Origin of the sequence: Pseudoalteromonas sp. SA25, from assembly GCF_011378705.1 — a bacterium.
Taxonomy (GTDB): domain Bacteria; phylum Pseudomonadota; class Gammaproteobacteria; order Enterobacterales; family Alteromonadaceae; genus Pseudoalteromonas; species Pseudoalteromonas arctica.
The window spans coordinates 57,672-173,014 of sequence record NZ_WTKV01000004.1; the positions used below are offsets into that span (position 1 = coordinate 57,672).

72 protein-coding genes and 4 pseudogenes (1 of these 76 only partly in view) are annotated in these 115,343 nt (G+C 36.4%); 40 read left to right on the plus strand and 36 right to left on the minus strand.

Features of this window, described 5'->3' with window-relative positions:
* Window positions 1-368: 368 nt before the first annotated feature.
* A complete protein-coding gene (locus GQR45_RS04525) occupies window positions 369-605 on the minus strand; it encodes a helix-turn-helix transcriptional regulator (RefSeq protein ID WP_240920132.1) in 237 nt (78 codons plus the stop codon).
* A 70-nt stretch (window positions 606-675) separates the two neighbouring features.
* On the opposite strand from GQR45_RS04525, the gene GQR45_RS04530 reads away from it, so the two are divergent.
* From GQR45_RS04530 to GQR45_RS04540, 3 genes are read left to right on the plus strand one after another with little or no spacing between them, the layout of a single operon-like run.
* Complete coding sequence (locus GQR45_RS04530) at window positions 676-927, plus strand: hypothetical protein (protein WP_165725236.1); 252 nt, start codon at window positions 676-678, stop codon at window positions 925-927.
* Window positions 920-2,131, plus strand: coding sequence for a site-specific integrase (locus tag GQR45_RS04535; protein WP_165725237.1), 1,212 nt, complete (start codon window positions 920-922; stop codon window positions 2,129-2,131). The genes GQR45_RS04530 and GQR45_RS04535 overlap by 8 nt, the downstream gene beginning before the upstream one ends.
* Entirely contained in the window at window positions 2,124-2,981 is an 858-nt protein-coding gene (locus tag GQR45_RS04540) for a TraI domain-containing protein (protein ID WP_165725238.1), read from the plus strand. Before GQR45_RS04535 ends, GQR45_RS04540 begins: the two co-directional genes overlap by 8 nt.
* Before the next feature lie 206 nt (window positions 2,982-3,187).
* On the opposite strand, the gene GQR45_RS04545 is transcribed toward GQR45_RS04540, so the two are convergent.
* Together GQR45_RS04545 and GQR45_RS04550 are read right to left on the minus strand one after the other, a co-directional pair.
* The gene (locus tag GQR45_RS04545; RefSeq protein WP_165725239.1) at window positions 3,188-4,186 is read right to left on the minus strand and encodes a cupin domain-containing protein; all 999 of its coding nucleotides are present in this window, start codon (window positions 4,184-4,186) and stop codon (window positions 3,188-3,190) included.
* An 18-nt stretch (window positions 4,187-4,204) separates the two neighbouring features.
* Window positions 4,205-4,945: an SDR family oxidoreductase gene (locus GQR45_RS04550; RefSeq protein WP_165725240.1), complete on the minus strand. Its 741-nt coding sequence runs from the start codon at window positions 4,943-4,945 to the stop codon at window positions 4,205-4,207.
* A gap of 129 nt (window positions 4,946-5,074) precedes the next feature.
* On the opposite strand from GQR45_RS04550, the gene hisD reads away from it, so the two are divergent.
* The 5 genes from hisD to GQR45_RS04575 are packed head-to-tail and all read left to right on the plus strand — an operon-like array spanning window position 5,075 to window position 9,863.
* Window positions 5,075-6,349, plus strand: coding sequence for a histidinol dehydrogenase (gene hisD / locus GQR45_RS04555; RefSeq protein ID WP_165725241.1), 1,275 nt, complete (start codon window positions 5,075-5,077; stop codon window positions 6,347-6,349).
* 4 nt (window positions 6,350-6,353) lie between these two features.
* The gene (locus GQR45_RS04560; RefSeq protein ID WP_165725242.1) at window positions 6,354-7,361 is read left to right on the plus strand and encodes a LacI family DNA-binding transcriptional regulator; all 1,008 of its coding nucleotides are present in this window, start codon (window positions 6,354-6,356) and stop codon (window positions 7,359-7,361) included.
* A gap of 14 nt (window positions 7,362-7,375) precedes the next feature.
* Window positions 7,376-8,077: an alpha/beta hydrolase gene (locus tag GQR45_RS04565; RefSeq protein WP_165725243.1), complete on the plus strand. Its 702-nt coding sequence runs from the start codon at window positions 7,376-7,378 to the stop codon at window positions 8,075-8,077.
* A complete protein-coding gene (locus GQR45_RS04570) occupies window positions 8,074-8,844 on the plus strand; it encodes an aldolase/citrate lyase family protein (protein WP_165725244.1) in 771 nt (256 codons plus the stop codon). The genes GQR45_RS04565 and GQR45_RS04570 overlap by 4 nt, the downstream gene beginning before the upstream one ends.
* Window positions 8,841-9,863, plus strand: coding sequence for an ester cyclase (locus tag GQR45_RS04575; RefSeq protein WP_165725245.1), 1,023 nt, complete (start codon window positions 8,841-8,843; stop codon window positions 9,861-9,863). The genes GQR45_RS04570 and GQR45_RS04575 overlap by 4 nt, the downstream gene beginning before the upstream one ends.
* 63 nt (window positions 9,864-9,926) lie before the next feature.
* Here the strand turns inward: GQR45_RS04575 and GQR45_RS04580 are convergent, their stop codons facing one another.
* Entirely contained in the window at window positions 9,927-10,940 is a 1,014-nt protein-coding gene (locus GQR45_RS04580) for an ester cyclase (RefSeq protein ID WP_165725246.1), read from the minus strand.
* Between the two features lie 238 nt (window positions 10,941-11,178).
* On the opposite strand from GQR45_RS04580, the gene GQR45_RS04585 reads away from it, so the two are divergent.
* From GQR45_RS04585 to GQR45_RS04605, 5 genes are all read left to right on the plus strand, one after another.
* Window positions 11,179-12,789 carry a sodium/solute symporter gene (locus GQR45_RS04585; protein ID WP_165725247.1) on the plus strand — a complete coding sequence of 537 codons (1,611 nt, stop codon included), beginning with the start codon at window positions 11,179-11,181 and terminating at the stop codon, window positions 12,787-12,789.
* A 10-nt stretch (window positions 12,790-12,799) separates the two neighbouring features.
* A complete protein-coding gene (locus GQR45_RS04590) occupies window positions 12,800-13,765 on the plus strand; it encodes an ester cyclase (protein ID WP_165725248.1) in 966 nt (321 codons plus the stop codon).
* A gap of 9 nt (window positions 13,766-13,774) precedes the next feature.
* Entirely contained in the window at window positions 13,775-14,878 is a 1,104-nt protein-coding gene (locus GQR45_RS04595) for a nuclear transport factor 2 family protein (protein ID WP_165725249.1), read from the plus strand.
* Window positions 14,875-15,729: a hypothetical protein gene (locus GQR45_RS04600; RefSeq protein WP_165725250.1), complete on the plus strand. Its 855-nt coding sequence runs from the start codon at window positions 14,875-14,877 to the stop codon at window positions 15,727-15,729. The genes GQR45_RS04595 and GQR45_RS04600 overlap by 4 nt, the downstream gene beginning before the upstream one ends.
* A gap of 105 nt (window positions 15,730-15,834) precedes the next feature.
* Window positions 15,835-16,152, plus strand: coding sequence for a hypothetical protein (locus tag GQR45_RS04605; RefSeq protein ID WP_165725251.1), 318 nt, complete (start codon window positions 15,835-15,837; stop codon window positions 16,150-16,152).
* 77 nt (window positions 16,153-16,229) lie between these two features.
* Here GQR45_RS04605 and GQR45_RS04610 read toward each other — a convergent pair whose 3' ends face one another.
* The 8 genes from GQR45_RS04610 to traN form a co-directional block, all read right to left on the minus strand.
* Window positions 16,230-18,635, minus strand: a complete 2,406-nt coding sequence (locus tag GQR45_RS04610) for a TonB-dependent receptor (protein ID WP_165725252.1) — start codon at window positions 18,633-18,635, stop codon at window positions 16,230-16,232.
* 337 nt (window positions 18,636-18,972) lie between these two features.
* Window positions 18,973-21,327: a TonB-dependent receptor gene (locus tag GQR45_RS04615; RefSeq protein WP_165725253.1), complete on the minus strand. Its 2,355-nt coding sequence runs from the start codon at window positions 21,325-21,327 to the stop codon at window positions 18,973-18,975.
* Window positions 21,328-21,946: 619 nt separating this feature from the next.
* On the minus strand, window positions 21,947-25,060 hold the full coding sequence (locus tag GQR45_RS04620) for an integrase (RefSeq protein ID WP_165725254.1): 3,114 nt from the start codon (window positions 25,058-25,060) through the stop codon (window positions 21,947-21,949).
* Complete coding sequence (locus GQR45_RS04625) at window positions 25,030-27,567, minus strand: hypothetical protein (protein WP_165725255.1); 2,538 nt, start codon at window positions 27,565-27,567, stop codon at window positions 25,030-25,032. Before GQR45_RS04625 ends, GQR45_RS04620 begins: the two co-directional genes overlap by 31 nt.
* Window positions 27,564-28,133, minus strand: a complete 570-nt coding sequence (locus tag GQR45_RS04630; protein WP_165725256.1) for a hypothetical protein — start codon at window positions 28,131-28,133, stop codon at window positions 27,564-27,566. Before GQR45_RS04630 ends, GQR45_RS04625 begins: the two co-directional genes overlap by 4 nt.
* Window positions 28,134-28,232: 99 nt before the next feature.
* Window positions 28,233-28,607 (minus strand): hypothetical protein, encoded by a 375-nt coding sequence (locus tag GQR45_RS04635; protein WP_165725257.1) that lies wholly within the window; start codon window positions 28,605-28,607, stop codon window positions 28,233-28,235.
* 206 nt (window positions 28,608-28,813) lie between these two features.
* On the minus strand, window positions 28,814-29,713 hold the full coding sequence (locus GQR45_RS04640; RefSeq protein WP_165725258.1) for a hypothetical protein: 900 nt from the start codon (window positions 29,711-29,713) through the stop codon (window positions 28,814-28,816).
* Window positions 29,714-29,784: 71 nt separating this feature from the next.
* Window positions 29,785-30,294 carry a conjugal transfer protein TraN gene (gene traN / locus GQR45_RS04645; protein WP_165725353.1) on the minus strand — a complete coding sequence of 170 codons (510 nt, stop codon included), beginning with the start codon at window positions 30,292-30,294 and terminating at the stop codon, window positions 29,785-29,787.
* A gap of 258 nt (window positions 30,295-30,552) precedes the next feature.
* Between traN and GQR45_RS04650 the strand changes: the two genes are divergently transcribed.
* Entirely contained in the window at window positions 30,553-31,545 is a 993-nt protein-coding gene (locus GQR45_RS04650) for an MFS transporter (RefSeq protein WP_240920133.1), read from the plus strand.
* Window positions 31,546-31,592: 47 nt separating this feature from the next.
* Here GQR45_RS04650 and GQR45_RS04655 read toward each other — a convergent pair whose 3' ends face one another.
* Both GQR45_RS04655 and GQR45_RS04660 read right to left on the minus strand, forming a co-directional pair.
* Window positions 31,593-32,261, minus strand: a complete 669-nt coding sequence (locus GQR45_RS04655; protein WP_165725259.1) for a response regulator transcription factor — start codon at window positions 32,259-32,261, stop codon at window positions 31,593-31,595.
* Window positions 32,254-33,558 carry a DUF4118 domain-containing protein gene (locus tag GQR45_RS04660; protein WP_165725260.1) on the minus strand — a complete coding sequence of 435 codons (1,305 nt, stop codon included), beginning with the start codon at window positions 33,556-33,558 and terminating at the stop codon, window positions 32,254-32,256. The genes GQR45_RS04655 and GQR45_RS04660 overlap by 8 nt, the downstream gene beginning before the upstream one ends.
* A 182-nt stretch (window positions 33,559-33,740) precedes the next feature.
* Here GQR45_RS04660 and GQR45_RS04665 point away from each other — a divergent pair, with 182 nt between their 5' ends.
* The 3 genes and pseudogenes from GQR45_RS04665 to GQR45_RS04675 form a co-directional block, all read left to right on the plus strand.
* Window positions 33,741-34,400 (plus strand): TrkA family potassium uptake protein, encoded by a 660-nt coding sequence (locus GQR45_RS04665; RefSeq protein ID WP_165725261.1) that lies wholly within the window; start codon window positions 33,741-33,743, stop codon window positions 34,398-34,400.
* On the plus strand, window positions 34,397-35,764 hold the full coding sequence (locus GQR45_RS04670; RefSeq protein ID WP_165725262.1) for a TrkH family potassium uptake protein: 1,368 nt from the start codon (window positions 34,397-34,399) through the stop codon (window positions 35,762-35,764). The genes GQR45_RS04665 and GQR45_RS04670 overlap by 4 nt, the downstream gene beginning before the upstream one ends.
* A gap of 630 nt (window positions 35,765-36,394) precedes the next feature.
* A pseudogene (locus tag GQR45_RS04675) lies at window positions 36,395-36,550 on the plus strand (DDE-type integrase/transposase/recombinase); the annotation flags it as partial.
* 339 nt (window positions 36,551-36,889) lie between these two features.
* Here the strand turns inward: GQR45_RS04675 and GQR45_RS04680 are convergent.
* From GQR45_RS04680 to GQR45_RS04690, 3 genes and pseudogenes are all read right to left on the minus strand, one after another.
* On the minus strand, window positions 36,890-38,455 hold the full coding sequence (locus GQR45_RS04680) for a hypothetical protein (RefSeq protein ID WP_165725264.1): 1,566 nt from the start codon (window positions 38,453-38,455) through the stop codon (window positions 36,890-36,892).
* 967 nt (window positions 38,456-39,422) lie between these two features.
* Complete coding sequence (locus tag GQR45_RS04685) at window positions 39,423-41,564, minus strand: YjbH domain-containing protein (protein ID WP_165725265.1); 2,142 nt, start codon at window positions 41,562-41,564, stop codon at window positions 39,423-39,425.
* 435 nt (window positions 41,565-41,999) lie between these two features.
* Window positions 42,000-42,200, minus strand: a pseudogene (locus tag GQR45_RS04690) (RNA-guided endonuclease TnpB family protein); the annotation flags it as partial.
* 597 nt (window positions 42,201-42,797) lie between these two features.
* Between GQR45_RS04690 and GQR45_RS04695 the strand changes: the two are divergent.
* From GQR45_RS04695 to GQR45_RS04710, 4 genes are all read left to right on the plus strand, one after another.
* Window positions 42,798-44,411 (plus strand): diguanylate cyclase, encoded by a 1,614-nt coding sequence (locus GQR45_RS04695; protein WP_346774191.1) that lies wholly within the window; start codon window positions 42,798-42,800, stop codon window positions 44,409-44,411.
* A gap of 2,154 nt (window positions 44,412-46,565) precedes the next feature.
* Entirely contained in the window at window positions 46,566-48,455 is a 1,890-nt protein-coding gene (locus GQR45_RS04700) for a hypothetical protein (RefSeq protein ID WP_165725267.1), read from the plus strand.
* Between the two features lie 62 nt (window positions 48,456-48,517).
* Window positions 48,518-50,296: a S8 family serine peptidase gene (locus GQR45_RS04705; protein ID WP_165725268.1), complete on the plus strand. Its 1,779-nt coding sequence runs from the start codon at window positions 48,518-48,520 to the stop codon at window positions 50,294-50,296.
* 462 nt (window positions 50,297-50,758) lie between these two features.
* Complete coding sequence (locus GQR45_RS04710; protein ID WP_165725269.1) at window positions 50,759-54,586, plus strand: AAA family ATPase; 3,828 nt, start codon at window positions 50,759-50,761, stop codon at window positions 54,584-54,586.
* 387 nt (window positions 54,587-54,973) lie between these two features.
* On the opposite strand, the gene GQR45_RS04715 is transcribed toward GQR45_RS04710, so the two are convergent.
* The 9 genes from GQR45_RS04715 to GQR45_RS04755 form a co-directional block, all read right to left on the minus strand.
* The gene (locus GQR45_RS04715; protein WP_165725270.1) at window positions 54,974-55,270 is read right to left on the minus strand and encodes a hypothetical protein; all 297 of its coding nucleotides are present in this window, start codon (window positions 55,268-55,270) and stop codon (window positions 54,974-54,976) included.
* Entirely contained in the window at window positions 55,267-55,455 is a 189-nt protein-coding gene (locus GQR45_RS04720; RefSeq protein ID WP_165725271.1) for a hypothetical protein, read from the minus strand. The genes GQR45_RS04715 and GQR45_RS04720 overlap by 4 nt, the downstream gene beginning before the upstream one ends.
* Entirely contained in the window at window positions 55,452-57,911 is a 2,460-nt protein-coding gene (locus tag GQR45_RS04725) for a hypothetical protein (protein ID WP_240920135.1), read from the minus strand. Before GQR45_RS04725 ends, GQR45_RS04720 begins: the two co-directional genes overlap by 4 nt.
* Window positions 57,912-58,074: 163 nt before the next feature.
* A complete protein-coding gene (locus GQR45_RS04730; protein ID WP_165725273.1) occupies window positions 58,075-59,022 on the minus strand; it encodes a hypothetical protein in 948 nt (315 codons plus the stop codon).
* Between the two features lie 337 nt (window positions 59,023-59,359).
* The gene (locus GQR45_RS04735) at window positions 59,360-60,202 is read right to left on the minus strand and encodes a WYL domain-containing protein (RefSeq protein ID WP_165725274.1); all 843 of its coding nucleotides are present in this window, start codon (window positions 60,200-60,202) and stop codon (window positions 59,360-59,362) included.
* Window positions 60,202-61,068: a hypothetical protein gene (locus tag GQR45_RS04740; protein ID WP_165725275.1), complete on the minus strand. Its 867-nt coding sequence runs from the start codon at window positions 61,066-61,068 to the stop codon at window positions 60,202-60,204. The genes GQR45_RS04735 and GQR45_RS04740 overlap by 1 nt, the downstream gene beginning before the upstream one ends.
* Window positions 61,055-62,302: a hypothetical protein gene (locus tag GQR45_RS04745; RefSeq protein ID WP_165725276.1), complete on the minus strand. Its 1,248-nt coding sequence runs from the start codon at window positions 62,300-62,302 to the stop codon at window positions 61,055-61,057. Before GQR45_RS04745 ends, GQR45_RS04740 begins: the two co-directional genes overlap by 14 nt.
* The gene (locus GQR45_RS04750; protein ID WP_165725277.1) at window positions 62,302-62,934 is read right to left on the minus strand and encodes a hypothetical protein; all 633 of its coding nucleotides are present in this window, start codon (window positions 62,932-62,934) and stop codon (window positions 62,302-62,304) included. Before GQR45_RS04750 ends, GQR45_RS04745 begins: the two co-directional genes overlap by 1 nt.
* Window positions 62,927-66,658 (minus strand): ATP-binding protein, encoded by a 3,732-nt coding sequence (locus tag GQR45_RS04755; protein ID WP_165725278.1) that lies wholly within the window; start codon window positions 66,656-66,658, stop codon window positions 62,927-62,929. Before GQR45_RS04755 ends, GQR45_RS04750 begins: the two co-directional genes overlap by 8 nt.
* A gap of 793 nt (window positions 66,659-67,451) precedes the next feature.
* On the opposite strand from GQR45_RS04755, the gene GQR45_RS04760 reads away from it, so the two are divergent.
* A complete protein-coding gene (locus GQR45_RS04760; protein WP_165725279.1) occupies window positions 67,452-68,720 on the plus strand; it encodes a hypothetical protein in 1,269 nt (422 codons plus the stop codon).
* A 943-nt stretch (window positions 68,721-69,663) separates the two neighbouring features.
* Entirely contained in the window at window positions 69,664-72,165 is a 2,502-nt protein-coding gene (locus GQR45_RS04765) for a M1 family metallopeptidase (protein WP_165725280.1), read from the plus strand.
* 310 nt (window positions 72,166-72,475) lie between these two features.
* Here the strand turns inward: GQR45_RS04765 and GQR45_RS04770 are convergent.
* The 5 genes and pseudogenes from GQR45_RS04770 to GQR45_RS04790 form a co-directional block, all read right to left on the minus strand.
* A pseudogene (locus GQR45_RS04770) lies at window positions 72,476-72,667 on the minus strand (transposase); the annotation flags it as partial.
* A gap of 68 nt (window positions 72,668-72,735) precedes the next feature.
* Complete coding sequence (locus tag GQR45_RS04775; protein WP_165725282.1) at window positions 72,736-74,946, minus strand: DUF4062 domain-containing protein; 2,211 nt, start codon at window positions 74,944-74,946, stop codon at window positions 72,736-72,738.
* A 205-nt stretch (window positions 74,947-75,151) separates the two neighbouring features.
* A complete protein-coding gene (locus GQR45_RS04780) occupies window positions 75,152-77,044 on the minus strand; it encodes an NAD-binding protein (RefSeq protein WP_165725283.1) in 1,893 nt (630 codons plus the stop codon).
* A 120-nt stretch (window positions 77,045-77,164) separates the two neighbouring features.
* Window positions 77,165-78,754 (minus strand): hypothetical protein, encoded by a 1,590-nt coding sequence (locus GQR45_RS04785; protein ID WP_165725284.1) that lies wholly within the window; start codon window positions 78,752-78,754, stop codon window positions 77,165-77,167.
* A 270-nt stretch (window positions 78,755-79,024) separates the two neighbouring features.
* Window positions 79,025-82,864 carry a DUF4062 domain-containing protein gene (locus tag GQR45_RS04790; protein WP_165725285.1) on the minus strand — a complete coding sequence of 1,280 codons (3,840 nt, stop codon included), beginning with the start codon at window positions 82,862-82,864 and terminating at the stop codon, window positions 79,025-79,027.
* 159 nt (window positions 82,865-83,023) lie between these two features.
* On the opposite strand from GQR45_RS04790, the pseudogene GQR45_RS04795 reads away from it, so the two are divergent.
* From GQR45_RS04795 to GQR45_RS04805, 3 genes and pseudogenes are all read left to right on the plus strand, one after another.
* Window positions 83,024-84,091, plus strand: a pseudogene (locus GQR45_RS04795) (IS3 family transposase).
* Between the two features lie 461 nt (window positions 84,092-84,552).
* Window positions 84,553-88,098 (plus strand): AAA family ATPase, encoded by a 3,546-nt coding sequence (locus GQR45_RS04800; protein WP_165725286.1) that lies wholly within the window; start codon window positions 84,553-84,555, stop codon window positions 88,096-88,098.
* Window positions 88,098-88,649: a hypothetical protein gene (locus tag GQR45_RS04805; protein WP_165725287.1), complete on the plus strand. Its 552-nt coding sequence runs from the start codon at window positions 88,098-88,100 to the stop codon at window positions 88,647-88,649. Before GQR45_RS04800 ends, GQR45_RS04805 begins: the two co-directional genes overlap by 1 nt.
* A gap of 95 nt (window positions 88,650-88,744) precedes the next feature.
* Here GQR45_RS04805 and GQR45_RS04810 read toward each other — a convergent pair whose 3' ends face one another.
* On the minus strand, window positions 88,745-90,457 hold the full coding sequence (locus tag GQR45_RS04810) for a hypothetical protein (protein WP_165725288.1): 1,713 nt from the start codon (window positions 90,455-90,457) through the stop codon (window positions 88,745-88,747).
* 736 nt (window positions 90,458-91,193) lie between these two features.
* Here GQR45_RS04810 and GQR45_RS04815 point away from each other — a divergent pair.
* From GQR45_RS04815 to GQR45_RS04825, 3 genes are all read left to right on the plus strand, one after another.
* On the plus strand, window positions 91,194-92,144 hold the full coding sequence (locus GQR45_RS04815) for a hypothetical protein (protein WP_165725289.1): 951 nt from the start codon (window positions 91,194-91,196) through the stop codon (window positions 92,142-92,144).
* A 339-nt stretch (window positions 92,145-92,483) separates the two neighbouring features.
* Window positions 92,484-93,851 carry an MFS transporter gene (locus GQR45_RS04820; RefSeq protein ID WP_165725290.1) on the plus strand — a complete coding sequence of 456 codons (1,368 nt, stop codon included), beginning with the start codon at window positions 92,484-92,486 and terminating at the stop codon, window positions 93,849-93,851.
* Window positions 93,852-94,531: 680 nt separating this feature from the next.
* Complete coding sequence (locus tag GQR45_RS04825) at window positions 94,532-95,662, plus strand: hypothetical protein (RefSeq protein ID WP_165725291.1); 1,131 nt, start codon at window positions 94,532-94,534, stop codon at window positions 95,660-95,662.
* Between the two features lie 264 nt (window positions 95,663-95,926).
* Here GQR45_RS04825 and GQR45_RS04830 read toward each other — a convergent pair whose 3' ends face one another.
* Window positions 95,927-96,538 (minus strand): hypothetical protein, encoded by a 612-nt coding sequence (locus GQR45_RS04830; protein ID WP_165725292.1) that lies wholly within the window; start codon window positions 96,536-96,538, stop codon window positions 95,927-95,929.
* A 240-nt stretch (window positions 96,539-96,778) separates the two neighbouring features.
* Window positions 96,779-97,111, minus strand: coding sequence for a hypothetical protein (locus tag GQR45_RS04835; protein WP_165725293.1), 333 nt, complete (start codon window positions 97,109-97,111; stop codon window positions 96,779-96,781).
* An 884-nt stretch (window positions 97,112-97,995) separates the two neighbouring features.
* Between GQR45_RS04835 and GQR45_RS04840 the strand changes: the two genes are divergently transcribed.
* The 7 genes from GQR45_RS04840 (at window position 97,996) to GQR45_RS04870 (ending at window position 106,658) form a co-directional block, all read left to right on the plus strand.
* On the plus strand, window positions 97,996-98,313 hold the full coding sequence (locus GQR45_RS04840; protein ID WP_165725294.1) for a hypothetical protein: 318 nt from the start codon (window positions 97,996-97,998) through the stop codon (window positions 98,311-98,313).
* A 154-nt stretch (window positions 98,314-98,467) separates the two neighbouring features.
* Complete coding sequence (locus GQR45_RS04845) at window positions 98,468-98,950, plus strand: hypothetical protein (protein ID WP_165725295.1); 483 nt, start codon at window positions 98,468-98,470, stop codon at window positions 98,948-98,950.
* Between the two features lie 15 nt (window positions 98,951-98,965).
* Window positions 98,966-100,543, plus strand: coding sequence for a site-specific integrase (locus GQR45_RS04850; RefSeq protein ID WP_165725296.1), 1,578 nt, complete (start codon window positions 98,966-98,968; stop codon window positions 100,541-100,543).
* Window positions 100,536-103,331 carry a site-specific integrase gene (locus GQR45_RS04855; protein ID WP_165725297.1) on the plus strand — a complete coding sequence of 932 codons (2,796 nt, stop codon included), beginning with the start codon at window positions 100,536-100,538 and terminating at the stop codon, window positions 103,329-103,331. Before GQR45_RS04850 ends, GQR45_RS04855 begins: the two co-directional genes overlap by 8 nt.
* Window positions 103,328-104,608: a hypothetical protein gene (locus GQR45_RS04860; protein ID WP_165725298.1), complete on the plus strand. Its 1,281-nt coding sequence runs from the start codon at window positions 103,328-103,330 to the stop codon at window positions 104,606-104,608. Before GQR45_RS04855 ends, GQR45_RS04860 begins: the two co-directional genes overlap by 4 nt.
* Window positions 104,609-104,866: 258 nt before the next feature.
* The gene (locus GQR45_RS04865; RefSeq protein WP_240920137.1) at window positions 104,867-105,433 is read left to right on the plus strand and encodes a DUF3596 domain-containing protein; all 567 of its coding nucleotides are present in this window, start codon (window positions 104,867-104,869) and stop codon (window positions 105,431-105,433) included.
* 44 nt (window positions 105,434-105,477) lie between these two features.
* Window positions 105,478-106,658, plus strand: a protein-coding gene (locus GQR45_RS04870) for an IS3 family transposase (RefSeq protein WP_165725299.1) whose coding sequence is annotated in 2 segments (ribosomal slippage) — window positions 105,478-105,736 and window positions 105,736-106,658 — 1,182 coding nt in all. Because the reading frame shifts where the segments join, the coding sequence is not laid out codon by codon here.
* A 343-nt stretch (window positions 106,659-107,001) separates the two neighbouring features.
* On the opposite strand, the gene GQR45_RS04875 is transcribed toward GQR45_RS04870, so the two are convergent.
* Both GQR45_RS04875 and GQR45_RS04880 read right to left on the minus strand, forming a co-directional pair.
* Complete coding sequence (locus GQR45_RS04875; protein WP_165725300.1) at window positions 107,002-110,865, minus strand: hypothetical protein; 3,864 nt, start codon at window positions 110,863-110,865, stop codon at window positions 107,002-107,004.
* A gap of 279 nt (window positions 110,866-111,144) precedes the next feature.
* Window positions 111,145-112,224, minus strand: a complete 1,080-nt coding sequence (locus GQR45_RS04880; protein ID WP_165725301.1) for a hypothetical protein — start codon at window positions 112,222-112,224, stop codon at window positions 111,145-111,147.
* A 528-nt stretch (window positions 112,225-112,752) separates the two neighbouring features.
* On the opposite strand from GQR45_RS04880, the gene GQR45_RS04885 reads away from it, so the two are divergent.
* The 4 genes from GQR45_RS04885 to GQR45_RS04900 form a co-directional block, all read left to right on the plus strand.
* Window positions 112,753-113,229 (plus strand): hypothetical protein, encoded by a 477-nt coding sequence (locus tag GQR45_RS04885; protein WP_165725302.1) that lies wholly within the window; start codon window positions 112,753-112,755, stop codon window positions 113,227-113,229.
* Window positions 113,230-114,020: 791 nt separating this feature from the next.
* Window positions 114,021-114,479 (plus strand): DUF4062 domain-containing protein, encoded by a 459-nt coding sequence (locus GQR45_RS04890; RefSeq protein ID WP_165725303.1) that lies wholly within the window; start codon window positions 114,021-114,023, stop codon window positions 114,477-114,479.
* 47 nt (window positions 114,480-114,526) lie between these two features.
* A complete protein-coding gene (locus tag GQR45_RS04895; RefSeq protein ID WP_165725304.1) occupies window positions 114,527-114,670 on the plus strand; it encodes a hypothetical protein in 144 nt (47 codons plus the stop codon).
* Window positions 114,663-115,343, plus strand: partial view of a DUF4062 domain-containing protein gene (locus GQR45_RS04900; RefSeq protein ID WP_165725305.1) — the 5' portion only. 3,015 nt of this gene lie beyond the right edge of the window; the window shows 681 of its 3,696 coding nt (coding positions 1-681); the start codon lies at window positions 114,663-114,665; its stop codon lies beyond the right edge, outside the window. The genes GQR45_RS04895 and GQR45_RS04900 overlap by 8 nt, the downstream gene beginning before the upstream one ends.

A 115,343-nucleotide genomic window follows, 5' to 3' on the forward strand; every position in this document is an offset into this window, starting at 1 on the left:
TTTAAAATGATATTCAATGTTGTGCTTAGATAAAATTAATTTTCCATTAGCGTTATGATTCACTTAAAAAGCCAAAGAAATGCCGGTAACAATTAACATCATTAGAGACTTAACTTTATATTCAACGCACTGATTAAAGGTAATTAATAGCAATATTCATTTGAAAATTCTCTAAAAAATTATTTCTTAATTATACTGTTAAAGTCACCAAAGAGCTTTTCATCAACTTTTTTATCTTTCTACAAGCCGCTATAATAACTTACGCTGTAGTTATTTTGAGGGAAACTGAACAAGCCATACTAAACATGGATATTTTTATAGCAAGACAAAACTATGCAATAAAATAAGAAGAGTAATTCGAATTGCAGCTATTTTTTATAAATTATTATTTCTTCTATTTTGCAATCGAAGTAAGCACATAATGCATCCAAAGTACGCGTAGTTGTTGAGTAATTATTGTTATTAGCCATTTTTGACATAGCGGCTTTATTTACTCCTGCGGCATTTGCAACTTCATCTAAGGTAATTTTACGTCCCTCTTTCAATGACTTAACTGCGATTAATTCCTTTAAGTTATAAACAATCATTTTAATACAACCAACCATTTAAAAAAGTTTCTTTACAGGATACTTTGCGTATGATTTAATCATTTTAGTTTCTTGTGAGGATACTTTTATGATTAAAAATGAATTTACTTTGCTTTCTGCTAAAGAACTTTCAAGCTTTATTAAGTTCAGCCCAGATTACATTAACCGTAAGTTGAAAGACAATGTTTTTTTTGAGGGTGAGCATTACATTAGACCTTTTGGATCAAGAAAAATACTTTACCTTTTAGAAAGTGTAATGGAAGAAATGTACAACACCACGTCTAAAGTTGAACGCGAATTTGTCATTCCTCTCGCAAGTGGAGGTGTATGTTATGGCTAGTGTAAGAAGCCGAAACGATAAGTTGTTTTTTGATTTTTATTATCAAAATATACGATGTCGTGAGCAGACCTTACTTAAGGATACAAGAGCTAATCGTATCAAACTTGAGAAAGTTCTAGAGAATATTGAAATTCAAATTATGCTCGATCGTTTTGTTTACCGAGATATGTTTCCGAATAGTAACCGCTGCAAGGCTTTTAAACTGTTTGATGACCAGATAGAAGCTATAAAAGCCAATGAAACGAATAAAGCTGATGTTATTTTACAGAATGTACCTAACTTCGAGGCATTTGCTTATGAGTGGCTAGAAGAAAGTAAAATTCATTGGAAAATTAGTCATTTTAAAAATGTGTCTATGATCTTTGAGCGTTATTTAATTCCTGAATTTGGCAAGTTTAATCTTGATGAAATAAGTCGTGCTCATATTATTAAATATCGCGCGGGCATATTAGAGCCTAAGCGTAGTAGTAAAAAACAATTAAGTAATGATTGGATCAATCATGTTATGACACCTCTTAGAGGCATACTTAAAGAAGCGTCATTACGTTATGATTTTCAAACTCCTTTTAACAATATAAAACCACTAAAAGTAGTTAAAACCAAGATAGAACCTTTTTCACTCAAGGAAGTTCAGCAATTTCTTAAGTATGTAAGAAGTGATTTTCGTAATTATTATACCGTTCGCTTTTTTACTGCGATACGAACAGCAGAGATTGATGGCCTCAAGTGGGAATACGTTAACTTTGATCGAAATGAAATTACTATTCATGAAACCTTAGTTGATGGCAATGTTGAGACACCTAAAACAGCCACATCATATAGAAATATCCAGCTGTCTAAAGTTGTTGTTGATGCATTAAAAACACAATTCAAAATAACAGGTAAGAACACTTATGTTTTTTGTAATAAAAAAGGTAACCCTCTTGACCATCGAAATATAACTAAAAGGGTATGGTATCCAACGCTAGAAGAGCTCTCTTTAAAGAGGAGACGCCCTTATCAAACGAGGCATACATGCGCAACTTTATGGCTTTCTGCTGGTGAAAATCCTGAATGGATAGCTAAACAAATGGGTCACAGCACGACTAAAATGCTATTTGAAGTTTATAGCCGTTATGTTCCAAACAATACTCGACAAGATGGTAGTGCTTTTGATCGCCTACTTCTAAATGCCAACATTGAAGAAGAGGCTACTTATGAATAACTATATCTATGGTTGGTTAAAAAATTTACATATTAATGGTACTTTGCCAACAGCCAATTGTGAGCTATTGATAAGTAAGCAAGTAATTTACGCTATTACATCTGCTGATATTGCTAGAAAATGCCAAATAGTGTCTGGCTTAGCTCAATTTCAGTTAACTCACGATATAATGGGTAATCATGTTGTTTGTGATATAGAGCCTATACTTTCTCAATGTAACGAACAGCAGTACCTTAATTTAACTTCGATGATAAATAATACAAATGAGCATTTAATAGCACGATTTTTTAAGCTACTTAGCTTCGTCACATGCAGTGAGTTGCAGCCTTTTATTGATTTTATTTTAACTAAACAAAGCACTCTACAAAAATTCATACAAGCACCGGCTAGCCTAAACCACCATCATTCTTATACTCATGGGTTGTTTGAGCACAGTATAGAGGTAGCTGAAATTGCATTTAATAACGCCAAGCACTTAAATCATTCCAGCATTGAATGCCAAGCTGCATTAGTAGCTGGCTTATTTCATGATATTGGTAAAATATTTGTCATGCTACATCAAGCCAACGATCGCTATATACCAGGACCACACGAAGGTTATAACTTTGCTATCTTAGCTGAACCTTTAGCGAAGCTAGGCAGTCGGAATAGGCAATTGCTTGAGTTATTAAGCAGTTTATTAGCTGCCAAGCCATCTGGCTATAAAGCGAGATATGCAATTGAGCATATTGTGCAACAAGCTGACCGATGCTCTTCTGAATCAGCTTTTATACATGCTAAATTTCAAGAGCTTCCTGATTACTACCATTTTTGTAAAGTTGGCGATAAAGTTCTTAAAAGAATGAGTTAACGTTTTAAAATATTATTTTGTTAAAAACATAACGGGCTCTATTAACATTAATTGAGTAACAATATTCTTTAAATGAATCTACGAATTAAAAATATAAAGCACATAATAATTAGCTCAAACTTTGGCTAACATTTAATCCAGCTTTAGTGCTAGCTTGTTAACGTAAGTTTGAACTATAACTGACTATTTATTTAAAGAGTAAATAGTTAAATAAACTCCGGGTTTTTTGGTGAGTCATTTCGGCGAGTTACATATACAATGCAATTACCTTGCGCTTGATTACTAAAAGCTCGGCTATGTTCAATAGGGACTGAAAATGTATCACCTTGAGTAAGCGTTAGTACTTCATCGCCTAAATCAATGGTTAAACTACCTTGATGAACAAAAATAACCTCTTCTTCAAAACGAATGTGTTTTGCTATTTTTGCATTTGGCTGTAGTTTTAACGCTGATATATTAAATCCATGCGCCCAATTTAATTGCGTTTGAATAAGCGTATCAGCATTTAAATTACCAACTAACGGTGCTTCGTAAACACCTTCGGATTGGCTTAAGTAAGAGTGCTTGTTCCAATTAAAATCTCGTGCCTTGACCACTGTTTGCGCAAGCTCTTCGTCTGTTATTACTCGGTGCTGCGCTATTTGATCACTACTTGTAACAGCCATTGGTTTTACCCCATCTGGGATTTTCTCATTGAGCGTTGTGTCTACTAAGCTGCCATTTTCTAACAAAATAAGACCGAACTCTTTTGCCATATCAAATACTTGTGGAGCCCAAAGCACTCTGCCAGGATCGTCACTGCCAAGTACTGCATACAAGTAACCTATACCATCACCTACGTTTTCAAATCCTCTAAAAATATCTAAAGGAATCGAAATAATATCGCCTTCATTTAAAATTACCTTAGCATCTTTACCATCTACACCGGTATAAAATGCCCATGTTCCACTGTGTACAACAAATATTTCTTCTGTTAAGTGGCTATGCTGCGAGTTTAAGCACCCAGCAGGTTGACGAGCACCACCAATATTAAACCCATGAGGTATGGAAATATGCACGTGCTGATTAGGGTTCTCTGCAACACCTGGACCTATAATAGTAAAATTTTCTTTTTGATCACTACCGGGCGATCGCGTATCAATAAAGGCGTTCTTACACGGAATTAAATCATCGTATCGTACTAAGCGATCTGCAAATAAACTCATTATTCTCTCCTAAATTAATTACTGAGCGGTCCAGCCGCCATCAATTTTTATACTTGTTCCTGTGATCATTGCTGACAGTTCACTCAGTAAAAATACACAAGCATTTGCGACATCATCCGTTTGAGCAATTTTTTTCATTGGGATCATGTCATAAACAAATTTTTTGAAATCGGGATTTTCAAGCATGGGCTTAGTCATTGGCGTTTCAACAAACGTAGGAGCAACGGTATTAACACGTACATTTTGCGTTGCAAGCTCAACTGCCAGCGCCTTTGTTAACCCCTCTACTGCATGTTTACTCATGCAATACAAAGTGCGATTAGGCGAGCCTACAAATCCCATTTGCGATGACATATTAACCACAGCACCGGCACCAGAGTTAATTAAGGCCGGTAATGCCGCTTGGCTTATTCGATAAACACTGCGAATATTCATTGAAATAACATCGTCAATGTTCTCATCGGTTTGCTCAAGCATTGGCGCAACACGGTTAATACCTGCGTTGTTAAGTAAACCGTCTAATTTAGAAAGTCCGCGTAAACGCTCATAAAAAGCATCACTGTTTATATCAAGCGGCCAGATTTCTATTTGCGAAGGAGCATATTGCTTGAGCTGCTCCAAATCGTGTTTTGTACGCGCCACAGCAATTATATTTGCACCCGCATCTACACACTTTTGTACGCATGATTTACCAATCCCTTTACCTGCACCCGTTATCAAAATGGTTTTACCAAGTAAAAGAGTTTTATCAAATCCCATTTGTTCACCTAAAATCTATATTGCATTCGAAGTCATTATTAATTAGAGTACCCCCAGATGCAAGACATTATTTAACCAGTACGTCTCATCAACAGTGTATAAAAAAACTAATCACTAAGGATATAAACAATGATAAAGCATTTAAAAAAAGGTCAGCCTGCTGACTCAAAAAAAGAACAAAATCAGTCAGTAAGAGATATTGTAGAAAATATTTTAACGCGCGTTGAATCTGAAGGTGATGCAGCAATTCGTGAATATTCTGAAAAATTCGATAAGTGGACTCCGAAGTCTTTCAAACTTTCTGCTGACGAAATTAAAGCATGTTACGCACAGCTTGATGATCAATTAATCAACGATATAAAATGGGCACAAAGCCAAGTCCGTAATTTTGCTCAAATTCAACGCGACTCAATGAAAGACGTTGAAGTAGAAACGCTACCTGGCGTTACGCTTGGTCATAAACATATAGCAATGGACAGCGTAGGTTGTTACGTACCAGGTGGAAAGTATCCACTACTAGCCTCTGCCCATATGAGTGTATTAACAGCTAAAGTAGCCGGTGTTAAACGTGTTATCGCTATGGCTCCGCCTTTTAATGGCAAGCCATCACCAGAAATAGTGGTTGCAATGGACATGGCTGGTGCTGATGAAATTTACTGCCTTGGTGGTGTACAAGCTGTAGCCGCAATGGCAATTGGTACACAAACTATTGCTCCCGTAGATATGATTGTAGGCCCAGGTAATGCCTTTGTAGCCGAAGCTAAACGCCAGTTATTTGGCCGAGTTGGTATTGATTTATTTGCAGGCCCTACCGAGACTCTAGTTATTGCTGATGACAGTGTTGATGGCGAACTGTGTGCTGCCGATTTACTAGGTCAAGCAGAGCACGGCCCTACCTCACCTGCTATCTTACTTACTAACTCTGAGCAATTAGCAGTTGATACTATGGCTGAAGTAGAGAGACAGCTTACCATTTTACCTACTGCAGATATTGCGGGTGTAGCATGGAAAGATCATGGTGAAGTTATTGTATGCGACACCTATGAAGAAATGATAGAAGTGGCTAACGACCTTGCATTCGAGCATGTGCAAATCATGACAAATAATATCGAGTACTTTAAAGACAACATGCAAAACTTTGGGGCATTATTTTTAGGACCACAAACTAACGTTTCTTATGGTGATAAATGCATTGGCACAAACCATACACTACCCACAGGTAAAGCAGCGCGTTATACTGGTGGACTATGGGTAGGAAAATTCATAAAAACTTGTACTTTCCAACAAGTAACAGAAGAAGCTTCGGTTGTTGTTGGTGAGTATTGTTCACGCTTATGTGCTGCAGAAGGGTTCGCTGGCCACAAAGAACAAGCAGACATACGAGTAAGACGATATAGGAAATAAATCATTGTCAAAGCAAAAACGAGTCACCTCATATGATGTAGCCCGCGAAGCGGGTGTATCACAATCGGCGGTATCACGTGTATTTAGACCCGGATTTAGCGTGTCTAAAAAAACGCGAGAAAAGGTGATCACAACAGCCAATGAAATGGGCTACAGACCTAATGCCATTGCTCGTATGTTGATCACGAAACAGTCTGGTATGGTTGCGGTTATTTTATCATCGCGAGCAAACTTGAATTACCCTGAGGTACTCTCTGAGCTTAACAAAGAGTTGGCACTTAACAATAAACGAGTGCTGCTCTTTACTCTTGATGACGCAGACGAACTAGATGAATTACTCGAAAATATTTGGACCTTTCAGGTTGATGGCGTAATTGCTCTAGCGGCTCACTTTGATAGTAAAAGCCTAGATTTATTTGCTAAACACAGCACGCCTATTGTGCTTTATAACCGTAATGTGCCTGAATCGAATGCAAACACAGTTTGCTGTAATCACGATAAAGGTATTAAACAGCTAATTGATTTATTACACCAATCTAACCATAAGTCGTATTTAATTATTGCTGGTCCAGATGACTCTGATGTAGCCAACGAACGTCGTGAAATAGCTCAAAATTATTTACACATTTTAGGTATCCAAAATACGCCTGTTATTTATGGTGATTATGGTTATAAATCAGCACGAAGTGCATTAGAAGATTGGTTAAAAACAAACACCCTACCCGATGCTATTATTTGCAGTAACGATGTAATGGCCATTGGCGTAATTGATGAAATCAAACAAAACTTAAACTTAAGCGTACCCGACGATGTGTCGGTGGTAGGGTTTGATGGTATTAGTGCTGCGTCTTGGTACAACTATCAAATAACCACAATACAACAACCTATGAAACAGCTAACTAAAGCCGCTGTAGACATACTCATGGAACGTATTGAAAACCCTCAAGCCGCTGCTGAAGCACGAGTTTTTACCGGTTCATTAATTACAGGGAACTCTATTAAAACACGCTAAATTAAGGAATTTTTGTGGCCAAAAATCCTGTTTATATTTTACCTGGTACTATGTGTAACCACCGTATGTTTGAAGCACAAATAATTGTCCTTCAAAATGCGGGTTATACCCCTCACGTTATTCCCTTTACAGAGCAAACAACCATTGCACAAATGGCTGAGCTTACTAAAACCATAGCCCTAGAGTCTGCTCCTTTTATTGGTTTTTCAATGGGTGGCATTGTTGCCCTTGCGCTTTTAAAATCAAACCCTGAGCTTATAAAGTCGCTGTGTTTAATTTCCAGCAATAGTTTGGCAGATAAACCAGAGCGTCCACTTATTAGGCAAAAGCAAATCAAGCAGGCACAAGCAACTAGTACTACTGATGTGCTAAAGCACGACTTTATGCCGCATTATTTCCACCAGCCAAACTTAGAGCACAACAAGCTTGTATTAAAAATGGCAAATGAGCTTGGCTTTAACGCTTTTAGTGCACAATTAAATGCTCTTTCAACGCGCGAAGATACCTTAAACGTTATTGAAAAAACCAATAAAAAATTACTATTTGTTGGTGGTGAGCATGACGTTTTATGTCCTAGTACTATTCAAAAAACAATGCATAACGCCTGCCCTAATAGCGATCTTATTTTATTAGGTAATTGTGGGCATTTCGTACCGCTTGAAAGAAGTAACACCCTAAACGCACTACTCGTAGATTGGCTGGAGTCTATTAAATGAATTTAAAACAAAAGTTAAATGCTCAACAATTACTATTAGGCACATTTATAAAAAGTACCCATTATCATAATACCGAAGTACTTTCTCACACTAATCTCGATGTCTTGTGTTTAGACGCAGAGCATGCCCCGTTTGATCGAGGTGATTTAGACAGTTGTATTATGGCTGCACGCACTAAAAATATGCCGACCCTGATTCGCGTAAGTAGTACCGATCACGCCACTATACTTAGCAGTTTAGATATCGGTGCTAACGGCCTAGTACTACCTCACATTAAAACGCCAGAGCAAGCAAAATCGATTATTAAAAACTGTTTTTATGGCAACAACGGTAGAGGCTATGCAGGTTCAAGCCGCTTTGCAGGCTATACCACACATGCATTAACCGATAACTTAGCAACCAACAAGTCATCTACCTGTATTATTGCCCAAATAGAGGATGCCGATGCGCTTGAGAACATCGATGAATTGTGCCAAATAGACGAGATTGACTGTATTTTTATAGGCCGAATGGATTTAACTATTTCCCTTGGTGAAACCAATCCAAGTGCTCCTGCTGTTATTGATGCCGTTACTAAAATAGCTAACGCAGCAGCTAAATATAATAAATGCTGTGGCATGTTTGTTGGTAATTTAAGTGAGCTAAGTCACTGGCAATCGCTAGGCGTAAGTTTTTATTTATTAGGCTCTGATCATAGCTTTTTACTCAGTGGTGCTAAGCAATTACGTGCAGACTTTGAATCAGCTACAAGTGAATCAAAAATATGAGTATTCATAATAAAAATAAAGAGTTAATTAAAAGCTTCAGAAACGCACTTTATAACTTCAATATAAATTTGCTCAAAAAGGAAGTTACAAACTTATTTACTAATGACGCATTAATACAACTTTGCTACCCGTTTGAAACACTCGCAAACCCTAATGCACTCATTGAAGATGTTTATAAACCCCTTAGCAATGCATTTGTTGGCCTTGAACGTCGCGATACTATTGTAATGGCAGGTAGCTCTATAAACGACTCTGATTGGATTGGCTGCTGCGGATACTATACCGGCTCATTCGAAAAGCAATGGCTAGGCATTCCACCCACAGGGCATCAAGTAAGTATGCGCTTTCATGAGTTTTATCGTATAAAAAATAGCAAAGTGGTGGAATTACAAACTATTTGGGATATTCCAGAAGTAATGATGCAAGCAAACGTATGGCCACTTTCTCCGAGCTTAGGTAAAGAGTGGCATGTGCCGGGGCCTGCCACACAAGATGGGTTAATCACCCATCCTTATAATAGCGAACAAGCTGCGCAAAGTTTAAAGCTTGTGGGCGATATGTGTGAGCACCTTGGATTTTATGCTAAAGGTGGCATTGAAGCCATGAAACTAGAGCAGTTTTGGCATCCGCATTGTAGCTGGTATGGACCAAGCACAATAGGCACTGCACGCGGTATAAAAGGCTTTAGAAATTGGCATCAAATCCCGTTTTTAAATGCCCTCCCCAACCGGGTTGGCGATGCTAATAAAGGTTATTTATTTGCCGATGAAAACTACGTAGGCTTTACTGCATGGCCAGGTATGAGCATGACTATTAGTAACGGTGGTTGGTTAGGTATTGCACCCGCAAATCAGCAAATAACTATGCGTAGCCTCGACTTTTGGCGAGCCGAAAACAATTTAATTCGTGAAAACTGGGTGCTGATAGATATACTCGATGTGTACAATCAAATTGGCGTAGATATATTTGCCCGAATGAAAGAACTAACTAAAGCGCGCTATTTAAACTTTGCGCCTTAGCCTCTTATAACCGTTATAAAAGAAAAGCTCTGTAATACAGAGCTTTTTTACAGCTTAAACAGGCTACGCCCTCGGATTAGCAATACTTTGTGTGCGTTTTAAAATATCTAAGCCTTGTTGTTTTAACCAATACGGTAAGTCAATAATTACCCAGTTTTCAACTAGTTTATCACCTTCACGATGATATACATCAACCACGCGCATATCGGCAGGAGTATTCGCTCCAGGTAAACCTAAAAAGCCACCAATGGCGGTATTCGTTAAGTTTGGCCAACCAAAAAAGCATGCATATTCATCCTCAGCAAACCGGCAAATATGGCCATTAAATACTTTACCCGTTAACCCTTCTCTAAACGGATACATATGTTGTTGCTGATAACGCTCAATTGTATATGTAGCACCAATACCCGCAGGGCCATACCAAACCATGTTCTCATCCCACGTTTTAGCTAACACTTCGGGTGGGCAGGTATTTATACCGCTTTGATTAAGCGCGGTTAGGTTATCAATCATCTGATTAACCAAGTTCATTGTGCGCGTACTTTGCTCATCGCTCCCTTCACCTAAACGAACTCCATCGTGGGTACGTGGCCCAGGGTAAGTAAAATATTGCCCGGTAGAGAGTGGTAATGGGTTTAAACCGACTTGTAGCATCACCCCAATAATATCGACAAAAAAGCCAGTTTGAATAATTTTACCGTCTTTTACACAGTTGAATTCAGCGTAGCGAATTGTCGCCAATTTATGAGAAGGTGCAATACCTAACCAGTCACGATCAAAGAGGCCCATAAAGTGCCCCATACTCATTACCCACTCGCCGCCATCGGCTTCGCTTTGTCCTGCAATAAAAATATCTTCACGGCGTTGAAGTGCTTTAAAAGAATGAAATAAAGGCTGCCACACATGTTCAATTACATCATTGACATTATTTAATTCATTAAACGGATGCACACCTTTTAAGCTGTAATTATCTGCCAAGTATTCTTTAAATACAGAATTTAAATCATTACCTTGTGTTTTTTCTAATGCAGCATGAAACTGACGAACCAACTGCTTATTATTAATTATTTCTGCCATGATGTTCCCTTGTTGTTTACGCAATCAAATTAACACTCTTAAACCGCAAATAAATACGTATTGCTAAAATGTATTCTATTTAAAGAGTAATTAAAAGCCTGTAAATATTAAGTTATAAATCGATTTAAAATAATACTAATGACAATTGACTTCGAAGTCAAAGTGATTCATGATGATTCAAAATAAAAAGTATAAATAGGCTAATTAGCCCGTAATACCTAATCTAACAGGATTAATTATGAATGATTTTGGATTATTGAATTGGAGCATTCTCGTCGGGTACATTATTGCGAACCTCATACTTGGGTTTGTAATAAGTAAAAAGGTGAGTACTGCTAATGATTTTTATATTGGCCGAAAAAATACACCTTGGTGGGCTATTGGTATATCGGTAGTGGCAACCTATATTAGTGCGCTTACATTTTTAGGTGCGCCAGCGTGGTCTTACAAAGAAGGTTTATCGGTTATTGCCATACACTTAAACTACCCACTCGTTATTGTGGCTGTTGTGTGTTTGTTTTTTCCGTTTTTTTACAACGCGGGTGTCGCCTCAATATACGAATACCAAGAGCGTCGTTTTGGTAAAAAAGCGCGGATTTTAATCTCCACAATTTGGCTTATTTCACAAACAATGGGATCAGCCGCCGTACTTTATGCAACCTCTTTGGTACTTGCCTTTATAGTTGATATAAACGTTATTACCGCCATATTTTTAGTCACTATTATTGCGCTTATATATACTATGCTTGGAGGTATAACAGCCGTAATATGGACCGATGTTATTCAGTCAGGGATCTTATTTATTGGTGCAGGTATTATTATGTATGCACTTATTACCTCGATGGATGGCTCGTTTAGCTCAACACTTACCGAATTAAAAGCACAAGGTAAATTAGATCCTCTTAATTTCTCATTCGACTTCACACAAGTCACCACAGTTTGGTCTGGCGTGCTGGCTATGTCGCTCTACCACATCACCGTTTATGGTACTAACCAAATGATGGTGCAACGTACTCTAGCAGCTAAAAATATTGGTGATGCTAAAAAGTCGTACTTACTAATGGGCTTTATTGCATTCTTTATTTATCTGTTTTTTATATTTATGGGCGTGTTGTTTTACAGCTACTACGGCGGACGCACATTTGAAAACGACAACCTAATTATTTTACAGTTTGCATCCGACTATGGTCTGCCAGGATTAATGGGAATTATAGCTGCAGCAGTAATGGCTGCTTCTATGTCGAGCCTTGATTCAGCGCTTAACTCGCTTTCAACAATTAGTACTATCGACTTTTACAAAAAGTATTTTGCACCTGAAAAAAACGACGCTCACTATTTAGCTGCAACACGTTTATTTACTCTTGGCTGGGCAATCATAATCATTGTACCCGCCATTATGTATCACCTTTACAGCGAAGGCTCTATTTTAGAAATACTCACCAAGGTAGGTTCATATTTTGTAGGTGCTCAGCTAGGTATGTTTGCACTAGGATTTTTCTCTAAGCACACCACCGAAAAAGGCCTACTTATTGGCACATTAGTATCGTTTGTAACCGTTGCAATATGCGCCCTTTACACCGATATAGCATGGCCTTGGTATTGTGCAATTGGTGCCATAACGTGTGTAGTGTTTAGTATTGTTTTGAGTATCGCTTTTGATGGTTTTCAAGAGGAGTACAACGAGTACACAATTAAAGGTCAGTTAAAAGTATTTAAAGAGCAAAACCGACCAGAAAAAGAAAACGGCTGGTATTTGGTCCCTGGTAAATTTGACTCAATAAACTACTGGTTACTTGGCTTTTTTGTAGTGAGCTTCGCGTCTCTCATGTTATTTGAACATTTTGTATAAGGTGAAATAAATGAATATTTTAGAACAACTTTTTGAAAACTTCAGCGCTGCAAAATTACCAAATCAAGCATTGCTTGCTGATACCGTTCAATGGCAGGTAAGCTACCCTTTTGAACCAATTACATCTAAACAAAATGTAATTAATAATTACTTTGGTGTGCTTAAAAACTCATTACCCGATATAGAACGTAAACCCTTTATTTCTATTGAGGGCGACTACAAAGGCGAGCAATGGATATGCGCAACAGGCTACTTTACCGGCACATTTACAAAACCGTTATTAGGTATTCCAGCCACCGGTAAAAGTATTTTTATTCGCTATAGCGAAATGGCTCAAATAGAAAACAATAAAGTAATTAACGTTTATACCTTTTTAGATTTAATCGATGTAATGAACCAAGTAGGTGTAAACCCGCTGCGTCCAAGCTTAGGTTACCCGGGTTTAATAATGCCCCCCACTACACTTGATGGTGTGCCTGCTACAGCTAAAAACGACGAACTAAGTAAAGCCAATGAACAGCTCGTAATCGATATGCTTACTGAGCTTGGCCGCTACGATGGTAAAGATCTGTACAGCATCAATTTAGAAAAATACTGGCACCCAGATTTTATTTGGTATGGCCCTGCAGGTATAGGAACAACTCGAGGCATTAGTGGTTTTAGAGAACACCACCAAGCTCCATTCTTAAAAGGGTTCCCTGATCGTGGGATCAATAAAACACTCTGCTTAGTAAGCCACGACAACTTTGTAGCAACGGGCGGTTGGCCGCATATGTACGGCACTCATACAGGGGATGACTGGCTTGGTTTACCTGCATCGGGTAATAAGCTGTTTCCGCGTGTTATGGATTTTTGGCGCTGCGAAAACGGTATTTTAAAAGAGAACTGGGTCGCTATCGATATTCCTCACTTATTAGAGGGAATGGGTATTGATATATTCGAGAAAATGCAAAATAAAATAGCAGCAGCAAACTAAGAGATATTTATGAGCACACAAAACACAATTACCCAACCTTACTGGCTGCCTTTATCAAGCGTATTAAATCCGCAAAGTAAAAAACAGCAAACGCTTGTCGGGTTTGACGAAGAGTTTGTTGATATTGTTGATTACATTTTACGAATTACGCACCGCATTTGGGAGCAAAAAAACATTGGTTTATGTTATCGCTATTACGCTGATGTATGTCCTGTTTTTACACTGGGTGCTTACGGCGAAAATATTGAAGATGTTATTCAAGGCACACTTAAAACCATTGCCGCATTCCCAGATAGAAGCCTAATTGGCGAAAATGTTATTTTTTCAGAAGATGGCAACGAGCATTATTACTCATCACACTTAATTAGCAGTGTGATGAGTAATACCGGTAACTCAGAATTTGGCCCAGCTACAAATAAAACAGGCCGAGTAACCACCATTGCCGACTGCGTTTGTTTTGAAAATAAAATAGTAAAAGAATGGCTAGTACGCGACAACGGCTTTTTAGTTAAACAACTTGGCCTTAATATTATCAATGTAGCCAAACACATGGCCAAAGTACCAAGTAAAGAAAAACACATACAATGGCTTGATGAAGAGTTTACCCGGGTACAAGCAATTGATCACCGCACGCCAAGCACTCCAATTTTAGACGGTGAACTGGCCGCATTTGCGCATAACTGGCTAGATACGTTATTTAACCAAAAGCAATTTGCCAAAATACACGAGTTTTATAGCCTAACGGCCACACAACAATGGCCAAGTGGCAGAATGGCAACCGGCCTTGCACAAATAAATGGCGTATTTATACAATTTTTTGCTAATTGCCCTAATGCCAAACTAACCCTCGACCACTTAGCAATTACACCCTTTGATGAAAGCACTACAGATGTAGCAATTCGCTGGTCACTTGCGGGGCATTTCAATCCACAAAGCTGTGAATTAAGTGAGCTAAAAAATCTTCCTTATTTTGTGTTGGGCGCCTCACATTTACGCATCAAAAATCAAAAGATTATTGAAGAAGTCACCGTTTTTGACGAAGTTGCGCTACTCGCAAACCTATTTAGGTCACACGCATTAAATAGCCAAACAGAATTGGAGGTAAATGCATGATCAACGCAATTATCGATTTATACACCAAAGCAGATATTAAAACTATTTCAGGTAAATTGTTACGTAGTAGCCGTTGGCAACAACATCACTTTACCGCGATGGGGTCATTGCAAGCACAACCGCTATGGCTTGATTTTTTGGCGCAATATGGCGTATCAGAATTAATATCTAAAACGCACAGTAAAGGCCAGGAACTTGAGACTTTACAGCTGATATTACAACCTAAAAAATTACTAAAACCAGTAAGACTTTCGTTTGTAATTAAGCACAATAATACCTTCATAAAATCAGTAAAATGTGTTGTTGATACGCTATTATTGGCTAACAACGAATTTACAGGTGAGGCAAGTAATAATTCGCTGCTGATCCCTAAGTTACCTAAAAGCGACCCTATTATGGTTTGCGATTTAGATAACCAGCTGCACCCTACGACCTTTCATGCAACGCCCAGTGATATTTGTGAATTACCAACGCAAACTGCTGAAATATTAAATAATTGGTGGCAAATTTGGCAGCTTAATAACTTAGCTAATTTTGAAAGTGTTTATGCTAAAAATGCAGACGTTATTTTTGCTGGCAGTAACGAAACACAATCAAAAGATGCACTGTTAAATTGCCATTTAGCGCTTTCACAAACCCTAAGCAGATGCTACGCCCAATTAGAAACCGTACAGTTTGACAGTGCCTTAAACCAAGCAACAATTTGCTGGACACTCGATGGGACTTTTAATGCTAAAAACGTACGCGTTCGCCAACAAATACTCACCGTTATTACAATTACTAACACTCTAATATCAAGCGAAGTAATGCAATTTGACACCCTCGCGTTAAATCAGCAATTCGCACTGTAAACACTTTTTACTTCCCTTCAAGCGCTCACTGAGCGCTTTTTTTGTTTATAATTTTAACTTTTTTAGGTACATTAAACCTTAAATTATAATAATTAAAGACAATAAATGAAGTATCTCAGTATCGGTATCGTCTTACTTTTAACTGGCTGTCAATCTACGCCTACATTATGTGAAGTAGAACCCAACGCGCTATTGTGCGACTCAAATTCTTATAATGTAGCTACGGTAAATGCATTAACCACATTCGAGTCAAGAGCCGGCAGAAAAGCATTCGCACTAGGGAAAACCTATAATGGTGGCGAGTTTTATGGTTTTTCAGAGGGTTACAGCTCACAATCTAAAGCAAATACAAGAGCCTTGGATGAATGCAAAAAAATACTCGCTAAATATGATAGTAATACTCAGTGCGAGCTAATTCGCTAGCTTTTTTAAATAAAAAAGCCAGCTAATAAATTATTAGCTGGCTGAGAGTTATGGCGATTTGGCCATTTTAAGAAACGTTAAAACTGATATTTTAAGCTCGCGCCCCACGTACGCGGGTTGCTCCAGTTTGCTTGTACTGAGTTAGCTGGTAAACCATCAACAATTTGTGAATGCACCACACCACGCGTTAATATGGCTTTGTCACCAATATTCTTAACGTATGCTTCAACCTGTACGCTGTCGTTTATAAACCAGGTTAAACGCGCATCAGCCATTAAATGCGCATCTACTTTTACCTCTGGAATGTTTGTATCAAACGCGTAGTAATCGTCTAAGTAGTTCATTTGAATATACGGCACTAAGTACGAGTCGCCCCCTAAACTAAACTCATAACGCGCCGAAAGCCCCATGCTGTACTCTGGAGCCATTGCAGGTCGCCAGCCTTCAAAACTAAATTGGCTAGAATTATCATTTATATCTTGGCGGCCACCTTGGTTACCCAGTGCTAGTAACGGACGAAGTTGCTCGTTACCCACAGCGTAACCATCTGCAAATTCGCTATCCAATAACGATAACGTACCCGTAAGCGTTAAATTATCAACTGGTACCCATTGAAGGTCGGCTTCCAGGCCTTTAGTTTCTACGTCACCGCCATTTTCGTAATACTCAAATGTTGTGGCTGTACCTGCAGACACACATTCTAAAACAGTATCACCCGTTGTTGTATCGTTACATGACGTTGCAAACAACTGTGCTTTTACGTCTTCGTACTTATTCATAAATACCGACACATTTAAGCGCATTGCCCCATCTAGCAAGTAGCTTTTCAGACCCATTTCGTACGAAATAACATCTTCGTTATCATAAAGTGGGTCTGCACCACGTGCTACCACGCGCGAATCGTTTGCACCACCCGTTCTGTAACCAGTGGCTACGCTTGCATAAGCCATTATGTCTTTGTTTATGTCGTACTCTGCAGCCGCTTTATATAACATTGCAGAATCATCCCAATCGGGAATGACATCACCAGTAAACGTTTTATCGTCTTGGTTAACACGCAAACCACCTACAACACGTAAGTCTTCACTAATTTGATAACGTAACTGCCCATACGCTGCGATAGATTTAGCTGTATGCGGGTCATAATCTGGATTCCCCCACGAAGGCACAACGACAGAGTCTGATACACCATCACCTGTTGTATCTGCATGCGATAACCAGCTCCAATCTGCTTCTTGATCAAAGTAGTAAAGTCCACCAATCCACGAAAAATCAGAGTCGTCATTATTTGATGCAAACTGTAACTCAGACGATAATGTTTTTTGGTCGTCCACTCGCCCAAAACCACCTACAAAATCAATACCGCCATCGCTATAGTCGTTGTCGTAGTATTGCTTGCCGTTAAGGGTTGAATAGTTAGTCGTCCACTTAATATCAGCAAAGTCGGTATACCACTCAAGTGCTACTGTGGTCGAAAAGCTTTCTTGTTTATCAAGCGAAAAGCTATTGCGATAAACATCATATGGACCAAGGTCGTCATGTTGCGTATCACTTGGCTGATAAATATGCCCAGCTGTAATTGTAGGGTTAGGATCAAATATGCCGGAGCCAGGTGACGTTTCGCTTATTTGGTAACCCGCAATTTGCTGATAGCCCCAAATAGCTTCTGAGTTTGAGTTTTTACGCGAGTAGTCAAAACGTACCGTTGCGTTAAACTTATCGTTTGGTTGCCACTTAGTGACATTACGCATATAAAACTGATTTTTTTCGCGTAAATCATCCGAAGGCCCTGGAATCACTAAGTTATTGATATAGCCATCGTGACGATCAGAGGCCACTACAAAACGGGTCGCGAGCGTATCGCTTACAGGTATATTTATAATACCCTCGTAAGCACTGCGGTTATAACTCCCTGTTTCAACTTTTATACTCCCCAGTAAATCGTCAAAAACAGGTTGATTAGTAATTATATTAATACTGCCAGCAAAGGTGTTACGTCCGTATAGAGTACCTTGTGGGCCACGCAGCACTTCTATGCGCTGCACATCCACCAATGCTCCTAAACCAGATGAGGTAGTCGGTACGTAAATACCATCTTGAAATATACCGACTATTTGCTCAGCAATACCGGTGCCTGCTACACCCACCTCATTAGTGCGTGCGCCGCGCATTGCAGGACGAACCTCACCACCGGATGACCCCATACGTAAACCCGGTACAACCTGCTCAAGACCCGTAACATCAATAATACCTGCACGGGCTATATCAGCCTCCCCTAGTGCAGTGATTGATGATGATACTTCCTGTAGATCTTGTGAGCGACGGTTTGCAGTAACGGCTATGCGTTCAATGGCTGGTTCTTTAATTTGCTGCTGAGTTTGTGTTGATGTTGCTTCTTCGGCGCTGTGAGCATTCATTGTGGTTGCTGTAATAGCAGTTGTTACAGCAAAATGAACGAGAGTCCGTGTAAATTTAGCTTTCATTATAATTATTCTCCCGAGTTTAAAACGTGTCTACTTCTCCCCAACTCTACATTTTCAATTATTACAGTAAACAAACTGTATCAATTGATAATGCATTGATACAAAATAGACTTCGAAGTCAAAAAGATCAACAACTTTCTGCCTAATAATTAACCTGAACTATAAAAAACATAAATAACAATGATTTAAAATCAAAATAATCATGATTTCGAAATCTATAAAATAAAAAGGCCAGCAATACAATATTGCTGGCCTTTTAAATAATATCCAATTTTATTAATAACTTAACTTTAGTTAGACCCTAACCGAGTATAAAGCAGTTAAAACGATAACTGGCTTAAAAGTTATAACCTATTCTTACGCCATAAGTGCGAGGATTAGCATAGTCAGCAGCCGCTACGTTACCGCCAAAGCGAACCGTTCTAAGCAAGATAAGTTCATCGCCTGCATTTTGAACATATGCGCGTACAGCCCACTCATTATCGGCCGAATACCATGCAATACTGGCATCGTATTTTTGATAGCTACCTTGCGTACCAAACGAAAACGGGAGATCGTTGGTCGTATACGAATCCGATAACTGAATACTGGTAGCAGGCACAATGCGGCCTTTATCACCTAAATCAAACTCGTAACTCGCTAAAAGGGTAATGTTATATTTGGGACTTAACTGCACTTCGTTACCGTCAAGTTGCAGTAAGTTATCTACGCCATTTATAGTCTCTCCGCCTTCTTCAAACACATTTGGCGTAACAAAGTCACCATAAGTAGAATCTGTAAACGCGGCACGTGCACCTAGGCGCAATGCATCACTCGCTTGCCAATCAATTTCAAGCTCAAGACCAGCTGCATCAATTTCGCCCGCATTACCAAAAAATGATACCGCCGTACCGCCTACATTTTGAAAACGCGTAGAAAGTAAATCTTCGTATTGGTTGTAATATAAAGAGGCGTTAAATCTTAATGAATTATCAAGCAGCATGCTTTTAAAGCCTACTTCGTAAGCCGTTACTGTTTGCTCATCGTAACTGTTTTCACCGTTAAAAGCGCCCTGTGCATTACCAGCTAAAAAGCCTGTAGATACTGTAGCGTATAGTAGCTGATCGTTTGTTAAGTCGTGTTCAATACCAACTTTCCACGTTACTTTACTCCAATCGCCATCTGCATCTTTTACCTCTAACTCTGAAAAATCGATCGTGCTTAAATCATTGGTATTTTGACCGTAGATATCCCACTCACGTTTATCATTTGTGTACCTTATACCTGCTATACCGCGTGTATCATCACTAAATGCGTAGTTACCTTGAAAGTAAGCCGCCGCTGATCGCGTTTCTAGCTGAATTTGGTTTAACCATGGTGCATATTGAAGTGCTTGAGGCTGCGTTGTATCGGGTACATTATCAACCACAGCTCCGTAGCTCGCATTTAAAAAAGCGTTATCTAGGTCCTCTGAAAATAAGTAAATACCAGCCACCCATTCAAAATCACTTTCGTAGGTAGAGCTAACTTGTACTTCTAACGAGTTAGTTTTAGATTCAATTGCGTTACCATCTACTGTGGTTGCATAAGTCGAAAAATCACCATCGGTAAGGCGTGTTTCTTCGTAATCCATTGAGGCTGCAATTACTTTTAAATCAACCGACTCAAGCGACCAGTTTAACTCGGCACTAAGACTTACATCGCTCACATTGCGTGATGGCTTATAATCAAACTGCTGAGTAAATGGGTCTGACGATACACCTTGGGCAGTATCAAGCCCAGGCGTTGCTGCATTATCTAGGCCTGCACCAAAACGACCACAATTACTGCCACACACATCATCTCGACCAATGCGCTGAGTTAATGGTGCCGATAAGCTTGTTTTACCTGTCGCAGGGTTTAGAGGCACACCTAAAATATGGTAACCAAAAGCACCGCCGCCATTTGACTCGTCCTGCCACGTTTCTACTTTTACATTTAAATTTACATCGTCGTTAAATTCAGTAAATACTTGGCCACGTAAAAAATACATATCAGCATCTTTTAAGCCTGCTGATTCATTAAATGAATTCTCTACGTATGGGTCGCGTATTTCTCGCACCCCAGTAAAGCGTACTGCGGTATCATCGGTTAAAGCGGCATTAAAAAAGCCTTCCCCCCTTAAATGACCATAATTACCAAATGTTGTAGCCATACCACCTTCGGTAATATCAAGCTCTGGTTTTTTAGCTATTACATCAATTGCTCCACCAAATGAGTTACGACCAAACAACGTACCTTGCGGGCCGCGTAGTACTTCAACACGTTCTAAATCAACAAAGCCAGCGAGTGCTTGCCCATGGCGTGGGCGATAAACACCGTTAGAGTAAAATGCAATAGCAACATCATTAGCCTCTACTTGCTCTGTTCTGGCACCGCGCATAGCTGGACGGGCATCGCTCCCCGACACACCCGACTTTAAACCTGGCGCTAGGCTATCAAGGCTTAAAATATCGGTAATGCCATTTTCGAGTAAATCTTTAGCCGACACCGCAGTAACTGCTAAAGGCACCGACTGAATACTTTTAACTCGCTTAGTAGAGGTAACAGAAATCACCTCCAGCCCTTTATTGGGGTTTAATTTTGCTTCTTGTGAAAATACAGATGCTGAGCCTAATAACGCCGTATTTACAGCAGCAAAAATAAGTGTTTTACGTAAAATATTTGTCGTCATGAGATAAATTCTCCACCTGTTGAAATGAATTTTATTAAGCATTTATGGACGCTATGATCCACCACCGAATTTTTATTATTTATAATTATTAAAAACGCAGTATTTAAATGACTATTTTTTCGACTCATAAAAACTACCGCCTTTTGCATTCGAATGCAATGAAAGTTATTACACTATTTACATCTAAATAACACTCAATGTAAAAACAAAAATCAACAGTAACTTAAACAACTATTAATCATAGGGTTATAAATTTAAATTTAAATTTGAAAACTGGTTTGACCTATCCAGGTGAGGTGGTCAAAGAAAGGAAGTATTACAAATACGTATAAAACCAAATATTTAGACTTCGAAGTCTATCTGTTGCATGAGAAGTTATTCAGGCAACTACACTAAACCAAATTACGATTAAGTTTAAGGTGATGCGTTATAAACTTAAACCCAAGTTAATTGACGCTAGATACGTATTTTCGAATAAATAAAATAACTACGGGCTAAAGACACCGATGTAACAACTATCATAATCCATTTTTGGAAAAGACTTACTCGTAGCAAAGTCGATAAAGTTCTTAAAAGAATGAGTTAACGTTTTAAAATACCTAAACTTAATTTGAAGCTTTTAAGGGTCTTCGCCGGCCCTATAACTTATAATAAGCAGCAAATGAAGAAAACTCATTAAGCTATGGTGGCGCCTCGACTTTTTATATGTGCCTTTACTACCCTTTACTGTAATTAATAATCCAACTTCCAAAAAGCCATTGCCATTATGTTTACCTAGAAACCTGCCCTCCTCAATTGAGGCGCTTTCGATGTGACTATCGCTTAATCCAAATGAAGAAACTAATTGCTCCCAGTAAGACCCCGCTTGAGTAACATTTTGATTTTGTAAATCTACTTGATGAAAACGAAATTTGAAGTGGCTCGACTTTAATTTAAATTTTATACATAAATTTAAAAAGTTGCGTATTACTTGCTCATCAGGACAACGAAGAGCGAAATTCTTCCCTGCAGCAGCATATTTCAATATTTGTAGGGCATCAAATGCTTCACTAAGAGTTACATTTTTCTGACTTAATAAAGTATCAAATTTCTGACATAAATAATAAAATGCTTTTTGTGAAGAAACTCTTTTTAAGTCATCTTTAGTATTATCTAAACTTGGGAAGTTAGGAATTAAGGGCAGCTTTTTACCTTTCCTAGGATATTCTCTGCTTACACTCAGAGCGTTATCATGTAATTTTTGAACTTGCTCCACAGGGAGTGAGTAACTCGATGCTGTATCGTGTACTGAGTTTAGTTCTAGCGATTTAAGAGCATTTGCATAATCTAACATTCTTATTTGCCCATCAGCTTCAAACTTTTGTTTAAAACCTTTAAACGATGGTGTGATTAAATCACTAACCTTACCCGCATATTGGATCGAATAGTCTTGCTCTTGTTTTTTACTATAAAATTCAATTCTTTCAATTAAACTTTCACCTGGCATAAACTCCTTAAAATTAGCTCTCCCTATACATTCAGATAAAAAATACTTAGATACTGTATATGTTTGATTCATTTGTGCGCAATGCTGTATGTCTTTTAAGTGTAAATAGCTATTTAGTGTCGACACTGTGACTTTATGACCAAGTAAATGAGACAAAAAAAACATTTTTGAACGAGTATTATCTTTAACTTTTAATCTTTTGTTAAAGTGAGTAATAAAACTTTGATCAAATAAGTCATTTTCAAATATAGATAAATACTGCCTTCCCGTTAATACCAAGTTTGAATTTAATCTGTACCAAGTCCAATTAGCAAAGCTATGTCTTAGGTGATGAATTCTTAGAGTATGATCCTTAGTATAGTAATGCAGTAATTGCGTTAATAGCTCGTATGCTTTATTTACGCTAACAGAGCAGTTAAATAACAATGAATTGGATGGCTTATTTTCAGTGTTTTTTTGAACGTCATAAAAGCTTCTTAGCTTGGCTAAATGCTCTTTTGGCCATAACGCATCTAGGGGTAGTTCTCTTCTAGCTGAAGGTGTTTTTAAACCCCTTATTTTATTTGGTCTGATTGATAGTAGAACCCAATCATATTCACCTTCATTTGGCTTTACAGGTGAAACCTGAATATCACCAAAGTACAGCTTAGCGGCTTCATTACGGCGCAAGCCACTATAAAAACAAAAACACATTAATAAATATGCATATAACTCAACCGGACTGTTATTGAGGCTGTCACTTAAATATTCAAGAATTGCGCTTGCATGACTTGCTGAAACTAGATTAGCATCAACTTTACTTTGGACAGGAGCTATATCAAGATCGTCAATACACAAGTCTTTGACAATTTCAGACTCTATTAAAAACACAGAAAAATAGTATAAATACTTTTTACGTTGGGCAGAATTAAAATACTCACTCGTATCATTTAACTTTATTGCCCAATCTGACGCTGATATTATTGCTAGATCAGTTTGAGTAAAAACGGTTAAAAAAGGTTTACTGATACTTTTAACATAATCAATTACTGTGTCTACTTTTAACTTCTTTTTAGTTACCCCTCCCTCTTTCAAAAGATAATAAAGCCAACCACACAAAATATTGAAATAAATACTATTTTTATCATTTCTCAATTCTTGTTCAACAAATTTAATGCACTGTGCCCTTGAAGCCCTTTGGCCATTCAGTTCCCTCAAGTTTTTATAGGTATACTCTAACTTAACTATTATTAATTTAGGCTCAATATAATCAAAGCTGTCACTATCAAATGACAATAACTTATTAAGCTCATTAAATTTCTTAGGTTGTTTTGCGATTTCGTCTGCAACTAATGCCTTATTACTTATTAACCTTAAAAAAGCTGTTTGAGGTAGCTCGTTACAGGTACTAGCCCGTAAATACATCTGATAGTCGATAGGGCTGAGGTTGATTATAGTATCCATTTTTCTAAGTGTTCGTAATTTCAGAAGTGACAAGCTTTGCCAGTTTGTACCACTAGCTTCTGTTAAAAACGTTGTTATAAATTCACTTAATCTATTTTTATTTACTCGTATTTTCTCAAACGGCTTAATGAAGTTTTTATGATGTAATAATAAAAGGACAACAGCATCACATAGTACGTATCGTCGTTCCTCTTTTTCGGTTTTCCTATACCAAAATACTTGACCACCTAAATACATTAAAGCATCCGGGGCATTTATGATTGTAATAAACTCGTCAAACTGAACACCTGTTGTCATATATAAAAATAAAACTAATCGGCCATAACTAGCTTCTTTTGACAAATTAGCAGTTGGTGTTTGTAGCTCTTTACTTAATATTGACTTAATTTGTAGTGCTATCGGTAGTTTTATTAATTCTACTAGTGATAACATAGGTTTATCGCGCTTTAGTACGACGATTTGAGGGACTTTTGAAGATTCAATACCGTGATGCTTTAACCCATAATTTAATATAGCATCAATAAGCATGAGCTGAAGGTGTTTAATCGTTAAGTCTTCTTTTAACCGTGACTTTAAAATGTTCATTTCACTAGAAAGAACATTCTCATCGGATTTTTTAAAATACCTAAGCATTAGCATGCATAGCTTTTTATATTCGTTTAAAAAATCACCATCGCTGAATCGAATTCCAAAATCATTATCTGAGCAGTTTCTATAAGCATTTACAATCTGTTGAAAACATTGATGGAACTTGCCTTGCTTCTTCAGTTCATTTAAATAAGATCGGACTTTAGAGTTTGCCATCCTACCCCCTTAAATAACTTATCTAGAATAGGTAACAATTCATTTACAAAATCAGTGTGATTTAGTGTCGAATAATCAGCTAAAGGAACCTCACCAGACTGCCAATGACCCATTTGAAAGTTTATTAGCTCTGAATTAACGTTGTTATAAAGCAAATTACTTTTAAGCCAATGTCTTCCTGCATTTGCAGGTATTTTATGTTCCTTAGGTAACTTGTGAACTAACTCTGTAGGAGAAATACCTTTAGTAACAATTCCTGCTCTTTGTCTTTGAAATATGAATAAAGGTCCATGATTTATACGTGAATTTCTGATTAGCTTAAACCACTGACAAGATTCTTTGTAATTGAGATTTAAGCTTTTAGAAGCGGCATTTAAAAAGTCATCAATTGACTGGCATAACTTGGGCTTTAATACTCTTATTAACCCTCTCAAACAACTAAGGTGTTCTTGATAAGCTGTGATTTGCGCATTTAAAATAGAAGGTAAACAAACTAATCTAGAATGCGTAAAATCACTATCATCTTTATCACTTATCCCCATGAGGTTTAGCGTTGGAAAATACAGGGAAAAAGTGGGTAACGGGTTCCAAACAGCCCGATAACCCGTTCCAAACATTAACATCCATGCCGTATAGACTGTAAACGCGTTATGGTATTTTAAGATTGCATCAAGTTGTTTTAAAGAGTTTAACTTGGTGTTTTTAACTTCTAATAGTAAAGCTGCTATGAGGCTCTTAACTGTCATATTCTCTGGTGTGAATTTAGAACCAAGCATGCGATTACGCTTATCAAAACACACTAATTCAAAAAGTTTTATAGGGAATTTCTCTTTACAATAATCATAGTAATCAGACTCAACTTCTTGCCAAAACTCAAATAGCCTTTCACAGCGCGTAACATCATCAATATTGCTATAGCTTCTAGATACTCGAGTAGAATACATTTTTACATCGTAACTAAAGTCTATATAAATAGGGTCTATCACACCTGTTGCATTAATATAATTTCCAATAAAGTTGCTAATGCTATTGATACTTAGTCTTCCGCTATAAGCTCTATCTGATACCTTTTTAAATTTTTTGGCTAAACTGCTTTCAAGTTCTGCAAAATTGTCTACGTTAATAAGTAAGCCTTCTTTTCTGCCCTTCAAGTATTTAATTATTAAATCTGTCAAAAATGTAGGACAGGCAGTGAATACACCATTTGCTGTTTTAATAAGACCAACTTTTTTAATCGTTGGTTTAGCGGTTTGAGTTATAGGGAAATACCACCAGCCTCGACCATTTCCATCAAGAAACAAACCTCGTGTTTTGTCATCTATTTTATTAAATATCTGTAAGCTTTCTATCTCATGTAACGTCTTACCCATTAAAAACATCAGCCATCCCAATATTGCTAGCTCAATATTTTTATCGGAACGGCCATACTTATTTAATGTATCAAATAATAAGCCCAGTTCTGGCGCCTTTAATAATCGCGTATCTTGGTAAGCAATATTATGAGCTCGGTGCACATTGCGAGTTATATCTATTTGTTTTTTCTTCTTTGAGGCGGGACTAAAAATCATTTCAATGCTTTGATGATCGGTTTTATCCCTTTCAGTATTGCTTTCATTGTTATCAATTACAAAAGGCATCTGAACCTCATAATCTTCAGGGTTAAGTCCCTCTGTATCTGATAAAAAGTTTAAATATGGTATTAAAACTGACAAATTATCAACAGCCCCAGTAATAGGTAAAGTATTAGGTTTTTTATACCATTTAGCGATGGAGCCTCTGTAACGGCCTCCTCTTTTATACAGTCGAGCTGGTTGCCAGTCATTCTTATAAAAATGAATTAAAGTATTTAAATAACCTCTATCCGTTACATTATTACTATATATATCATTATTAATAATTAACTCTAACTTACTCGCGATTGACGAAGCTGAATCAAGGTAGTTTGTTAATATTTTATCTTTATCTGGTTCGAAGGCTATATTGGACTTTTTCATTAATAAGCGAAACTTATTACAAACCTCAGCTTCTCTTGTTGATGAGCTTGTAGCTAATTCAGGATCGATGAGTGTATGTATTGTTTTAAAATAATTACCAATAAAATTAGCAAGAAGATTTAATGATTTTGAATCTTGCTTATACTCATATGATTTAATAAGTAATACATAGAATGGTATCTCATTGCACCAACCATTTTTATATGTGCTGCGATTAAAACTCTCTCTTGAGCTTGCATCTAGCTCAACTCCATACTCATTAAAGGCATAATAAATATACTCAGGAAGATATAGCTCACTTTTAGTAAACTCCCATAGCTTCTGTGACGCATCATTCATCCTTTTTAATAATAAAAAAACTTGTGATAAACCACTCAAATCTTCAGGAGCACTTATGCGAGAAGTAAAATCATCAAAGTCAGATTTTATATCCTCGATACTGATTTCCAAGTTTACCGCTTTGCAATACAACTCAATATGCTCAAGAAGCTTAACTTTTAGCATACCCGTCATAATTTAATCACTTTTGTACTAATTTTAAGCCATTTACATAATTCTGTTTTTGTTTTAATAGCTGGAAATAAGGTACGCCATTCTGTTGAATCAATTACTGGTTGTTCACCTTTGAATAAGCCAATAAGTAACTCTGAGATTAAAGGACCGGATGCATTAAAGTACTGCTTAAAAAGTAGTCGAACAATATCATTAAGAAAAATTAAACGTCTAAGATCGGGTGATGGACGATTAGGAAGGATCAAACATGGGACAAGTTGATTTGACTGTTCTTGAAGTCGACAAACTTTATGAAATGTAAATAAGCCAGAGACTAGTTTCAACTTTTCGTTATCAGTTTTATATCCAATTATCGGAGCTTGATAAGCATCAAGTTTCCAAGTAGTAATTGTATCAAAGCTGTCGTTTGAACTTGGTTTTAAAAACGAAAATAAATTTATATTACTGATTAAATTATCTATGGTTTTTTCAAGGGTAATATTTTCTGCGAAAATATACTCAAATGTAGACTTGTCTAATAATTCATCGATTTTTTCTAGTTTAATTTCTACATTATCTTTAATCATGCTAATCACCAAAACAATAAGCTGCCACCTTTTTTTAACGTGACAGGAAGAGAGTAAATAAACCTTTAAACGTTGTATAAATATTCAAAAAGTTTGGCACTACCAGAAAAAAACCTTATAGCTTAGCGTTAACTCCCCGTCCGTTACTGGTATACCTGTAATCGCATAACCGTTGTTGCTGTTAAAATTGCTCGGAATATCCCACTCAAATAAGCAGTACCCACTACTTAGTGTACCGCCCTGCATTGCAGTCGTTAGATCCGTTGTTGTTATACAGTACTCTCCGTCAGAAACATTACTTGCGCTAAGCTGAAACGGTTTCACTTGGGATACGAGTTCAGTCGAATTGTTTACAAGCTCAAAGGTAGGCTTTGTCGCCTCAATAGTGCCTGTAAATGTATAAGCGGGTTCATCTGCTAACGCATTTGCAGATAGAAGGGCCATCCCTACCAGAGGTAAACATTTTTTACGCATTTCAGTCGCCTTAAGAAAAAATCACATGGATACATTAACAAGTGATTTTTAATCGACAGTTAAAAAAAAATGCTTAAATGAACATAAATAATCTGTTTTGTAGAAATTTAGCTTTTTTTGAGGTTTTTGGTGGGCTTTTTTTTGGATTGGTAGCCACCAGCTAAAACATACGACTAAAAAGCGTGTCTCGCTGGTGGCTTAAGTGGTCAGTTAATTTTAGTGTACGTGTAATCCGCTACGTTTATTTTGTATTGCTTTTTAATACCCGTTTCATTGTCCTTTATTTGGTAGTACATAACAAAATCATCTATCGGTGCGCCATTGGTAAATTTTGCGCCCTTAATGAACTTATGAACTCGGCCACCATTAATAACGACAGGTACTTTAGTTGCTGTTTGGTAGCTAAAATCTGAGTCGAACTCACTATGATTCGGTGTAATATAAAGACTCATATCATCGCTTTTATATCTTCCCATTACATGGGCTAGTAATTCTGTTCCATATGCATTGAATCTAACATATGCATGTTGCGTGGCTTTGTCGTAACTTTCAACTTCTGGGCGCTGAATTGTAATTACACAAGTGGTTATATCTTTAGCGTTTTTGCATACACCAACATTTAGATCATAATTGTAAAATACCGGTTTTATGCGTTCAGGCACAAAACTTGGTGGGTCAATACGCGACAAATTTAACTTACCTATCAGCGCCTCCACTTTACCTATTGCTTTATCAATTAATAATTCAGGGGTGTTTAACTCCGCCTCACTCACACCATCGAGTCTGACTAATAACTGTGATTTTTCCGCTAAAGGCTCATCTTCAATTAAATAATCACTCAGTGAGTTTTGTGCTAACCCCACAAAATCTAATGAGACAAGCTGCAATACCTTCATCGCACCACTTCCCACTACTTTGCGTGTGGCTTCATCCCCGTTTGTTGAGTCAACAAACTTATTGCTGCCCATTAAACGCATGGTGGTTTTTGAATAAGAATCACCTCCTTTTGCTTTGAAGTTTTCATGAATGTCAGGCACTTTTGGTGTTGATGAACAACCTGCTAATAGCGCTGTTAAAAAAAAGGTTGCTAATGTTTGTTTAAGCATTGTTTTCATTCTCGTTTTGTTTAGTTGTTTCTATAGTAATGTAATTTTAAAATCGGGCAACTCATGAAATATTAACCCCCATCATCATTAAAGTAACATGCAAGTGGCCGTGGGCTGTACGAGCAATCAACTTCATCCGCATTAATTAATCCGCGTGCTTCATCTGCCCTGTCAGACAAGTTAGCTTCTTTTACTCTATCTACGTTTCTTGAGATACCATCATCACGTTGAGCGTTATTTAATGTACGGCCAGAGCCCGTCAGTTTTTCAACATCTTGGTCAAAACTGGTAATTCCAGACTCAAGCATAATGTCTATCCATTCACTTAAATCTATTGCATTCCAATCTAAGTTACTCAGCTCTACAGGTGTTAATCCTGGGCAACTGCGTATTGTTGACCCGTCAATGACTTCCTCTGAATACGCGCCTAAGTCATGGCCTAACATTGGGCTTGCTTGCTCCATGATAATACGCGCTAAAATTGAGTCGTAACAACAGTGGTCTTGCCTTCTTATGTAGCACACCCCTAATGCGTCTTTCGCACAGTATTTTTCCCCAATTGGTATATATTGCTTTTTTATCTTAAGTAATAATTCAGTGTTTAGGTTTTCCTAGCCAACCCATTTTTATCATATTAAGAATTACACTAACAAGGTGTCATTTTCGACATTCTAAAAATGTGCCTAAATAGCGCCTAAATTTGATGATAAACATAGTAAAAACCATAAAAAAACAGCTCACCTGAATGAACGATAAAAAATAAGGTATTGAAAGTTATATAATTAAAATTATTTCATAAGGTTATTTATATTTTGAAGTAGACAAACTAACGTCTTGACATGGTAGGGGTCGGTGGTTCGATTCAGCAAATTGCTATTATTTTAGGATTATTTTGCTCTTTTTTAAGTAACTATTCATTAGTACAAATATCAGGGAACTCAACCGAAGTACTTTGGTCAGGCTTTGATACGTGGCGATGGATGTTTTGGATAGAATTAGTCCCTGCAACTATTTTTTTAGTCACTTTATTTTTTATTCCAGAAAGCCCGCGTTATTTAGCAATGAAAAATAAACAACAAGCAGGAATGAAAATTCTATCGCAGTTATTCGGTGCTAAAAACGCCAAATCAATGTGGGAAGAAATAAGGCAGTCATTAGGTAATAGCGAAAAAACAAAGATAAGTAACTTATTTCAAGCACACTCATTCAAGCTAAAACCAGTCGTTTATATTGCAATTGGGCTTGCAACATTACAGCAACTAGTCGGTATTAACGTGGTATTTTATTATGGCGCTATATTATGGCAGGCTGTTGGTTTTTCAGAATCAGATGCGCTTTTAATCAATATTATTAGTGGCATAATTAGCTTAGTTGCCTGCTTTATTACTTTATCGCTTATTGATAAATTAGGCCGAAAGCCATTTTTATTAACCGGTTCAATAGGCATGACCTTCTCACTCATTGGTTTAGTTGTTGCATTTTCTAACGGCACTATAGACCCTCAAGGACAATTACAACTTGGCGACTGGGGCTTTATTGCACTCGTACAGGCCAACTTATATGTATTCTTTTTTAACCTTTCATGGGGTCCTGTAATGTGGGTAATGCTCGGCGAGATATTTCCAAATAACATGAGAGGATTAGGCTTAGGGGTTGCAGGGCTTGCTCAATGGCTGGCTAACTTTTTAGTTACTATGACCTTTCCCATATTGCTAGCCGGTGGAGGGCTTGCACTCGCGTATTCGCTCTATGCTTTTTTTGCTTTTATATCGGTACTTTTTGTTATTTACTTAGTAACTGAAACCAAAGGAACGAAACTAGAAAACGTATAACTTTATCGTCCTAAATAGCTAAATTTAGGACGATAATTTTTTAGTGCCTACCCAACTAATCTATAACCTACCGCTGGCTCAGTTAAGATATGAATAGGGCTTGCAGGATTTGCCTCAAGTTTTTGTCTTAGCTGCGCTACATGTACACGTATATACTCAGGTCTATTAATGTATTGATCCCCCCATACCTGACTTAAAATAGCATTATGAGTAAGCACCTTATCTTTATTTTGAAATAACATAAGCAAAATTTTATATTCTTTATTAGTGAGCTTTACATCGCTGCTGTTAAGCGTAACTGTGTGCTTATGCGGATCTATAATGATGTTACCGCATTTCAGTGCCAAACTGGGCTGTGTATTTACTCTTAGTAGCACACGCATTCTTGCCAGAAGTTCATTTGCACTAAAAGGTTTGGTTATATAATCGTTTGCCCCATTATCAAGTGCTGTAACCTTTTCCACCTCGCCATCGCGAGCCGAAAGCACTAATATTGGTATTTGGCTCCATTGTCGTACTTCAAGTAACCAAGCCTGTCCATCCATATCAAGCAATCCCAAATCAAGTAACACTAAGTCAAAGCTTTGCTCACTCATTAATGAAAAACCATCAAGCCCTTTCGCACTAATTGATACGTTGTAGCCACTGGCACCTAGTAATGTTTTTAAAAAACTTTGCAGTGCAGGTGAGTCTTCTAGCACCAATACATTAATCATTCTTTGCACTCCAGCTAAGTATTGCTGTAGCTACTTGGGTCAGCTCATCAATAGCTAATACAAATTCGCCGTGATGAAATTGCGCAACTACATCGCAAATTACGCTACCAAGCCCAACTCCTTCATCCGAACTGCTTGGATGAGTGACTATGAGATTGCTTACCACTATTTTATAGTGTGTTATATTACCAATTCGCTCAGTATTAAAGTCCACTGTCGCCACTCCATCACCGTAACGTGCCGCGTTTTCGAATATATTCGCAAGCGCGATTTCTAAAAGTGTTATATCACCTATACAACAAGTAGCTTTATCAAAGACTAACTCTAAGTTAAAACCACTTAATTGCTGCTGCCTGCGTGCTTTAGCCTCAGTAACAAGTGTATGTACGTTGATAGCTTGCCATGCTAGCTGCTCTCCTATTTTATTTACCCGACTAAGCTCCATCACTTTATTAAAATGCTGATTTAAGATTTCACTTTGCTCATAAATATTTTTTGCTTGTTCTGTAATTGATGCCTTACTCAGCTCAATATTTTCGTCAGCTAACATGCTTGATGAGCCCATAATAGTAGCCAAAGGCGTGCGTAGATCATGAGATAAACTACGCAGCAATGCGTTTTTAGCACGTTCTAACTCTGCTTGTACTTTCATCGATGCCGACTGGTTTCTAAGATTTGAGTTTTCGTGGACCTGAAACAACAAAGACAGTGCCGTATCTATAAATGCACGGTTTTCAGGACTAAGTTCGGCATCTGAAATAAAGCCGCCCCATTGTGTGTTTTGTTCGATATTGAAGTACTCTCCATTATCCATTGTATTATTGTTCCAACGAAGTGTAATACCTAGATGGTTTTTAATTGATGTTGTAAATACTTGGCGCTGAGCGTTTATATCATCAAGCCCATTAAGCGCCTTAGCTAACTCATATAAACATCGTGTATTACTGGCATGTAACTGGGTATCACGAACGTTTTTACTTAGCTCGCCCGCCAATTTACTTATCATCAAGCCAACTATAAGCATGACAGTAAAAGTGACTAAGTATTCAATTTTTTCGATATGAAATGTAAAGTACGGCAGTACAAAAAACCAGTCGGTACATGCCACACTAACTAACGTTGTAATTCCCGCTAAGGCTGCATTTTGACGCACCGCAACCCATGCCACCCAAAGTAATTGCAACATGACAATGTCGGTGGTCGTTAGCCACTCTCGAACTGGAAAAATAGCCAGCACAATAAAAATAGGCGCAATTGTTGTTAATAAAAGCGGCTTAAGCCATTTATTAATACCCATTTGTGCACTCCCATAAAATTCTCTTTTTATAGGTTACTGCTTTTTAATACGTTGTGTATAAAGTTTTTATAAAGATTTTTGGCTGTAGTGTTAAATGTTTATAAAGCTTAATTGATATAGGGTGACTCTTTTTTAAAATTCCATAGTCTTTGCTATGTCGTATTTTTTTAATAGGAACACACATGGCACAGTTTGCAGTAATTGGATTAGGTAGTTTTGGTGTTACCGCCTCGCTTGAGCTTGCTAATCAGGGGCATCACGTTTGCGCAGCCGATATAAGCGAAAGCACCATTAACGCGTTTGCTAATCAGTTAAATTACACCGTCATTTTAGATGCTAGTGATGAAACACAGCTTGCACGACTCGACTTAACTAGCTGCCAAGCTGTATTAGTTGCAATTGGTGAAAATATAGAAGCGAGTATTTTATGCGTGCTGCATTTAAAAAACCTTGGTGTTAAACAAATATGGGTTAAGGCGTGCTCTAAAAGTCACCATCAAATTTTAAGTAAACTTGGCGTATCCCGTATTATTCACCCCGAAGAAGAAATGGGTATCAGAGTCGCCCATGCACTTAACTACCCTATGGTTAGCCAGTACTTTGCGCTTACACAATCTACATTCATTGTTGAGCTTGCCATAGATTTACATTTATCAGGGCGCAATATTGGCTGGCTATTAAAAGAGCGTAACTCAGACATAAAGCCGCTTACCTTACGCCGAGATGACAACTTTAATACAGACCTAACACTCGACACCGAGTTACGCCATGGTGATAGCCTTGTATTACTAGGCTCCAAGCATTACTTAACAAAACTTACCAAACGGTTTAAAGCCTTATGATCAACTGGCAAGCAAACGTACTTCCAAAGCAATTTAATCGCCGTTTAAATAATTTCAAAAGGCCTGTTAATCCCCCTTTAATTTTAACTGCTGGTTTTTTTACACTCATTATTTTCGGCACTTGCTTATTACTATTACCTTTTGCAAGTGTTGAATCGCTTAGCTTTATTCAAGCTTTTTTTACTGCATCCTCTGCGGTTACAGTAACAGGCTTAGTTGTTATTGATACAGGTACTGCGCTAACCACATTTGGGCAATGTGTTGTGATGGTGCTTATTCAAATTGGAGGAATCGGCTTTATGACCGTAGCCGTTATTTCGTTTTTAAGTATTGGTAAAAATTTAGGCTTAAAACAACGTCTACTTGCAAGCCAAGCATTCGATACAAGCGATTTAAATGGAGTGATCCATGTAGCTAAATGTGTAATAACTTACTCGCTAATAATTCAAACTATAGCATTTTGCTTACTTTTTATTAGCTGGGTAGATGACTATGGTATTGCGGGTAGCGCCTACCAAAGTCTATTTTATACTATTTCGGCTTTTAACAATGCCGGGTTTGCGCTAGACAGTAATAGCTTAATGGCTTTTAAAAGTGATATATCTGTTAATCTTATTATCAGTGCATTATTTATAATCGGTGGTTTGGGGTTTACCGTTTTAATAGATATATATCAACAACGTCGCTGGCATAAATTAGCAATCAATACACGTATTGTATTAATTGCGAGTGCTGTAATTAATTGCTGTGCATTTTTGCTTATTTTTTTATTTGAATATTCAAATCCAGCCACTCTGGCCAACCTACCTTTCAACGAGCAAGTAATTGCAGCCTGGTTTCAAGCTGTAACACCGCGTACTGCAGGCTTTAATACTTTACCTATTAGCCAGCTAACTTCCGACTCAACATTACTTACATTGTTATTAATGGTAATAGGTGGTGGTTCGGTAAGTACAGCAAGCGGTATTAAAATTGGAACTTTTGTTATTTTACTACTTGCTATGTATAGCTATTTACGCCAAAAACCACAGGTAACCGTACTTAACAGAGAGCTAAGCGACAAACTTGTGATAAAAGCACTAAGCGTTGTAATTTTGTACTTATTTACAGCTTTTTTGAGCATTATGATAATGAGTAAAATTGAGCAAGCGTCACTTTTAGATATTACTTTTGAAGTGATCTCGGCATTGAGTACCGTAGGGCTATCTCGGGATTTTACTAGTAACTTAAGCTTGCCAAGCCAACTAATAATTATTTTACTTATGCTGATTGGCAGAGTTGGTCCACTGACATTTGCGTATTGTTTTGCAAGACCTAAATTACAACCTCTTAAGTTTGCTAAAACGACCATCCAAATAGGATAACTATTATCATAGCTACTTAGCCAGCATAATCCCCCAAGAAATAATAGAAGCCAAATGTAGAATTTTCTCTTATTGTAAACACAGGAGAAAATTATGAAAAAAGCACATTTTTCAGACAGTCAGATCCTTGCCATTTTAAAACAAGCAGAAAGCGGCGTGCCTATTGAAGAAGAAAAGGAAATCCTAAAAAAGCTACGGTGAATTCAATGAGTCAATACAACATCTTATAATTTATTAATAATTAGGTAGCTATGACTGATTTACCAAACATTGCCGTGAAGTATTTAATATACATCGTAGTAGCTATAAATATTGGGCAAAAAGACGCGTAGTATTAATCCTAAAAAAGTTAAAGCACGCGTTATGGTAAAAGCATTTACGCAGTAAGTGCGGCTCTACGGGTCCTAGAACAATAGCAACAGTTGCTAAAGCTAGAGGCTTTACGTTAAGTCGCTATATTGCAACTCGTTTAATAAAACAGCAGAAATTCGTGTGGTGGTATTACGTTTATCTAGACTGGAAATCGTTGGGTATACTTGGCGTTTATTATGAATTTATTTTCCAGAAAACCCGTCGGTTGGCTATGTAACAACCGAATGCAGAGAAAGCATCAACGATCGCCTATGAATTACGAGAGCGCTCAAAAACGTCATGTTTCATTCTGATCAGGGAAGTACATATACAAGTAAACATTATCGACAATTACTATGGCGATATCGGATTGAACAATGTATGAGCCGTCGAGGTAATTGCTCAGACAACAGTCCAATGGAGAGATTTTTAAAAATTTAAAAACAAAATGGATAACATAAACAAGTTATCAATGACTTATAAAAGCTGAAAGTGCGGTGTTTAAATACATTTTTTGATATTACAGCCAAGTAAGAGCTCACAACTATAATGGTATGTTGACCCCAATGAGCCAGAGAAGCGATACTGGTTTACACATAAATCCGTGGCCAAATTTATTCGACTACTAGAGTTTGAACTTTCAGATCTAGCTAACCAATATCAATGCCCATATAAAAATAACTGTATAATTTCGTTTACTTAACATCAGACATAAAAAAGCCGCATTTCTGCGGCTTCTCATTAGGACGTTAGTCCATATGTATTACTTAAAAACTAGTTACCACCAGTTGAGCCAGTAGTAGTTGAACACTCAAGTGAAACAGATGCTGATTCATCAGTATCATCAGCAGTTACTGAAGCAGTAAGTGTTTCAATTGAAGCTAACCCACCAGAAAAAGTAGCTGTTAATGAATAAGTTTCACCACTAACTAAATCATTTAATGCGTAGTTACCTGCGCCATCACCCATTGCACGTTTTTGTGCTTTACCTTCACGCTTGTAGTATACAGCAGCGCCTGAAGCAACGAATGACTCTCCTGCACCATTACTACAAGTACCATTAATTGTGAATGACTCTGATACGTAAGTTACAGGGCTTACAAGTGCAACATTAATGTCACCACATACAGCAACCTCTGAAGATGATTTAAACCATTCGTTACCTTCAACATCATTTACTGTAACGATTGCAGTATCATCTGCAGATACGTTAGTTGCATCAACTACCGTCTCATCAGTTGTAATTGTGTCGGTGCCATTAAGGTTAGCTGAAGCGTATGAAACAATTAGACCCGATGCAGGAATAGCATCACCAGAAGCTAAAACTCGGATTTCATTGGTACATGAATCTTTAACTTCAGTTGCAGCAAAAAATGTTAAGTGGTCAGTTTCAAAGCTTGCTTTGTAGTAATTATCAGCAGCTACTAATTCGCCTACAGTTACTTTTTGAGTTTCTGCAGACCAAACACCCGTATCTTCATTCTGTGAAGAAAGGCTTAGCTCGTCGCCAGTTTGAACACCCTTGCTTGCAGGAATAGCCATTGAAACAGTGATAGGTTGTGAGAACTTTTTAACTTTCACCCCACTTTCGTCACTCATTTCAACACTTGCAACGCCAACAGGTTTAATAACCGAAGTAGCACCTGCAGTATTTAAGCCTTGTGGAGTGATTGATGAACCAGCAAAAGTGCTTGTATCAGCTGCTGTTAAGTTCAAATCTAAAGTATTACCAGTGATAGCATTACCTTCAGCATCCTGTAAAATAGCTCCACCAGGAATTGTTACGCTTGCAGTAGCTTTACCATCAGCAATTGATGCAGAGATTTCGTCTGCTGAACTACCGCCAGAAACTGCTTTTGAAGTGCTAGAACTTGCTACGCCTTCAGTACTTTGAGAAACAAGTGGTAGTTGAACATTAACATCACCTTCGCTTAACTTAGTAAGGTTAATAATGTAGCTTTTAGTTACATATCCGCCAGCACTTACAATAGCAGTAACTTTAGAAAGGCTAGCGCCGTCTTTCACTACAAAAGAAAAGCTACCGTCTTCTAAATCCATAGAAGTAACAGCGTTGCCATCTAAATCAACTAAGTTAGTAGCAGCTACACCGGCTTCTAAAAATGAAACTTTAGCAGCAACAACATTGAATGTAGCGCTATCTACAACGCTACCTACAACAACAGATGTAATCTCAGCAGCCGCTTGAGGAGGTACCACTACAACAACTGGTGGTACAACTGGTGCTACTGGTTCGTTATTGTCTTTATCGCTACCACAACCACTTAAGGCAACAGCTGATGCAACAGATAAAGCCAATAGTGATTTTTTGTTAGTAAACATAGAGAGTCCTTTTATTTCCATTTCAATTAATATTTTAAGTTTTTAGTGGATTAAAAGAACCCACTAAGGTAATACTTAGTAACAGCGTAATTCTTGCGAACTTTATTCTAGCTTAAATTATATCCAATCTTGGTGCATTTTAACAATATATTATTAATAAATTAATGGAGTAAATCTGCAATTAGATAAAAAACGTCATTGTATAGTTAGCATCACATTAAAAATGAAGCCTTAACTAGTAAAAACACAACAAATGTGAACAATTAATCAATGGAATTGCTATAGCCCTACATTCTCTAGAATAAAATCGAATCTTTATTAACCCAAATATAACACTTATTACCTAACTTAGTTAGTGTTGAATACATTTATATTCGCACTCTAATAGCCGCTTTAAGTTACTTATCGGTAAAAAAAAAGCCACTCATCTAAAATATCGATTATTTTAACTATATGTAAAAAATAAGCCGCACACTTTTGTATGATCCACATAAATGATGGCGACATTTCATCACTGCGCAGTCAATAGTGCTACTGGTTTATTCAGGAGTTGGTCATTAACGAAAAAACGCGCCCAACATGTCGATTGCAAGCTACACCAAGACGAAGACTGTAAAGAACATTTACCAATTAAATTTGATGTATTTTGTGTTAGCGAACTTATAATAACTCATTGCCATATTGACCGTGTGGGCCGAATTCCTTAGCTATTTTCTCCAGGCTTTAAAAGCCATAATAGAGCACGTAATTACTGATAATGTTGTTGTTTTAGTACCTTTTTTAGTATTGGCAGTACCGATTAACTACTTTATGAACTTGAACAACTAATACAGCATCCCCAAAGCAACTGATTAAACTGAGCAATATAAAAAGTTTAAACACTTATGGGACCAGCGAGCAAAGCGTAAAGTAATAAAAAAGCACATCACCAAAAGTAATGTGCTTTTAAACTTGAAAATGCCCTAAACTACTTATAGTTTAAATAAACATCTTTTAGCCTAGATAAATTACCATAGATATAATCACTAGACATACGTCCCTGGTTTAAGAAAGTTTTATCTAAACTAATTGCTGTACTAGGAGTATAACCTTGGTTAAATACCAATTGGTTATGTGACTCACCAATTTGAGTACTCGCAGTATGACGCCAAGCCTCATTGCCCTTAATCTGACCAAAGCGCATTACGTTCATATCTTTTCGTGGTGTTAATGGAATACTAAAAGCCAAGCCAACTTTTCTGACAGCCGTATCTTCTAAAAATATTGACAGATAGCTATCGCCGAACCAAAAACGGCTCTCTACTTTGGCGCCTGTGTCTTCACTCCAAAACTCGCCTGCGGTTGCATGTAACGTGATGTTTTTCTCAACCCAATTATATTGGTAAGACAGCGTTTTATAGTCACGATCACCTTGGTAATCTTCATACTCAAAATACCCTACATTAGCCGTTATTTTATGACGACCAGCCTCGCTTAACCAAGTTGTTTCATTGGTTATGCCTGTATAATCGTAAGTTTCTTTGAAAAAACCAACTTGAGTTTGGTTATATAAACCAAACGGTAGCTCTAATGTTTGATAAAATACAGCACGATCAATTCCTGTTTTTTCACGCAAACGCCTAAAAGGCGCATTGTTGTCAAAATCATCACTATTAGCGACATGCACTTGACCACCCGCAGTTACCCCAGCACCATGCCAAAGAGGTAAGTCTATGTCAGCACGCAGCGCAAGCGAAAAGTCGTACACACCTAGCTCTGTAGCGTAAGCATTTGTTAAAGCCGGACCAAAAGTAACACGAGGCTTGAAGTAAGGGCTATTTGTACGTGTTAAACCAACCCACGTAACCCCTTTAGGCATGACTAATGAGCCTTTCGTAATATTTAAATCAGGAGTGATGTCTCCTTCAATAAATTCACGATAGTTATTAACTTGTCCCGTAATACTCATTAAAGGTATATCGTATTTTGCAAGCACGACATTAAATTGCGCATTTATTGGGGTAATGTACTCAGCGATACGCCCTAACACCAAACCAAATGCATCAATATCATTTCGGTTAAATATTGAGTTTTCAAACTGAACTATTATTTGATTTTCTGAGTTAAAGCCGACAAGTAAATTCTCAAAACCATCTTGCGCTAACTTTGCCTTTAGTGATGCAACTTGCCTGTTAACACTATTCGGTGCATTATTTTCTTTAGTATTGTGCTGTGCAACATGGCGTTTAATAACGGGGCTTGACTGAGCTGCTAACGCGTTATCTTTAATTGCCGATTTTTTAACTGTTAAATAGCGTGACTCAGCACGATTAACCACTGTACTTTGCTCATTTATAGGCTGAGGCGCTGCTTCTAATGAGCGGTGTTTAACACTGCTTGTTAGTGGTGTACTGAAGTTAACACCCCAATACGTGTTTTGCTCATCAAAGTCGCTACTGCTATAAAACCGACTTGTTAATGTCAGTGTGCCCAAATCATAAAGCCACTTTTTAGGGATTGTGATTCGCGCAGCTGCATTTTCAGCTTCGCCGTCGTGCTCAGCTTGTAAAGTAAACCAATCAAAGGGTTGCCACTCAATTCCAGCAAATGCACCATCCATTTGCCCGGTCAAGCGCTCACTTTTAGACATACCTGCACTAAACCTAAAGTCACCGAACGTTTTGGATGCGACCGCATAATACGTTTCGTAATTATTTGCAGCGCCGCCAACATCTTTAGCGCCAAACGCCAAACTAAACCAATTTTTAGGAATGTAAGGTATTTGATATTTAGCATTAAATGATAAATCGCGCAGCTGACCGCGACCCTCTTCATAAAACAAATTATCATTCATGGAATTTGCAGCTATTTGCCCACTAGCTTCAAAGCCACTAAATAATCCCGCTGAAAAAATAAAATTATGGCCGTCTTCATATTTAGCACCACGCAAATCCAACTGGTTATTATAACCGATATCAATTATGCCAGTATCTAATACCTCTGCCGTTGGGGTATTAATTAACCCTGTGTAGCCATTAAACGACTGAAAACTAGTTAGCTCGTCGGCTGCAATGGCCGGTAAACACAAGGTTGCTAAACCACCCACAAATAAAGGCTTAACTCTGTACATAAAATAGGTCCGTGTAATTAATGTTTATAATTTTACATTAACGTCAATATAACATACCCACAACTCAAAACCGTAGATTTACTTTCCAATTATATTAATTTTTTAGGCTTCATTGACGTAAACCTTCCTTAAAATATCTTACTTCAACTTATCTTTTTTTCTCTTTTAACTTGGCAATATTCTGATGTCCACCAAACCTATGGTATTCATTACAGAGGTGAACCGACCCCTTCGTTATTCTATATCGAATTTTGTCATATCGCTGATTAAATACTGATATTGATATATAGTACTTAAGAATTAGTTCTGAAATAAATGAGCTTTATACCAATATGGGTATGTGTGAACGAGTCGCAGCTAACTTTTTTTTGATACATACCCTTCGTGCCCATTCTATGACTTAGTCCATAAAACTCCATTATTGGGCAACACCGTTCATGTGTCTAAAATTAAGGTAATTACCCGCTTTTTAATGACCAGTGATGCGTTGTTGTCTGCATTCTCAGTATTGTCGAAATTGGCGCCTACAAAGCCTTCTTTTGTTTTAAGGTTATCAGAGTGAGTGTGATCGCATTTGGCGTACTCCTGACTCCAATCAGCGTGGTTTACTTTGAATATGGCTTTACCTGCTTGGTAAGCCTTATATTTGGTCTAGGTACCTATGATGTGTCAGCCAGCATTTAGGGTCGCTTTGTTTAATTTAGTTGTAAAAAGGTGATTCAGATCAATAAAACTAAAATATACTAATAGATATTGCTCTTATGACTGTAAAAAATATCATCACGAAGTTATAGTTACTCCCTTTGAGGCTAAAAGCCTAACAAAACCTACTTCACCTGTTTCTCTAAACGTTATTTAAAATGCGAAAAATGATTGGTAACTAAATAATGGGTATGTGTTATAAGTTGTTCACTAGCATTGAAAATACTCCTTTATTTTAACGAAAGAAATTATCGATTAATAAAGGCAAAACGAACTTTCTCATACTATAAATAAGTACTGGTCAAAGTTTTACTCGCCTAACCGCCAACACGAATACTGTTGGTTAATCAGCTCGAGTAGCCTCATAAATTATAAAAATGGAGAGCTCAAGTAATTACTTCTTTCATTGAAAAAAAGTAATATTGCCTAAATATAATGAATAACGACGACTCTAACCTTCTTCTGTATATCTCCGCCCTTTTATGCTGTTGTTTATTTCACTCAACAGCACTGGCTACGACCTCGATACCTGTGCAAAAAATCCAAGGAAACGACGTAATTATTGAACAGTTTAAAATGGGTTACTTTACTGATGTAACAGAAAAAATGCAGTTAAATGAAATACAAAAACAAACGTTTCGCATTTCTTCCAATCGTATTTCACTCGGCACAGCCGCTAAAGTAACGTGGGCAAAAATAGAACTAGAAAATTTAGATAAAAAAATACAAAAAATCTATCTCCACCACCCTTATGCATACCATAATCATAAAGTAGAGCTTTATGAAGTTATCGATAACACATTAGTCCGTGAACGCATTCTTGATATGGATGACCCTGCAACATTACAATGGATGTACCGTGGTAGCGCCGTTTTTGATATAGAATTACAAAATAAAAAAACATTATATATAAAAAGTATTTCCTTCTCTCACCAATGGTTTAGCCTTAACCTTTACAATGAAGACCAGTCTAAAAGAGCCTTGTTGGGGCAATATACCGATATCGCGCTGCTTGTAGGGATGATACTTGCACTTATTATTTATAATTTTTTACTTTTTATTTCATCGCGTTTAAAAGAGCACTTCTATTATTCATGCTATCTCGTTTGTGGTGGTTTTTGGATTGCACTTTCATATGGGATGTTTGCCGATTTCTTCAATATCTTTGGCTCCATTACTTTGAAATGGCATCTATCTTTAGTCGCAATGCCAATATTTTTAATATTGTTTATGATCAATATTTTCGAGACTAAAAGTAAATACCCAATTGAACACAGGGCACTTATATCAATTATAGTTTTATTAACTATAAACTTTATTTATGGTTTATTTGATATTGTAACAGCCCTTAAGTACTCAAGTTCACTCGCTGCTGTAATGATGGCTGTTAGTCTCTCTGTTAGTTTTTCTATGTTATTTCGAAAACACCCCATCGCACTATTCTTTTTAATAGGTCATGGGTTATTTGTCATCTTTAGTATTTTGGCTGTCTTCTTTTACAAAGGAAAAGCGGAATTTAACTATATCAACAGTCACGGTGTAGGCATTGGTATTATGTTAGAAGCCCTCGTTCTATCGCTTATTATCGCCTATAGAATTCGAATATTAGAGAACCTAAAAATAAAACAAGCGGATCTTCAATTATTAGCATCAACAGACCCTTTAACACAGTTATTTAATCGCCGTCATTTTAGTCTTGCTGCGACGGAGTTATTAAACAAAGCAAAGCAAATGCCTAGCCCTATCTCTGCTATTATTATTGATATAGATCATTTTAAGCATGTTAATGATACTTATGGGCACGTCGCTGGCGATAAGTCGTTGAGGTGTGTCGCGGATATTATTAGACAACATTGTCGTATACACGATTTATTAGCCCGCTATGGAGGCGAGGAGTTTGTTATTCTCATGCCGGACACAAGTTCAAATAAAGCCTATATTTTAGCGGAGAAAATTAGACAGACATTAGAAAGCACTCAAATAAGCATAAACAAGAACTTATTTATTAATTTGACAATGAGCATTGGGATCTCAGAAGTTGAACCGGAAGATATAGACGTGGATGAAGCGATTAATCAGGCTGATAAAGCGCTTTATATAGCAAAAAATAATGGTAGGAACCAAACCCAGTTATTTACATCCTAATAACTTAATTTATCTGGTTCAACAAGAAGCCGTCTGCTCATAAAGTTTGCAAATTATCTTGATAACTTACTCGTTTATTACCTAAATAGCTCCTATTAAAGCGGGATAACAGTATAAGAGCAAATTCATGATCAGCGAATTCAGAGCCTACTTTACGATTTTTCTGCTCAATAAACTATACATGCTTTGATACTCGCTTAAATTTTGAGTATCAAAGCAATTAAAAACTCGCCGTAGCAAATACGGTTGGGTAACTTAAGTAAATGTATAAATTTAAATATTTTACTTAAGTTACTTTAATAGGTAGATATCATTACCCCTAGGATTGGGAAGCAATTAAAAGGAATGGCAATGATTATATCCAAGCTCAACACCTCTATTTTTTATCTACCGGCAGCAGCTAGATACCTCATACGGAAGTATATTTCCACCTAGTTTACAACATTAATTTATATTCAATTGAAAATCATATATAGGAATTATTTCAAGGTCTTTGGCTCTAAAAATCGTTCAGTTAGCCACTTACCGTTGAATGACTAGATATGTGATCTGGAGAAATAATAATTTAAACGGCCTTTCCACTCTTGGATATAAAGTATCTAGCTGCTATCCATACAAATAGGACCAATCTAAAAACTAACTGAATTGAATGAAACAATATGTTTGTTAACGCAATAATCAATAAAATACACAAGGAATATACATGTATACGAATTTATTTAGAGTGCTAATCTTAGACCTTTCCACTATCACATTAGTGGCATGTGGGGGGGGGAGGAAGTGAAAAACAGGAGGCTCCTCCTATAGTAAGTTTAGATGGTGGTGCATTGGGCTATTTAAGCCCTGAGAAATTTGAACTATTAAATGTCGCTTAACGAAGTGTCCACTATTGATGGTTCAGATCAGATTGATTCCACATCAATACATAATACTTTGATATTAAATGACGTATTAGTATTAAATTGGGTTTCAAATTTCACATAAGTAAAATACTCGAAGCTACCTTATATAATGAATCAAGCAAGCGTCGGGTAATTCACTTTGTTTATAAACACCAGCATAAGTGTTCTTTGTGTGATCACAGTCGGGAAAGATTTGTAGTAAGCAACTAATAAGCTATTTTTTTGTGATGAAGTGAGTGTAATGCAATGTCTCCAGTTTGTATTGCTGAATTGAACATCGCTAATATTAATGAGCTATCCGCTGCAGCATTGCGGATAGCAAAAAACTTTATTTAAAATATTTTATGTGGCTTTATTAATTGTAGGACTCAGAAAGAGCAAAGTTACAATTGGCACATTGCTGGATACTTACTTTTTTTAGTTAAAAGCCGACGAGTGAAAGCTGAGAAGTCCATGTTATCAAGAGTTACGCGGGCTGATTGCGCAATGAAGCCTAAGAAGTACTTTTCTAAAACAGCACAGAAGCTGAAAGCCTTTAAGAAAAAGCGCTATATTAATAATGTAGCGTAGTCTATTTAAGAGTGGCTTCTTCGTAAGTAAAAGCAACCCAATAAAAAATTACTATAATCTAGATAATACGAACAACATGCAGCATAACGCAGGTTCCCTTTATCCCCTCTTTGCTACTTAAATACGTTACTAGAAAATTGCAATAAATAACGTAGAAATAACAATAAAATTATTTAACTTAAATGAATTTAATGTTAAGTTAAGTATGTAATTTATTTCCCCAGGGTCGGGACGCAATTTAAAAGGAATTATAATGATTTTATCTAAACATCTAACTTCTATGTACCATTCGCTAAAAGAAAATCCCACACATAGCAATAATTTATTTTTAATTAAGACATAGTATTTAATAAAAACAATACAACAATATTTTAATATTAAGACTTTAATTTACTTAACAGGTCATAAATTTAAACCTGAGTTCGTCTGTTTTTTTTTAAAATATAATGACTTTTATTATTCTATTTTAATTACCGCATAAAACTCATTGCGTTAATTTACATTAATACACATTTAAAAAGCCAAATATCACGTTGCCTTTACTGTATTTCACTTAAAAAGTGGTCAGATAATTGAGGTCGTTTTTTATTTTTGTGTTGGTTAAGCTACTTTTATTAGATTAAAAAATAGATAGATACGTTACTTCAAAACAGTATATTTAAATAAAAAGGTTAAAAGGGAAATGAAACAATTATTTAAAGGCATATCATTAAGTGTATTTTTACTTCTGCTTAGTGCATGCGGAGGCGGCGGTGATAAAGCTACTGAAACTATAACCCCCCCACCTCCGGTAATAGAACCACCTAAAAATAACGTACCAACTTTAAGCTTTAGTACGTCATTAGAGCTTAATGAGCTAGAGACTAGCACTGTAGAAATCACTGTTAGTGATGCGGATAATGATCCTATTTCGCTATCTATAACCTCTTCACATCCTAGCTTAATGGTTATTAGTGAAACCGACGGTCTGCTCAGTCTCACAGCTAAAGCTGTTGATGAAGACACCCAAATTACGATCGAAATAGTTGCATCAGACGGTACTGATGAGGTGTCAGGTATTTTGAATGTATTAATAAAAAACATTCCTGAAGTAGAACTTGAGCTTTCCGCAACTAATCTTACTATCAATGAGTTAGAAAGCGGCAGTATTACATTTGAATCTAAAAATGGCGCCGTCACAGTGGTATCTGACACCCCTGCTATAGCCTCTGTAGAACGTATTGATAATACACTAACCATTACGGGTGCTGAGGTTATAGAAGACAAAAACGTTAACATACTTGTCACTATCAATAACGCTGAAACAGGCCAATCACTCACTAAAACACTGACTGTATCGATATTAGATGTGCCTGTTTTAGAAGGCGTTATGGAACTCGCTATGCCAATTAATAGCGAAGGGGTTGTTGCTATCGAAACCAATACAGAAAATGTGATACCAGTACATTTAAGCTCAACAACCAATGAATCATTAACATGGTCTATTGAGAGCTTAGAAAGTAATGATGTAAATTCCCCCGATGCGGTGATCGACATGATTGAAAGCTTTCACCAAAAAGATGGATCTTTTATTATAAAAACTCGCACCCTCTATAACGAAACACAAAAATTTGATTTTTTATTAAGCTTAAAGGTAACGAATGGTATCAAAAGCAGTATTAAAACATTTGTTTTAAGATTGGCTGATCCAATTAATAGCAAGCCTTTAATATCAATTAATAACAGAATCAGCGCTTATGGTGCTTTACCTATAAATACACCCACCACATTTCAAATCACCTTTACTGATGACGACCCTGAAAAAGTAAAGATAGATCTGTTAAATACCCGATTTTGGTTCGGCGATGAAGAAATATTTAGTTACACCATAGATGATATTAATAACACAATAACCGTTGATCCAGGTGACGCACAGATTGGTGACGAATTTGGTGTCTTTTTAGCTTATACAGATATCAATTTATCTGATCTTGGTGGCTTTAGGTTCATGGTTAGTCACGTAATGGGAAGTTACGAAAAAGAAAATTTGGACTATGTAAAAATAGTCAATAATAAGCTTAGTGCGCTAAAGGAATATCAATATCTCATCGAGTTTTATACGCAAGTGCTAGAAAATAATAATCTATTAAATCACTCTGAAGTTACTCATTTTAATCAAGCAGCCAAGATTTTAGATTCAGATAGTTATACTATTATACTGAACTCAATCAGTACGCTTGAAACTAATACTGTACTTGGTATAGATGAAACGTGGGATGAAGAAACAGCTGAGTCATACAAAGCATTAATTGATTCACACATACAATCTGCTGAAACATTCTATAACCGAAATGCACATGCACTCGTTAATGAGTTGGTGCTGCGCTCTAGTAATTTACTCCCAACATTTGAATTTGAAGAGATACTAAATTTATATGATACAGAAAATAATCTGTATAGCCGTTTTGCTGGCAACGTAAAATATGGCGAGTATGTGGATGGTAAATTTATATTTTCTGATGAATATTCATTTTTAAATGCAATCATCGAAAAGTCAGTAGCAGATACAACCACCGTGTTTGAACATAAATAAAAGGAATTATAATGAAAAATTGTATTAGGTTATCTACCTTGCTTCTGATATCAGCCCCCACATTGGCGTCAATCGTAGCTGATGAGGTAGAGATAGGAAATCCAGAAGTTCGACACGAAAAGTTTAATTTAATTGTTACTTTTAAAGACAAGAATATACACAATTCATTATTACTGGATCCAAAGCTTGAAAGCATTCTCAAAAAAGAAGCGCAGCTGTCAAATATACCTTTATCTAGTGTTAAACAAAAATATAATGTAGCGAAAGCAATTGATCGTGCTTATGGTATGGCAAAAATAGAATCACTCAATACCGATTATAATTTAAAGTTCTCACATCAACGTTCAATGGCATTAGACGCTGACTTGATTTCTGTAGATACATCTTCCTCGCCAAGAAATGCTCAGCAATTAGTACTGAAGCTAATGGCCTCGGGCGACTTTGAAAGTGTGATGATAGATACCCCTGTATCCAAACAAAATTATAATGATCCTTATTTTGATCAACAGACTTATTTTCAACCACGTACTTTAACTAATCATTACGGCCAAGACTATGTGAAAATGCGTGAGCTAGCCGTCAATAACTTGGGTAGAAAAATTCGCATAGGTGTTGCCGATTCAGGGTACTTCCCTCATGAAGATATAGAAGAACTTGTTGAAGGCTATGATTTTTTGATCTCAGAAAATGCATTGCTCGCAGAACCAGAGACTCGAGATGATGATCCTACCGATCTAGCATTCTTAGCAGATGGCACTATTTGTCATGATGGCCATGGACTTAGCGTAGCAGGTTTAATTGCAGCTGAAAGTAATAATACTCTTGGTGTTGCGGGGGCCGTTGACTCTAATAATGTTGAAATGGTGTATTCGCGCGTACTGGATTGCTTTGGTAATGGCTCTAGCTCAGGCCCCTTAGATGCGGTTGCGTGGATGTCAGGCGAGAGTGTACCAGGTGTGCCAGATATTGAACAAAAAGTAGATGTTATTAACTTATCATTAGGTGGTTATTCAGCGACTGGGTGTTCTGACTATACTCAAGCGATTTACTCTAAAGCGAGAGAAAATGGCGTAGTTGTTGTGGTCGCTGCTGGTAATAACAATAGTGATGCTGAAACTTTTGTACCCGCCGCCTGCAATGATGTTATAACCGTTGGTGCAACTACAGTAGATGGTAGTATAGCTTCTTTTTCAAACTTTGGGGATCATATAGATGTGATGGCTGCAGGTACTAATGTATGGATGCTGTCAAGCGATGAATTTAGTGAACGGTTATATTTTCAAGGTAGTGGTACTTCAATGGCGACGCCTAATATTGCAGCTGGGGTGAGTAATTTATTATTAACCTATGGCCATTTGACGCCTCTGCAAGTTGAGGAAATGTTAATTGCTAATGGCCAAGGGTATAGTCGTAACTCACTGTGTGGACAATTAGGCTGTGGCGGTGGCGCTGTCGATATGGGTAAGTTAATGGAAGCGATCCCTAGTTTGCCTGTGATCAATACATACACTAAAACTCATCGCTACGAAGACTATAATTCTGAAAATCAAATTCAGTGGTTAACTCAAATGAATAAATTTACTAATGTCTGTAATACGGTTCAATATAAATGGGGGCAGTTAGGAGGCATAGCCGATAACATAACGTATAAATTGTATATGTTAGAAAGCGACAAAATGGTTTACAAGGAAACTGTAAATTCGCCTCAAAAAATATACGATCACAATTTAGATACTATTGTTGGGGTGCAAGCATGCTCACAAGGGGCTTGTGGCAACATAGTCCAAATGTTAGGTCATGTTAACAAACCTGATTTCTGTAATACAGAGTCCGCTATTTAGTTGTTCAAAGAGGCCGTTTGAACTCCCTTATTCAAACGACCTCTTCCTGTCAGTATATTAGTAATATGATCACAATTAGTTAAACAGGCTTGTTGGAGTTGCGCTAAACCTAGAATAGAAAACCTGCTTTAGCTCATTAGGCATGAACGAGGCAATTCTCGACGGCTGTACGAAAATACTAATATACTAATATACTAATATACTAATATACTAATATACTCGGCAATTGAAATTCACTAAGCGTTGAACAACACCCAACTAACAACAAATGCGCACCACTGTTCAATTGAAATATATGTGGCTTTCAGATTTATTCTTTAGGTAAATGAGAATACTTTAGTCAACCTGATTTCATAAGAAAAATTTAATAGTTTCATTATTCTTTTCATTGCGTTATAAGATAAGTAGAGTACCAGAATTTGCTCTGGATTGACTTAAAATTAACTGAAATGGAATGTGGTTATGTCTTTTGAAAACTTTATTAGTGATTTCTTCCACGGTAAAAAGGTAACTTATTGTGGCCAAAGCTTACCTTACGACCATTTGTCTGGCTCAGACAGCTTAGTACCTCTTATACTTATCATGCTGAATTCGTGTTTAAAAGGCACTGTAATTGAAGATAAAATAGTGACATTTGATCTCTATAGGCAAGAAGAATCATTATCGGGTTTAAAAGCTAAAAACATCACCTTCCATCATGCTAGTTGTGTCAAATTGCTACTCATTAATTTTCCAATTTATGAAAGCCTTACAACCGTATTATCTGATGATAGTATATGTATTACGAAGTTGATAGATACTCATAAGTTCAATAGTGAAGAAATTACCGATGGTGAGGAAGTAACGATTGATCAAGCTATACATACTTGTTTTTACTCCAGTTATAAAGTAGAGCTTCCTGTATCAGTGCTTTACGATACAATCCGGTTGTACGATAGAGAAACACATAGTGCGCGTTTAATTGAAGCTGTTAAGACCCCCGCTACGCCTCCTTTTTGCATAGAAAAACATTACTCATCGCTATCAAAATCGATAAAAGAATTATTTGATGAAATAACGATTGTTTCAACGGCTAGTTATCTTTTGAAAAACTCAGATATAAGTGTCTCTAGTAATGAATATTCAAGACTAAAATTAGATAAAGTCACTCTTGATACCTTTTTCTCTGCCATATTAAGTACTCCTGTAGTGCTTGAAGCCTTAGCTACAGAATTATCTTGCTTTCATTATCAAATTATTTTCCCTCAAAATGTCTATGCTTTTCGTCAGAACATTCATGAAGTAGCCGATATACGCACCTTTGATTCATCAAAAGGGAATTCTACAAACTGGTATAGAGAAGCAAAACGTCCCCTATCTAATCTTAAATTCAATCCATCAATTGAATCATGTTTAAACAATGCCTTTGATGGCGCCTTTCTCGACATAAATATATTAATAAGGTCACTATTAGAAGTAGACGATGAGTTCATTAATGAACTTAAAGCAGTAAACAGTAGTGTAAACCGCTCTGTAAAATCTTTAAAGGCATCAAAAAATATACAAGAAGAGTTAGGTAAGCGTATCATTGGTCAAAGAAAAGCTATGGAAGGAATAGCTCAAGGCTACCTATCATCGTGCTTACATCTTAACGAAGGTCCTCGAATGATTTATACATTTGCAGGGCCCTCTGGTGTAGGTAAAACATACTCTGCTAATAGCTTTGCTGAGTTGCTAAATGATGTTGAACACACAGGCTATACATTCAATGTTTATAATATGGAACATTTTACTCATAAAAATGACTCAATGAAATTAATGGGTTCTGGGAATCAATATACGGATGCGTCTCTTGGCCTACTTACAAATTTAGTCAGAAGCAACCCAAGGCAAGTATTACTTTTTGATGAAATTGAAAAAGCACACCCTAATGTCATTCAATCGCTTTTAACTATTCTAGATTCTGGGCATATAGAAGATGCAACTAGTTCAGATAAAATTGACTTTACTCAATCGATCATCATATTTACGACAAACCTTGGTCAAGATTTATTCACTAAAAGCAAGCAACATCATCAAATAAACGTCTTTGATGTACTTCGAACATCTAAAAATGGGCAAACAGGACAAAGTCTTGCTCCTGAATTTGTAAACCGCCTTTCCAAGGGTTATTCAGCCTTATTTTCAAGCATGAAAGTAAACCATTTCATTAAAGCTGCTGAAAAGATACTAGAGCACGACACACTTGGTATTGATGGCATAACCTTTAAATGGCCTGAGTGCTTCCCTGAGTTTTTTCTTAAAAGTTTAGCACCCGAAATTACAATGCGACAAATAGAACATTCATTACCTCAATTACAAGCTAATATTTTACAAAAATCAATTTCGTATTTAGATGAAGAACAGAGTAATATTTTAATCAATGTTAATGTATGTAATCCGTTAGAAAACAAGAGCTCTAATGTATTTTTAGTTTTAGACGATGATAAACGCGTTTATGATGCCATTAATAACTCACTACATAACGAAAGGATTACTCTTTGTACGGATACAAACGACATCCCCTATCTCCTTAAAAAGTTAGGTCCTCAGAGTATTTTAATAGATGTAGATTCATTAGAAACAAATAAATTTGCAGATTTAATTGATGAGCTATATAACAAAAATCCTCAGCTTATTTTATTTTCTTATCAATTAATGAGTGAATCACATTCAAGGTATAACGCTAACCACGAAGAGATCCGAGAGCATTTTTGTTTAGATTCGATGACTCTCACGCAAGAACTGACAAGCATGTTTAAACGAATTGATTTTTATATTGATACTGAAAATTCACTAAGTCGGATGCGCAATCAGAATCTAATGCTTAAATACAATATTTCTGTTGAATCATCTTCTAAAGATATTGAGGTTACTTTTAATAATTTACATACTCATCAGCTAATTTATTCAAATGATCTTCGAGACAGTGATTTTTTCTCTCAATCAGCCCCAACGAATAAACTATCTGATGTAATTGGTCTTGATCGCGCTAAAAAACGGCTTAATGATGTCATCGGTTGGCTAAAATATCCATCAAAGTTAAGTAACTTCGGCATTCCCGTCCCAGCAGGCTACTTATTCGCAGGTCCTCCGGGTACTGGAAAAACGCTTCTCGCAAGGGCCGTTGCCGGTGAATGTGATTTGCCTTTTTTCAGTGTATCAGCGGCGGAACTTTCAGCTTCGCACCATGGTGGAACAACACAAAATATTAAGAAGTTATTTGCGACGGCTAGAAAGTATGCACCCGCTATTGTTTTCATAGATGAAATAGATGCCATTGCAGCGGCAAGAACCGCAGGTACCTCTGGGGCGGCTCAGGATGCAAACCAAACAGTAAACGCACTATTAACTGAAATGGATGGCTTTGATGATAAATGCCAAATTTTTGTGCTAGCTGCAACAAATCATCCTGAAAAACTTGATAGCGCAATTACACGCCCAGGGCGGTTTGACGAAACAATATATTGTGATTTGCCCAATAAAGAAGCACGGAAGTTATTTTTTACTAAGTACGCTTTAGATCATAACTTGAACTGGACTGAAGCTGAGCTGCTTAACCTAGTTGCTCTTTCACAAGGTATGTCCCCAGCTGAAATTCAACAGGTATTAAAAGAAGCTATTCAATTTACAGTATCCAACAATGTAGAGCTTACTAAGGAAGTCATTGAAAAAACGATGATAAGAGTAAGGTATGGCTCTCCTTCCGAGCATTTGTTTTTAAGCGGAGAAGAGAAACGTAAAACGGCCTATCACGAAGCAGGTCACTTACTGGCACACCATATTTTATTTCCGAAACAACATATTGATTTCATCACTATAGAGCCACGCAATCAAGCGCTTGGGTTTGTAGCTACACGGCAACCAGATGAATACGAAAGCTACTCAAAAATTACTATCATGCGTAAGCTACAAATGCTACTTGCTGGCCGAGTTGCAGAAAAGCTGTGTACAGGCTCTGTAGATGAGATAAGCACTGGTGCGAGTAATGATATTGAAAAAGCGACACAATTAGCTATGCATGCAGTTTATCAAGGGGGGATCGAGCCCTCTGTAGGGCCAGTAAATATCAGTCTTCTTACACGCTTTGAAGAGAGTGACTTACTTGCTAACGCGCAACATGCAGTAAAAAGGTGGATTGAAACCGCAGAAAAAGATGTTGAAGAGTTACTTATTGAGCACTATTCATTACTAGAATTAGTTGCTGAAAAGCTAATTGACGAGGAGTCATTAATGGGACATCAAATTTCAACGTTACTAGCCGGTAAGTAATCATTAGTTTACTTACCTCGTTAAAATGCTTTCATTATCTATTTTTACAGTAACTAACTAGAAATCCGCTACTAACAAGCGTTTTTCTAGTTATATTTAACATGTCATTGTCTATAAAAATTACACTAATACGGTAACCCCCCATTTTTAATGGGGACTATCTGTAGAATCTCAGCTGTTTAAATTTACAGTTTTTGTATCGGTGTTACCTCGAGACTTTCCTGACCAATGATCCCAGCCACTTCACCGCCCGAATTGAGCAAGGGTTTAGGCGATACTGCTAAGTTTTCATAACACACGTTCGTTTACAAATTTTAGCCATTCACTTCGCGGGCATAATGAGGGAAAAAGTATGAACGCCCAGAAACGATCGTTGTTAACTCTTCTCTAGTCAGTACCGTTATCTAAACTTAACAAAGTATCCATAAACTCGCGTTCTTTTGGAGACAAAGAGCTCATCGCTTTTCTTACATTTTCTTGATAGCTCTGTAATGTAGCTTTATCGCTTTTAATAGCGTTGTCTAGAGTCTGCTCATATTTAACCAACAGTGCGCTAAGTTTCTCTGTATTTTTCAGATTAGCTTGATGAGATGAATACGCTAGATAAAGCGCAGAACACAGGGCTAAAAAAGTTGTAATATCAAACTTGAAAGTAATAAGTCTTGGTTTTTCTTGTTCTGTCATGCGCCTTTCTCCATTAACAAAGCGAGTTTAAATTTGATTATTTCAGCTTGTTTCACAAGATCAACTAATTGCTGACTTTCTTGAGAATGAAAATATTGAAGTGAAAAGAAAATAGCGGCCATCATGATGATCAACACTATATTTTCACCCATAAAATCAAGCAGCTTTATTGTTAATTTATTCATTGTAACTTCACCTCGCAGTTAGGTAATTCTTTATAATTGTTATATACGCCATTGATTGAATCGCTGATAAAATCACTATTCATAGTACCCATCACAAAACAGCGATATCTATCTGAGCGTTCAAGTTCTAGCAACAGGATATTGCCGTGGCCTTTAGCCACTAAATTTTGAATGAAGTTTAGTGCAGCTGTGTTGTTATTAAGGTAAGTACGCATCCGTTTTTCAAACTGCGACAACAAAGAGGTTTTGGCGATATTACCGCTGGCCAACTCTAACCAATATCCTGGATCATTAAGGTTACGGATATATTGCATAGTGAGCTTACTCCAATCAGGGTCAAAAAATATGCGCTGCTCTAGCAACAAACCAATATTAGAATTTTCTGAGAAGTTTGGAATACTTACCGAGCTGACTTGACCATCAGCTAATCGCAATCCCATATACATGCCTACGTTCATATCTTGGCTTAATATGGTGATGTTAGCATCGTAGGGTTTAATTATTTTTCCTTTCCCCATTAGTTCTGGCACAAAATCAAAGGTATCATGCAAAGCGTTATCAAATTTTCGAAGTGCACTTAGCTGATATGATTCATCTACAGATATGCTAATTTTGTCTACGTCGATTACGCTTTCTGTGCGGTAATTTAAGCGAGAAGGCTTTTCGATCAGTTTCCTTACACCTTTTACAAACTCAAGATCTCGATATTGCGAGTAGATGCCGCTTTCAGCATCTAATACGTAAGCAAACCCAATAGTAAAAGCTTTGTCGAAGGTATTTATTGAGCTGAATTCTTTGGCGAAACGTGTCATCATATTTTGATAAGAGTTATCGCTAGTCATCGACACCGCAATTGGCATTATTAACAAACTTGTACCTGCAACAAAAACAACTGCTAAATAAGCTTTATGCTTACGCCAGTAATAAACACATATCTTAATAAACAGCAGGACAATAGCTAACAAACTTGCGGCAATACTCACTGGCGGGATCACCGCCAATGTAACGGCATTTTTTCCCAATTCAAACATTGAACCACCCGGCGAAAACGCAGCAGCAGCGGCAGTCGAAGTTGCCATTTTTATAAACGAAATATTATCTTGGCTATCTAGCCATAGTTGTTGATAACGGCTTTCTGAAATTCCCGCTGTAAATGAAGGGAGATAAAAATCTTCCCCTAAAATCCTTTGCGCATAAGTTTGTACAATCGGTAGTTTAGCAAAGGCGACTCTATCAAGACCTGGTTTTTCTAATGCAAAACGAGAATTGGGTATATAGTTTTGCCAGCTTTTTTTAGCTTGCCCGCGATAACCTTCAATAATAATGTTACGAATACTCGATATGTCGTTTAAACGCCAATCATTTTCAATCGCCATACCCGCTTTTTGGATGGATCGTACAACTAATTGCCTCGCTTTATCTGATGCAAAAAATTGTTCGTAAGTGACTTCATCTTCAATTTCAAACGCCATATGGACAAAGTGCTTTCGGCCTTTTTCAAACATGATTTCAAGTGAAGGAGTAGACTTCATAATTTTGGTTAAATTAACGTCATCAATACTCAAATATATTCCGAAGGCTTTACCATTTTCAAACTCAAGCCCATTTAAATAGTTTGCAAACAACTGTTTTTGTTCATCCATACATTTTGAATTACAACGCGAGCTATCCCATTTTTTTCGGTATTTACGCAATGTATCTCGTATAGTTTCGTTCTCTGCGTATTGTTTGTTGTAGTCTTTAACACTTTTTAGACCTTCAACATAAAGCCGCCAATGTGAATTTACTGCTTCGTTAGCATTGGTAAGCAAAGTATTAATTTGCAGTTCAATTTTTGAAAAGTCTTTTTCTTGATTGTAGAGCTTGTAATAGGCTTCATTAGCGCGCTTATAAAGACTGTACTCTTCTTGAAATAAGCGATCAAACTGTCGAATTCTTGTGACACCATCATTTAAGAAAACCTCTTCTTGACGGTTTAAAAGATAATGATTGGCCATATTTTCTAGGTTAGATTCAATTAAAGAATTAAATCCTGTCGAGAAGTAGGCAAGTGATGGAATAAGCGCAATAAATAAATCTCGCCTAGCTTCGTCCTGGGCAATTTCGTCAAACTCTGGAAAACCTTGGATCTGAACTGCTTGGGCAAGGTAAGCTTCTTTGTAAACAATAGCTCTGACCGCGGCTAACTTTCTTTTGTTACTTGTAGTGTCAACAACTGCATCGACACTTAAACGTAAAAATGGGATTATCAAAAGCCAAATCAGCAAGAAGGCTAATGGTCTCACTAACCACTTACCTTGTTCATTTATTTGTGTGTCAGTGGCATTAGCTGCACCACCGAGTATGTTAAATTTTGTCGGTTTAACAAAGCTAACTATAGCAAGTGCGAGACCAAACCCCGATAACACTCTGCCAAATAACTCGAGTCGTTCAGCAGCTATTCGCTTATCACCCATGATGCTTGACAGCGGTTGTGAATATAAGTCGATTAAAAGCAAGTTTAGCGATAATTCAAATGCGACATAAATGCTGAAACAAACCAATAGAACTATAAGCTTGAGGTGTTTTGTAAAGTGCTCTGTTATAGTGTGCTTCTTGTATTGAGTCATGGTTTATGTCTTATTTCTTTGATTTCTTTTTGATAATAAATGGACCGTCGCTGATCAAATCACTAGCGTCTCGTTTGCGTACATCACAATATATATAGTCTGGGTTTAAGTGTGATATTGTTTGGCACCTATCACTATTGATGCCTTTTAGATAGGCAGAATAGTTGACCGTTTTATCATCATTGGTAAGATATTGGCCTTGTGACATTAATACTTTCTGATGTTTTAGTTGATTAAAATCAGCATTACTTGGTAGGGAGAGTACAAGTTCAACAAGACTGTCCGTAGGCGCATATTCTTTCTGTGCTTGTGTAATAAAGTCTGCATTTTTACTGCAATCGGCTAGCAGATTGTTGCCTACGATAAGCGCTCGTTCTAAACCTTTGATCTTTGGCTTTGTTGAAGTGATAAGTTGCGTTCGATTATGTGTAAATAGCTGCTTCGCATAACTCTCTAGATTTACTAAAGCGCTTTGGGGTGTGTTTTCGGGTACTTTTAAAATAATTAAGTCTTGTTCATTAAGTCGTGTCTTTAACTTACTCACAACACCTGATAACACTTCTTTTGAATCTTTATTTGTCTGCGATTTGATTAAAAACCAAGTGTTATCTGCGGTGTTAAGCTCTAAATAAAACCCCGACAGTAAATCACGGTGCTTGCCGACAAAACTAGGCATTAATGTATTGGGTGAAAGACGATAGTAGAGTTGTGCATTGCACACGCCTGCAAACATCGGTAAGACTTGACCGGTATCAGAAATCACTAAATTACGTTGTTTCAATGCATGTAATAGACGCTTATCAGATGGCAAGGTACTGGTGTGTTGATAGCCTTGTTGAATTTTTATTTTCTGCTTATAGGTTATGGGGATCTTTTCTCTTGGATCAGTACTTGAACACGCTGAAAGCATCAGTAAAATGACTATAAAAAGCCCTAAATATCGCGTATTTTTTAGCATCCTTGCCTACCCTATTTAATTACTGTAAATTTTAATTTGTTAGTTACAGAGTTTAAGATTAAAAACCAATGAACTCAATGACTTCCAATTATAGTCCGGATTAGTAATCACAGCAAGAGGATTATTAATCGAACCCATAGTTCAGGTGGCATTCAGGTTGAGGCGCGGTATTTACTTGCTCATATAAAGCTTAAATCTGCTCACGATTGAGTTCGATTAAAAACTCACTCATGCTTACCATACTATTTGTAATAAAGTTATTAGTGTTATGAGTAATCAATAAAGATTCGCTAGCAATCGTATAAACAGCGCGCTACCTATGAAATTGTCCTGATAATCACCCACCAAATAACCATGGTTTAATCTCATCATAATTTTCCAAATACAAAGGCCTTTCTAAAGGATTGCTAGCTCTAACGTGTTTATTAATTAAATGAAACTGGAGATAATACTCAGCCATAGCCGCTCTTACTTTGACTGAAAAACTGTTGCCCCGCCCTTTATCCATCATGATTACGTTCTTTTGCTCACACGTTAAACTCGGTTGTGGCGCTATATGTAATTCAACGAAGGTCATCCACGCAGTGTCCTTTTCAGCGTCAATGGTCGAAGCCGAAACTAACTCAGCCTGCGTTATTCTACCTAGGTGAAAATCTCTAAATTCATTTCTAAATTCATCGAATGCCCTACAGTGCCAACGGACTCCACTATCAGCTAATGCTATTGGGTGTATTATTCGCTCTTTACCGCCAGGTTGAGATAGTGAGTAATATGTAATTTTAACAGCGTACTTTTTACTAATAGCTTGGGTAATCATTCTGACAACTTTAGGGTCAACAGAACCTGTATATAATGGGCCAAAGTCGATTGCCAATGCCCCCCAATAATCAGACTTATAAACTTGACTATTGATCCTTAAAAAGGCTGCATACTCTTGCCATGAGCCATCGATATAATGACACGAAAAAGACGCTGCAGGTTCATACCTTTTTAAGCTTTTATTGTAGATGAGTGTACCTGGGTATAGCCCTCTATAGTCAGTTAAGCTTTTAGTAATATTACTAATGGTGACTTTAAATAGTTTCGCTAAAGTTGATGCGTTTACTACACCTTCCCAATAAGCAAACATTTCAATCGCTTTTAACCTGGATCCCTTTGTGCCTAAGCCCCCATTAATCATTATATTCTCACGCCTTTTATTAAACCAAGAGGAGCATTATGAGTGATGAGATGCTCCTGTGTAATTGCTAACTTTCTCTTTCCCATATCTTCTAATATGGATTTGATTTGTGGTGGTGTTTTTTGACAGTTGATTCTTCTAAGCAACTGAGGAAACTGTTTGTCGAATTCCTCAGCTTTTGATTTCATTAAAATACTGTCAGATAAGAATGTCGGCACAACTATGTCGATATAGCAGTATTGAGATAATTTCAAAGCCATATCAATACCTGCAGCATCATGGTCAAAAAAGATACCAACATTAACACTGGGGTTGAGTTCATTAAGCATTATTTTAAGGTGATTTTGGTTTTCACCATAGCCTTTAAATAAGATAAGTGCATTTTGATATTCCTTAGGCAGATGAGGAATGACTTTATCCCAGTTTGTTATTAGCTCACCATTTTCTACAATTAATAATGTATGAATCTTAGTTATATCTAGTTTCTCATAACGCATTGAATAAACGGTGCCTGGTTGAACATGAAACGTTGAACCAATAACGGGGATCGGCGCTTTACCTGCCATAGACAACATCCCATCAAAGACGCCTCCTCTCGCCCATTTTTCATTTTTCATCTTTTTAGCTGCAATAAACCGAGTATCAACATCTAAGTCTATAACTAATAATGGTACTTCGAGTGCGTTATCAAAGTACTTTTCAATGTAAGCTAAATTTTCAGCAGTCAAATAAATTTTCTTATTTCTGATATCTGCTATATCTAGCTCTTCTACTATCATCTTAAGAACGGCGGATTCATTAATTGCTCGCGGGGATTTTTGAATTAATCGCTGAGCGGCCCGCACGGTCTTTTTATCTAACTTCATTTGAGACCTTTTTAAAAATTATGTCTTTGACATAAATAGTCCCATCGAATGGAGGGATTATTTCTCTTAATTCCTCCACGTTTGCAATTTTTAGAACAGATTTTCGCTGAGCCTCAAAGTAGCTCGTTATCATCAGCATCCAATCTTCAACACTTGAGGCAACATTTAGCTGGTGATATGCATTTTTCGCAGAGAGATCGTCAGTGTGTTCGCTGTCGAATAATGCATCAAAAAAGAATTCTACATTTTCAATCAGAGGATCCATCTTTTCATCAAGTTCAACACCACGCTCATCGGTAATAACAACGCTTTCATCCTCAGTATCAAATTGATGAGGCGTGCCGCTTGATTTTTTTAGTGCTGATAAGGATGCATCTACCAATAGCTCTTCATCCCTTGCGTTATCTAAATCGCCATAACCACCTAAAGATAACCTTTTAGCAATTGATACACACACAGGCAAATTCAAAAAAGAGGATATGTTAGGTCTATAGCCTGGCTCTGATGTGTATTTACCATGAAACGAGTCAATTAATTTATTTAACCTTTGCGCGCTTTTATCTTTCATCAGCTTATCTAGCATCTTAACCAATTTACGGTTACTGGCAGCTAAATCTTTTAGGCATTTATCGACATGAGCTTTTAAGACTTTCATAAGCAATCTTTCAAGTTGAAGGTCGACCCCTACCCAGCTATTCATTCTATCGACACTTAACTGATTGAAAACATGGTTTAACTTTGTTATTTCTTGTTTACAACGAGATGTTTGTTTAATTTTTTCATCAATGTCGCAAACAACACTAAACTCATCACCGATAATGTGATGAAACATATTAACAGTGTCTGTTAGCGTGTCCATCAACTCCATAATCGTTTCACGTATCTCATCAAAGAATCGCTCACCATCACTATAACGACGGGTTTTAGCTTGTTTATAACTTTGGATGGTATTTTCTAGGTCCTCTATCAACCCTGAAAAAGCACCATGCCTTTCTCTAAATCGGTGCCGGCTTGTTACATGATCTAATAGTCCACGGACTTTACTGTGAAGCTGAACACCTAATGACTCATCTAAATAATAGGCTAATCGGTTTTTGCTTAAAGAATTAATCACTTGCTCATTTTCTGGCAAGTCTTCAATTTGACCTCTTGCTATGTAACAAGACTCATCGATAACGTCTATATGCTTACTGAGAGCTCTTATGGCAGCCTTTGAATCTTCTTTTCTTCCCATTAGAACAACTCCACTTGTTCTTCATTACCATCACTTTCGCTTTCGATGCCCTCATATATTTTTATGAACTCTAACTGGTCGTAAATTAACGACCATTTTGCCGTAGCTGTATAGACTGCACCACTGCCACCTATTGAAGTCAGGTACTTTTCATCAACTAAGTATTGCAGTATTGAACGCAGTTTAGTTTTCGTTTCAGTCGCGTTTTGTGCTCTTTTAAACTTATGCGCGATGTTTTCTAACTGTAACTTTAGTGATGATGACTCTTCTATCGCAGCCAGTAACTCAGACTCCTTAATTCTCATACCGGCTTCTATCGGCTTTGATTCATGATCTACATTACGAACTAAACGTAACCAGTCAATTAACCCTTCTAAATTGATAATAATATATTCAAAGTGTTTTTCAACAGCGTTTCGCTTTGTTTTATCTTCAATTGAATTAAACACACAATAAAACCCTTTGCGATCTCTCGTTCTGGCAACTTTTCTACCTATACGGTGAAAGAAGTTATTTACGGACTCTTCATTCTCTGGCGTATCTAAATAGGAAAAGCTGTCTGAATTAGACACCTCACAGATGATATTTTGATTTAGCAATGCTTCAATGCAATTTTCAAAACGACTAGCCATTAGCGTCACTCCTTACAACTTGAGCAGTCGTTTGGGCAATCAGAGGGTTTTGTTTGTTTGTTTTTCTAGATACATATTTCTTTATGCCTAAATTTTTATCCACATAATTCTTAGAAGTGAAGTACCTCAAAAGTACAACCGATGGATTAGGCTGAGCACAAAATAGTGAAATATTGTTCTGATCCATAAAATCAAAAAGAAGCATGACATTTTCATCAGATAGTTCACCAAGTTCATCTAGGGGCCAATGAATAGTGATATTATGGTCTTTACACAAATAGCGTGTCATTCCACAGAAAACAACAATGACGGCCAACTTTGAAATACCCGTACTACTGATGCTCTTTAAATCAGCATCTGTTCTTATATTTACTAATCGACCATTCTCTGTCATGGAAATATCAATATCCACTAAAGACTCGATGGAACTTGAAATTCTACTGTCTTTTAGTTCAGAAATAACACTGGAAAAAGTCGTTACAAAATCTTTCTCGGGTAGGCTATCTGTGCCTAGTTCCCCCCATCGCTCCCAAACGCTGTTAAATGCCGTTAGCTCAGACCAAAGATCAAATTCATCAATTTTAGAAACAAGCTCAATCTTGATATCATCTAATGCATCGAAATTATTTGAGGTGTTGATTTCTTTAACTAACTTGGCAGATACATTTCTTACTTTCTTCTTCAAACCTGTGAGCGCTTGATAAAAACGGATGTATCTTGCACCAACCGTTTTTATCGATTCCAAAATAACAGCTTTTATATCGGGTATAGACTCTTCGATTAACACTCTTACATCGACTACGCTTTCAATATAAAGATCCTCACTAAATTTATCATGCTCCGATATAGCAATGCGCTGCTCTTCCATACTGCGCCAAATATGAAGGACTTTATTATTTGATTTCCCTGTGGCTAATAATATTTCACCGACTTTTTTAACTGCTGAACTAATTTTCCATCTGAGTGTTTTAATAGACGTTACAGCCTCTTTAGCTGATTGGATCATCACTTCTAATGGTATTGAGTCATCTAATTGGGCTGGTTGATGACCCACTGGGATCAATTGACTGTGTAATCTAATATCCTCTAAAGCAGAGTGAATAGCAGATATCGTCATTTCTAATTTTTCTATTGCTCGGTCCAACTCATTTAATACTCGATTTTTCTCATCAATAGTGCGCGCAGAGTTCTCAGTAGCTGTAGTGATTTCTTGTTCAATTTGAGAAATACTTTTATTAAGCAATGCAAGCTCTGACTCATATGATTCAACTTTACGCCAGGTAGACGATTCCCATGTCTTATAATCTGAAATAATGTGGGAAAACGCTTTCACCTCGGTGTATTTCGCTTCTGACTCTTCTTTTCTTTGTCTGGCGCCTTGAACCGTTTTTGGATCGATATCCTTATCTTTCAGTACACAATTAAATGCATCTTTTAATTCAATTAAACGCTGCTTCAAATCGTTTTTGATAACTGTTATAGCGTATTCTTTCGCTGAAATTGTCTCAACCATCTGTGAGTGCGTTGCAGAGGCATTTGCTTTAAAGGCAATAAGTTCTTCTTGGTATTTATTACGTATCTCTAATTCACATTGTTTTGTCGCATTATCAAATTGCTGTTGCACTTCAACCGCTTTCGCTATTTTATTGTCAAGTACTCGTAACCGGCTAGACACATCGTTGTCAATGGCGCGCATTTTTGATTTTTCTTGTAGTTCAAACTTAGCAATATCATCTTTATACCTTTGCTCATCTCGCAGTAGTTTGCCGATACCTAAACCAATAGTATTTACAACATTATTTAAAACTAATATTTTTTTATCTATTTCTTTAATATCTGTGACTAAATTTTCAATTTCGCGGGTTATTTCTTCTCGTTGTTGGCTTAATATTTCATCCGACAGTGCTTCTTCTGGCAGAAGTATGTTCTCTAAATCGATAAGCACACCATAAAAACAATGGTGATCTGAAGCATCGCCAATAACTGGTGATAGTGTTTTGAGCGTAAGTAGCTCTGGTCTGATTACTTTGCCAATTGTTGAACGCCAATTTTTTAAATTATGATTTAGAAAACTGCGGACAGTCCCATCCTCCGGGGTTAATCGATGGGTTATCTCGATTCTTTTATTTCTTTTAGTATCTAGCTCATTATTCTTTTGTTTTCGCTGGACTAGTAATGCTTCTCTTTCTTGCTTTTTATTATCTAGCTGCTCTTGCGCATCTTTTTGCTGTGTATAAAGGTCATTAATTAAAAAGCGGTTTAATTCTGCAATCTTATTCTTGAGGCTATCTAACGCCGCATGTTCCTCAGGTGAATAATTACTCGCCTTTTGCTGTTCAACCCGTAACCTATGAACGGTCTCCAATAAGGCTTTACTTTGAATGTTTCGTTTTTCCTTAAATGCGTGTTGTTCTTGGCTAGCTTGTTCACTTTTTAGCAGTTCTTTTTGCTGCATTTCGAGTTCAAATTGATGTAGGCTTTCTTGGAGCTGACTTATTTTTTGTGTTAATGCTAACTCTTCCCGACTTGCTTCCATTTCATGTTTGCTTACTTCTGTATCGTATGACTGCTTTTCAGAGTGGGCTGACTCTAGTATTGCTTTAAAGTGCTTTACATCTTTTTCAGCTTTATCTTCTAACGATCTTAAACCTTCGTATTCTGCTATTTTAGATACAATGTCGACTTCGGCATCCCATTTCTCACGCGCATCGTAAATGCTATCAATTAGGCTCTTTTTAGTTTCGGCTTTGTTAAAGTGCGCTCCAAATGCTGTATTGAGACGTGATAGATGCTCTTGCGATTTTCTAACAAATTCACTTTTTTCAGTTTTAAGCTGCTTTCTCTTGAAGCTTTGTTCTTCAAGTGAATTAACATTGGAGGCGAGCTCTTTTTTGAGCTTATTTTGATATGAGAGCAAGTAGCCCCATGACTCTTTTAGTCCTTCATATTGAGCAATTGATTCAGAAAATTTATCTTTGTGCTTTTCCAGCTCTATTAACGTCTCAATACTACTAACGTACTCCATATCCTCTTTGTGATAAGGCGCTTGTCCTATTTCAATTTGATCAGTTAGAAAGCTGTCAACAACCATTAATTTAAATTGCGCTAAAAGCTTATCATGGCGCATAAGTACTGATGATAATGATTCTATGTGTCTCATTTGAGAGTCGCTTGAACATAAGGAGTACTGATGTGCTAGCTGAATAAGTGAGCCTTCAGCTTTACGGCGTGTTCTTAAACGCTGCTTATCATTTTGTATTATTGAGCGATAATCAATACTCGTCGATAGTTGTTTTGAAACATCATATTCACGAGATACGCATTCTCTTAGCCATTCTTTTGCATTGTCGTAGTCGTTTAAAGCACGTAGCATTACTTGACTAAATAGAGCAACGCTGGCTGGCGCATCGATAAATCGATATGCTATAGCGTCTTTGGATCGATATAAAATAACGCATTTGGTATCCCCTGCTTTTTTATATTCGAAAACAATCATGGATTTTTTCGTGCGTAAATAGTGATTTACAAAAGAGAGCTTACCTGCTGCTCTATCTACCACCTTACTGGGCTCTAAACCATAAAATACCGGTATAAGACTAAGTAACGTCGTTTTTCCTGCTCCGTTGCCACCTGTATTATTTGTATGCCCTAAGCATTCAACCCCCGTTAACCTGCCTCTAAAGTATGAATGATGTAGGTATATCTCCACTAAACCCGTTTCCATATTGTTCTCCAAAGTTTAAGTAAGTGCATTGTTTTAATGTACATTAAAACAATGCGGTTAAAAACTGTTCATTTCTACAGTATTAACTATCTGAAACGCTATGGAGTTTATTTAGTATGTTGGGGGATATATGGCGTAATTTTTATATAGAAGACAATTCACTTTATTTTTCTGAAAATATACGTCGATATGATTACGATAGAACGTTTTTCTTCTACAAAGATATAGCTTCATTACTCATGGGAATAAAGCCGTTTTAAGAGTTTTCATGGGTAAAAACATTCGATTCTGCTGCCGTTCAACAAGTGGCACGATACTTAGAAATAGCATTAAGAACACGATTTCCAAAGCATAAGATCTCATATAAAAAGAAAAACTACACAATGATAGTTTTAGAGCGGTCAATAATTCAAACAGCATCTGTGTTAAAAATGGCACTAATTAGTACCATCAAGGTAGGTAAAGTGTCGATCGTTTTGCATCGCGACCAGTAAGTAAATAAATACAGTAACCGTCCTGTATCGTTATGGAAGCGGGCATGCAGCATCACTCAATAAGCTTTTACTTAAAGAAAATGAAGTAAAGAATTTTTAATCCGTAATAGCTATAAGCTTTCGGGAGTCACAGCAATTGCGATGCTTGATATCATCACAAATAAAACTTCTATAAACAGAAGGTTATGAAAAAACTGATCATGAAGAGGGAATTCAGTTGGTGGTTAATTTTCAGGTAGATGCGCAATTTAAATTTTCATACATAATGTTTTTATTTCAACAAAACAGGTGTAATAATTATGGCTATCCAAAAAAGTAAAACAAAAGTAACTGGGTATTCTGAGTGTATAATCCCACAATATAAGCATTTAAGTGTATCTCTCCTTTTAAAGATTAATCTCAATTTTATTAAAAGCATTTATTCCGATATTGAACCCAAACAACCCATTACTCATCGCAACGAATGTAAGCCTTTAGTAATCGATGCCGACTTCTGGGGGGGGGATATGATGTTTCTATGTAAAACAGTAGTCCTAAAAAAACAAGGCAAGTCTTCAATTAATTGGCGTCAAGTTACTTTGCTATTAAACAACGACGAGACAGGATTCGAAGTATTCGAATACTACGGGCAGAAAAAAACATCCTACATGCGCGAAGTGCTTAGAATGTCATATGATGTCGTGGGCGTCGCTATTTTGAATTTTAATAACATCGTTAGTTCTCGTGTTATTGATGGTTATGAGCAGGTGGAGTCTTTGTGTAAGGAAGCGTCAAACGTCCCATTCGTTATTTTTAAACCACCAGCGTTTAAGCACAACAACAAAACAACATACGCTGAACAATTTCAGAGCACAGAAAAACCGGCGGCCATTGAGGTGCCTGTAGGTGATCGCCTTTATATACGTTTTGGGTGCGAATCTCTGAGTTCGATTAAGGCGGTAACATCTTCAAATCAGCCTGTGGAGCTTTCACTTCCTGTATCTGAAATGATATTAGAAAAAGTAAAAATAGGGCAAATCGAAAACGGCGTTATTGAGTGTTACGTCTATGGGAGCGATTTAGTGATTACGGATATATCGTCTATTAACGGTTTCGAAATTAAACTCCCTTACTGCGAACGCCTACTGCGTGCAAAAGAGATTTTCGGCTTCAGCAGTGATTTTGATTACCCAAACATAATGACGACATTAGATGAGCTAAAAAACTCAAAAGCGAATTACTTTTTGGTGAAGCAAAACACGCACACAACCATGGCTGGTGGATGCTTTACTATACCAAATTTCTACACAGTCGCGTGTGTTGTAATTAATGTACATACAACATGTAAAAACATATACACCGCCTATTTTTGGGGTGAAGAAAACTATATTAAAATAGGGACTTTTCGGTACCCACAACAAATTCGTGAAGGTAGCCGTGTCCATATAGGGTTTAATCAACTTGAAAACGGGATGCCCGCTCGAATTTGGTTAAGTCCTTTCCAGCCCTATAACTTTGATGACACGAGCGAAGATGGAATTGGGGTTGATCAAATGCAGAATTACGAGGAAACGTGGATAGGTATTTAAGGTAAGACCTCGAATTAAGGAAATATGGTAGAAGTTAAATTTAGAGTTCTTTTTTACTCTCAACACGAGATAAAATTATGAATAAAGCGTATCTAACAATCTATTAAATACTGTCGTTTTAAAACAAACCAAAGCGGCGAGCTTAACTCTGAGCTATGCCGCCAGCATGTTAAAAGTCATTCAACCTTTTATAAATAGTACCTACCTTTTTAAGGCTGAATAAATAAAGGAGAAAGTAAAGCTGGTATTAAGTAGTATAGTAAAACGAAATATCGTGTATACTGTTCATTAAGTGTACAATTGTACAGTAAAAACTGTACACTTATTTGCTAACTGATAGATATATAATATAGCTTGGAGAGCACATAGTTTTGACTAATGATTTTCATTTGTTAAATAACCTAATCGAGGAAGTACACTCTAAAACAGCAAAGTGCCAAATGCCTTTGGACTTTTTAATGACTTCTGATTTTATAAAATCTCATTCTTATTTCAAAACTTTACAATGCTTAAAGACAGCAAGTGGTCTAATCGAAAAGCACATAACTGAAAAAGATTTGTACTCTAGCTGTGAATGGAACTGTTTTATTCGTAAAAATACCGTATTTAATACTTGGAGAGATATGCGACTGAAAGCTACCACTATTTATATAAAGTACAAGTTACCTCACCCTATATAAACTGCTTTTAAAAGCCTATCTACCCATGAATATATAACCTCCTGATTAGTACTTCGCGTTCTCACTCAACTTGCAAGCTTTGCTCTTAATTTTTAATCTTCCTTGAATATTTAGCTCAGAGCGAATGTTCAAATAAATAGCAGCTCTCAATACGAACTAATTTTCACACCTCTGATGATGTTTACTTTTTAAAATACGTTGGCTTTTAAGAACTAGGTTGGTATTTTAGTTCTTCACAATAAAAAGACGAAATGGAATGTCACTTGAAGTATTTTTTTGCGCTGCACCTTTTAATAGCCCTATTCTCCTCCCCCATAAAAGCCAACGATTATAGGTTACCTAAAAACATTATTCTAAATTCACAGGCAGTAAGTCTGGATTTAGATCCCTCTAAAGCTAGTTTTTCAGGCGAAACTACCTTTGATTTAAGTGCACACATACCAACTGATGTTATTTCTTACCATAGCAAACATTTAGTGATTGAATCTGTTGAATTAACTCATAATGCTCACTCTGTAAGCTTGCCCATTGAAAAGCCGAATACCTTCGACATAGTTCACCATAAACTAGACGAAATGATCAGCGGTCAAGCAAAGCTGCACATTAAATTTAAAGGTGAGTTTTCTAACCAAGCACGAGGGGTATTTGTTCAAAAAAGTGATACAGAAGCCCCTTATATATTTTCACAATTTCAACCAATGCAAGCTCGGCGCGTTTTCCCAAGCTTTAATGAACCAGATAAAAAAACGGTATTTCAGTTTACTTTAACAATCCCATCAGACCTTAACGCCCTTCACAATAGCAAAATATTATCTACAAAAGTTGAGTCTGATAAAAAGGTTATTAGGTTTGAGAAAACAACTAAAATACCTACCGATGTTTTAGCTATTGCAGTCGGTGTATTTGATAAAAAAAGACTAGCAGGCACACGCTACAATACTACGCTGTTCTCACCAAAAGGATTAATCTATGCTTACCATGAAGAAATACCTACCCTCATCAACAACACGATTACCTATTTATCAGATTATTTAGCGCAACCTTTTCCATACGATAAATTAGACTTTTTTATTGCCCCTTTTGAATCCAGTGCAGCGATGGAAAATGTAGGTTTAATTGCACTTAGCCCCAAAGAAATTCCTGAACTTGGTGCAAGCGATGATGATATGTGTAACTTTAGAAAACTTATCGCTCACGAAATCGCACATATGTGGTTTGGTAATGACATAACCATGCAATGGTATGATGATTACTGGATGAATGAATCCTTCAGTGAATTTTTTGCAGCCCACATTATCCAACACTACTATCCGACACAGGCTCAATGTACTTATACTCCTCAATCAGTTTCATTAGAGGACGATAACGATAAACAACGCGCGGTAAGACACCAAGTTAGATCTGCAACAGAACAAGATGGAACAGGCCAGCTTGTTTATAGTAAAGGCTTCTCTGTATTAGCGATGATTGAACAGAGCATGGGTGAAGATACGTTTAAAAATCTGATACGCAAGTATGTAGATAATACAAAAGGAAGCGTAACCTCTTTAGCTACTTTTGAACACTTCCTTCCAAAAACACTAAAAAATATACCTGCCTCATTTTTAAATCATTCATCCTATCCGCTCGTAACGATGTATCGCGAGGGGGATCAACTTTACGTAAAACAAAAAAATTATTTTGAGAAGGATAAACTGTGGAGTATTCCTTTAACATTAAAGCTGTACGATACAGGTAAATTAACCTATAAAAATGTGCTTTTAAATACTGAAAGTATGTCTTTAGATGGGGTTTCACCTACAACACAAGTATTTATTGATACACAAGGCGTTGGGTACTTTCGTTACATGGATAAAACCAACAATGCTAAGTTTCCACTCAATTTATTGAGCGATTCAGAAAAATTATCCTACATGGAAAATAATGAAGCATTGGCAAGCTCTGCCTATATTGATTATATAAGCTATGTAGACACGCTAATACTCACACTAAATAATCTCCCTACAGATAGTATTGAATCATCAAAAGCATTAAATAGTTTTATAAACTCTTTCATTGAGTTTATTCCAACTCACTTGAAGCCGTCTTATACACGTTATTTGCTGTCACAGTTACCAGCAGATATTGATTGGAAAACTGTCTTTAATAAACGTAATGGTGGAGATTGGTTAGAATTTTATGGTGTTTATTTAAAATCGGAGACAGCCATAAAGTTTGCAAAAAACATTCTCAAGGAAGGCAATATTATGGATTCCCTCCATCGAGTATCTATTTTAAGAGTTGTTGCTGCCCACTCATCGGATATTGAGTATCGAAAACTAGTAAAGATGTTTAGTAAAGGTGGTATCAAATTTAAAGAAGACTTGCTGGATTCGCTAGGAACCACAGAAAAAGCTTCACAAATCACTGCATTTTATGAGTTGCTACTTAGTGATTTAGCAACTGAATTTACGATTGACTATCGATTCCAATTTCCGGCTCTGAACGCAAAAAATAGAGCGTTCGTTGCTCATTACATTACTGAAAATAAAGCTCGAATTTTAAGTCGGATCCCCAAAGAAGGTTCGCAGTGGTTTGTATATAATTTTATGACAGCCTGCTCCAGTGCTGAAAGTAAGCTTATAGAAAGTACATTCGAGAGCTGGAAAAATATTGATGGGTTGCCTCAAAAATTAAATGTTGTTTTAAGTGGGATTAATGAATGTATTGTTAATTCGAAAGTTAAGGTGAGCAGTATAGTTAATAGGGTTAATACTAAGATTTAGCTGTATTTAGTATAATTACCAAGGGATTGTGTCGTAAATTAAAAGTACTCTCAAAAGTTAGCCCAAAGAAGCCCTGTGTTCTTTAGTCACTGGGTACTTTACTTTTGATTCTTCGCAAAATACGTAGCCTTTTTAAAGTAAGCGCGCATTTAAACTGTGCGCTTAGTTATGATCGAAGTCTAGCTGTACATTCCACCGCATTAGGTCGGTAAAATTATCATCACCCACATCTCGATTCGGCAACGTTTTAAATAAATGCAGAAAGCAGTAATAGGAATTGATGTCACTTTCACTACGCATCAACACAATATTATAGTATGTGGCGCTTGCTTGGCACCATTAATTGACTTTGAGAATTGTCAGTTTTCCTACCGATAATAAACGGCCGAATATCTCGCTCAATAATATTATTATCAATCCCTAGTTCGTAATCTTCACTATGTCGCATTAATTTCGGCCATTGATTGAGTGTATATTTTATCGTTTTACCAATGTAGCTCGCTGCGGTCGCTTCATCAAGCCGCGCTTTAAAGTGCATTAATATGGGTAATAAACATGAACGACCTGTTACTAAGATATTTTATTTGGAGCAAAACTTAATATTCGATCAATTGTACTACAGAAATAAAATACTGTGCTTTGTTCCGGATGTATCGCTTTTGCATACTGAGAAAATTTTTTCAACCCTTTTTCCTCTATAATAATAGCTAAAGATTCGAGTAACTCATTCCCACCATCTACACCTTTAACTTTATTGGTAAAGAAAAGTTGTTTATTTAAGTCAAAAAGAGTTTTTAGAGTATTTTCTTGATCCCACTCGGCCATAATAACGGTGATGCTATCACGAACTGATGCTAAAAATCTTGAATGTGAAAGATCAGAAATACGACGAAGCTTTCCAATCAAATAACCTCCATCACTATAGTCAATTGATGGGGATATCGCATAAAGCTCGGCATAAAAATGATCCAGTTTTTGCCATTGTTTACTCTCAACTAGATAATAAGGGAGCGCTTCCCTCAATCTTAAAGATGAAAGTCTACCCGAAAAGTTGAAAAAATGGTCAGCAAGTAAAGTATGTAGTTCAAGTCTCCCCCCTATAGCTTCAGATAACTTGTAGCGACTCCAAACAGCATCATCCATTATATGATTTATAAAGTGGTAAGTTCCGCCATCAATACCCATATATGACAGCTGGGGATCAAATAGACGAAGCACTTCAATAATATTTCTTTGAGTACAATCTAGCCCATGCTTTTTAAGTAATTCATACAGCTCGTATTCTGTCAGTCCAGTAAGTGATATTCGAATTAATGACAAAATCGACTTGACTAAGTCACGACCAAGAGCATTTTCACGGCTCTCAATGACCTTGTCAAATAAGCTAATTAAGCCCTCACTCTCTAAGTAATATTTCAGATGAGCTGTTACTTCATTTGATACACCATGAGCTGTACGAGCCTTTAAACGTCCAAATAAACGTATTTCATCAAGCACTGTTTTTAAAAAAAGTGGATTTCTTGTTAATGAATTAGCATCAATAAGATTGATTTGCTCATTATTTAATCGCTTACTATAACGACTGGTAAACTTATCAATTATTAGTTTTCGTCTATAGTCATTTAGTTGCGGGACTTCTAATGTCAGCCCACCTGTTAAGTGAGTTCTTGTGGTTATGATCAAAACATTTTCAGGTAGGTCAGTAAAACAGTTATAAACTTTGTTTCCATTGCAATCAAGAATTAAAACTACCGGTTTTTTATATGCCTGTAACTGTTCTCGCATATACTTATCCAGTTGATTAAGTTGTTGGGCTTGTTCAATTCCATTTTTTGGCGCATTCAGTTCGTGCAGTAAACGAATTACTAACTCTTGATTTGATATATGACCATTTAATTCAAGATAATGTTCAAAGATCAATGCATCTACTCGCCGCTCTTTCGTTCTATAAGCCCACTCAGCCAATAATGCAGATTTACCTATACCTGATGGACCACAAATGACTACCGTTCGTTCACATTGATTATGTAAACTATCGAGGTGTTTATCAAGCCTAGAAATTGATGTTTCGTCTGCAATATAATCCTGACGCTTAGACTGGATATAGCCTTGGAGTCTAAAGTTAGCTCGCTCAATTTTGGAAGGTACTTCCATTTCAGGCCAACGATATTTAATCACTTTTATCAGATCTGCTCTGATTCTCTTCCCTAATGAGTCTAAAGAGGTATAGCCATCAAATAAATGCTCTGTATTATCGGTTTCTATTACCCAACTTCGAATATTATCTTTTAACTGTGCCAATTTATTTTGTGAAAACTCAGATTCTTCTATACCTAATGGGTAATCTTTTTTAAAATAAAAAAAAGCATCTACGGCATTTGTATTTTTCAGCACCCCATACCTTATTTCCATCTCTGTTATGCTTTGCTTCTGTATTAATGATTCAGAGACGAATACATCCAAATTTTCCTGATGTTCTACCTTTAGAACGCTCTCTCTTTCTTCTGGGATCCAGCCATACCGTTGGCCTAATATACCTATAAAGAAGGGCTGACTATTTGCTACCTCTCCTAAACAAACACTTAAAATATCGCCATTACTTGTATCTTCACTATTTATCCCCCAGCGGAGATCTACCGGAGAAAAGTTAACACCACGTTCCCAGCACATCTTACGTATTTCTGGAAATATTTGCTGGTTCAGCATATCCCGCTCATCATGCATATCGTTGAAAGTTGATGAGATAAAAACACGAAATTCTCGATTATCTTTGCTAAACATATATTTTCCTTAATAATTTCACTATATTTACTGAGAAATGAACATAATCCCTTAACGGATGTAGACGTTACTAAATTTACAACTGAAATGGTTGTATCTTACGCAATCTCATATTCAACATCTGACACTCTCAACTAAAATACTAAATCTATACTTTGAATTACTTCAGGTGCAGTAATTGTTAAATTAGCAGTATCCTCACCTATTAACTTTGCTCTCCTAAGGCCAAGGATTCAGCAATATGGTAAATGTTTTTATAGTCATATTTAAGTGTTTCTGCTTTTTTATCTTTGAGCATTTCCCAGCTTAATAGGCAATCGTGTGTTTTCATCGCTTCATCTTTCACTTCGCCATATCGCCAATTATTCACAATATGGAATGCATTCCATCTGTCATGTTCAGCTCTTGCTAACGCATGTATTCTTTGTGTGAGTTGTTGGTTATTCAAGCCAGTTTTCTTTTTAATGAATACAACCCAGCGTTGAATAAGGTCTATATTTAAATCAGAGAACTCATCCAAATAAGGTAGGTACGCTAAGGACTCAGTCTCTACTGGTGACCCTTCAAACACTGAGGTAGGTATATCGCCACCTAAAGCCAATAATTTCATTGGGAAATGGCGCTTTTCTGTAAAATTTGAACGTCGCTTAAAGAGGGGTTGATTGAGCCAATGCAACCATTTAGTTGGCTCAGTAATCTCTTTGTCGTGTATTTCTATTTGTCTAGATAGCTCATCGAGGGTTGAACCACTAAATTTGAGCTCCGACTTTACGTAAATGTTATGGCTACGCTGGGCAAAGACTTCACTTTTGCTATCTAATAACTGATTAACACTTAATATTTTTTTAAAAGCACCAAAGGACTTAATTTGTTGATGTTCAATATCGTGGTTTAACGCATTATAATAATGAAAAGTAGTTGTATGATCCGAGGCTTTAGCCTGCTCTAAAGTACATAGCTCATACAAATGAAGTATTTTCCTTAAAGCGATATCTTCATCTTCATCGCATACAATAATGTGATTAAAGTTAGAGGGATTTTGAAGCTGCTCTTCTGTTTCAATAAAGCTAATATCCCATAAATCTAAACCCCGACCATTACAATGCTCAAGCACTTGGTGATGAGTAATAAAAAAATCGTTAGGTCCTTTTATTACTACTGTGATTTTTACTTTTTTATGGTTACAAAAATGTGAAAGTAATAATAGCTCCCTAAGAATCGACTCACCTATTTCACCAAAGCCCGAAATAAGTACACTGACAGCTTCACCTTCATTTGAGCTAGTATTAGTATTGCCACCTAAATTCATAGATTGCACTAACTCGATAGCTGCCTTTTCACTTAAATTAAATATATTAATTAATAGACCAGAAGACTGCTTTCTAATATTTGCAATAGAATAAAAAGCACTGGGCTCAAACAACTTGTAACTCATTACATTATCAATACCTATATGGCAGTATAAATCAGGCTTATACTTTGATTTTACAAGAGTTTTCAAAATATCTAAATTGGTTAAATCACACCCGGTAATAGCAACCATTGCTTTTGCATTCAAAATAGATGCATTTAATTGGACTGTAAGGTCTGATGCATCTCCTATAATTACAGTAACATGCTTCTTTTTATAGTGACTCAATAATGGGTTATTGTTCTCTTTCTCGACAACAACGACTCGTTCTTTATTACTAAGTAAATCATCAATTAAATAGCGGCTTTCGTTATTCAATCCAAAAACAATATAATGTTCCTTATAAAATTTCACTAACAAATTACTTCTAAACCAACTCCCCAAGGCAAAAAACGCAGCAAACGCGATTGAGAAAAAAACAGAACATGCAGCAGTTAGTCTTGCCGCTGAAATGGCCCAATGCTTAATAGCATCCTCAGCAGGCGATGAGATCATCGAGAACAACTTGATTGTATTGTAAAACACGTCCAACCAACGGGTTAGATCTGGATAAGTAATATTAGTTTTAGCAACATAAACAGAACTAAACCCATATAATCCCAACACAATCGTAAGCAACACAAAACACGTTAAAATAGCTATGCCAGTGATATTTAATGGGATCTGAGGTCCCTTGTTGGCTTCCATTCACTTTTCCTTTTTGATTAATAGCACTCAGTTCCTATCATTCCTATCTTGCTAAAACTAATTCATAGAATGATAACTATTGCACTTTATAACTACTTCGATATCTATAAACGATATAAACTATCCACCGCTGGCTGGCTTATGTTGACGGTTAATTCGCGTTGTATACCAGCTAAAGTTCTCTTGTGCGCACTCTATGCAGAGTTGGTTCGTTATTTTAGCTATACCTACTTCTGATTCTGTAGCACTTAGCCAACGTTTTATTGATTTAAATTTACTTATTTGCTGGTGATAACGCATCTCGTTTTCTTCAAGCGCGAAATTAAATACAAGCTGTTCAAAAGCTAGACCGACCAGAGGTAAAAAGCCAATAAGGAACATAATAATATGCTTAATAGGATAAAGCTTATAGAAGACACTGACCTTAAATGCGGTTAATGTAACAACGATCATTAAAAATGTACAAAATACGACAATAGAGAGCCCTGTATTAGTAAATCTATGTAGCAGCTTCTCAAGACCATCTAGCTTAGGCTTAGGCTTATGAGTACTGTTAGGCACTTTATCTGTATTACCATGTAGCTTTACGTTGAAGTACCTAAGTTGCTCCTCAATAAGTGAGGTTAAAATGATTTTTTTTCGCGTCGAAATTGCTATGTTTTCACTAACCTTATGTAATGGAAACGCTCTAACTATGTGCGCTACCCAATCTGTTTTAACATTAGCTAGGCTCACCTGCTTTTCAAACTGGAAAGCATCTGTTTTATTTCCAGAATAACTGACTAACTGAAATAACTTAAGCCTGAGTACTTCAGCGCACAATCGATATGCTAAGTGCTTTTTAAGAGAGGCTTTTTTCTTCATTTTATAGAATGTAAATATGCCTCCTGTGTAAGCTGTTAAATAAACAATAAGCAACCAAGGACTTTGGGTAAATACTTTTGCATAGAGTAAGAAGGAAGCACCTAAAATAAGAGTGAGTGAAAATAAGACCCAAAATCCTAAGTTACTTCTAGTCTGATGGTTACTTGCCAGTGCATCAAACTTGCAGCCAAAGTCATAGAATTCAGCTAAATTATACTCGTTTTCTTTTTTTTCAAAGGCCAGGCTCTCTCTTAAGTTATCATCTGTATATTGTATTGAAACTGCATTTAACTCTGATGATATATTGTTGAAGTCAGTAATAAATGTATTAAATCCATCATCCTCATTATCTCTATAAAAATGTGCTAATACTTCATTTTCAAAAACACGTACTTCATATAAAAATGGAAGGAACTCGTCATTATTAGCAAAGTACTCCATATTCTCAGTTATGTTTTTTTCTGGAAAAACTACACTTTCAATTATAGCGTGGGCTCTAGAAGTGTTACCCTCAAAAAGACTGTTAGCACTATCATGAACAACCATCAATGCATTACACTTCTTTATTAAGAAGTCTGCTTGATACACTTCCCCAGTTGTCCCTAAAGGATCCAGTACTTCTGTAGTTAAATTGAGCTTTTCAGCTTCTCGATGAATTTCTTTCTCTGTCGATGTTATAAGGTAAGTCAAAAGTATAGGCTCAAATGGAAGTGATGCAATATCGCTAACTTGAGCATTTTTTAAGAGAAGCTCTACAAAAGAATGAAGTGACAACCCTGCCATCTTTAGTCCGTTTTCTTGAGACAACTCATCCCCGATGAGGCCTAGGTATAGTTTTGTTTTCATTTCATCCTTTAAACAATTTTTCTTATCATTTTAGTATTCTACCCTAACACGAAGGTGTAGTGGTCAATAAAATTTGGCCACAGTTTTAGAATCTTGATATCTAACCTCAGATTCATTTGGCGCTAAACCGGCATTATAATGATGTGGTCTAACGTTGTTGTAATATCCGTTGATATAATCTCTCTATGATTGCGTTTATTATTCATTAAACAGTTCCCTAATGTTTTCCGGGGGGATTACCCTAAAAATCATAGTAGCTATGAAAAATTGTTATCTAAACGTTCCAATAGGGCCATCAATAGACATAAATATCTGTAAACCACTAATCAAGTGTAAGACATCGTCTGAGATAGGAAGGTTAATATCCTTTATTTGTTCAGCGTGATACAAAATTGCACCACTATCTGAATAGTTAGGAATAGCATCTAAATTAATCCAAGTAGAAAGTGCTGATTGAACATCATAATTAAGCTCAATGTGACCAATTCCAATAGCAAAACTATCCAAGGTAATTTCATTTTCACCAATCTGTAAGGCAATTACTTTTGCAATACTAAATAAATCCAGCATTGTTGCTTGTGGTTTTGTATCTGTTTTTTCCTTGTTATTTTCAAAAGCTAGTTCAGATGAGATACTTTCGTCAAAAAGAGCATCGCTAATATCTTCAAATTCTATCCGATCATAACTATCAGACTTAGTCTTTTTTTTAATCAGCTCCAAAATAGATAAAAGCTCTTCTGTTTTAGCATGTTGTTCTCCATAAAATCTTTTAGCTACTTGATAGGCACTTTCCATTGCTATCAATGCATCATTGGTCTCACCAACTTTTGTATAAGCGCCACATAAATCAACCAAACCGGCTATATACCTCTTCACCCATTCTTTTGAATGTTTATCATAAAGAGCTTTAACTACGTCACAATATTTTTCATAAAGTGTGATTGAATATATCGGGTCTCCGTATAAAAAATGTATTTGTGCAAGATGCTTTAACCCGATTAAATATAACTTTTCTCGACCAGTTTTTTTGATAAAATAAAGTTTCTCCCTAAGCTCTAAAGACTCCTTAAATAAATCAATCGCTTCAACTATTATTTCAAGCCTCTGGTACATCGTAGCTAAATTATTGAGTGCGCGAGCATAATCTAATTCCGTTTGACTATTTCCTCGTACAACAAGGCTTTTCCGAAGTTCATAAACCTCCTCATAATTAACTAGAGCTTTGTCATAATTTTTATTGCTAACAAATGATTCAGCGATATAGTTTATTATTCTTGTATATAATGAACCATATTTTATTTTATTTTCATTAAAAACTAATGTGAGATTATTTTTAGCATTAACTAAGTACTCATGTATTGATGCTATCTGCCCTTGGTTATAATAATAATCAGCTTGCTCTACAATAGCTTTCGCATAATCGAGCCCCCACTGAGTCGGGTTTTGACTGAAGAGCTTTGTTATTATGCTTTCTTGTTGCTTAAAGCAATTTAGAGCTAAGTGCATTTTTTGTTGCTTACTATAACACTCACCTAATTGACCAAGTGCATATATATATTGGCTCGTCACGTCATCAGAATATTCATTTTCATATAAACTAAATAACTTAGTGGTTAATTTTTCTCTATAATACTGCTCTTGCTCATAATCGAATAAGCTGTAGTAACAATCGCAAATTCCTTTTATGCTTTCTACATAAACGATTATCCACTGCCTTTTGGATTCTTCATTAATAAGTAAAAGTTCAGCTGCATGCAAAGAGCTTTTAAAAGCACACTTGGCACTTTCCAAATTACCTGAAAGGTATTCATCATTTCCTATTTTTAGAAGGTTAGTAAAATATTTCTCTTGCCAAAAGAATATAATCTCAGGCGTTTTAGCAATAAATTCTGCATACTTTTGATGTACCTCTTCATCATGGAAATGAAATAAAAATTGCGACACCAAAATAGCATAGAGATCATCCCACTCATTTCTAAAAGCTCCCTTACTTTTTTGACTTTTAATGATTAAATGCTGTGTGGACTCTATAATAGCTTGGTACTGCTTTTTTAAATTAGGGAGTTTCATAATGGCATCTCTAAATTCTCGATTAGAGATATAAAGTAACTGGGCACCACCTTCAAATTTAATGCTTAAAAAAGGTTTAAGTTCATAACTCAGTCTAGACCAATGCACGATGGGAAGCTCTTTCGTAATATTCTGATGCCAATTATCTGGAGCTATCAATTCAATAAAATCAGCATCATCCGACAGCAATTGTAATAATTCATACTCACTTAATCCTTTAGACGCGAGTAAATAACTCAACACCCTGTATACAAACTCTTTATGGTGATGACCTGTATTTATAAGATCATCGATAAAATTATTACCGGTGAAAAGCAATTCATTATTACTTGTATTTACCACTTTATTACTATGCCAATGCTTCATTTCACTGATAGCTAGACTGATTGAAAAAGGTGTAATATCGGAACTAAAGTGGTTTAAAATACTTTCTTTTTGTTGACTTTGTAGAGTACGCCCAGCTTGCAGTAAAAGCCTATCAATAAGGTCAGCCGGCTTCTCAAAAGAAGGTAATTTAACGAATTGGTCTGTGATTGTTTTTAAAATATCGAACGAACTACTGTCGCCTGGGTATCTTTCATCATTTAATACTGAGATGATAATTTTGACTTGTGGGGGGAGTTTATCAGGGAGCCAATAATAATTAGTACTGTCATGTAATTGCTCTAATCCATCAATAAAAATAACAGTTGGAGATTTTACGTTTAGCAACTCAGAGTACATACGTTTTTCTAATCTGCTATTTAAATTATCCCTGTTACTTAGCTCGGAGTAAATAGATCCATTCGATGGTAATTCATTGCTAACATCTATGTTTAATTGTTCGAATAAAGAAATGAGTATCTTTTTCATAGACGTTGAATTAGTCGTTGCGCCAACAAAACAATATAATATATTTTCATTTGGCATCATTTGTTGTGTTTGTTTAATTGCCTTAGCCATCAAAGCAGACTTACCACTCCCCGATTTACCTATGATACCCAACGGTTGTTGATTATCATTGAAAATATACTCATTAATTTGTTTTAACTGCTTCTCTTGTCCGATAAAATTTTTACGTTTAATTTTTGAAAAATATTTTTGCTCTACAAGCTCGACTTCTAAAGAAGTCTGAGGGTTTTGTTCTTCTCGTTCTTTTTGGGCATCAATCTGTGATCTCAAGAACTGAGTTATTTTTTCTTGAAACTCAAGTAAATAACTTTCATCTAGTCTATTATTCTCTATTTGCTTCACTTCTATCTGTAAACTATTTTCAGGAAGTAATATCTCGCTCACCTTATTTTTAAAGGCTTTAGCTTTCTTTTTATCGTCAACACTTTCAATTAATGTATCAACTGTTTTTGAACTAGAAGCAACTGAGCGAAAAAAACCAAAAATATGCTGTCTATCTATTTCAGGCGATATTAGAGTTTTTTTCATTAATTTTCTTTGAAACATAGTAGGTTTTAAGTAAGAAATAATTCCTTCATCTACCTCTGCTTCTGTCGCTGAGTTAAAGTATTTTCTTTTTTCCTGGCGGTTGACTTTAGTATCTGAAAATAGCTTTTCAGCAGCCCTTTGTAAAATACCTCTTAACTTAGTTTCCTCTTTTCCCCAAGACTCAAAAGCTATAAATTCACCTACTCTTTCTTGTAAAACATATGATATTGGAAGCTGATTAAGATCTTTTATATACCATTTATTTAAGCTTTTCTTTTCTTCTTCAGTTATGATTCTACAAAGAGCTTCAAACTCTAGTGATTCAATCTCACAGGGTAATGGTACCCAGCCATAACGATCTCCTAGCATCACTAAGAAATTGGGGTGTTGGAATGCTTTACATGCCTTAACTTCATCTAAACATAGCTCGAGTGTCTTTTGATTTAGCTGAGCTTCATTGCTCACTCCCCATCTCAAATCGATAGGTTGGAAAGCATATCCCTGTTCTAACGCATACTCCCTTATTTGCGGAAAGATCTTGCTCTGTAGAACCTCCCTCTCTCCTTTGAAGTCACTAAAAGTTGAGCTAATAAACAATCTGAATGTTTTCGATCTATTCAATGTTAAGTTCCTTTTATTAATACATTCAATCTACACTGATTATAAACAGGTTATTTCGTAAGCGTCTAGTACTAAAGATCTACTTTAATATTCCATGGTAGTGGACTTCCCATAGTTTGCTAGACACCTAATGAGTTACATTGTAATTTCTAATTAGAGGTGTTTTATGAGCAAAGGCAAGTTTATACCCAAGAGTTTAAAGAAGCGGTTGTTAAAAAAATTACTGAGCGTGGATATTCAGTTGCAGGAGTCGCTGAACGATTAGATATTTGTACCAAAACGCTATACCACTGGCGGAGCCAGTTATCAGATAAACCTATATCCGTTCAATCATCCGATGAAAAACTTAAGATCGCTAAATTAGAGGCACAATTTTATTGACCACTACATGAAACGTGTCACTGAGAAACGGGGCATTTTAAAAAAGGCCGCAAGGTACTTTGCCAGCAACCCCGAGTAAAGTACGGCTTCATTCGTGATCACCAAGATGAGTTTTCCATCACTGCGATGTGCCGCCTTTTTAAGCTGCATCGTAGTGGTTTTTATGCGTGGTTAAAAAAGCCTATAAGCGATAGAACGATTGAAGATAATCGCTTGTTGAAGCTCATTAAAGCGCTTTATGTAGCCAGTGGCTGCACGTATGGTAGTCCTTGGATACATGCAGACTTACGTGAAGGCGGTAAGACATCGCGAATTGCAGATAACTTATTAGCGCGTCAATTTAACCCGCCAGCGCCAAACCAATCGTGGGTGAGCGACATAACTTACATAAGAACTTATGAAGGTTTTTATATGTGGCAACAGTGATGGATTTATTCTCTAGACGTATTGTGGGTTGGTCAAAGGATAAAAATATGGATAAGTACCTTGTTATAAACGCACTATTGATGGCTGTATATCAACATCAACCGAAGGCTGAGGTAATGGTGCACAGTGATCAAGGTAGTCAATACGGTAGTGCTGGAAAGAACATAATCTTGTGCCTTCGATGAGCCGCGCCGGAAACTGTCATAATAATGCGGTTGCTGAAAGCTTTTTTGCGACGATTAAAAATCGGATAATTAAGCGTAAGATATACTCAACACGCGAAGATGCGAAGATACGAAAGCTAAGATATTTGATTTTATAGAAATAATTTACAAGCCAAAAAAGCGCCATTCACACACAGGCGGTGTTTCACCTGCTAAGTTTGAGGAAGAGTACTATTCTGAGTTAAAAACTGTCTAGTGAAAGCTGGGAAGTTCAATCTCCATTTATTATTAACATGCACTTTGCCAGACGTTTATAGTTTATAAAAATATTGAAAAATAATGGTTTCATTATATTTTTCATTCCGTTATAAATACTCAGTGGAAGTAAGTTACCTTTTACTCACTTCAAATTAACTAAAATGGAATGTAGTTATGTCTTTTAATAATGTAGTTGGGAATTTCTTTCACGGTAAAAAAGTAACGTATAACGAACAGATTTTAGACTATGATCATTTGTCTGGTACAGACAGCTTAATACCTTTTATTCTCACCATGTTGAACTGGTCATTGAAAGACACCGTTCTCGAAAATAAACTTGTAACATTTGATCTCATTTTACGAGAAGACACATTATTCGGATTCGAAGCTAAGAATATCATTTTTCATCACCCTAATTGTGTCAATTTACTGTTAACTAGCTTTCCCATGCATGAAGTTATGATTTCATTACTACCGAATGAGAGTTTATGTATAACTAAGTTTGTTAATACCCAGCGATATGAAAGTAAACACTCTGCCGAAGAGGGAGACACTATATCTGTTGAGCAAGTGATGAGATGTTTTTTCTCTGAGGAATACGATGGAAAAGCCCCTGTTCCTGCTCTTTATGAAACAATTCGATTATTTGACAAAGAGACACACACGACGAGTCCTATTGAAACAATCAAGCACACCCCCTCGCCACCTTTTGATATAAAAAAGTATTACTCTTCGCTATCAAAACAGACTAGAGAATTATTTGATGAAATAACTATTGTTTCAACGGCGAACTATCTCTTAAAAAACTCAGACTTGAGTATTTCGAATAATGAATATGCCCGATTAAAGCTAGATAGCGTCTCGCCAGATCTCTTTTTTTCAGCCATACTAAGCGTCCCTTTCATGCTCGAAACCTTAGCGGCAGAGCTTAATTGCTTTCATTATCAAGTTATTTTTCCACAACAAGTCTATGATTACCGTGAGAACATCGAGGATGTAGTCGATGTGCGCACTTTCGATTCTGAAAAGGGCAGTACAACAAACTGGTATGCCGAAGCTAAGCGCCCTGTATTTAACCTTAGATTCAATCCTTCGATTGAATCATCTTTAAATAAAGCGTTTAATGGTAATGTCCTCGATACTAACCTGTTAATTAAATCAATACTTGAGATAGACGATGAGTTTATTAACGAGCTTAAAGCAATTAATAACAGTAAAAATCGCTCAATAAAATCATTAAAAACATCAAAAAGAATACAAGAAGCGTTAAGTGATCGCATCATTGGTCAAAAAAAAGCAATGGAAGGCATCGCTCAAGGGTATTTATCATCATGCCTGCATCGTAGTGAAGGTCCTCGAATGATTTATACATTCGCTGGTCCCTCTGGCGTCGGTAAAACATACTCTGCCACTCGTTTTGCTGAACTACTCAATGATGTTGAAAACTCAGGCTACGGGTTTAATGTGTTTAATATGGAACATTTTACCCATGAGCACGATCCAAAAAAATTAGTTGGCTCGGGTAACCAATATACTGATGCCTCGCTTGGATTGCTTACCAACTTAGTAAGAATAAATCCTCGCCAAGTATTACTTTTTGATGAAGTTGAAAAAGCACACCCTAATGTAATTCAATCGTTGTTAACTATTCTAGACTCTGGGTATACAGAAGATGCGACCAGCTTAGAAGAAATTGACTTTACCCAATCCATTATTATTTTTACGACAAACTTAGGGCAAGAGTTATTCAATAAAAATAACCAACATCATCAAGTAAACGTATTTGATGTACTTCGTACATCTAAGAATGGTCAGACGGGACAAAGCCTAGCGCCTGAATTTGTGAATCGACTATCAAAAGGTTATTCGGCTTTATTTTCTGGTTTAAAAGTAAATCACTTTATTAAGGCTGCCGAAAAAGTATTGATTCATGACACCCTCGGCATGGGTGGTATAACGTTTAAATGGCCAGAGAGTTTTCCACGTTTCTTACTTAAAAGTTTAGCGCCTGAAATTACCATGCGGCAAATAGAGCACTCACTTCCTGAATTACAAGCAAATATATTACAAAAATCAATTTCATACTTAGACGAAGAACAAAGTAATATTTTTATTAATGTGAACGTCAGTGATGATTTAGCCCAAGCGAGTCAAAATATTTTTTTAGTGTTAGATGATGATAAGCGTGTTTATGACGCTATAAACCAATCATTAAGCAGTGAAAGCATTACCCTGTGCGCTAATAAAAACGACATACCCCACCTTCTTGAAATGCTAAGACCTCAGAGCCTGTTAATTGATGTTGATTCTCTGGATGCAAATAGATTTGCTGAACTAGTTGATGAGATGTCTAGCAAAAACCCTGAGCTAATTTTATTTTCTTATCAATTAATAAGTGAATCACATTCAAGGTATAACGCTAATCACGAAGAAGTTAGAGAGCACTTTAGTTTAGATGCGGTATCTGTCACACAAGCGTTGGTAGATATGTTTAAACGGATTAATTTCTACATTGATACTGAATATTCGCTAACTCGCATGTGTAATCAAAATCAAATGCTCAAATATAACATCTCTGTTGAGAAGTCGTCAGATGGTATTGAAGTGACCTTTCATGACTTAAATACCCAACAACTTATTTATTCCAATGATCTACGTGAAAGTGATTTTTTCTCTCAATCAGCTCCCACTGACAAACTATCCGATGTAATTGGACTCGAGCGTGCTAAGAATCGCCTTAATGATGTTATTGGATGGTTAAAACAACCATCCAAACTGAATAACTTTGGTATATCAGTACCCGCAGGTTACTTATTTGCAGGCCCCCCTGGAACAGGTAAAACACTTCTAGCAAGGGCTGTCGCCGGTGAATGTGATTTACCTTTTTTCAGTGTATCAGCCGCTGAACTTTCAGCTTCACATCATGGTGGAACAACACAAAATATTAAAAAACTATTCTCCACAGCAAGGAAATATGCACCCGCTATTGTTTTTATTGATGAGATAGATGCTATTGCTGCAGCGAGAACAGCAGGCACTTCAGGAGCCGCTCAAGATGCAAACCAAACCGTCAATGCATTATTAACCGAAATGGATGGTTTTGATGATAAATGCCAAATTTTTGTATTAGCTGCAACAAATCACCCAGAAAAGCTCGACCGTGCAATTACCCGCCCTGGGCGGTTTGACGAGACTATATATTGTGATTTACCCAATAAAGAAGCACGTACTCTCTTTTTCACTCAATACGCCTCACAGCATAATTTAAACTGGACTGATGATGAACTACTTAATCTGGTTGCACTTTCACAAGGGATGTCTCCTGCTGAAATTCAGCAGGTATTAAAAGAAGCGATACAGTTTGCGGTATCAAATGATGTCCAACTGTCTAAAGAGATTATTGAAAAAACAATGATCAGAGTGAGGTATGGCTCCCCTTCTGAACATTTATTTTTAAGCGGAGACGAAAAACGTAAAACAGCCTATCACGAAGCCGGTCATTTAGTAGCGCACCACCTTTTATTCCCTAAACAACATATTGACTTCATTACTATAGAGCCTCGTAATCAAGCCCTTGGATTTGTCGCCACACGACAGCCAGATGAATATGAGAGCTACTCAAAAATTACTATAATGCGCAAACTACAAATGCTCCTTGCCGGAAGAATTGCAGAAAAACTGTGCACAGGCTCTGCTGATGAAATAAGCACGGGTGCAAGTAACGATATTGAAAAAGCCACACAATTAGCGATGCATGCCGTTTATCAAGGGGGAATAGAGCCATCTGTAGGGCCATTAAATGTTGGCCTACTCACACGTTTTGAAGAGAGTGACTTACTTGCAAATGCGCAAAATGCAGTAAAAAGGTGGATTGAAACGGCAGAAAAAGAAGTGGAAGTGTTACTTATTAAACACTATTCATTACTCGAAGTCGTTGCTGAAAAGTTGATTGATGAAGAGTCCTTGATGGGCCACCAAATTTTAACACTATTAGAGGATGCGTAATGGCAATAACGAACGATGAGCTTGCTCAATATCTCAAAATCAATTACTTATCTTACGTATACTCAAAGGAAGATGATGTATTCATAAGTCCTGAAAAAAGTAATGTATATACGATAAGCATATACCTAGAGAAAGGCGGCACAATTTTACATGTCGTCGCGGATTATAAATGTGACTTTTTTGAATATACGGGTGTTACTTACCAAGAGCCCAACATCGTCACCCTATTAAAGTATATGTTACAGGAAAATGAGACCTACTCTTCAGGGTATTGGTGTTTAACTAAAGAGCATTCGCGCATCCAATTTCGTCAAACTTTATATTTAGGTGACACTAAAATGACGAGTATTACGCCAATCATAGACATGATAGCCGTTATATCCAGCGAAGAGCAGCGTGACAGGCTTCATAAAATTTGGCTACTAATTAACCCTGATAATGGCAAGGTTGATGATACTAAAAGTTTTTTGGCTAGTGCAAAAAAGGCACAAAAACAATATTCTCAAGAGACACAAGACATGCTTGATTATCTCATTGGCGATCTCGAGTAAGCTCTCCCCGTGACATCACTTCCTTCTATTCACGGGGATTAGGTTAGCTATTCAAGATACACAAAACCTGTTTCACATACACTTTCGACTACAAATTAAGCTATTCGGCCTTTTCGTAATACTGTAAAACCGAGTATTATAGTAAGTAACCAACTAAGAGAACCTCCAGACCCTTCTTTTTCCTCAACGACTACAAGTTTTTCGACGTCAGTGACTGAAACCGTTACATGTTTTGTCACCTCAGCTTCATTATCAGAAACCATTAATTGAAACACTAATTCTGTATCTTGTGTCACTTCAGGCGCAGTAAACTCTAAACTAAGACCGCCTGTATCAGCTAATACTACACTTGGCCCACTTAATTGAGTCCATAAGTAAGTTAACTCGTCATTATCAGAGTCGATGGCTGATGCAGTTATGAATACTTTAGTCCCTTCATTAACCGTTTTAGATTCAACTAACGTTATTTCTGGCTTCTGATTTGTAGTAACGTTAAAATCTATATCAAATAAATTATTACTACCGTTAGTATCAACGTCGAAAGAAGCTGATGATAATTCGCCAGTAAGTTCATATTGACCAATATCGCCGCTTAAAAGAAAGTGCATATCCAGCATTTCTTGGGCATCTAACCTTTGAACTGTGCACGACAGAACAGAACCATCAAGTATTTGGCAATCACCATTATCTAAAAGCGCATTTGATAACACCACTCCCTCAGGGATACGTATTTCAAGAAGAAGATCATTTACTGGAGTCTCGGTGAAGTTTTCTAAAATAAAATCAATATCAACCCTCTGGCTTGGCTCTGCATGAAAATTAGTATTTTCTATACTAAGCGCAATATCAATAACCTTACCAGTCCCTCGACACCAGCCTACATCACATAGAATATAAGCTGCAGCCCCCAAATTTAATACATTACCACCAACAGACCACATTAGCTGTTCAGGGTATACATTAGGTGAAAAATGAGCGATCTCTTGACCATCAAGTTCACCATCTGCATGTAATTCAACCGCACCATTGTGGATACCTGCGGTCAGTAAATCAGCTAATTTTGACTGTGTCGTATTCGATCCGATAAATAATAATCTATCATTAGAAGAGACCAGCTTTTCTTTTTCACTAATTGACAAATCATCAAAAACCTCTAAAGGCTCGCCTTGCCCAAATACAAATTTAGTGAAGTGACTCGGTAAAGATATTGGTTCAGGAAAGCAATTGCCTAAACAATCTAAATTAGCGAACCCCATAACATGGGCTAGCTCATGTAAGGTTGTTGAAATAAAGCTTCTATCTACACCATTATTATCAAAACCAAGGTATGTTGAATCAGTAGCGGAAAAACTTGTTCTACTCACAGGATAAATTTCTAAACCCCAAAAATTAGACTCATTATCCTGTAATGAGTAAAGTAAGTTTATAGGGTACTGCCGACCAACTTCTAAAATCCCATATGGATTTGATTGACCTTCAATAAAGCTGGTAAAGCTTGGCCCACGTGTAATAGCGCCATAACCATCTAAATCAGAAAACTCAACTTCTATTGTAAAGTTAGACGCTATATTTATTTGAGATTCAATCATGCGGACAGCACGAAACAAAACGTTCTTGCGTGCTTCACCTAGTGTTTTAGCATTATTGCCACCTACAGCCGAATATTGCTCTTGGCTATTAAAACCCACCCCCTCGGCATCGGCGAATACTACTTTTATTTGACCTGCATGAGCTATAAAAGGGGATGTAAAGAGCGATGCAAGCAGTGTATTTCGTAAAAACTTATTTCTGAGTAAAGTTTCAATCATATGATTACCATGTTATATTTTTTATAATAGATACTGTCAGTATGCGTCCTGCTGTAAACAAACTAAAAAGTTTCAATTCAAATTGAAACGTATAGTTCATAAGGGGGAGTAGTTAAAAATATAATAATTAGGTTTATCTTTGATTAACACTTTAAACGTACTTAGTGTAGTCACAGGTAAAACTGTCATAAGTTATATATTTCATAATAAGTCCCTTTAATAATGAAAAAGTAACCATAGTAACTTGTGTTATAAACAGCTCCCTCTCGATGAGATTAAAGGCTAGTCACTGTTACAGGCATATACTCTACACTGTCTTTTTCAATAAAATTACGCGCAAGTAAACCTGCATAAATCTAATAGTAGGTTCTTATAGATCATCAGGTTTGTCAATTAGTTCTTAGTGAGATTATCTAACCATCCAGCTGCTCGATAGTAGAGTAAAAACGCTCAGTAATTTACTTATTATATTCATGGGTATATCGTTTGCCTTTGCCCATAAACAACTTGAAAATTACAATGTAACTTATTTAGTGCCTAGTAAACTGTAAGAAGTCCAGTCTCTATTATTGAAACACCTCAAATTAATCGTGGTGATTAGTACCTGATATGAAGGGAGCCATATTTTAATTCAACACATTAATTTTGTAACTTAAGTAATACGTATGTGCATGGTATATTAATTAAAATAGAAAGCACTTGTTTAAAATAACTTTACAAATCTTGAGGGAATTATATGGCGATAAGGAAAGTAAAAAAAATAGAAGTTGGCGACGAAGTCTTCGTTTTTGGAATTGAGAAACAAGGCAAGGTTGAAAAAATAAGTGGGGCTTACTATAGAATTGAAGGTATAGGTGTTAAACACGCTGATAGTATTGAAAGGCTTGGTAAGGCAAGGTTCTGCCAAACAAAAACGATAGAATCTATAAGAGATTTGGTTAATTTCCTTAATAGTATTCCTGATGAATTAGCCTATGAGGCCTTTTTAGAAGTGAACTTCCTTCACGAAGAAATTGATTCATTCGCCCAACTTGATGAATCCCATAAGCTGCCTGAAGATGTTTCTTATAATGAAGAAACTTTTGATCCCTACGATGATCTATGCACTTATGAAGCTGAACACGATGATAATAAAGGTGTAGCAGGACTAAAGAACTGGGGCAAAGAGATTGAAGAACATCATCACGATAGTATGGATAACTTGCTAGTTCATACTAATGAGGATGGCTTTAGAACACATATAGTAATAAACCTAGCTGTAAGTAAGAAGAGGGCAAAGGCAGTTATTTCTCTAAAGTACGTTTCAGATCCAATTCATCTATTAGAGGGTATGGAAGATATAGAGCAAAAAATAAAATACTGGTTTACACATAACGCCCAACATACAAATAGAATGATGGAAGGCTTAAAATTGAGAAGTTCAATATTAACCCCTGAAGAAGAACAAATAAAACCTGGCCCAACATCTCTGCATGATCTGTCGTTAGTAGACAACTTACTTAAGGACTGCTTGATACTATGGCCTGAACAGCCATATGGTTCTAACTCTAAAGTTTCTTTCTCTGTCTTATTCAAAGAGTATAAGAACTATACTGACTTTATTGAACGCGTTTTTCTCATATTAGAACTAATAAAATCAAAAGGTGTGAATCAACCCGATAGTGTTCAAAAACCTGTGTCATTGTAATCACATAGTTAATTTTGTCACTTGATTAGAGGTGTTTATGCATCTCACAAATTTAGGTAACACTATGACAAACAGAACAAGAACCAACTTTACACCCGAATTTAGACTTGAATGTGTATGTAGTGACATAGTTAATTTGGCCACTCATTGAAAAATGGTGCTAAAGCCTTGTAGATTTGGCGTGATATTGAAAGTTGTGACCAAGGTTATTTCTTAAATTAACGACATTTATATATACTTAAGTTGATGTAGTCTTTGGACGTCCTCAACAACTTAAAACCCTGCACAAGCAAGTATCTTCACGTATCATTCTAAGGCTTGGAAATAGAAGGATTCAGCTTGTTTAAACTTCCCACTACTACTATTGCACTTATTATCATTTGCAGCGGATCTATTATAGGACCGCTTGGTATGGCAGGCGTTAATATCGCTATTCCAAATCTTGCCGAAGATCTACACGCTAATGCAAAAATGATCGCGTGGATGCCCACTTTGTATTTACTCAGCAGCGTAATGTTTATGCTTCCATGCGGAAAAGTGGCAGACAATTATGGCCGTAAACGTGTGTATGCTTTTGGTTTGGGTTTAAATGCAGTGGCCTCGCTGATGTGTGCGCTAGCTACCTCTATTGAGTGGGTCCTTTTCTGGCGTTTTATACAAGGTGCTGCTGGTGCCATGATTTTTGGTATAGGTGTTGCCATCATTACTTCTGTCACGCCTGATAATAAGCGCGGGATGGCACTCGGTACCTCTGCGGCGTGTGTGTACATAGGGTTGAGTGCTGCACCTGCGGTCGGTGGCTGGCTGACTGAAATGTGGGGGTGGCGGGCCGTGTTTTACTCGCAAATCCCTCTTGTACTTTTACTACTAGCTGCCATCAAATTGTTTTTACATGAAGAGTGGAAAAACGATAAAAAATCGCCATTTGACTGGTGGGGCACGGTTATTTTCTCGCTCTTTGCACTGTTCTTAGTCTTAGGGTTAAGTGATTTGCCTGATATAGCTGGGTGGCTTTTAACAGTGCTTTCAATCATCTGCTTGATGCTATTTATTGTTCACCAAAGTCGCAGTCGGCGCCCCTTAATTAGGGTGCAAATGTTTTTAGAAAGTCGTGTGTTCAGCTTATCGTTGACGACTTCATTTTTAATGTATGCCAGTAATTTTTCACTCGCCTTTTTGTTAAGTTTGTATTTGCAATATATCAAAGGATTAAGCCCCACTCATGCTGGCCAAATAATATTACTCCAAGCGGTTTCAATGGCTATCATGGCGCCACTGGCAGGTAGGCTTTCCGATAAAGTACAGCCACGCCTACTTGCCACATTAGGGTGTATAATTGTTCTCGTTGGCTTTTTTCTGCTATCCCGGTTATCAATTAGTTCAAGCACCGTTTACATTAGCGGCTCATTGTTATTATTAGGGATTGGGTTTGGCTTATTTTCGACCCCAAACAATAATGCCATTATGGGTGCTGTAGATAAAAGTGAGCTAGGCGTCGCATCTTCCTCAATGAACTTATCGCGCACTATTGGTAATTTATTTGGTATGAGCTTAATCAACTTAATTGTACATTATTACCTTGGTGACAGCACCTTTTCAGCACAAAATGGCCACGCATTAATGAGTACGATTTCATTGGCGTTTACAGTGTCACTAGGGTTTGTAATTCTTGCCAGTTGTATTTCTGCGCTGCGAGGAAGAGCTTAAAAGGATAGATTAATTATTTACTGCGTACCTACCTTAAAATACAAGGCAAGAACATGAAAAAAGTCTATTAGTTCAATACCTTTTCAAGGTAGGCTGTACTACGCATAGCTTTTTAATGCTCTTGCCCTGAGTTCTAAAGAATCATTATCAGAAGATTACAGATGGACATTAAATAATTTTGAAAACATTTCAAAAAACAAAAGAATATAAAAACTGTTATACATTTAATGAAATACTTTCTTGACAAATAAGTTGCACTTAAATATTCCACTTTAAATAAAAAACTGTTCAATCTACAAAGAAAAAGTTGAAGTTATTTTCGAATAAACATTTCATTCATTAAAAAATACAATCAATTATGACATCAAACATATTAATTAAGAAAAATAAATATCAGGATAGTTTAAAGATAAATATTAGGGAAACCGTTAATATACTTTAATTTCAAACCATAAATACCTACTCAATTAATTAAAGAGCATTATATTTATAATAACATATTAAAAATTAATTTATATCAATCAAAAGTTAACTATAACATTATATCTAAAAGCGATGAAAACCATATAAAGCAATGGTACCTCCCTTGAAGATCTTTATGTTTTTTAAGAAAACAATTATCAATTAAAATTTTTTAAAAATAAAAATACATTCAAAATCAATCTTTACTAGGAGCTATAATGAAAGAAGAAAAAATCACTGAAGAACAGGATTTTTCAGAAGACACCTATTCCAAATGGTATATATTTTTTACTATACCTATACTTTCTTCTTTGTATTTTTTTTGGTTTGTTATGAAACTTTTAATGTCTTTTATTTTTTCTCTTGGGGAGGAAGATAGAAGAGATAAAACATATGTTAAGTATTCTGAAAATGGCATACATAAAACGGGACTTTCAAGTACATATAAATCAGGTAATTTGATACGTATTCTTATAGTAGGAGCCGGTATATATTTTATATATAAAGGTATAGAAGCCTGTATTAAAGTATTTCATGCTAGTTTAGAAACCGGTGTTATTTTTCTTCTACCACTTTGTATTGCTGGCACAGCATCATTATTATTTAGTGAAAGCTTTAAAAAACATTTAAACAATGACAAATCATCACTGTCATTTGTTATTGTATCATTTGTTGGTTTAGCCATTTCTATAGCTATAACGGTATATTTATACAAAATTGATTTCTTAGAAATGGGAGATAGTAAAAATATTAAAGATGGTATTTTTTCATTGTTTTTTGTTCCTTTATTTATCTTTTCTGGTTACATATTACCTATAATGGTTTCTTTAACATCTATTTTGTTAACATTAAAAGATAAAAATAGTTATTCTATATTTGCTGTTATTTTTGCTTTTTTATTAGGTTCTATTCCTCCTTATATGCAATATCAAGAAGTTCAAAAAAATATTGAAAATAAAAAAGAGGAAATTAGAAAAGAAAAAGAAGAAATTATACAAAATAAAAAAAGAAATAAATTAAGAGAAGAACGCTATAAAGAGATGAGTATGAACGAAAAAGGTTTTACTTATTATTCTCCAGAAATAATTTCAGCTCGTTATGACCCAACAAAAAAGAAAGAAGAAGATGATAAAAGATTAACTGGCACTGGGAAAGGTAGTTTACTTATACTACCTAGTTATAAATTCAGAGTTAAGATTAGTGTTGAAGGTTTCGAAAATTATACTTATGGTATGGAAGTGCCAGTAGGGAAGTATAAAATAACATTAGAGCATGAAAAATATAGAAAACATAAGGAAATATACGAAGTAAAAGAAGGTGGTAATATCATTTATATAAAAATGATATGATAATTCCTTAAAAATAAATGACCTAATTTTTAATAATATTAGGTCATTTTTAATATAGAAAAAAGGATTTTTAGATCACGAACTTTACCTTGACTTAAAAGTATGACCTCATATTCTGTAAAATGTGCTTTTTTCATAATTTTATCTTGTGTTTACAATAAGAGAAAACTCTGCGTTTGGCTTCTATTATTTTTCAGGGGGATTACCGTAGCAAGTTTATTAAAATATGGTTCACTCTATAACTCATACAAGTACTGAAATTAATTATTTAAACGCTATAACGGAGCCTGTCCGATTAGGCGTAAGTGCGGTATATGTGGTGCTGTACCACATTTCAGATTTCTCATCTTCATTTACTAAAGCTAGCGTTTCCACATATTCATTAGGATAATTGCTATAAGTTGTTAAATCTTCTTTAGTTTCATCATGAGGCTTATTTATTAAATCAGCGACTTCCCTTCCATGTGAGCGAAAGAGTGCTGGTACAGCGAGAGATGTTGTGAAAAATAAATTATCTGAAACGCATTTCCCTCCTGAAGTGAATGAAATTGCATGCTCATGTAGTACCTCAACTTTCTTACCTTTAAAAGGTACGAAAAATTGAGTTTTAATGATAATCGCTGTATCTTTATCAATGTATCGACCTACATCAACGCAAACCGGTGTCGAATTCACAGCAGAAAACATTAGTAAATTATCAATTCCCTCAATATACCTCTGACTATAATTATATTTATTTAAATCAATCTCTTCTATAAAACTAGCGTGTTCTATCCAAAGTCCCATTAGCTTGACTGTTTTATCTTGCTTAAGATTATGGGTACCTGATGGTAAGTAAATTGCGGGTTCTAATACAAGGACCTTTAAGCCAGCCATATTATTTCCTTTTATTTTAGTTTCACTATAAGAAAATATAGTCAATATTTCAGGTTATTCCATACGGGATTTAATTTAATGCTCTATTTAACATAACGATAGTTAGTATAAAGAGAGGTTTACACTAGTGATATTTCTATGCATTAACGTTATTACCCGCTTACTTCTATCTACAAACAAAAAATGCCTTGCTGTGTTAACACAGCAAGGCATTTTAATTACAATTCGAATAGCGACTTATTACTGTACTGTCAGACCTTGTTTTTTGAACTCGATTGCTTTTTCTAATGTGAAATTTTTACTTATCCACTTTGATGCATTACGAGGCGTAAAACCGGCCATTTTCCAATCAACTATTGTCTGTGGTGATTTGATCCCAGCTTGTACCCACTCTTTAGTATCTGTTGGTGTAAAGCCATTGCTTCGCAAAATTCTAGCATCATAAGCCTGGACTCCAATCCCCTGCCAAGCACTCGCTTCTTGATAAGGCATGCCATCCCATGGACTTGAAGATGCACAACCCGCTAAAGTTAAAACACCCGCAATGATTGATCCTGCAATTATTTTTTTCATTGATACTTCCCTAATTTAATTAGCTTATAAATTTAATGCCAGAATAAGGCACATTGTGCCTAAAATAATCAATATTAGATCTAAGGAAGTAATGGATAAGTTGAATAATCAATTAAGCTATACATTTTGCCACTAGTAAGTGGTCAAACATCCAACTTCCCTTTGAACTCATATGATTTTTAGTAATTCCCCGTTATCATAAAACAAAATACATTTCATATCATCTGTCTGTTTGAATTTTAATACCGGTAGCTAGGCAAATTAATTGACGCTAGATGATTGTCAATTTAGAGTATTAAGCTTAATAAGATCCTGCTGAAAATTACTAACCCCCTAATATCTCGAGTAAACATTAACTATAGGGATATATTAGCGCTATTTGTCACGCAAATTACGAATCTAGATGTGCCATTATTTAATATAATATTCCGCAAAAACTACCCTGCATAGAATTAGTCCTTTCCACTTTTAATTAAGCACAAAAGCAAAATACATATCACGGCATAAATCTACTTTTTTAAAATCAAATTTAAAATGTCTACCCACAACATTGTTAACCTGATCAATTCTTAAATTGAAAAACATAAGTATCTTGTCTATTGACGTGCCTTTTACAGCTGAATTACTTTGAAAAAGTACCCTTCTTTTTAACGTTATTCATCATTTATCCTTTCTATCAGAAATGTGGTGCGCACTAGAAAAAGATATATTTTACATTTTAATAACAAAAAAAGTGATAAGTGGACAAAAAATGTCGATTTTAGCGTTTTTTTTTGACAGTGCCCCCTTAATTCTCGTGATTTAATAACTAAAAGAGCAATTCCATTTGATGATAGAAAAATTTATTTATCATCTTAAAGTTATATTTTTAGGAAATTACGATTATGAAGAAGACAAAAAAGTTGCCGTTAAACTCACTTCAATTGCAACAACAGCCAACACTGGCAACTTTACACCCAGACGATGAGTTAACGCTGCCAGAGCTTCCAAATATGCAGCTTCTTTCATTAGCCTTTCTTTTGAAGTCTCCTCTTAATTTCCTGCAGAGAAATAAGGTAAGCATCAAGGTGATATTAATTAGGTTTGAAAAACCGAAATTGCCGTTTAATTTCGAAATAAACAGCAAAAAAGTGGTAAGTGGACAAAAAAAAGCGATTTTAGCGTTTTATTTTGACAGTGACCCCTCAATTCCCGTGATTTAATCAAGGGAATCGCACGCAGTTATATGCAATGTAAATACGTTAGTAGTTTTTCAAAAGCTAACAACTTAAATATCGGCTTAACAGCTAATTTGTTACGCATACATTTGAAGTGCATGTCAAAGCACAGCGTAAATAACTTTTATGGTGAATTTAAATGATGAAAAAAATAAACTCTAAAACCAAAAAACTCCCCTTAAACTCGATTAATTTAATGAGTTATTCGCAGCTTCACGCGCTAACAAAGCACGATAAATTAAAATTAAAAGCGGGTGGCAATATTGATATGCTTGATATTGGTGTAATGCAGGCCATTTTAGACATACACCCACTACCAGTCACACAGAGTTCGGAAAATAATTACTATTTAGCACTTATGCCCAGTGGTTTCCTCGAGCGTTTTAAAGCCCACCCTCTGAGCGCTAAACTGACCGTTTCATTACTGGTTTATCCGCAAGAAGCTGCCGCAAGACTATTAACAATTGGTTTGTTATATAGCCCAGCGTTTTCAATGTCTCTAGCCTTATCAGGAAATACAATCCAAGAACGACTTTTATGCTTTAAAAAGCATTCATTGCCATGCCCAACTAAGAAAGTCTTAGCTAATTTAGCGAATGTACTTCCAAGCACTTTCCGTTGATATAAGGATCTTAACATGAGCAAATCTACATCCATAGCGAAAGCTAACCGGCTTAGTAATGCAGGTGGCTGCTACCCTGATGCGCATAGTTACGCCACCACACTTGCAATTTTACTGATAAAACTTGCGAAATTAGGTATGCGGAGCCGACCAGCGATTACTATGGTTGCACTCTTCATATGGCTAGCAGAAGATTGGACTAAAATTAAAAAGGCCAGTGATATACCTGATTTTAGGAGAGTCACTTGTGATGCTGATTGTACTGAGAATACATTTAGAACTTATTATGACGGGACAGTCTCTTGGGCTGAATATGCTCGACCGTGCAGATATAAAAACCATGTTATTTACTTATGGCAACCTATACCCACTTATCTCAATCCATTTTTTCAACAGTTTATTAGTAATCATAACTCTTATGGTAAACCGTTTTTAAGTTACAAAGCCAAAGAAAGCTTGTTTGAATTGATGACCACGTCATGGAAGACTCCCCGTGCATTAGCTTTATTCCCACGGGTTAATAAAAGTGAATTACAACAATATTTTAACCGAAGTGCGAAAGCCGATAATACGCTGGGTGCCATCGTTAGAATACAACTTATTGAACCTAACCAGGCCCATCATGCTAGTGCGATGTATTACCAAAGGCTTAATAGTGATTATATTCGCTATAGAATATTCGAAGCACATAACCGTTATTTATCTCGACTTATTCAAGCGGCGCGAAATAATAAATTAAATTCATTTTTTGAAGTTTATCTAAAGAGTTTTTCTGTAAAACTTATCAATGAATCGATAAAAAAAGCACGTTATTTATCGCAATCAAGCGCAATCAGCCAATTTAGAATTGAATACATTAGAGATAAAGACGGCAACGACGTCACTACTAGTACACATATTACCCCTTCTATATCTGTGGGGAGTGTTCGCTCATTAGAAGATAATGATGTGAGCTATTTCTTTACAAAGCTACATACATTGACCTTAGTCGCAAAACAAAATGCTTTCGTTAAAAGAGCGACTAAAGCAGCACTTCGCGATTATTACAATAAGGCGACTTATCGTATCGCATTGCTATTTATTGTCCTTACCGGCGCAAGGCCCACACATGCTATTAGTATTTTATCAATCTATTACTCACAAACTGATGTGGTGTTTATCAAAGACAAAGGGTGCCTTAGGCAACTCATACTTTCTGACTACTTACAGCAAGAGATTAAGCAGTACTTATTACTAAAAATGGCTATCCGCTCGCAACTTAGCATACATATTGAGTTAGATGAACTTTGGTATACCTGTAATGAAGCAAATACACCAGTAAGACTTAGCAGTAGCGGTCTTAGGTTATTCATGCATCAGTTATGGCCGGATGTTGTGCCTTACCAATTGCGTCACTTTTTTTGCTATTGCGCTAATAGTCACATGTTTTCAGACAAATTATTCGATAACGATATTGACCGGCTTATGGGCCACGAAAATCTAGGGGAGCGCCTTGGAAGTGACATGTTATCACCGAAACGTTTTAGCGTATTAAAAACCTATTTAAACACATTGCCGCAGCGATTAGGCTTGGAGGCTTTAACTCATGTCTGAACAAACTATAAAAGAACTAACAAATAGCATCAGCAATTATTTGGCGTCCGCTTGGCCATATAGCACTACACAAGAGGCTATCTTATGGATTTTGAACCATTCACCTATAATAAACAAACGAGAGCGCAGTTTAGATAAGATCGAGCTGGATTTTATTAATCGACAGCTCAATACGATTGTGACTGGGAAGCGACAAGTTTATCGTGAAGCACTTGAAGGCGTTCTTTTTTATTTAGGAAATGAATGCCAATGGCAATTGCCTGAAGCAGTCAAAGAAAAGGTGACTGATGCGAATCACCAATACTTTGAAGAACTAGCTAAAGGCTCTGCGCATGCACAGCAAATTTTTGCTTGCTACCAACAGCACAAAACACATTTTTTTGATACGAGAACATCATTAACACCATGTTTTATTGCATTGATGATAGGGTTTGAAATCGCGCCCTTTTCGTTAACGCATATTTGTGCCATTTTAAATAATCATGACTCTATTACAAATGAAGTACCTAATCCGCGCCTTGCTATAACGCATAACGCGTGTGGGGGTGATGACCCACGAGTGACCCATTACCACATTCCAGTAGTATGCCACCAATTACTGCATGATTATTATGCACAATCACTTAAGCAACTCTGCCCGCAAACTTTATACACTAGTTTAACACAGTGGTTACAAACAGAGGGACTGTCTAGAGTTCAAGAAAGTGAATGGTTTAAACACTTTCAAGTAAGTTGGTATATCCGATTTCAACTGCCGCCTATTTTTATAAAAGACTTAGCTTATCCAGAGCGTCATGTCGGCTTGCCCCAAAACATCACTGAGTCTGTGTTAAAAGCTACAGATATTTACGATATTGACTGGGATACTACCTGGTTTGAGTCATTAAAAAAATCGAGAACTAAAACACATTGGCCCCATGAAATATTACTTAAGAATATAGAAAATCTGGATGTTGTAGAGTACCCACCACTGGATGCCACTAATATTTTGCCTCGAATGCTATTTGATTATACCAAACAACTAATCGTGTACGGTGGCGTTAAAAAAGCAGAACTCGCCTTGGGCTCAATTAGAAATTACACCTCACTAAAAAGTAGGGTTGAGCCTTTCCCTTTATCTTATGCTGATGCAATTGCTAAAGAAACGGTAAACTCATGGGCACAAGCAGTTTATAAATCGATAGACTCTAATGCAGTAAAAATTAAGTTTTATACATTTTTACGTTTTTTAAGCTATCAAGAACAAACGGACTCTCTCGATTTATCGCACTTTGAAAGCCCTATAATGCCTCCTTCAGTCAGCGCTGCACGCTTAAGTGTTGATGAATGCGACTTGCTGATAGAGGCCCTAATTAACAAAGGAATTCATCACCCTTTTCGTAACTTATTCTGTGTAATTGCTGCTTTGCTGGGTTTTTACGCTATGTTGCGCCGTGGTGAAATCCTCAGATTACGTCGTAAAGATATTCGCTTTAAACCGAGTACAGGGTTGTTAACTGTTACTGTAACTAACACCGCTGAGGGCAACACTAAAAGTGACACTCCTCGTAAGGTGCACACTACGCTTCCTAAGCAGTACCGCCAGTTATTTATATATCTATTTGAGGTAAAAAAGAACTCACCTCGCGAGCAACCTTTGTTAGGGTTTGAAGGTGAAAAGTACCATTCGAGACAACTGTATTATCTACTACCTGTGTCACGTGCTTTACGATGTTTATTCGGTACACATATTAATTTTCATCATCTTCGCCACAGTGGTGTGCATATATTTATGCTGCAAACACTGCACTGTTTAAATAGTACACCCGATAATCAACGAGGAAAAACATCGCTAGAGCTAGAAATTCTATCGAGTGAGTCGGTGGCTATCCGCTTTGACTATTGGTTTGAAGGCAGAACTGTCCGTGAAGTTAATGATGCAATTTTTTTAGATGAAATGGGTACGCAGATTGGTCATATCTATTATGGCACGACACGCTGGTCATACTTACATGATATAGACTGGCTATTGCCTATTATCAGCCCAGCCCACTGCATGTATACACGCCATGGTCGCACGCACAGTGAGGTATGTTACTTACTTGGCCTAAAACCAAACTCAAATGACTTATCTCGTATTCTGCTTAAACTCAGCCCTGAATATGCAAGAAAAACACGAGTAGAGAAACGTTGTCAGCACATTTTTTTGAGCGACTATGAGCTCAAAGAGGCGATGTTTGGTAAAGCGAAAGTAACAACAATTTCATCGTCAACGGTCAAGCATAGTATCGCGTGGCAGCAATCTATTTGTGACAGTGAGCACACAATACTCGGGTTTATATTCAAATCGATGTTTAAAAATAAAGTATTCGACCTAGGTTCGCTTAGCTTTATTTGGGAAAAGGGTAGCCGGCATCATATTCAACCTCTTCCTAAAAAGCAGCGCACGGCTCTGAACTATTTACCTCCAGTTATACTTTCTGACGATAAACAGTCATTGCAAATTACGCTCGCCTGCAACACTAAAAACGCACACGCATTTAATACCGTTTTTAGACAAGCTGACTGGGGCTGGTTAAATTTTGAATTCACCTTGTGTGTTAATCGAAAAATCAAAAGTGAGCGGCAAATAACGTTACTTAAAACACAGTTTGCATGCAAAAAAGAAGATATCCGTATTTATAAACATCCTATAGGAGCAACAAAGTTAACTATTAGCTTAATACCAAAAATGTCACTTTCAAACAACGTACTCAAACTTACAGAGTATTTTATCAAATCTTTTCAATTAGATGAGGCTCAACAATGAAACCTACTATTCCTAAAGAGAAAAAACAACGACTTAAAAACACAACTAAAAATATTGATACTCGCTATTCTGATAGCCCAGTTTCTGTATTTATAGACAAGAAAGAACCATCTTTAACTTTAGTAACCGGGCAAAAACCGCTGTTTGCACAATGTAAGTTTATACTTGATAAGCGCTCTACTAACTTAAAGGATAAACAATTTTCTATTGATGGTAGTTACACCAAGCAGCTTCCTGACTATTTTGCATCAGAGCAAGATATTGAACTAAATTTTCAAGATTCGTCAGCAGGCTCTACTTTTATAGAATTAATTCAATTTGCTCCCAATGGCGAACAGGCGACATTACGCCGATGTGAATGCAGCAATGCAATTAAGGAACATATAACTTACCTTGAAAATAATAATAAGCTACCAACCACTACTGTCTCAAAATCAGTTATTGAGCGAATAATTTATGAATCTACAGAACATATGCCTTTTGAACTTTGCGAAATGAATCAAGAGCAGCAATCAATTCGCGTACAACGCGATGGAAAAGTAGAAGATAAACACTTACCCAATGATATTAAACTGCCGATTTCTATGGTCATGACACCTGAAACTACTCAACAATTAAGTGACTTATGTGACAACACAGATGGAGATGAAATAGAGATAGCCCAACAAGGGGATCTACTCACCTTCAAAGCAGATGATGGGGCGGTAACCTGCTTTGTAGGAGGCATCAACGAGTTGCGCGCGAAATCTCCTGAAAAAACACAAACTTTGCGACACGTTGAATTAAGTTTTTATGAATTTAAAGCAGAGCTTGGACACTGCGTTAAAGAGTATAACGGTATTAAACAAGCAAATAATGCATTACTCTATTTAGACGATAAGAAAGCAGCGATCGCGGTACTTACACCGCCCTATGAATTTGTTCGTCCCATTAGTACATCTAAAGTAAGCGGTAAAAAAAATAAATATTCTTTATATCGCTTTCCACCAAAAGATTTACTAGATATAAAAATCAAAGATTTAAATGGTGCCAATAGTACACGACTAGATATTATTAAATACCCAAACGGTGAACTTAAACTAGGCGTGTATTCTTCATCAAAAGATAAGTTACCTTATCGCAGTATCCCTATAGAAAATGATGAAAGCCAGCTATCCAAAGTACTCGTAATGCTTGAAAGCTTGGAGAAAATAGAAGTGACTTCACAGCATAAAAAGCAGGAAGTGCAAGAGGATTTATTTGCCTCAGGTATGTATGATGGTGATGATGAATATTAAAGCAAAAATACTGGGCAAATAAACAGTACTTGTTATATTCATAAGTAACTATTTTGATAATGGCGCGTTTTAATACTTAGTATATAGTATTAGCACAATTGAAAATAAAATAAGCAGTTGGGGTAAAAAGGCGGCAACCTCCCTACCCCGTATCGGCTGCGCTGACTTAAAACCACCCCAGCCGATGGCTTAATTCTAACGAATTCCATTGGTGAGGGATAGATCTATTTATAGTTCGACTAACTAATGGAGGCCATTATGGCTCACATTCGCATTCGTCCTAACGGGCGTATTCAATATGACTTACACCTTTATGGGCAACGCTTTCGTGATGGCACTAAGTTCATGGCAACACCTGTTAATTTAAATAAAGCCCATGCGACGCTTAAGAAAATCAATGCAAAAATTGCTTTAGAGACCTTTCAATACCGTGATTATTTTCCTGAAAGTAAAAAGGTGGCAAAGTTTGAGGTCCTACAACGCACCAAACATCCCGACCGTTTGCACCCATTTTTTAATGATTATGCAAATGAGTGGCTTGATCGTCAAAAAGCTAAATGGAAAAGCAGCTACCAAGGTATCGTGCTTAATATACTCGATACTTATTTGCTCCCTGAGTTTGGCAATATACTCGTCAGCGAAATTACACTGGCTAATGTTGATTATTTTCGTGAAAGCCTGACGATGATAAAAAAGAATGGCCGTCGTAAGCTTACGAATAAATGCATTAATGGCATTTTGTGGCCACTCATCGCTATTTTGAGCCTAGCCGCCGAAGAGCATGACTTCCCCTGTAGTGGTAGAGTAATTTTGGTCACCCATTAAGAAAGAAATGTTATGCTATTTGCATATAAATTTGGGTGAAAAAAATGACAAAATTAAACCGTGCAACGTACTCCGCTGCAATCAAATTAGAAACGGCTCAACTTGTAGTTGACCAAGGTTATACACAAGAAGAAGCAGCCAAAGCGATGGGTGTTGGTAAATCAACCGTAAGTAAATGGGTTGCTCAATTAAAGCAAGAACGTAATGGCCAGTCACCATTGGCTTCACCAATGACACCCGAACAAATTGAAATCCGTGAACTTAAAAAGCAAATCCAACGCATTGAATTAGAAAAGGATATATTAAAAAAGGCTACCGCTCTCTTGATGTCCGACTCCCTGAACAATTCTCGTTAATTGAGAAATTAAATCAACGAGAGCGTTACCCAATTAGTGTGCTATGTAGTGTATTTAATGTGCATCGTAGCAGCTATAAATACTGGGCTATACGGGATACGACACCGACACCAGAGCAAGTAAGGTTAGAGGCTGAAGTTAAAGCCATACATACAATGAGTGGGGGCTCAGCAGGTGCGAGGACAATCGCGGCAATCGCAACGAATAACGATTTTGAATTAAGCCGTTATCGTGCTGCTAAGTTAATGATTAAATTAAAGCTAGAAAGCTGCCAAGTACCTCAACATTCATATAAACGTGGCGGTAATGAACATCTTGAAATCCCAAACCTGCTTAATAGGCAGTTCGATGTTGTTGAGCCAGATACCGTGTGGTGCGGTGATGTTACATATATTTGGACAGGCAATCGCTGGGCTTATTTAGCGGTCGTTATTGATTTATTTGCGCGTAAAGTTGTGGGTTGGGCAATGTCATTGTCGCCAGATTCTAACTTAACGCTAAAAGCGCTTGAGTTAGCTTACGAAAGCAGAGGCAGACCAAGTGGGTTGATGTTTCACTCAGACCAAGGAAGCCATTATACGAGCTTGAAGTACCGCCAACGTTTATGGCGCTATAAAATCACACAAAGCATGAGTCGACGCGGAAATTGTTGGGATAATGCGCCAATGGAGCGATTTTTTAGAAGCTTTAAAACAGAATGGATGCCAAAGGTTGGATATGGGAATTTTATAGACGCTAAATATAGTGTGAGTGATTATATCAACGGATATTACAACAACGTTAGACCGCATCATTATAATGCTGGTTTAGCGCCAAATGAATCTGAGATTAGATACAAAGACTCTAAAACTGTGGCCAAATTTTATTGACCACTACACTAAGAAGTAAAGTTAAAATGAATACCCATACATAATTAACATTCCGTTTCATATTATTCCTTATTTTTACTTATTTAATCCTACTGGTTTTACTGTCACATTGAGCGTAACATTCAGTATGTTCACTACTGTGTTATTTAAATTTCTGCGATACAAACACAAAAAGACACAGTTGTTAGAATTTAGTTAATTAAAACTATTATGTCTATAATTTTATGAATATTTAATTCAAAATTAATAATTTTTAGTAAACCAAGGTAAAAAACATAAAGCGCTCGACTAGCTATGCTAGTCAAACAACACACTGATATTATTGAAATTAAGGGGTGGTATACTAGTATTCTGGATAATGATGGGTTATTTCTTTTAACGCTTCGACGCAACTAGTCATATTGTTTTCTCTCAAAATACTTTCTATTCTCTTTAATTCTCCACAAAGTTTATTTTTCAATTTATTATTTATTTCATAGGGTATCTTTGGCTCTTCAACTAATAAATCATGAAGGCCAATAATCCTATTTATTAACTCTTTAATATCAATATACATTTCTCGGTAAACATATATTTTTATTAACTTGATTTCATCAGCTAAGTACCGAATAAAATCGCGGAATCTAATGTAATTATTAGTTTCTAATCGAAATTCATTTCCACGCATTTTTTTCTCTAGCTTAATGTGTTCTAAGTCTTCAAAGTTAAAAGTAGCGACCATAAATGACACCCCGGAAAGTCCCTCTTGGAAAGGGTTATTTTCCTCATCACTCCAATATTTCACCATATTATAATCATAATTACAGGATATACGTATAGAGTCAGCCTGTACCTCGATTTCAGCGGCTTTTTGCTTTAACTCTTCATTAGAGCGAACATAATCTTTTATTTCTGGGTGGCGAAAGTACAGTGCCATTTTTTCACAAATTACAATCAGGCCACTTGCCCATACTTTTGGGTTTTGAGCATAATGATGAGTGACTAACCCATGCACTTTAATCGAGTACTCTTCAAACCCCTCATCGTTATCATTTAAGTGGTGAGCGATTGCAATATTATATAATACGGCTGAATAGCGCCCAGCCCAGCGTCGAGGGTTGCTTTTATACATATAACGCAATAAAAACTCCAGCCGAACTAAGCTATTTAATGTCCCATACCGGCTAAGTGCAGACATACAAAGGTTACTAGCTATATGATTTTGCAGATCAAAATAGTCTTCATTCCAGTCACTGTTGCTGTACCGCCTTGCAAAACGGATTATTTCTTCTGAAGACTTTATCATCTCCCGTTTCATACTTTTAACTTGGTTTTCATCTAAACTGCTACCTGCATTCAACTCTAAATTGTTTATGCATGCGCTACATATTTTTAATAAAAACACCGTAAACTGCTCTAGTGGCTTGTCTAAATCTAACTTCTTTTTTTCAAATTTGTCAGTAATTATTTTTAATTTTTCATCCCGATTGCCAGCGCCTAATAAAATACGATTTTTATATTCTTCATCTTTAGTTACCCCTTGTTTATACTTTTTCTTAATCTCATTCAACTCGGTCATCTTTAAGAGATTGTTTTCTGTCAGTGACCGCAACATTTTAGTGTATAGAAACATCCCAAATAAGCTATGTTTGTAATCATATAACTTTGTACGCGGTATCCTCTTAATGATTTCGAACGTTTCTTCAAGTATCTCTAGATGCTCTGTAGATAAAGACTGGCCTGTTTGGCGATTAAGATAGGATTTCAAAAGTTTTAATTCGGTAAACTCATTATCGGTATCTAAATTAGTCAAGCCAATAATAATAGACTTAACTAGTTCACTATCAAATGGCGCCCCCGTTAAAGCAGACAATTGCAAACTAAACAGTGTAGCATCACTATAACTTTCAAAATAATAACTAATGATCAGTAGTCTTTCTTCCATTATTGCATAGGAAGGTAAAGTGAAATAACTCCCTTCTGATTGTTCAAAAATTTCATTTAAAAAAGAAGATTTATGAGTTTCACTTATATATTCAAATATTAATTTAACAGTTGAACTTAACTTACTAGGCTCAATACTATTAACTCCATACTTTCCTTTTGACTTTTCAATTATGAGTAAAGGCAATTTATTTTTTTTGTAAAATAAAGGAGTGCTAATTAAATTAAGGGCCTCTATTGCAAATAGGGTTACAACTTCACTATTACTATTAAACACTTTTTCAGAAGGCAAAAGTGCTTTGACTATAGCTTCTGATATTACATTGCTTTCAAGCTCTGAGGCATCAATAAAGGTTTTCTTTATTAGAAAAGAAAGTGTTCTTTGATCTATACCATGAAGCACTATTATTTTTTTTCTGTCATCTGCCCCTTCATTAATACCCTTTACTAATTTTGGTTGTATTATATTCGCTTCATTAAAAACCTGTATTTTGAACTCATTTTCTAGTGGATTTTTCTGAGCCAGCTTAAAATTAGTTGCGCTATCTGAACCCCGTGCAGTGATCAAGAATTCTACATGGTGATTTTTTACCAAATGCTGAAGAATAAACTCTGCTGAAAGTTCATCGATCCATTGAATATCATCTATATAAAGCTGAATGGGGAGAGGCTTGGTTTTATCATTAACAACTTGTGCAATATTTAAAAGGTGCATGATAGCTAGGTTTAGCTGCTCAAATTGCTCTGATTTTTGTATTAGCTGGTTCTCTATTTCTAATGATATCTTTGTTTGTGCTTTATGCCGGTCAAAGCCTAACGTTTGAAAAGCCGAAATTGCTGCCTTGATCGGTGTTCCAATACTTAACACTTCGCCAGTAAGGTTCGTAGCACTACTTATAACTTTTAATAAAGCAGCTTTATTTAGTGTTAACTTATCATCATTAGTCAGCACTGTTTTATTTACATTAGACCTCGCATCGTTAAACGCAACTTTTTTATCATTAAACCAATTTGAAAAAAAACTTCTGTTTGCTTGGTACTGTTGAGACAACCTTTGCGATTCTTCTTCTATCGAGACTAATAAAGAAGCGAGTCCTGTAATTTTTGAACTATGGCCTACTTGGTTCAGCAGCTTTAACTGTATTTGGTTTCTATTACTGCCTATTTCACTTTGCAATTTTTGCTTTAAATACTCATTAATTAAAGAGGTTTTTCCGGTTCCCGGTTCACCTTTAATAACAAACCATTGTGTAAGCTTAGTTAAAGAGGTAGTTGATTGTGTTAATTCCAAAAAAGATTTATGACTTTTAGATAACTCTAAAAGTTCAGCTCGTCTACCTACAAACGTAGATTTAGTTATAACCGGAGGGGGCACTTTTGCCCTAGGTTTTACCAGCATTCCATACCGCTGCACCATAAGTCTGAACCGACTTATTTTATGGTGTACGTCAGACATTTTATGATTTTCTACAAAGCTATTGTGAGGCTGAAGTTCGTTATAAGAAAATAGCACTGATAAAGCATCATTCTTATCTTCTATTTTTTTATCTTTTAAAAAAGAAAACAATAATGATAAAAGTGAAAGTGAAGCAGAATCCAAATTATATGGATTATTAATTATTATAATTTTTGGTGAATTTATGCTTAATGTCGTTAGCAGTTTGAGTGTAAACTCCATCGCTTGATGAGGTGTATGATAGGATGAAATACTCTGCGCAAGTTCTAAAAGTTTAGTTTTAGCTTGTTTACTAATAAATAAATTAGTACCTAGCTGATGTTTTTCATTTAATTTTTCTGTTTTACTATTTCCAAGATCCTCTATCGTGTTATTGATGGCAGACGCTGGTTTCTCCTGAATCTGTTTGTTAACCCACTCGCTATCAAATATATCGGGGAGTTTCTCTATAGAATCATCAACTATACTAGAGATATTTTTTATTAAGTTTTCACTTAATAGCTCACCAATACCTAACGTAGCAAAATAAACCCCTGCTTTAATCAGCGAATCAATCCCGAGTTTATTTTTAAGAGATTCAGCTGTATTTTCAAGGAAGGCATTTAGTATTTGTGTTGACTCTCCAAGTTTAGCTTCTATATAAATTACATTAGTTTTATTAGTATGAGTTAAATCGGTATCGTATATTTCTATACAAGTATCTAAGAGCGAAAAATTAATGTTTCTTTTTTTTAGTTCAGCTAAATTTTTAGGATACAACTCTAGTAATACAGGCTTGACCTTTGATGATTTAATATCATTTTTCAACTCTAAAAATATTTCACTCATTATGTCCATTCATCGATTTCCCTCAGTCGTTCAATTTTAGTGACGCCAAACTATGTAGTGGGCGGGTTATAAGTTAAAACAACCATGGCAAATAGACTATTTAGTTCTAAAGCACAAGGCATTGGGTGGCTGACTTTTAAAATTATTAAACCATGATGAATTGCCACTCATACAACACACATTAAAGTGCTATTTGATACTTCACTATTTGACCATCAGTCAATAATAAAAAATGTGAGATCCATTTAAATACCTCAGCTCATTAAAACAGAGTTCGGACTATTCAGAGTCAATATTATCGTTTTTTCTTTTTGCGTATACCGTGTCACCATTGATAAGTTTCCATATCAATGCGCCTCCGAGCGCCATAAAAATAATCAAGAAAACTGGACTATGATGACGTGTGGTCTTATTCCCATAACCATCTACGGTTGTATGCGTTCCAATATTACGTACTTCATACAATATTACTAACGGATACAATATTCCGATACCAATTTTTGCACACATTGCGCTGGCTTTATTTACTGCACTCTCATTTTGATTATGATAAAGCGCGTCGGCAATACTTAAATATAAAAAATACGAGGGAACGGTAACACATAAAATCACATTGATTAAGTTGACAGGGCCTGAGCTGGCGAGCTCTGAGCCTAATATCGCCGACATCGCAATAGAGAATCCTAAAAACGTGACAATCAAAGAGCCCAGTATTTTAAACGCATTGAATACGTCTTTCTTATCATAGTAAACAACCACCTCTTTTTTTACGCCCTTAACACAGCCCATCACCACAAAAATAAAGAATAATAGAAAGAAAATTGCAATGAGACTATCAAATAACGTTCCAAAAAAATATACGTTATTTAATAGCTTCGAAAGAAGAAAAAATATACAGCTACACAGCACAATAATGAGCGCGGATCGATTTGAACTTTCTAGCTTATTAAGTTCTTCAAAAGCACGACTTTTAACGAACTCACCTTTTGCTCTTGCTGACGCGGTTCCTTTTTTCAGTTTATCTGCCATTTGAGGATTTATATTTTTGCTATATAACTCATTAATAGCTTCAGATATTTTTCCATCCGATGTCGCTATTACCGCGGTGTCGCTTTGGGTTTTTAGTGCGCTCGATTTAGGCTCTGAGGTAAGTTTCTTATTGTCAGTGACAGCGACATGATTTTGTTCACTCATTGCAGGCTTTTCAGCGTTTTTTTCATCGTAATATTTCGCTGGCTTAACCACAATAAGAGTGCTGCATTGCTTACACGTTGTTTTTGCACCTTTGGCGGGTAACTTATGACGGGCTATTTTATATATTTTTTTACAACCTGAGCAGGCAATGTTTACATGACTCATTTACTAACTATCCCTGTTTAAAATGCACTGCTTGCATATAAATGCAAACTATAATAATGGGTGATTATAAATGAAGTATACCTAATAGAGGGGCATTCTTGAACACCCTCTCCCTCGAAAATGTCGATAAAATCGATTTAAAGTAATGACTTAATCGCTGATACTATTTTTTTCAGCTTGCAAACCTGTACCTACAAATTAAAACTTCTATTAAGATTTCGATACATATAATGCTATATTAAAAATTAGAATATATTTTTTATTATATTTTATTCATTAAGTATAAGCGTCACGTCTTTTTTATGGGTATCGGTATAGCCGTGTGTGTATACCTCATGCCTTATTTATCGTATTTAAGCTTATACGGAAGTTATATAGAGAGACTTCAAAGCGTTTGTCTACTCAGTAAGAATCTATATCATATTAAAAGGAATTTCATACTTTGAATAATAATAAGGTGATTTTTTATCACTCGCACTCGGTGCATTTTTAGCTATTCTAATAGGACAATATAAGCCTATAAAAGAAATGTTCACTCTTAATGGTGAGCTTAACTACCAAACTCAAATTAAGTGGGGCTGGCAAGATAAAACGCACCGCATACAAATTAGCAATTCTAATGAATTAGAACGTATAATACTTCGTAAGGTCTATGTAAGTGAAGCATATGCCGTGTATGCGTATATTAATGAAGATTATATCATTGAAGTCAGCGCTTATTTCAATACCACATGTGATCCTAACAGTGTAATAATTACATCGCAGCGATACGGATCTGGTGCGCCTAAAAAGCTTATATGTATTCCCACTGGCGATGCCCTACGTTTTGATGCCAGGTGGCCTCATAATATTGCAGCTAAAAAGCACTGGAAAGAAAATCTTGATGGCTTTGATGTTGATGTTAATTTTAGTGAGTGGGATTTTGCTCCTCTTTTAAAAGAACTAACACTCACTAAAGCCATGAAAAAAGCCAGCTTAAAGATAAATAACCTAGACTCAAAATAAAAATTTCTATATCGGGCTTGCTCTTTTTTATTGTATGCAACTATCATGGTGATCTCCCCCTTTTTAATATGAGTCAACCTTTATATCAGTAAGTAAGCACTTACTACAGAAATAAGCAGGCAAAATTCACTAGACCTAGAAGAGGAGCCACCAAGAGTTCCCTCTATTAGAAGAAAACTCCACACTCCCCTGCAACCCTTACACAGCAAGACTTTCCGCCAGATTTAACTTTACATATGAGACATAAAAATGTCTGAATTTGGCTATTTGAGACACTTTCACTGCGCAAAAGTCTGAGATAAAAAGGTGCGGAAATTCACTTTTATTATACGACAGGCCACCTTATCCCCTCGTTTAGGACTGTTTTGCGCGTTAAAATGCCCCTCTTTCAGCACTTGGAAATATCACGCTTATGGCAACAGTAAACTACTCGTGACTAAAGCAGCAAGCTTCCAAGATGACAGCATAAGCCACTCGCTTTTCTTTTTTGACGTTTCGCTGGACATCTGCTCGTTGAGCTTTAGCTTCGGCGAGTCTTACAATTTGCTTCCACGTCCACTATCTGACTGAGCTCTTAGAACTGCATCGTCAAACACACACGCCTGACGAGTGTAAGCGGCATTTAGCGAATCTTCGTTCAAAAAATTAACGTTTAAAGCCTGCCGTTCCTTACAAAAAAACGGGGTTGAGGGATGCAATCCCCCGTATTTAGCTTTTACTTGCTAATGATGTTTGCTATAACCAATACTCATCATTAGATAGCGCTTGGGCAACTAAAAAGGACATTATACTTGCATTGTTTAAGGACATTTAGACTATTTGTATCTTCCACCTTTTCAGACTTTAAAAGTGAGCGACAAACCCTTCAAGAAAAGGTCTTTCCAAAAATTGGCGTATATTGTCAAAAAAGAAACTTTCAATTTCATCCAATCGATTTACGCTGGGGGATCAATGCTGAAGCCCAAGCCAACCAAAAAACTCTTTCACTGTGTTTAAATGAAGTTAAAAATTGTAAGCAGTTTCCTTATCCCAACTTCATTATTTTAAACGGCAATCGGTATGGTTCGGTGCCACTTCCTGAAGCGATTGATAAAGATGAGTTTGATAAAATACTCCATGTTATTACTCATGATGAAACACAAATAGATGCACTCAAATATTTAAACTACTGGTATATTGAAGACAGTAATTGCCTCTCCACTATTTCTGATACGCCTATTGTAGCCGCCAGAAAATTTGCAATGGGTTGATCAAATAGTAAACACAAAAAAACATCGCGATATGAGTACACGACTCGATGTTGGGATCCGCGCCTACTAATAAACAAGTGATTGAAAACTTATTAATCGATTTAGCTAAAGAAGCGATGCAAGAGTATACAGAATGGAATCATTATGAATCTATTAGCGATTTAAAAAATAAAAGGATTATTTATGAATAAAAATAAAAAAATTAAGCTCTTTATATCATCAACATTTAGTGATTTTAAGCAAGAACGACAAATTTTACAGAGAAACGTATTTCCATATCTAAAAAAATATGCAGCGAGCCATGGTTATTCATTTCAACCTATTGATTTAAGGTGGGGTGTGAATAATGAAGCTCAACTAGACCAAAAAACCCTCGAAATATGTCTTAAAGAAGTAGAAAGTTGCAAAAAGCATATTCATCCAAACTTTTTGATCATGATAGGCGATCGTTATGGGTGGGTTCCTCTTCCTAACAAGATCGAATCAAACGAGTTGGAGAGCTTAAATTTAACTAATGATAAATGTAGGATAATCTATAAATGGTATAAAAAAGATTATAATCACCTGCCCGTATCATACATTTTACAAGAAAGAGCTGGTGAATATACGGATTTCACCACTTGGGAAGCAGAAGAAAATGAATTAAGGGCAGCCTTACAAAAAGCTGTATTAGATTCTGATCTGATGGAACATCAAAAAAGAAAATATTTTTTGTCTGCTACGGAGGCTGAAGCTGAAGAAGGTATTGTCTCTTATGGCCAGGTAACTCAGCATCAACACAGACTGCTCACCAGAAGCCCTGTACTTAGTGAAATTGATATAAAACATACGTTTGCGTTTATCAGAAATATTGATACATCAATA

Bases quoted from the DNA above. Each gene is read 5' to 3' on its own strand.
- hisD (WP_165725241.1), top strand. From the start codon at position 5,075: ATGATAAAGCATTTAAAAAAAGGTCAGCCTGCTGACTCAAAAAAAGAA.
- GQR45_RS04615 (WP_165725253.1), bottom strand. From the start codon at position 21,327: ATGACGACAAATATTTTACGTAAAACACTTATTTTTGCTGCTGTAAAT.
- GQR45_RS04750 (WP_165725277.1), bottom strand. From the start codon at position 62,934: ATGGCTAGTCGTTTTGAAAATTGCATTGAAGCATTGCTAAATCAAAAT.
- GQR45_RS04760 (WP_165725279.1), top strand. From the start codon at position 67,452: ATGGCTATCCAAAAAAGTAAAACAAAAGTAACTGGGTATTCTGAGTGT.
- GQR45_RS04780 (WP_165725283.1), bottom strand. From the start codon at position 77,044: ATGGAAGCCAACAAGGGACCTCAGATCCCATTAAATATCACTGGCATA.
- GQR45_RS04815 (WP_165725289.1), top strand. From the start codon at position 91,194: ATGGCGATAAGGAAAGTAAAAAAAATAGAAGTTGGCGACGAAGTCTTC.
- GQR45_RS04895 (WP_165725304.1), top strand. From the start codon at position 114,527: ATGTTGGGATCCGCGCCTACTAATAAACAAGTGATTGAAAACTTATTA.
- GQR45_RS04775 (WP_165725282.1), bottom strand. From the start codon at position 74,946: ATGTTTAGCAAAGATAATCGAGAATTTCGTGTTTTTATCTCATCAACT.
- GQR45_RS04730 (WP_165725273.1), bottom strand. From the start codon at position 59,022: ATGCTAAAAAATACGCGATATTTAGGGCTTTTTATAGTCATTTTACTG.
- GQR45_RS04810 (WP_165725288.1), bottom strand. From the start codon at position 90,457: ATGATTGAAACTTTACTCAGAAATAAGTTTTTACGAAATACACTGCTT.
- GQR45_RS04755 (WP_165725278.1), bottom strand. From the start codon at position 66,658: ATGGAAACGGGTTTAGTGGAGATATACCTACATCATTCATACTTTAGA.
- GQR45_RS04830 (WP_165725292.1), bottom strand. From the start codon at position 96,538: ATGGCTGGCTTAAAGGTCCTTGTATTAGAACCCGCAATTTACTTACCA.
- GQR45_RS04885 (WP_165725302.1), top strand. From the start codon at position 112,753: ATGTTCACTCTTAATGGTGAGCTTAACTACCAAACTCAAATTAAGTGG.
- GQR45_RS04840 (WP_165725294.1), top strand. From the start codon at position 97,996: ATGAAGAAGACAAAAAAGTTGCCGTTAAACTCACTTCAATTGCAACAA.
- GQR45_RS04665 (WP_165725261.1), top strand. From the start codon at position 33,741: ATGGCACAGTTTGCAGTAATTGGATTAGGTAGTTTTGGTGTTACCGCC.
- GQR45_RS04610 (WP_165725252.1), bottom strand. From the start codon at position 18,635: ATGAAAGCTAAATTTACACGGACTCTCGTTCATTTTGCTGTAACAACT.
- GQR45_RS04590 (WP_165725248.1), top strand. From the start codon at position 12,800: ATGAATATTTTAGAACAACTTTTTGAAAACTTCAGCGCTGCAAAATTA.
- GQR45_RS04700 (WP_165725267.1), top strand. From the start codon at position 46,566: ATGAAACAATTATTTAAAGGCATATCATTAAGTGTATTTTTACTTCTG.
- GQR45_RS04740 (WP_165725275.1), bottom strand. From the start codon at position 61,068: ATGAAGTTAGATAAAAAGACCGTGCGGGCCGCTCAGCGATTAATTCAA.
- GQR45_RS04685 (WP_165725265.1), bottom strand. From the start codon at position 41,564: ATGTACAGAGTTAAGCCTTTATTTGTGGGTGGTTTAGCAACCTTGTGT.
- GQR45_RS04680 (WP_165725264.1), bottom strand. From the start codon at position 38,455: ATGTTTACTAACAAAAAATCACTATTGGCTTTATCTGTTGCATCAGCT.
- GQR45_RS04595 (WP_165725249.1), top strand. From the start codon at position 13,775: ATGAGCACACAAAACACAATTACCCAACCTTACTGGCTGCCTTTATCA.
- GQR45_RS04800 (WP_165725286.1), top strand. From the start codon at position 84,553: ATGATTTCATTACTACCGAATGAGAGTTTATGTATAACTAAGTTTGTT.
- GQR45_RS04605 (WP_165725251.1), top strand. From the start codon at position 15,835: ATGAAGTATCTCAGTATCGGTATCGTCTTACTTTTAACTGGCTGTCAA.
- GQR45_RS04710 (WP_165725269.1), top strand. From the start codon at position 50,759: ATGTCTTTTGAAAACTTTATTAGTGATTTCTTCCACGGTAAAAAGGTA.
- GQR45_RS04570 (WP_165725244.1), top strand. From the start codon at position 8,074: ATGAATTTAAAACAAAAGTTAAATGCTCAACAATTACTATTAGGCACA.
- GQR45_RS04530 (WP_165725236.1), top strand. From the start codon at position 676: ATGATTAAAAATGAATTTACTTTGCTTTCTGCTAAAGAACTTTCAAGC.
- GQR45_RS04865 (WP_240920137.1), top strand. From the start codon at position 104,867: ATGGCTCACATTCGCATTCGTCCTAACGGGCGTATTCAATATGACTTA.
- GQR45_RS04650 (WP_240920133.1), top strand. From the start codon at position 30,553: ATGGTAGGGGTCGGTGGTTCGATTCAGCAAATTGCTATTATTTTAGGA.
- GQR45_RS04670 (WP_165725262.1), top strand. From the start codon at position 34,397: ATGATCAACTGGCAAGCAAACGTACTTCCAAAGCAATTTAATCGCCGT.
- GQR45_RS04630 (WP_165725256.1), bottom strand. From the start codon at position 28,133: ATGATTAAAGATAATGTAGAAATTAAACTAGAAAAAATCGATGAATTA.
- GQR45_RS04640 (WP_165725258.1), bottom strand. From the start codon at position 29,713: ATGCTTAAACAAACATTAGCAACCTTTTTTTTAACAGCGCTATTAGCA.
- GQR45_RS04725 (WP_240920135.1), bottom strand. From the start codon at position 57,911: ATGGGTGATAAGCGAATAGCTGCTGAACGACTCGAGTTATTTGGCAGA.
- GQR45_RS04745 (WP_165725276.1), bottom strand. From the start codon at position 62,302: ATGGGAAGAAAAGAAGATTCAAAGGCTGCCATAAGAGCTCTCAGTAAG.
- GQR45_RS04825 (WP_165725291.1), top strand. From the start codon at position 94,532: ATGAAAGAAGAAAAAATCACTGAAGAACAGGATTTTTCAGAAGACACC.
- GQR45_RS04880 (WP_165725301.1), bottom strand. From the start codon at position 112,224: ATGAGTCATGTAAACATTGCCTGCTCAGGTTGTAAAAAAATATATAAA.
- GQR45_RS04655 (WP_165725259.1), bottom strand. From the start codon at position 32,261: ATGATTAATGTATTGGTGCTAGAAGACTCACCTGCACTGCAAAGTTTT.
- GQR45_RS04845 (WP_165725295.1), top strand. From the start codon at position 98,468: ATGATGAAAAAAATAAACTCTAAAACCAAAAAACTCCCCTTAAACTCG.
- GQR45_RS04620 (WP_165725254.1), bottom strand. From the start codon at position 25,060: ATGGCAAACTCTAAAGTCCGATCTTATTTAAATGAACTGAAGAAGCAA.
- GQR45_RS04575 (WP_165725245.1), top strand. From the start codon at position 8,841: ATGAGTATTCATAATAAAAATAAAGAGTTAATTAAAAGCTTCAGAAAC.
- GQR45_RS04540 (WP_165725238.1), top strand. From the start codon at position 2,124: ATGAATAACTATATCTATGGTTGGTTAAAAAATTTACATATTAATGGT.
- GQR45_RS04785 (WP_165725284.1), bottom strand. From the start codon at position 78,754: ATGAAAACAAAACTATACCTAGGCCTCATCGGGGATGAGTTGTCTCAA.
- GQR45_RS04715 (WP_165725270.1), bottom strand. From the start codon at position 55,270: ATGACAGAACAAGAAAAACCAAGACTTATTACTTTCAAGTTTGATATT.
- GQR45_RS04850 (WP_165725296.1), top strand. From the start codon at position 98,966: ATGAGCAAATCTACATCCATAGCGAAAGCTAACCGGCTTAGTAATGCA.
- GQR45_RS04660 (WP_165725260.1), bottom strand. From the start codon at position 33,558: ATGGGTATTAATAAATGGCTTAAGCCGCTTTTATTAACAACAATTGCG.
- GQR45_RS04525 (WP_240920132.1), bottom strand. From the start codon at position 605: ATGGTTGGTTGTATTAAAATGATTGTTTATAACTTAAAGGAATTAATC.
- GQR45_RS04855 (WP_165725297.1), top strand. From the start codon at position 100,536: ATGTCTGAACAAACTATAAAAGAACTAACAAATAGCATCAGCAATTAT.
- GQR45_RS04585 (WP_165725247.1), top strand. From the start codon at position 11,179: ATGAATGATTTTGGATTATTGAATTGGAGCATTCTCGTCGGGTACATT.
- GQR45_RS04860 (WP_165725298.1), top strand. From the start codon at position 103,328: ATGAAACCTACTATTCCTAAAGAGAAAAAACAACGACTTAAAAACACA.
- GQR45_RS04580 (WP_165725246.1), bottom strand. From the start codon at position 10,940: ATGGCAGAAATAATTAATAATAAGCAGTTGGTTCGTCAGTTTCATGCT.
- GQR45_RS04635 (WP_165725257.1), bottom strand. From the start codon at position 28,607: ATGCGTAAAAAATGTTTACCTCTGGTAGGGATGGCCCTTCTATCTGCA.
- GQR45_RS04545 (WP_165725239.1), bottom strand. From the start codon at position 4,186: ATGAGTTTATTTGCAGATCGCTTAGTACGATACGATGATTTAATTCCG.
- GQR45_RS04550 (WP_165725240.1), bottom strand. From the start codon at position 4,945: ATGGGATTTGATAAAACTCTTTTACTTGGTAAAACCATTTTGATAACG.
- GQR45_RS04625 (WP_165725255.1), bottom strand. From the start codon at position 27,567: ATGACGGGTATGCTAAAAGTTAAGCTTCTTGAGCATATTGAGTTGTAT.
- GQR45_RS04535 (WP_165725237.1), top strand. From the start codon at position 920: ATGGCTAGTGTAAGAAGCCGAAACGATAAGTTGTTTTTTGATTTTTAT.
- GQR45_RS04600 (WP_165725250.1), top strand. From the start codon at position 14,875: ATGATCAACGCAATTATCGATTTATACACCAAAGCAGATATTAAAACT.
- GQR45_RS04805 (WP_165725287.1), top strand. From the start codon at position 88,098: ATGGCAATAACGAACGATGAGCTTGCTCAATATCTCAAAATCAATTAC.
- GQR45_RS04875 (WP_165725300.1), bottom strand. From the start codon at position 110,865: ATGAGTGAAATATTTTTAGAGTTGAAAAATGATATTAAATCATCAAAG.
- GQR45_RS04835 (WP_165725293.1), bottom strand. From the start codon at position 97,111: ATGAAAAAAATAATTGCAGGATCAATCATTGCGGGTGTTTTAACTTTA.
- GQR45_RS04720 (WP_165725271.1), bottom strand. From the start codon at position 55,455: ATGAATAAATTAACAATAAAGCTGCTTGATTTTATGGGTGAAAATATA.
- GQR45_RS04735 (WP_165725274.1), bottom strand. From the start codon at position 60,202: ATGATTAATGGGGGCTTAGGCACAAAGGGATCCAGGTTAAAAGCGATT.